147 protein-coding genes and 1 tRNA gene (1 of these 148 running past the window's edge) are annotated in these 105,026 nt (G+C 71.9%); 108 read left to right on the forward strand and 40 right to left on the reverse strand.

The features are described from left to right. Nucleotides 1-145: 145 nt before the first annotated feature. From ABH931_RS30070 to ABH931_RS30080, 3 genes are all read right to left on the reverse strand, one after another. Nucleotides 146-865 carry a GntR family transcriptional regulator gene (locus ABH931_RS30070; RefSeq protein WP_370120086.1) on the reverse strand — a complete coding sequence of 240 codons (720 nt, stop codon included), beginning with the start codon at nt 863-865 and terminating at the stop codon, nt 146-148. Nucleotides 866-971: 106 nt separating this feature from the next. Further along, a complete protein-coding gene (locus ABH931_RS30075) occupies nt 972-1,430 on the reverse strand; it encodes an SRPBCC family protein (RefSeq protein WP_370120089.1) in 459 nt (152 codons plus the stop codon). A 19-nt stretch (nt 1,431-1,449) separates the two neighbouring features. Next, nucleotides 1,450-1,887: a VOC family protein gene (locus ABH931_RS30080; protein ID WP_370120092.1), complete on the reverse strand. Its 438-nt coding sequence runs from the start codon at nt 1,885-1,887 to the stop codon at nt 1,450-1,452. 105 nt (nt 1,888-1,992) lie between these two features. Here ABH931_RS30080 and ABH931_RS30085 point away from each other — a divergent pair, with 105 nt between their 5' ends. Both ABH931_RS30085 and ABH931_RS30090 read left to right on the forward strand, forming a co-directional pair. Next, nucleotides 1,993-2,532: a gamma carbonic anhydrase family protein gene (locus ABH931_RS30085; RefSeq protein WP_370120094.1), complete on the forward strand. Its 540-nt coding sequence runs from the start codon at nt 1,993-1,995 to the stop codon at nt 2,530-2,532. A gap of 25 nt (nt 2,533-2,557) precedes the next feature. Next, nucleotides 2,558-2,986, forward strand: coding sequence for an OsmC family protein (locus ABH931_RS30090; RefSeq protein ID WP_370120097.1), 429 nt, complete (start codon nt 2,558-2,560; stop codon nt 2,984-2,986). Nucleotides 2,987-3,025: 39 nt separating this feature from the next. On the opposite strand, the gene ABH931_RS30095 is transcribed toward ABH931_RS30090, so the two are convergent. Continuing rightward, nucleotides 3,026-3,670: a response regulator gene (locus ABH931_RS30095; RefSeq protein ID WP_370120099.1), complete on the reverse strand. Its 645-nt coding sequence runs from the start codon at nt 3,668-3,670 to the stop codon at nt 3,026-3,028. Further along, nucleotides 3,622-5,160 carry a histidine kinase gene (locus tag ABH931_RS30100; protein ID WP_370120101.1) on the reverse strand — a complete coding sequence of 513 codons (1,539 nt, stop codon included), beginning with the start codon at nt 5,158-5,160 and terminating at the stop codon, nt 3,622-3,624. Before ABH931_RS30100 ends, ABH931_RS30095 begins: the two co-directional genes overlap by 49 nt. 200 nt (nt 5,161-5,360) lie before the next feature. On the opposite strand from ABH931_RS30100, the gene ABH931_RS30105 reads away from it, so the two are divergent. From ABH931_RS30105 to ABH931_RS30115, 3 genes are all read left to right on the forward strand, one after another. Then, complete coding sequence (locus tag ABH931_RS30105) at nt 5,361-6,071, forward strand: ABC transporter ATP-binding protein (RefSeq protein WP_370120104.1); 711 nt, start codon at nt 5,361-5,363, stop codon at nt 6,069-6,071. After that, on the forward strand, nt 6,068-8,443 hold the full coding sequence (locus tag ABH931_RS30110; protein ID WP_370120107.1) for an FtsX-like permease family protein: 2,376 nt from the start codon (nt 6,068-6,070) through the stop codon (nt 8,441-8,443). Before ABH931_RS30105 ends, ABH931_RS30110 begins: the two co-directional genes overlap by 4 nt. Before the next feature lie 473 nt (nt 8,444-8,916). After that, on the forward strand, nt 8,917-9,705 hold the full coding sequence (locus ABH931_RS30115) for an SGNH/GDSL hydrolase family protein (protein WP_370120109.1): 789 nt from the start codon (nt 8,917-8,919) through the stop codon (nt 9,703-9,705). Nucleotides 9,706-9,723: 18 nt separating this feature from the next. On the opposite strand, the gene ABH931_RS30120 is transcribed toward ABH931_RS30115, so the two are convergent. Further along, nucleotides 9,724-10,374, reverse strand: a complete 651-nt coding sequence (locus tag ABH931_RS30120) for a CBS domain-containing protein (protein ID WP_370120112.1) — start codon at nt 10,372-10,374, stop codon at nt 9,724-9,726. Nucleotides 10,375-10,575: 201 nt separating this feature from the next. Here ABH931_RS30120 and ABH931_RS30125 point away from each other — a divergent pair, with 201 nt between their 5' ends. Continuing rightward, nucleotides 10,576-11,703 (forward strand): NADH:flavin oxidoreductase, encoded by a 1,128-nt coding sequence (locus ABH931_RS30125; protein ID WP_370120114.1) that lies wholly within the window; start codon nt 10,576-10,578, stop codon nt 11,701-11,703. Nucleotides 11,704-11,721: 18 nt separating this feature from the next. Here ABH931_RS30125 and ABH931_RS30130 read toward each other — a convergent pair whose 3' ends face one another. The 9 genes from ABH931_RS30130 to ABH931_RS30170 form a co-directional block, all read right to left on the reverse strand. Then, nucleotides 11,722-12,162 (reverse strand): ATP-binding protein, encoded by a 441-nt coding sequence (locus tag ABH931_RS30130; RefSeq protein ID WP_370120117.1) that lies wholly within the window; start codon nt 12,160-12,162, stop codon nt 11,722-11,724. A gap of 136 nt (nt 12,163-12,298) precedes the next feature. Next, nucleotides 12,299-12,943 carry a hemerythrin domain-containing protein gene (locus tag ABH931_RS30135; protein ID WP_370120119.1) on the reverse strand — a complete coding sequence of 215 codons (645 nt, stop codon included), beginning with the start codon at nt 12,941-12,943 and terminating at the stop codon, nt 12,299-12,301. Nucleotides 12,944-12,994: 51 nt separating this feature from the next. Beyond that, a complete protein-coding gene (locus ABH931_RS30140; protein WP_370120122.1) occupies nt 12,995-14,254 on the reverse strand; it encodes an MFS transporter in 1,260 nt (419 codons plus the stop codon). A gap of 81 nt (nt 14,255-14,335) precedes the next feature. Continuing rightward, nucleotides 14,336-15,667, reverse strand: a complete 1,332-nt coding sequence (locus ABH931_RS30145) for a VWA-like domain-containing protein (RefSeq protein ID WP_370120124.1) — start codon at nt 15,665-15,667, stop codon at nt 14,336-14,338. Nucleotides 15,668-15,936: 269 nt separating this feature from the next. Continuing rightward, entirely contained in the window at nt 15,937-17,298 is a 1,362-nt protein-coding gene (locus ABH931_RS30150) for an AAA family ATPase (RefSeq protein ID WP_370120126.1), read from the reverse strand. Between the two features lie 45 nt (nt 17,299-17,343). Then, a complete protein-coding gene (locus tag ABH931_RS30155; RefSeq protein WP_370120500.1) occupies nt 17,344-18,648 on the reverse strand; it encodes a hypothetical protein in 1,305 nt (434 codons plus the stop codon). A gap of 163 nt (nt 18,649-18,811) precedes the next feature. Further along, entirely contained in the window at nt 18,812-19,468 is a 657-nt protein-coding gene (locus ABH931_RS30160) for a GNAT family N-acetyltransferase (protein WP_370120128.1), read from the reverse strand. Between the two features lie 346 nt (nt 19,469-19,814). After that, on the reverse strand, nt 19,815-20,891 hold the full coding sequence (locus ABH931_RS30165; protein ID WP_370120130.1) for a hypothetical protein: 1,077 nt from the start codon (nt 20,889-20,891) through the stop codon (nt 19,815-19,817). 237 nt (nt 20,892-21,128) lie between these two features. After that, nucleotides 21,129-21,449, reverse strand: a complete 321-nt coding sequence (locus ABH931_RS30170) for a putative quinol monooxygenase (RefSeq protein WP_370120503.1) — start codon at nt 21,447-21,449, stop codon at nt 21,129-21,131. A gap of 183 nt (nt 21,450-21,632) precedes the next feature. On the opposite strand from ABH931_RS30170, the gene ABH931_RS30175 reads away from it, so the two are divergent. Continuing rightward, on the forward strand, nt 21,633-22,649 hold the full coding sequence (locus ABH931_RS30175) for a GlxA family transcriptional regulator (protein WP_370120132.1): 1,017 nt from the start codon (nt 21,633-21,635) through the stop codon (nt 22,647-22,649). Nucleotides 22,650-22,731: 82 nt separating this feature from the next. On the opposite strand, the gene ABH931_RS30180 is transcribed toward ABH931_RS30175, so the two are convergent. The 3 genes from ABH931_RS30180 to ABH931_RS30190 form a co-directional block, all read right to left on the reverse strand. After that, nucleotides 22,732-24,129, reverse strand: a complete 1,398-nt coding sequence (locus tag ABH931_RS30180; protein WP_370120135.1) for a tyrosine-type recombinase/integrase — start codon at nt 24,127-24,129, stop codon at nt 22,732-22,734. Next, nucleotides 24,119-24,385, reverse strand: a complete 267-nt coding sequence (locus ABH931_RS30185; RefSeq protein WP_370120137.1) for a hypothetical protein — start codon at nt 24,383-24,385, stop codon at nt 24,119-24,121. The genes ABH931_RS30180 and ABH931_RS30185 overlap by 11 nt, the downstream gene beginning before the upstream one ends. A 191-nt stretch (nt 24,386-24,576) precedes the next feature. Then, a complete protein-coding gene (locus tag ABH931_RS30190) occupies nt 24,577-24,975 on the reverse strand; it encodes a winged helix-turn-helix transcriptional regulator (protein WP_370120140.1) in 399 nt (132 codons plus the stop codon). A gap of 254 nt (nt 24,976-25,229) precedes the next feature. Here ABH931_RS30190 and ABH931_RS30195 point away from each other — a divergent pair, with 254 nt between their 5' ends. The 21 genes from ABH931_RS30195 to ABH931_RS30295 all read left to right on the forward strand — a co-directional run bounded on the left by ABH931_RS30195 (nt 25,230) and on the right by ABH931_RS30295 (nt 35,219). After that, nucleotides 25,230-25,712, forward strand: coding sequence for a helix-turn-helix domain-containing protein (locus ABH931_RS30195; RefSeq protein WP_370120142.1), 483 nt, complete (start codon nt 25,230-25,232; stop codon nt 25,710-25,712). A 24-nt stretch (nt 25,713-25,736) separates the two neighbouring features. Then, entirely contained in the window at nt 25,737-25,898 is a 162-nt protein-coding gene (locus ABH931_RS30200) for a hypothetical protein (RefSeq protein WP_370120145.1), read from the forward strand. Nucleotides 25,899-25,977: 79 nt separating this feature from the next. After that, on the forward strand, nt 25,978-26,523 hold the full coding sequence (locus tag ABH931_RS30205) for a hypothetical protein (protein ID WP_370120148.1): 546 nt from the start codon (nt 25,978-25,980) through the stop codon (nt 26,521-26,523). Then, nucleotides 26,520-26,711, forward strand: a complete 192-nt coding sequence (locus tag ABH931_RS30210) for a hypothetical protein (RefSeq protein WP_370120150.1) — start codon at nt 26,520-26,522, stop codon at nt 26,709-26,711. Before ABH931_RS30205 ends, ABH931_RS30210 begins: the two co-directional genes overlap by 4 nt. Beyond that, nucleotides 26,708-27,739, forward strand: a complete 1,032-nt coding sequence (locus ABH931_RS30215) for a YqaJ viral recombinase family protein (protein WP_370120153.1) — start codon at nt 26,708-26,710, stop codon at nt 27,737-27,739. The genes ABH931_RS30210 and ABH931_RS30215 overlap by 4 nt, the downstream gene beginning before the upstream one ends. Then, complete coding sequence (locus tag ABH931_RS30220; RefSeq protein WP_370120155.1) at nt 27,736-28,509, forward strand: ERF family protein; 774 nt, start codon at nt 27,736-27,738, stop codon at nt 28,507-28,509. The genes ABH931_RS30215 and ABH931_RS30220 overlap by 4 nt, the downstream gene beginning before the upstream one ends. Next, a complete protein-coding gene (locus tag ABH931_RS30225) occupies nt 28,509-28,739 on the forward strand; it encodes a hypothetical protein (protein WP_370120158.1) in 231 nt (76 codons plus the stop codon). The genes ABH931_RS30220 and ABH931_RS30225 overlap by 1 nt, the downstream gene beginning before the upstream one ends. Continuing rightward, nucleotides 28,736-28,984, forward strand: coding sequence for a hypothetical protein (locus tag ABH931_RS30230; RefSeq protein ID WP_370120161.1), 249 nt, complete (start codon nt 28,736-28,738; stop codon nt 28,982-28,984). Before ABH931_RS30225 ends, ABH931_RS30230 begins: the two co-directional genes overlap by 4 nt. Then, complete coding sequence (locus tag ABH931_RS30235; RefSeq protein ID WP_370120164.1) at nt 28,974-29,357, forward strand: WhiB family transcriptional regulator; 384 nt, start codon at nt 28,974-28,976, stop codon at nt 29,355-29,357. The genes ABH931_RS30230 and ABH931_RS30235 overlap by 11 nt, the downstream gene beginning before the upstream one ends. Further along, nucleotides 29,354-29,581, forward strand: coding sequence for a hypothetical protein (locus tag ABH931_RS30240; protein ID WP_370120167.1), 228 nt, complete (start codon nt 29,354-29,356; stop codon nt 29,579-29,581). Before ABH931_RS30235 ends, ABH931_RS30240 begins: the two co-directional genes overlap by 4 nt. Further along, complete coding sequence (locus ABH931_RS30245; protein ID WP_370120169.1) at nt 29,578-29,958, forward strand: hypothetical protein; 381 nt, start codon at nt 29,578-29,580, stop codon at nt 29,956-29,958. Before ABH931_RS30240 ends, ABH931_RS30245 begins: the two co-directional genes overlap by 4 nt. Next, entirely contained in the window at nt 29,955-30,782 is an 828-nt protein-coding gene (locus tag ABH931_RS30250) for a YfdQ family protein (RefSeq protein WP_370120172.1), read from the forward strand. The genes ABH931_RS30245 and ABH931_RS30250 overlap by 4 nt, the downstream gene beginning before the upstream one ends. Nucleotides 30,783-30,840: 58 nt before the next feature. After that, nucleotides 30,841-31,590 (forward strand): helix-turn-helix domain-containing protein, encoded by a 750-nt coding sequence (locus ABH931_RS30255; protein ID WP_370120175.1) that lies wholly within the window; start codon nt 30,841-30,843, stop codon nt 31,588-31,590. Beyond that, nucleotides 31,587-31,769 carry a hypothetical protein gene (locus ABH931_RS30260; protein WP_370120177.1) on the forward strand — a complete coding sequence of 61 codons (183 nt, stop codon included), beginning with the start codon at nt 31,587-31,589 and terminating at the stop codon, nt 31,767-31,769. The genes ABH931_RS30255 and ABH931_RS30260 overlap by 4 nt, the downstream gene beginning before the upstream one ends. 48 nt (nt 31,770-31,817) lie before the next feature. Further along, nucleotides 31,818-32,060 carry a hypothetical protein gene (locus ABH931_RS30265; protein WP_370120180.1) on the forward strand — a complete coding sequence of 81 codons (243 nt, stop codon included), beginning with the start codon at nt 31,818-31,820 and terminating at the stop codon, nt 32,058-32,060. Further along, nucleotides 32,057-32,929, forward strand: a complete 873-nt coding sequence (locus tag ABH931_RS30270) for a hypothetical protein (RefSeq protein ID WP_370120182.1) — start codon at nt 32,057-32,059, stop codon at nt 32,927-32,929. The genes ABH931_RS30265 and ABH931_RS30270 overlap by 4 nt, the downstream gene beginning before the upstream one ends. Beyond that, a complete protein-coding gene (locus ABH931_RS30275) occupies nt 32,926-33,192 on the forward strand; it encodes a hypothetical protein (protein WP_370120185.1) in 267 nt (88 codons plus the stop codon). The genes ABH931_RS30270 and ABH931_RS30275 overlap by 4 nt, the downstream gene beginning before the upstream one ends. Continuing rightward, nucleotides 33,189-33,683: a hypothetical protein gene (locus tag ABH931_RS30280; protein ID WP_370120187.1), complete on the forward strand. Its 495-nt coding sequence runs from the start codon at nt 33,189-33,191 to the stop codon at nt 33,681-33,683. The genes ABH931_RS30275 and ABH931_RS30280 overlap by 4 nt, the downstream gene beginning before the upstream one ends. Further along, on the forward strand, nt 33,680-34,093 hold the full coding sequence (locus ABH931_RS30285; protein ID WP_370120189.1) for a hypothetical protein: 414 nt from the start codon (nt 33,680-33,682) through the stop codon (nt 34,091-34,093). Before ABH931_RS30280 ends, ABH931_RS30285 begins: the two co-directional genes overlap by 4 nt. Beyond that, entirely contained in the window at nt 34,090-34,470 is a 381-nt protein-coding gene (locus ABH931_RS30290) for a hypothetical protein (RefSeq protein WP_370120192.1), read from the forward strand. Before ABH931_RS30285 ends, ABH931_RS30290 begins: the two co-directional genes overlap by 4 nt. Beyond that, nucleotides 34,467-35,219, forward strand: coding sequence for a WhiB family transcriptional regulator (locus ABH931_RS30295; protein ID WP_370120195.1), 753 nt, complete (start codon nt 34,467-34,469; stop codon nt 35,217-35,219). Before ABH931_RS30290 ends, ABH931_RS30295 begins: the two co-directional genes overlap by 4 nt. 5 nt (nt 35,220-35,224) lie before the next feature. Here ABH931_RS30295 and ABH931_RS30300 read toward each other — a convergent pair whose 3' ends face one another. Continuing rightward, nucleotides 35,225-35,500 (reverse strand): hypothetical protein, encoded by a 276-nt coding sequence (locus ABH931_RS30300; RefSeq protein WP_370120198.1) that lies wholly within the window; start codon nt 35,498-35,500, stop codon nt 35,225-35,227. Nucleotides 35,501-35,656: 156 nt separating this feature from the next. Between ABH931_RS30300 and ABH931_RS30305 the strand changes: the two genes are divergently transcribed. From ABH931_RS30305 to ABH931_RS30455, 31 genes are all read left to right on the forward strand, one after another. Next, complete coding sequence (locus tag ABH931_RS30305; RefSeq protein ID WP_370120200.1) at nt 35,657-36,052, forward strand: WYL domain-containing protein; 396 nt, start codon at nt 35,657-35,659, stop codon at nt 36,050-36,052. A gap of 8 nt (nt 36,053-36,060) precedes the next feature. Then, nucleotides 36,061-36,291 (forward strand): hypothetical protein, encoded by a 231-nt coding sequence (locus ABH931_RS30310; RefSeq protein ID WP_370120203.1) that lies wholly within the window; start codon nt 36,061-36,063, stop codon nt 36,289-36,291. Then, a complete protein-coding gene (locus tag ABH931_RS30315) occupies nt 36,291-36,434 on the forward strand; it encodes a hypothetical protein (RefSeq protein WP_370120206.1) in 144 nt (47 codons plus the stop codon). Before ABH931_RS30310 ends, ABH931_RS30315 begins: the two co-directional genes overlap by 1 nt. A gap of 3 nt (nt 36,435-36,437) precedes the next feature. Next, nucleotides 36,438-36,710 (forward strand): hypothetical protein, encoded by a 273-nt coding sequence (locus tag ABH931_RS30320; RefSeq protein WP_370120209.1) that lies wholly within the window; start codon nt 36,438-36,440, stop codon nt 36,708-36,710. Between the two features lie 162 nt (nt 36,711-36,872). Beyond that, a tRNA-Ile gene (locus ABH931_RS30325) sits at nt 36,873-36,944 on the forward strand. Nucleotides 36,945-36,997: 53 nt separating this feature from the next. Then, a complete protein-coding gene (locus tag ABH931_RS30330; RefSeq protein WP_370120212.1) occupies nt 36,998-37,330 on the forward strand; it encodes a hypothetical protein in 333 nt (110 codons plus the stop codon). Next, nucleotides 37,327-37,803: an HU family DNA-binding protein gene (locus ABH931_RS30335; protein ID WP_370120214.1), complete on the forward strand. Its 477-nt coding sequence runs from the start codon at nt 37,327-37,329 to the stop codon at nt 37,801-37,803. The genes ABH931_RS30330 and ABH931_RS30335 overlap by 4 nt, the downstream gene beginning before the upstream one ends. Beyond that, on the forward strand, nt 37,800-38,021 hold the full coding sequence (locus tag ABH931_RS30340; protein ID WP_370120217.1) for a hypothetical protein: 222 nt from the start codon (nt 37,800-37,802) through the stop codon (nt 38,019-38,021). The genes ABH931_RS30335 and ABH931_RS30340 overlap by 4 nt, the downstream gene beginning before the upstream one ends. A 2-nt stretch (nt 38,022-38,023) precedes the next feature. Further along, nucleotides 38,024-38,380: a hypothetical protein gene (locus tag ABH931_RS30345; RefSeq protein WP_370120220.1), complete on the forward strand. Its 357-nt coding sequence runs from the start codon at nt 38,024-38,026 to the stop codon at nt 38,378-38,380. Continuing rightward, on the forward strand, nt 38,377-38,760 hold the full coding sequence (locus ABH931_RS30350) for a LuxR C-terminal-related transcriptional regulator (RefSeq protein ID WP_370120221.1): 384 nt from the start codon (nt 38,377-38,379) through the stop codon (nt 38,758-38,760). Before ABH931_RS30345 ends, ABH931_RS30350 begins: the two co-directional genes overlap by 4 nt. Beyond that, nucleotides 38,760-38,966, forward strand: coding sequence for a hypothetical protein (locus ABH931_RS30355; RefSeq protein WP_370120224.1), 207 nt, complete (start codon nt 38,760-38,762; stop codon nt 38,964-38,966). Before ABH931_RS30350 ends, ABH931_RS30355 begins: the two co-directional genes overlap by 1 nt. Further along, the gene (locus ABH931_RS30360; protein ID WP_370120226.1) at nt 38,963-39,541 is read left to right on the forward strand and encodes a hypothetical protein; all 579 of its coding nucleotides are present in this window, start codon (nt 38,963-38,965) and stop codon (nt 39,539-39,541) included. Before ABH931_RS30355 ends, ABH931_RS30360 begins: the two co-directional genes overlap by 4 nt. Beyond that, a complete protein-coding gene (locus ABH931_RS30365) occupies nt 39,538-39,969 on the forward strand; it encodes a hypothetical protein (protein ID WP_370120228.1) in 432 nt (143 codons plus the stop codon). The genes ABH931_RS30360 and ABH931_RS30365 overlap by 4 nt, the downstream gene beginning before the upstream one ends. Further along, complete coding sequence (locus ABH931_RS30370) at nt 39,966-40,304, forward strand: hypothetical protein (protein ID WP_370120231.1); 339 nt, start codon at nt 39,966-39,968, stop codon at nt 40,302-40,304. Before ABH931_RS30365 ends, ABH931_RS30370 begins: the two co-directional genes overlap by 4 nt. A gap of 121 nt (nt 40,305-40,425) precedes the next feature. Continuing rightward, nucleotides 40,426-40,977: a hypothetical protein gene (locus tag ABH931_RS30375; RefSeq protein ID WP_370120234.1), complete on the forward strand. Its 552-nt coding sequence runs from the start codon at nt 40,426-40,428 to the stop codon at nt 40,975-40,977. Nucleotides 40,978-41,047: 70 nt separating this feature from the next. Then, nucleotides 41,048-41,200, forward strand: a complete 153-nt coding sequence (locus ABH931_RS30380; protein ID WP_370120237.1) for a hypothetical protein — start codon at nt 41,048-41,050, stop codon at nt 41,198-41,200. After that, nucleotides 41,197-41,451, forward strand: coding sequence for a hypothetical protein (locus ABH931_RS30385; protein ID WP_370120240.1), 255 nt, complete (start codon nt 41,197-41,199; stop codon nt 41,449-41,451). The genes ABH931_RS30380 and ABH931_RS30385 overlap by 4 nt, the downstream gene beginning before the upstream one ends. Further along, nucleotides 41,448-41,672, forward strand: a complete 225-nt coding sequence (locus ABH931_RS30390; RefSeq protein ID WP_370120243.1) for a DUF6354 family protein — start codon at nt 41,448-41,450, stop codon at nt 41,670-41,672. The genes ABH931_RS30385 and ABH931_RS30390 overlap by 4 nt, the downstream gene beginning before the upstream one ends. Beyond that, nucleotides 41,669-41,860 (forward strand): hypothetical protein, encoded by a 192-nt coding sequence (locus ABH931_RS30395; protein ID WP_370120244.1) that lies wholly within the window; start codon nt 41,669-41,671, stop codon nt 41,858-41,860. Before ABH931_RS30390 ends, ABH931_RS30395 begins: the two co-directional genes overlap by 4 nt. Beyond that, nucleotides 41,857-42,603 (forward strand): SGNH/GDSL hydrolase family protein, encoded by a 747-nt coding sequence (locus ABH931_RS30400; RefSeq protein WP_370120247.1) that lies wholly within the window; start codon nt 41,857-41,859, stop codon nt 42,601-42,603. Before ABH931_RS30395 ends, ABH931_RS30400 begins: the two co-directional genes overlap by 4 nt. Continuing rightward, nucleotides 42,600-42,851, forward strand: coding sequence for a hypothetical protein (locus tag ABH931_RS30405; RefSeq protein WP_370120250.1), 252 nt, complete (start codon nt 42,600-42,602; stop codon nt 42,849-42,851). Before ABH931_RS30400 ends, ABH931_RS30405 begins: the two co-directional genes overlap by 4 nt. Nucleotides 42,852-42,871: 20 nt before the next feature. Then, a complete protein-coding gene (locus tag ABH931_RS30410; protein ID WP_370120253.1) occupies nt 42,872-43,360 on the forward strand; it encodes a hypothetical protein in 489 nt (162 codons plus the stop codon). Further along, a complete protein-coding gene (locus tag ABH931_RS30415; RefSeq protein WP_370120256.1) occupies nt 43,357-43,758 on the forward strand; it encodes a hypothetical protein in 402 nt (133 codons plus the stop codon). The genes ABH931_RS30410 and ABH931_RS30415 overlap by 4 nt, the downstream gene beginning before the upstream one ends. Continuing rightward, on the forward strand, nt 43,755-44,126 hold the full coding sequence (locus ABH931_RS30420; protein WP_370120259.1) for a hypothetical protein: 372 nt from the start codon (nt 43,755-43,757) through the stop codon (nt 44,124-44,126). The genes ABH931_RS30415 and ABH931_RS30420 overlap by 4 nt, the downstream gene beginning before the upstream one ends. Beyond that, entirely contained in the window at nt 44,123-44,356 is a 234-nt protein-coding gene (locus ABH931_RS30425) for a hypothetical protein (protein WP_370120262.1), read from the forward strand. Before ABH931_RS30420 ends, ABH931_RS30425 begins: the two co-directional genes overlap by 4 nt. A 115-nt stretch (nt 44,357-44,471) precedes the next feature. Next, on the forward strand, nt 44,472-44,831 hold the full coding sequence (locus ABH931_RS30430; RefSeq protein WP_370120265.1) for a hypothetical protein: 360 nt from the start codon (nt 44,472-44,474) through the stop codon (nt 44,829-44,831). After that, nucleotides 44,824-45,441: a hypothetical protein gene (locus ABH931_RS30435; protein ID WP_370120268.1), complete on the forward strand. Its 618-nt coding sequence runs from the start codon at nt 44,824-44,826 to the stop codon at nt 45,439-45,441. Before ABH931_RS30430 ends, ABH931_RS30435 begins: the two co-directional genes overlap by 8 nt. Then, nucleotides 45,431-45,586: a T-complex 10 C-terminal domain-containing protein gene (locus ABH931_RS30440; RefSeq protein ID WP_370120271.1), complete on the forward strand. Its 156-nt coding sequence runs from the start codon at nt 45,431-45,433 to the stop codon at nt 45,584-45,586. The genes ABH931_RS30435 and ABH931_RS30440 overlap by 11 nt, the downstream gene beginning before the upstream one ends. Continuing rightward, nucleotides 45,583-45,924, forward strand: coding sequence for a hypothetical protein (locus ABH931_RS30445; protein WP_370120274.1), 342 nt, complete (start codon nt 45,583-45,585; stop codon nt 45,922-45,924). The genes ABH931_RS30440 and ABH931_RS30445 overlap by 4 nt, the downstream gene beginning before the upstream one ends. Then, a complete protein-coding gene (locus ABH931_RS30450; RefSeq protein ID WP_370120277.1) occupies nt 45,924-46,292 on the forward strand; it encodes a hypothetical protein in 369 nt (122 codons plus the stop codon). Before ABH931_RS30445 ends, ABH931_RS30450 begins: the two co-directional genes overlap by 1 nt. Nucleotides 46,293-46,295: 3 nt before the next feature. Further along, nucleotides 46,296-46,715, forward strand: coding sequence for a DUF6221 family protein (locus ABH931_RS30455; RefSeq protein ID WP_370120280.1), 420 nt, complete (start codon nt 46,296-46,298; stop codon nt 46,713-46,715). Between the two features lies 1 nt (nt 46,716). Here ABH931_RS30455 and ABH931_RS30460 read toward each other — a convergent pair whose 3' ends face one another. Further along, the gene (locus ABH931_RS30460) at nt 46,717-47,112 is read right to left on the reverse strand and encodes a hypothetical protein (protein WP_370120283.1); all 396 of its coding nucleotides are present in this window, start codon (nt 47,110-47,112) and stop codon (nt 46,717-46,719) included. A 72-nt stretch (nt 47,113-47,184) separates the two neighbouring features. On the opposite strand from ABH931_RS30460, the gene ABH931_RS30465 reads away from it, so the two are divergent. Continuing rightward, nucleotides 47,185-47,424: a hypothetical protein gene (locus ABH931_RS30465; RefSeq protein ID WP_370120285.1), complete on the forward strand. Its 240-nt coding sequence runs from the start codon at nt 47,185-47,187 to the stop codon at nt 47,422-47,424. Between the two features lie 129 nt (nt 47,425-47,553). Here ABH931_RS30465 and ABH931_RS30470 read toward each other — a convergent pair whose 3' ends face one another. Together ABH931_RS30470 and ABH931_RS30475 are read right to left on the reverse strand one after the other, a co-directional pair. Further along, nucleotides 47,554-48,159, reverse strand: a complete 606-nt coding sequence (locus tag ABH931_RS30470; RefSeq protein WP_370120288.1) for a hypothetical protein — start codon at nt 48,157-48,159, stop codon at nt 47,554-47,556. Nucleotides 48,160-48,187: 28 nt separating this feature from the next. Next, entirely contained in the window at nt 48,188-48,382 is a 195-nt protein-coding gene (locus tag ABH931_RS30475; protein ID WP_370120291.1) for a hypothetical protein, read from the reverse strand. A gap of 113 nt (nt 48,383-48,495) precedes the next feature. Between ABH931_RS30475 and ABH931_RS30480 the strand changes: the two genes are divergently transcribed. The 33 genes from ABH931_RS30480 to ABH931_RS30640 all read left to right on the forward strand — a co-directional run bounded on the left by ABH931_RS30480 (nt 48,496) and on the right by ABH931_RS30640 (nt 71,865). After that, nucleotides 48,496-49,188 (forward strand): hypothetical protein, encoded by a 693-nt coding sequence (locus ABH931_RS30480; RefSeq protein WP_370120294.1) that lies wholly within the window; start codon nt 48,496-48,498, stop codon nt 49,186-49,188. Between the two features lie 72 nt (nt 49,189-49,260). Beyond that, nucleotides 49,261-49,734 carry a hypothetical protein gene (locus ABH931_RS30485; RefSeq protein ID WP_370120297.1) on the forward strand — a complete coding sequence of 158 codons (474 nt, stop codon included), beginning with the start codon at nt 49,261-49,263 and terminating at the stop codon, nt 49,732-49,734. A 2-nt stretch (nt 49,735-49,736) separates the two neighbouring features. Further along, nucleotides 49,737-49,985, forward strand: a complete 249-nt coding sequence (locus ABH931_RS30490; protein WP_370120300.1) for a hypothetical protein — start codon at nt 49,737-49,739, stop codon at nt 49,983-49,985. Nucleotides 49,986-50,229: 244 nt separating this feature from the next. Continuing rightward, nucleotides 50,230-51,621, forward strand: a complete 1,392-nt coding sequence (locus ABH931_RS30495) for a phage terminase large subunit (RefSeq protein WP_370120302.1) — start codon at nt 50,230-50,232, stop codon at nt 51,619-51,621. Between the two features lie 107 nt (nt 51,622-51,728). Beyond that, a complete protein-coding gene (locus tag ABH931_RS30500) occupies nt 51,729-51,989 on the forward strand; it encodes a hypothetical protein (RefSeq protein WP_370120305.1) in 261 nt (86 codons plus the stop codon). Next, the gene (locus tag ABH931_RS30505) at nt 51,986-52,273 is read left to right on the forward strand and encodes a hypothetical protein (RefSeq protein ID WP_370120308.1); all 288 of its coding nucleotides are present in this window, start codon (nt 51,986-51,988) and stop codon (nt 52,271-52,273) included. The genes ABH931_RS30500 and ABH931_RS30505 overlap by 4 nt, the downstream gene beginning before the upstream one ends. Nucleotides 52,274-52,413: 140 nt before the next feature. Next, nucleotides 52,414-52,581, forward strand: coding sequence for a hypothetical protein (locus ABH931_RS30510; protein WP_370120311.1), 168 nt, complete (start codon nt 52,414-52,416; stop codon nt 52,579-52,581). Next, nucleotides 52,581-54,218: a phage portal protein gene (locus tag ABH931_RS30515; RefSeq protein ID WP_370120314.1), complete on the forward strand. Its 1,638-nt coding sequence runs from the start codon at nt 52,581-52,583 to the stop codon at nt 54,216-54,218. Before ABH931_RS30510 ends, ABH931_RS30515 begins: the two co-directional genes overlap by 1 nt. Then, complete coding sequence (locus tag ABH931_RS30520) at nt 54,215-55,555, forward strand: head maturation protease, ClpP-related (RefSeq protein ID WP_370120317.1); 1,341 nt, start codon at nt 54,215-54,217, stop codon at nt 55,553-55,555. Before ABH931_RS30515 ends, ABH931_RS30520 begins: the two co-directional genes overlap by 4 nt. Further along, nucleotides 55,552-56,952 (forward strand): phage major capsid protein, encoded by a 1,401-nt coding sequence (locus tag ABH931_RS30525; RefSeq protein WP_370120320.1) that lies wholly within the window; start codon nt 55,552-55,554, stop codon nt 56,950-56,952. The genes ABH931_RS30520 and ABH931_RS30525 overlap by 4 nt, the downstream gene beginning before the upstream one ends. Before the next feature lie 142 nt (nt 56,953-57,094). Further along, a complete protein-coding gene (locus tag ABH931_RS30530; protein ID WP_370120323.1) occupies nt 57,095-57,520 on the forward strand; it encodes a hypothetical protein in 426 nt (141 codons plus the stop codon). Nucleotides 57,521-57,526: 6 nt separating this feature from the next. Further along, on the forward strand, nt 57,527-58,003 hold the full coding sequence (locus tag ABH931_RS30535; RefSeq protein ID WP_370120325.1) for a hypothetical protein: 477 nt from the start codon (nt 57,527-57,529) through the stop codon (nt 58,001-58,003). A gap of 58 nt (nt 58,004-58,061) precedes the next feature. Next, entirely contained in the window at nt 58,062-58,304 is a 243-nt protein-coding gene (locus ABH931_RS30540) for a hypothetical protein (protein WP_370120328.1), read from the forward strand. After that, entirely contained in the window at nt 58,301-58,576 is a 276-nt protein-coding gene (locus tag ABH931_RS30545) for a hypothetical protein (RefSeq protein ID WP_370120330.1), read from the forward strand. Before ABH931_RS30540 ends, ABH931_RS30545 begins: the two co-directional genes overlap by 4 nt. Next, nucleotides 58,573-58,830, forward strand: coding sequence for a hypothetical protein (locus tag ABH931_RS30550; RefSeq protein ID WP_370120333.1), 258 nt, complete (start codon nt 58,573-58,575; stop codon nt 58,828-58,830). The genes ABH931_RS30545 and ABH931_RS30550 overlap by 4 nt, the downstream gene beginning before the upstream one ends. A 21-nt stretch (nt 58,831-58,851) precedes the next feature. After that, nucleotides 58,852-59,415 (forward strand): hypothetical protein, encoded by a 564-nt coding sequence (locus ABH931_RS30555; RefSeq protein WP_370120336.1) that lies wholly within the window; start codon nt 58,852-58,854, stop codon nt 59,413-59,415. Then, entirely contained in the window at nt 59,406-60,485 is a 1,080-nt protein-coding gene (locus ABH931_RS30560) for a hypothetical protein (RefSeq protein WP_370120339.1), read from the forward strand. The genes ABH931_RS30555 and ABH931_RS30560 overlap by 10 nt, the downstream gene beginning before the upstream one ends. After that, on the forward strand, nt 60,485-60,883 hold the full coding sequence (locus ABH931_RS30565; protein ID WP_370120342.1) for a hypothetical protein: 399 nt from the start codon (nt 60,485-60,487) through the stop codon (nt 60,881-60,883). Before ABH931_RS30560 ends, ABH931_RS30565 begins: the two co-directional genes overlap by 1 nt. Beyond that, the gene (locus ABH931_RS30570) at nt 60,880-61,341 is read left to right on the forward strand and encodes a hypothetical protein (RefSeq protein WP_370120344.1); all 462 of its coding nucleotides are present in this window, start codon (nt 60,880-60,882) and stop codon (nt 61,339-61,341) included. The genes ABH931_RS30565 and ABH931_RS30570 overlap by 4 nt, the downstream gene beginning before the upstream one ends. Then, entirely contained in the window at nt 61,338-62,285 is a 948-nt protein-coding gene (locus tag ABH931_RS30575) for a hypothetical protein (RefSeq protein ID WP_370120347.1), read from the forward strand. The genes ABH931_RS30570 and ABH931_RS30575 overlap by 4 nt, the downstream gene beginning before the upstream one ends. Next, nucleotides 62,285-62,701 carry a hypothetical protein gene (locus tag ABH931_RS30580; RefSeq protein WP_370120350.1) on the forward strand — a complete coding sequence of 139 codons (417 nt, stop codon included), beginning with the start codon at nt 62,285-62,287 and terminating at the stop codon, nt 62,699-62,701. The genes ABH931_RS30575 and ABH931_RS30580 overlap by 1 nt, the downstream gene beginning before the upstream one ends. A 5-nt stretch (nt 62,702-62,706) precedes the next feature. Next, on the forward strand, nt 62,707-63,114 hold the full coding sequence (locus tag ABH931_RS30585) for a hypothetical protein (RefSeq protein WP_370120353.1): 408 nt from the start codon (nt 62,707-62,709) through the stop codon (nt 63,112-63,114). A 15-nt stretch (nt 63,115-63,129) separates the two neighbouring features. Continuing rightward, the gene (locus ABH931_RS30590) at nt 63,130-63,558 is read left to right on the forward strand and encodes a hypothetical protein (RefSeq protein ID WP_370120356.1); all 429 of its coding nucleotides are present in this window, start codon (nt 63,130-63,132) and stop codon (nt 63,556-63,558) included. Continuing rightward, nucleotides 63,555-63,680, forward strand: coding sequence for a hypothetical protein (locus ABH931_RS30595; protein WP_370120358.1), 126 nt, complete (start codon nt 63,555-63,557; stop codon nt 63,678-63,680). Before ABH931_RS30590 ends, ABH931_RS30595 begins: the two co-directional genes overlap by 4 nt. Continuing rightward, nucleotides 63,680-66,049, forward strand: coding sequence for a phage tail tape measure protein (locus tag ABH931_RS30600; RefSeq protein WP_370120361.1), 2,370 nt, complete (start codon nt 63,680-63,682; stop codon nt 66,047-66,049). Before ABH931_RS30595 ends, ABH931_RS30600 begins: the two co-directional genes overlap by 1 nt. A 32-nt stretch (nt 66,050-66,081) precedes the next feature. After that, on the forward strand, nt 66,082-66,558 hold the full coding sequence (locus ABH931_RS30605) for a hypothetical protein (RefSeq protein ID WP_370120364.1): 477 nt from the start codon (nt 66,082-66,084) through the stop codon (nt 66,556-66,558). 12 nt (nt 66,559-66,570) lie between these two features. Next, complete coding sequence (locus ABH931_RS30610; RefSeq protein WP_370120367.1) at nt 66,571-69,294, forward strand: hypothetical protein; 2,724 nt, start codon at nt 66,571-66,573, stop codon at nt 69,292-69,294. A gap of 8 nt (nt 69,295-69,302) precedes the next feature. Beyond that, nucleotides 69,303-69,818 (forward strand): hypothetical protein, encoded by a 516-nt coding sequence (locus ABH931_RS30615; RefSeq protein WP_370120370.1) that lies wholly within the window; start codon nt 69,303-69,305, stop codon nt 69,816-69,818. Nucleotides 69,819-69,872: 54 nt separating this feature from the next. Then, a complete protein-coding gene (locus ABH931_RS30620) occupies nt 69,873-70,229 on the forward strand; it encodes a DUF1003 domain-containing protein (RefSeq protein WP_370120373.1) in 357 nt (118 codons plus the stop codon). Beyond that, nucleotides 70,226-70,477: a hypothetical protein gene (locus tag ABH931_RS30625; protein ID WP_370120376.1), complete on the forward strand. Its 252-nt coding sequence runs from the start codon at nt 70,226-70,228 to the stop codon at nt 70,475-70,477. Before ABH931_RS30620 ends, ABH931_RS30625 begins: the two co-directional genes overlap by 4 nt. Further along, nucleotides 70,477-71,397 (forward strand): glycoside hydrolase domain-containing protein, encoded by a 921-nt coding sequence (locus ABH931_RS30630; RefSeq protein WP_370120379.1) that lies wholly within the window; start codon nt 70,477-70,479, stop codon nt 71,395-71,397. The genes ABH931_RS30625 and ABH931_RS30630 overlap by 1 nt, the downstream gene beginning before the upstream one ends. Next, the gene (locus ABH931_RS30635; protein ID WP_370120381.1) at nt 71,394-71,642 is read left to right on the forward strand and encodes a hypothetical protein; all 249 of its coding nucleotides are present in this window, start codon (nt 71,394-71,396) and stop codon (nt 71,640-71,642) included. The genes ABH931_RS30630 and ABH931_RS30635 overlap by 4 nt, the downstream gene beginning before the upstream one ends. Continuing rightward, nucleotides 71,629-71,865: a hypothetical protein gene (locus tag ABH931_RS30640; protein ID WP_370120384.1), complete on the forward strand. Its 237-nt coding sequence runs from the start codon at nt 71,629-71,631 to the stop codon at nt 71,863-71,865. The genes ABH931_RS30635 and ABH931_RS30640 overlap by 14 nt, the downstream gene beginning before the upstream one ends. A 50-nt stretch (nt 71,866-71,915) precedes the next feature. On the opposite strand, the gene ABH931_RS30645 is transcribed toward ABH931_RS30640, so the two are convergent. Next, entirely contained in the window at nt 71,916-72,458 is a 543-nt protein-coding gene (locus ABH931_RS30645) for a flavoprotein (protein ID WP_370120387.1), read from the reverse strand. A gap of 135 nt (nt 72,459-72,593) precedes the next feature. On the opposite strand from ABH931_RS30645, the gene ABH931_RS30650 reads away from it, so the two are divergent. From ABH931_RS30650 to ABH931_RS30660, 3 genes are all read left to right on the forward strand, one after another. Continuing rightward, entirely contained in the window at nt 72,594-73,781 is a 1,188-nt protein-coding gene (locus ABH931_RS30650; protein ID WP_370120389.1) for a helix-turn-helix domain-containing protein, read from the forward strand. 82 nt (nt 73,782-73,863) lie between these two features. Next, nucleotides 73,864-74,277, forward strand: coding sequence for a hypothetical protein (locus ABH931_RS30655; RefSeq protein WP_370120392.1), 414 nt, complete (start codon nt 73,864-73,866; stop codon nt 74,275-74,277). Continuing rightward, on the forward strand, nt 74,274-74,429 hold the full coding sequence (locus ABH931_RS30660) for a hypothetical protein (RefSeq protein WP_370120394.1): 156 nt from the start codon (nt 74,274-74,276) through the stop codon (nt 74,427-74,429). Before ABH931_RS30655 ends, ABH931_RS30660 begins: the two co-directional genes overlap by 4 nt. A 150-nt stretch (nt 74,430-74,579) precedes the next feature. Here the strand turns inward: ABH931_RS30660 and ABH931_RS30665 are convergent, their stop codons facing one another. Next, on the reverse strand, nt 74,580-74,822 hold the full coding sequence (locus ABH931_RS30665) for a helix-turn-helix domain-containing protein (protein ID WP_370120397.1): 243 nt from the start codon (nt 74,820-74,822) through the stop codon (nt 74,580-74,582). Between the two features lie 443 nt (nt 74,823-75,265). On the opposite strand from ABH931_RS30665, the gene ABH931_RS30670 reads away from it, so the two are divergent. Next, nucleotides 75,266-76,699: a GNAT family N-acetyltransferase gene (locus ABH931_RS30670; protein WP_370120399.1), complete on the forward strand. Its 1,434-nt coding sequence runs from the start codon at nt 75,266-75,268 to the stop codon at nt 76,697-76,699. A gap of 45 nt (nt 76,700-76,744) precedes the next feature. Here ABH931_RS30670 and glmS read toward each other — a convergent pair whose 3' ends face one another. The 3 genes from glmS to lnt all read right to left on the reverse strand — a co-directional run bounded on the left by glmS (nt 76,745) and on the right by lnt (nt 80,549). After that, nucleotides 76,745-78,571, reverse strand: coding sequence for a glutamine--fructose-6-phosphate transaminase (isomerizing) (gene glmS / locus ABH931_RS30675; RefSeq protein ID WP_370120402.1), 1,827 nt, complete (start codon nt 78,569-78,571; stop codon nt 76,745-76,747). Between the two features lie 36 nt (nt 78,572-78,607). Continuing rightward, nucleotides 78,608-78,883: a hypothetical protein gene (locus tag ABH931_RS30680; protein ID WP_370120405.1), complete on the reverse strand. Its 276-nt coding sequence runs from the start codon at nt 78,881-78,883 to the stop codon at nt 78,608-78,610. 85 nt (nt 78,884-78,968) lie between these two features. Then, the gene (gene lnt / locus ABH931_RS30685; protein ID WP_370120408.1) at nt 78,969-80,549 is read right to left on the reverse strand and encodes an apolipoprotein N-acyltransferase; all 1,581 of its coding nucleotides are present in this window, start codon (nt 80,547-80,549) and stop codon (nt 78,969-78,971) included. A gap of 149 nt (nt 80,550-80,698) precedes the next feature. Between lnt and ABH931_RS30690 the strand changes: the two genes are divergently transcribed. After that, the gene (locus tag ABH931_RS30690) at nt 80,699-81,088 is read left to right on the forward strand and encodes a hypothetical protein (protein WP_370120411.1); all 390 of its coding nucleotides are present in this window, start codon (nt 80,699-80,701) and stop codon (nt 81,086-81,088) included. Between the two features lie 200 nt (nt 81,089-81,288). Next, a complete protein-coding gene (locus ABH931_RS30695; protein ID WP_370120414.1) occupies nt 81,289-82,707 on the forward strand; it encodes an aspartate aminotransferase family protein in 1,419 nt (472 codons plus the stop codon). A gap of 43 nt (nt 82,708-82,750) precedes the next feature. Here ABH931_RS30695 and ABH931_RS30700 read toward each other — a convergent pair whose 3' ends face one another. From ABH931_RS30700 to ABH931_RS30710, 3 genes are read right to left on the reverse strand one after another with little or no spacing between them, the layout of a single operon-like run. Next, on the reverse strand, nt 82,751-83,197 hold the full coding sequence (locus ABH931_RS30700; protein WP_370120417.1) for a hypothetical protein: 447 nt from the start codon (nt 83,195-83,197) through the stop codon (nt 82,751-82,753). Nucleotides 83,198-83,251: 54 nt separating this feature from the next. Beyond that, on the reverse strand, nt 83,252-84,838 hold the full coding sequence (locus ABH931_RS30705) for a multicopper oxidase family protein (protein ID WP_370120420.1): 1,587 nt from the start codon (nt 84,836-84,838) through the stop codon (nt 83,252-83,254). Next, nucleotides 84,835-85,284, reverse strand: coding sequence for a hypothetical protein (locus tag ABH931_RS30710; RefSeq protein ID WP_370120423.1), 450 nt, complete (start codon nt 85,282-85,284; stop codon nt 84,835-84,837). Before ABH931_RS30710 ends, ABH931_RS30705 begins: the two co-directional genes overlap by 4 nt. A gap of 82 nt (nt 85,285-85,366) precedes the next feature. Between ABH931_RS30710 and ABH931_RS30715 the strand changes: the two genes are divergently transcribed. Next, nucleotides 85,367-85,795, forward strand: a complete 429-nt coding sequence (locus ABH931_RS30715; protein WP_370120425.1) for a MarR family winged helix-turn-helix transcriptional regulator — start codon at nt 85,367-85,369, stop codon at nt 85,793-85,795. Between the two features lie 33 nt (nt 85,796-85,828). On the opposite strand, the gene ABH931_RS30720 is transcribed toward ABH931_RS30715, so the two are convergent. The 3 genes from ABH931_RS30720 to ABH931_RS30730 all read right to left on the reverse strand — a co-directional run bounded on the left by ABH931_RS30720 (nt 85,829) and on the right by ABH931_RS30730 (nt 89,008). Next, nucleotides 85,829-86,725 (reverse strand): SDR family oxidoreductase, encoded by an 897-nt coding sequence (locus ABH931_RS30720; protein WP_370120428.1) that lies wholly within the window; start codon nt 86,723-86,725, stop codon nt 85,829-85,831. Between the two features lie 23 nt (nt 86,726-86,748). Next, nucleotides 86,749-88,248 (reverse strand): flavin-containing monooxygenase, encoded by a 1,500-nt coding sequence (locus ABH931_RS30725; RefSeq protein WP_370120431.1) that lies wholly within the window; start codon nt 88,246-88,248, stop codon nt 86,749-86,751. 97 nt (nt 88,249-88,345) lie between these two features. Beyond that, nucleotides 88,346-89,008: a TetR/AcrR family transcriptional regulator gene (locus ABH931_RS30730; protein WP_370120434.1), complete on the reverse strand. Its 663-nt coding sequence runs from the start codon at nt 89,006-89,008 to the stop codon at nt 88,346-88,348. A 79-nt stretch (nt 89,009-89,087) separates the two neighbouring features. Between ABH931_RS30730 and hpnH the strand changes: the two genes are divergently transcribed. The 3 genes from hpnH to ABH931_RS30745 all read left to right on the forward strand — a co-directional run bounded on the left by hpnH (nt 89,088) and on the right by ABH931_RS30745 (nt 92,076). After that, nucleotides 89,088-90,092 carry an adenosyl-hopene transferase HpnH gene (gene hpnH, locus ABH931_RS30735; RefSeq protein ID WP_370120436.1) on the forward strand — a complete coding sequence of 335 codons (1,005 nt, stop codon included), beginning with the start codon at nt 89,088-89,090 and terminating at the stop codon, nt 90,090-90,092. A 142-nt stretch (nt 90,093-90,234) separates the two neighbouring features. After that, a complete protein-coding gene (locus ABH931_RS30740; RefSeq protein ID WP_370120439.1) occupies nt 90,235-91,032 on the forward strand; it encodes a hypothetical protein in 798 nt (265 codons plus the stop codon). Between the two features lie 255 nt (nt 91,033-91,287). After that, nucleotides 91,288-92,076, forward strand: coding sequence for a hypothetical protein (locus ABH931_RS30745; protein WP_370120442.1), 789 nt, complete (start codon nt 91,288-91,290; stop codon nt 92,074-92,076). Between the two features lie 226 nt (nt 92,077-92,302). On the opposite strand, the gene ABH931_RS30750 is transcribed toward ABH931_RS30745, so the two are convergent. Beyond that, on the reverse strand, nt 92,303-93,289 hold the full coding sequence (locus ABH931_RS30750; RefSeq protein WP_370120445.1) for an RNA polymerase subunit sigma-70: 987 nt from the start codon (nt 93,287-93,289) through the stop codon (nt 92,303-92,305). 138 nt (nt 93,290-93,427) lie between these two features. Here ABH931_RS30750 and ABH931_RS30755 point away from each other — a divergent pair, with 138 nt between their 5' ends. Beyond that, nucleotides 93,428-94,219: an SDR family NAD(P)-dependent oxidoreductase gene (locus tag ABH931_RS30755; protein ID WP_370120449.1), complete on the forward strand. Its 792-nt coding sequence runs from the start codon at nt 93,428-93,430 to the stop codon at nt 94,217-94,219. Nucleotides 94,220-94,302: 83 nt separating this feature from the next. Here the strand turns inward: ABH931_RS30755 and ABH931_RS30760 are convergent, their stop codons facing one another. Next, entirely contained in the window at nt 94,303-95,892 is a 1,590-nt protein-coding gene (locus ABH931_RS30760; protein WP_370120453.1) for an MDR family MFS transporter, read from the reverse strand. A 209-nt stretch (nt 95,893-96,101) separates the two neighbouring features. Here ABH931_RS30760 and ABH931_RS30765 point away from each other — a divergent pair, with 209 nt between their 5' ends. Then, on the forward strand, nt 96,102-97,022 hold the full coding sequence (locus ABH931_RS30765; RefSeq protein ID WP_370120456.1) for a TrmB family transcriptional regulator: 921 nt from the start codon (nt 96,102-96,104) through the stop codon (nt 97,020-97,022). On the opposite strand, the gene ABH931_RS30770 is transcribed toward ABH931_RS30765, so the two are convergent. The 5 genes from ABH931_RS30770 to ABH931_RS30790 form a co-directional block, all read right to left on the reverse strand. Then, nucleotides 96,920-98,722: an AMP-binding protein gene (locus ABH931_RS30770; RefSeq protein WP_370120459.1), complete on the reverse strand. Its 1,803-nt coding sequence runs from the start codon at nt 98,720-98,722 to the stop codon at nt 96,920-96,922. The genes ABH931_RS30765 and ABH931_RS30770 overlap by 103 nt on opposite strands. A gap of 109 nt (nt 98,723-98,831) precedes the next feature. Further along, nucleotides 98,832-99,569 carry a lytic transglycosylase domain-containing protein gene (locus ABH931_RS30775; protein WP_370120461.1) on the reverse strand — a complete coding sequence of 246 codons (738 nt, stop codon included), beginning with the start codon at nt 99,567-99,569 and terminating at the stop codon, nt 98,832-98,834. A gap of 403 nt (nt 99,570-99,972) precedes the next feature. Further along, nucleotides 99,973-100,218 carry a DUF1049 domain-containing protein gene (locus ABH931_RS30780; RefSeq protein WP_370120464.1) on the reverse strand — a complete coding sequence of 82 codons (246 nt, stop codon included), beginning with the start codon at nt 100,216-100,218 and terminating at the stop codon, nt 99,973-99,975. A gap of 62 nt (nt 100,219-100,280) precedes the next feature. Further along, a complete protein-coding gene (locus tag ABH931_RS30785) occupies nt 100,281-101,186 on the reverse strand; it encodes a MarR family winged helix-turn-helix transcriptional regulator (RefSeq protein ID WP_370120467.1) in 906 nt (301 codons plus the stop codon). A 237-nt stretch (nt 101,187-101,423) separates the two neighbouring features. Then, the gene (locus tag ABH931_RS30790; RefSeq protein ID WP_370120470.1) at nt 101,424-102,017 is read right to left on the reverse strand and encodes a TetR/AcrR family transcriptional regulator; all 594 of its coding nucleotides are present in this window, start codon (nt 102,015-102,017) and stop codon (nt 101,424-101,426) included. 103 nt (nt 102,018-102,120) lie between these two features. Here ABH931_RS30790 and ABH931_RS30795 point away from each other — a divergent pair, with 103 nt between their 5' ends. From ABH931_RS30795 to ABH931_RS30805, 3 genes are all read left to right on the forward strand, one after another. After that, nucleotides 102,121-103,137, forward strand: a complete 1,017-nt coding sequence (locus ABH931_RS30795) for a phosphotransferase family protein (protein WP_370120473.1) — start codon at nt 102,121-102,123, stop codon at nt 103,135-103,137. 80 nt (nt 103,138-103,217) lie between these two features. Beyond that, nucleotides 103,218-103,976 carry a 3-oxoacyl-ACP reductase FabG gene (fabG, locus tag ABH931_RS30800; protein ID WP_370120476.1) on the forward strand — a complete coding sequence of 253 codons (759 nt, stop codon included), beginning with the start codon at nt 103,218-103,220 and terminating at the stop codon, nt 103,974-103,976. A 148-nt stretch (nt 103,977-104,124) separates the two neighbouring features. Then, on the forward strand, nt 104,125-105,026 hold the 5' portion of the coding sequence (locus ABH931_RS30805) for an acyl-CoA dehydrogenase family protein (RefSeq protein ID WP_370120479.1). It continues 280 nt past the right edge of the window; the window shows 902 of its 1,182 coding nt (coding positions 1-902); the start codon lies at nt 104,125-104,127; its stop codon lies beyond the right edge, outside the window.

Below are 105,026 nucleotides of genomic sequence, written 5' to 3' on the forward strand. Positions count from 1 at the left end.
CGTCCTCGCCCGCGTAGCGGGTGGTGAGGACCAGGACCGGGATGCCCGGCGGGCGCTCCAGCAGGCGGGCCTGCTCCTCCTCGGCCACGCCGAGCCCGACCGCGCGGGACTGACGGTCGCCCCCGCCGGGGGCTGACCGTCGGCGTCAGGAGGCGGCGCGGACCTCGACGCCGGAGTCGCCGAAGGTGAGCTTGCAGGTGTCCGCGCGGTAGGTGGAGACCGCGACCGCGAGCGGGCCGTCCTCGCCCGCGTAGCGGGTGGTGAGGACCAGGACCGGGATGCCCGGCGGGCGCTCCAGCAGGCGGGCCTGCTCCTCCTCGGCCACGCCGAGCTCGACCGCGCGGGACTCGCCCTCGATCGGCAGGGCCTGGAACTGCTTCAGCATCGCCCGCGCCCGGCTCGACTCCGCCAGGAACCCGGGGACGTGCGGCATGATCTCGACGGGGACGAACAGCGTCTCGGTGCCGACGGCCGTACCGGCCATCATCCGCACCCGGCGGACGCTGTGGACCTCGACGCCGGTCTCCAGGCCGAGCGCCTTGGCGACGTTCGCGGACGCCGGGCCGGTGCCGCAGTCGACGATGCGCCAGGTGTCCCGGCCGGACGCCTCCGCGACGGGGATGCCCATGCGGGGGGCGGCGATCAGCGTGCCGATGCCGCGGCGCCGGACCAGGCGGCCCTCGAGCTCGAGCTGGTCGAGCGCCTGCCGCAGGGTCGCCCGGGCGACCCCGAAGCGGGCGGCCAGGTCGCGCTCGTTGGGGAGGATCTCGCCGGTGTGGAACTCCTGCTCGATGGTTCGGACCAGAACCGTGCGCAGCTGCCAGTACTTGGGCTCCGGTACCGACTCGGTCGCCGTGGTCCCCACCCTTGCCTCCGCCTGTGTGCGCCCTGCTGGGAAGGGCGAGATTACGTTCCCTTATTTATTAAAGGACGTTGCGTTATGGCGACCATAGGGGCAGCGGGGTCATTGGTCAAGACCAATGGCAGAGGGCCAGATAGTGGGTGAGTCCCAGGCGGCCACTGCGCATCATCCAGGCATGATTCACCCGAAATGCCGGTCTTCCGGGGAGGGCGAGCCTCCGCATCAGCGGCTTGCAGACGACGACGTCCTCGTCGAAGAGCGCGAGGGTCCGGCCGTCGCCGCGACGGCTGACGGACCAACGGGTCACGCCCTGGAGGTCGCCCAGGAGCCGCGCCTCCAGAACACCCGCCTCGGGGTCGTTCCGGACGGCGAAGGCCGTGACGGAGAGTTCGTACGGCAACAGCGAGCGGAAGCGCATCCGCCCGCTGTCGTCGGTCAACTGCCGCACCTCCAGGATCTGCGGCCACCACAGCGGATAGGACTGCGGATCGGCCAGCGCCCGGAAGACGTGCTCGTAGGGGGCGGGGAGCTCCCAGCTGGACAGGAATCGGTAGCGGTGCAGACCCATACCGCCAGTCTCGGCCCGCTCAGACGGGCATGTCGACGCGCCCGTCACCCGTGAGCGGGAACCCCGGGGCGTGGACGAGCTCCCACAGGTGGCCGTCCGGATCGGCGAAGTAGCCGCTGTAGCCGCCCCACTCGGCGGCCACCGGCGCCTTCACCAGATCCGCGCCCGCGCCCAGGGCGACGGCCATCGCCGCGTCGACCTCCTCCCGACTCCCCAGGTTGACGGCGAGGGTGACCTCGCGGAACACCGGCTCCCCGCCCTCCGGCACGCCCGCGTCCGCGGCGAGGTCCCCGGTCGGGAAGAGCCCGAGCGTGGCACCCGCCGTGCGGAACCACGCGATGGCGCCGGGCTGCGAGGCGGAGGACAGCGGCCAGCCCAGGGCCTGGTAGAAGGCGATGCTCCGGTCGAGGTCGGTGACGCCCAGCGTCACGACGCTGATCGCGGCAGGAAGAGTCATAGGGCCAGGCTAAGGAGGGGGCGGGCGAGAACCCGTGCGCGACATCCGGCAGGATCGGACTCGGTACGACCGCGCGCACGACCGTCACAGCCGCAGGAGAGCCTCATGACCCAGTCCCCCGCCCGCCCGCTCGTCGCCGCCGTCGCCGGGCGCACGCCCGAGGTCGACGAGACGGCGTTCGTCGCCGTGAACGCGACCGTGCTCGGCGACGTGAAGCTCGCCGCCGGGGCGAGCGTCTGGTACGGCGCCGTGCTGCGCGGCGACTGCGAGGCGATCAGCATCGGCGCCGACAGCAACGTGCAGGACAACTGCTCCGGCCACGCCGACCCCGGCTTCCCGCTCACCGTCGGGGCGCGCGTCTCGGTCGGCCACAACGCGGTCCTGCACGGCTGCACCGTCGAGGACGACTGCCTGGTCGGCATGGGCGCCACCGTCCTGAACGGCGCCCGCATCGGCGCGGGCTCGCTGGTCGCGGCGAACGCCCTGGTCCCGCAGGGCATGCAGGTGCCGCCCGGCTCCCTGGTCGCCGGCGTCCCGGCGAAGGTGCGGCGCGAGCTGACCGAGCAGGAGCGGGCGGAGCTGAAGATGAACGCCGAGTGGTACGTCGCGCTGACCGCGCAGCACCGGGACATCCGTCCGGTGTGACCCGTGATCGCATAGTGTCGTCGTCATGAGCGACGACACCCTGCGTTCCGTCCGGATCGACCGCACCGAGTCAGGCCGCTACGTGGCGACCAACGTCCGGGGCGGCACCCTCACCTTCGGCTCGCACGGCGACGCCGACTTCAGCCCGGTCGAGCTGCTGCTCGCCGCGATCGGCGGCTGCACGGCGATCGACGCGGACGTGGCGACGAGCCGCCACGCGGAGCCGCTGGAGTTCACCGTCTCCGTGCAGGGCGACAAGGTCAGCGACGAGCAGGGCCAGCACATGACCAACCTGGCGGTCACCTTCCACGTCTCCTTCCCCGAGGGCGAGGGCGGCGACCGCGCCCGCACGATCCTGCCCCGCGCGGTGAAGACGTCCCACGACCGCCTCTGCACCGTCAGCCGCACGGTCGAAATCGGCACGCCCGTCACTTCGACGGTCGAAGGCGCGTAGCGACTTCTTGAAGGGCGCGGGGCTCTGCGGCGAGTGCGACTACTGGTTCAGGTAAGCCAGTACGGCCAGCACGCGGCGGTTGTCGTCGTCGGACTGCTGGAGGTCCAGGCGGACGAAGATGGACGCCGTGTGCTTGGCCACCGCCCGCTCCGTGATGACCAGTTGCTGCGCGATCGCCGCATTGCTGCGGCCCTCCGCCATCAGCGCGAGCACCTCGCGCTCGCGCGGGGTCAGGGTGGCGACGGGGCCCGCGGCGGCGTTGTGGGTGAGCAGGCGGCCGATCACCTCCGGGTCCATCGCGGTGCCGCCGGAGGCGACCCTGCGGACGGCGTCGATGAACGTGGAGCCGTCCAGGACCCGGTCCTTGAGCAGGTAGCCGACGCCGCCGCTGCCGTCGGCCAGCAGCTCGCGGGCGTAGAGCTGCTCGACGTACTGGGAGAGCACCAGCACCGGCAGGCCGGGCAGCTCCGCGCGAGCGGTCAGCGCGGCGCGCAGGCCCTCGTCGGTGAAGGTGGGCGGCAGCCGCACGTCGACCACCGCCACGTCGGGGCGGTCCTTGCGGACCGCCTCCAACAGCTCCTCGCCGTTCTCCGCCGCGACCGTGACCTCCATGCCGTGCGCCTGCAACAGGCGCGTCAGGCCGTCACGGAGGAGGAAGAGGTCTTCGGCGATGGCGACGCGCAAGGGATCTCCAGACTCGCGATGGTGGGACCGCCGACGGGGCTGCTGACGGCGAGGACGCCGTCGAACGCGGCCAGTCGACGCTCGATGCCACGCAGCCCGCTCCCCCGGCCGGGGTCGGCCTCGCCGCGGCCGTCGTCGGTGACGACGATCCGCAGCATGCCGTCAGTATGGCCGATCTCCACCCAACCCCGCCTGGCTTGCGCGTGCTTGACGGTGTTCGCGAGCAGCTCGCTGACCGCGAAGAACGCGGCCGACTCGACCGCGGCCGGTGGACGGCGCTCCAGCTCACCGGCGACCTCCACGGACAGCGGCAGGTCCAGCGCCAGCGCCTGGACCGCGTCGACGAGGCCGCGGTCGGCCAGCACCGGCGGGTGGATGCCGCGCACCAGGTCGCGCAGCTCGACGAGCGCCTTCGCCGACGCGCCCTTCGCCTCCGTCACCAGCGCCCGGGCGGCGGCCGGGTCGGTGTCGAAGAGCTGCTCGGCCGCGTTCAGGGCCATGCCGAGCGCGACCAGGCGGGCCTGCGCGCCGTCGTGCAGGTCGCGCTCGATGCGGCGCAGCTCGGCGGCGTTGTGGTCGATGGTCTCCGCCCGCGTCGCGGACAGGTGCTGGACCCGGGCGGTCAGCTCGCGCCGGCGGGAGGGACCGATCAGCGCCCGCGCGGCGCGGGCGTGCAGGTCGAGGACGACGGGCGCGCCCCACAGCACCAGGGCCGGGGACATCACCAGGGCCAGCCGGTAGAGGACCCCCGGCTGGGCGAACTGGCCCTTGGGGCCGAGCTTGTCGAGCAGCCAGGGCGAGGTGACGAGCAGCACCAGTCCGCCGACGGCGAGGACGCCGGAGACCAGCGTCCACGCCACGTCCCGCCACAGCGCCGGGTCGGTCACCCAGCCGACGGTCCCGGCCCGCGTCCTGGCCCACCACTGGCCCGGACGGGCCTCGGGCAGCGGGCGGTAGCCGTCCGGAATCGGCGTCCCCCACCACTGCCCGACCAGGCGGCGCTGCTCGGAGGCCACCCAGCGGGCAGCCAGCACACCGAGAAGCAGCAGCGGCGGACCGAGCAGGACCACCCCGTGGTTGCCGCCCGGGGTGTCACCGCGATAGAGGACGGCGGCCGCGACCGAGAGGACGCCCGGAAGGGTCAGCACCGCTCCGGCCGCGCGCCCCCCACCGCCACTCGCCCACGACGCGCCCCAGATCAGGCAGGGGCCCAACGTGATCAGCAGGCCGAGGTAGACGTGGAGGTGGTCGCTGGGCGAGCTCAGCCCACCACTCAGCAGGTGGTGGGCGCCCAGGGCCGGTCCGCCCAGCAGGGCGGCGAGCCCGCAGGCGGTGAGCGCGAGCAGGTACGCCAGCCGGAACGGTGCCAGCATCGTGCGGGTCAGACGCGTCCCCCACGTCGTCCCCCACGAGATCCTCTGCGCGAGTTCGAGGCGCGGCTCGCCTGCCGATACGGCGCGGCCGCGCCGGGGGCCCGGGCTTGGGTGCATGGTCGCTCTCCACGGTTCGGTGATCGTCGCCGCCCAGTCTGCCCACGCACCGCCACGCGACGCGCTGGGCGTGGACACCCGATCCCGGGTGTAGGTAAGTACACCCCGCACTGACCGTCCACCCATATATCGAGCCTGACGTGCGAGTTCGTAGCTTCGTTCCCGTCAGCCAACGAACCGTCCGACGCACCGGAGGACCCGTGTCCGCGCCGATCATCGAGATCCGCGACGTCAGCAAGACCTACGACGCCACCGACGCCGCCCGCCCCGCCCTGGCCGACTTCTCCCTGGAGGTCGCCGCCGGCGAGGCCCTCGCCGTGCTCGGGCCGTCAGGCAGCGGCAAGTCGACGCTGCTCAACCTGATCGCCGGACTGGACCGCCCGAACAAGGGCGTCGTCCGGGTCGCCGGCACGCCCGTCCACGAGCTGGGCGAGGCGGCGCTCGCCGGGTACCGGCGGGAGCGGATCGGGATGGTCTTCCAGTTCTTCAACCTGCTCGACGACCTGACCGTCGAGGACAACGTGCTGATCCCCGCCCAGCTGGCGGGCACCTCCCGCGGCGAGGCACGGGAGCGCGCGAACGAGCTGCTCACCCGCCTCGGCATCGTCCGGTACGCCCGGTCCTATCCCGGCACCCTTTCCGGCGGTCAGCGCCAGCGCGTCGCGGTCGCACGCGCCCTGATGAACAACCCCCCGCTGCTGCTGGCCGACGAGCCGACGGGAGCGCTGGACAGCGCCGCCGCGGCGGAGGTGCGCGAGCTGCTCGGCGCGCTGGTCGCCGAGGGCCGCACGCTGGTCCTGGTCACCCACGACACGGGTCTCGCCGCCCAGTGCGCCACGCGCGTCATCGAGCTGGTCGACGGCAAGCTGGCCCGTGACCTGCGCAACGCCCCACTGGCGGTGGCCAAGTGAGCCGCAGGCGCCAGAACCCCCTGGGCCGGATCGTCCGCGCGGGCGTCAGCCGCAAGCGCGTGCAGACGCTGGTGATGGCACTGACGACGATGACCGCCGTCACCGCGTCCGTCCTGGCGGGCGGGCTGCTCCTCGACTCGCAGGGGCCCTACCAGCGCGCATTCGACGCGCAGCACGGCGCGCACCTGTCCGTGAACGTCGACGGCGCCGTCGTCGACGCGGGGCAGTTGGCCGGCACGGCGCACGCGGCCGGTGTCACCGCGACCGCCGGTCCGTACCCGGCGCTGACCCTGCACCCACGCGTCGCCAAGGGTGACCGGTTCACCCCGGCAGGCGACCCGCTGGAGCCGACCACGGTCGTGGGCCGCCCGATCGACGGGCCACTGGACGATCTGCGGGTCACCGTCGGCCACTGGATCACCGGACCCGGCCAGATCGTGCTGCCGGACGGCAACTCGCCGCTGGCCGTGGGCGACACGGTGACCGTGCCGGACGCACCGGGCCACCCCACGCTCACCGTCGTGGGGCTGGCCGCCTCCGTCACCCACACGGCCGACGGGTGGGTGGCACCGGAGGAGATCGCCGCACTGACGCCGCCGGGCGCCGTGCCGCAGCAGCAGATGCTCTACCGGTTCGCCCACGCGGGCAGCCGCGCCGAGATCGAGGCGGACCGCGCCGCCGTCACCTCGGCGCTCCCGGCCGGCGCGACGCTCGGTTCCTCCTCCTACCTCGACGTCGAGCAGGAGGCCGACCGGACCTCGGCGACCTTCGTGCCGTTCCTGGTGGCCTTCGGGGTGCTCGGGCTGTTCATGTCGCTGCTGGTCATCGGCATCGTGGTGAGCGGCGCGGTGACGGCAGGGCGGCGCCGGATCGGCATCCTCAAGGCGATCGGCTTCAGCCCGGCGCAGGTCGTCCGCGCCTACCTGGGCCAGGCGCTGATCCCCGCGACGACCGGCGCGGTCGCCGGGGTGGTCCTCGGCAACCTGCTGTCGATCCCGGTCATGGGCGTCGCCGACAAGGCGCTGCGCAGCGTGACCCTGGGCATCCCCCTCTGGCTGGACCTGGTCGTGCCGCTGCTCGTGCTGGGGGCCGTGGCGGGCGCCGCGCTGATCCCGGCCCGGCGGGCCGGAAGGCTGCGCACGGTGGAGGCGCTGGCCGTCGGCCGTACCGAGCAGGCCGGACGCTTCGGCCGCGCCGCCCACGGCTACGCCTCCCGGCTGCCGCTGCCGCGCTGGCTCTCCCTCGGTCTCGCGCTCCCCCTCGGCCGTCCTGGCCGCTCGGCGACCACGATGGCGGCCGTGCTCCTCGGCACCGTCGGCGTCACCTTCGGGGCCGGGCTGGCACTGTCGCTCAACCAGGTGCAGCAGGGCCTGTTGCAGGACAACCCCGGTGCCGTCCAGGTGCTGCCGTTCCCGGGGCCCGGCAGCGACGCCAAGCCCCGCCTGATCACCGCGGCCGACCTGGACGCGACGAGCCGCGCGATCGCCGCGCAGCCCGGCACGGCCCACGCGGTCGAGATCTCCACCGCCCGCACCGCCGTCGCCGGACACACCGGACAGACGCAGGTCGTCTCCTACGAGGGCGAGTCCGGCTGGGCCTCGATGCAGATGGTCTCCGGCCGCTGGTTCACCGGCCCCGGCGAGGCGGTCGTGCCGCAGGCGTTCCTGACCACCTACGGCGTGCACGTCGGCGACACGGTCACCTTGACCGAGAACGGTCGCACCGCGTCGGTGCGGCTCGTCGGAGAGGTGCTGTCGCTCGACAACAAGCTGCTGACGGACGAGGGTTCGCTCACCTCGCTGGCGCTGCCGCTGGTACCCGACGCGCGCTCCTTCGCGATCGACCTGAAGCCGGGCACCGACGCCGGCGCGTACACCGACGCGCTGAACCGCGCCGTGGCGCGCTACGGGCTCAGCGCGACGCCCGGTCCCCCGCGCATCAGCATCGTGGTGCTGGCCATGGACAGCCTGGCCACGATCCTGACGCTGATGCTGGTCGCCGTCGCCGGCCTGGGCGTGCTGAACACCGTGCTGCTGGACACCAGGGAGCGGATCCACGACCTGGGCGTGCTGAAGTCACTCGGCCTGAAGCCGCGTCAGACCGTGGGCATGGTGCTGGCGTCGGTCTCGGTGATCGGTCTGGTGGCGGGCGCGGTGGGTGTCCCGATCGGCATCCTGCTGCAGCGCACCGTGCTGCCCGCGATGGCGGGCGCGGCCGGCACCGACGTGCCCGGCGTCGACCTGGACGTGTTCCACGCGCCGCTCGTGCTCTCGCTGCTGGCGGGCGGGCTGGTCCTGGCCACGCTCGGCGCGCTCGCCCCGGCGAGCTGGGCGGCCCGCGCCCGCACCGCGACGGCGCTGCGCACGGAGTGAGGCTCCTGCCCACGGCCGAGGGCCGTTGTCCGTGCCCCCGCGTGGTGTCGAAGACATCACACGGGGGCGCCGGCAACGGCCCTTCCCCGGTCTTCCCCGCTCGTCCCCTGTGCACCCGTCAGCCCTGGAGGGCTTCTACCGCACCCGCGGCGGGATCCAGCGCCTGCTCCAGCGTGGGGCTGGTCGCAGCCCCGGGGGCGCGGTGCCGTGATCTTCCTGCCCCGGCAGGCCCGGGGCCGGCAGCGTCCGGTGGCCGGGGGCGTCGACGGGCTCGGCACCTTCCCGTTCCGCCCGAGCCTCGCGTCCGAGGCCGACGGAGGCACGGCGTTCGGCAACAACCAGGCCCGCGAGACGGGCTGGAGCCGACTGCTGCGGCTCCTCGCCTCTCTGGACCGACACCCCGCCCGCCCCCGTTTCGGCGCGCCCGCGAACGCTCCCGCGCTTCCGGCGCGGACGTCTAGAATCGTTGCACTATGAACCAGACGCTCCGCTACCGCAGCATGGTCGCCCTCGGCGACTCCTTCACCGAGGGCATGTGCGACGAAGTCCTCTCCGACGGTCACTACCGGGGCTGGGCCGACCGCGTCGCCGCGCGGCTCGCGGGCGACGCGGAGGGCGGGGAGTTCCGGTACGCGAACCTGGCGGTGCGCGGCAAGCTGATCGGGCAGATCGCCGACGAGCAGGGCGACGCCGCCGTCGCCCTGCGCGGGGAGCTGGTGACGCTCGCCGGTGGACTGAACGACGTGATGCGCCCGGGCTGCGACATCGAGAACGTGGAGCGCACCCTCGGGGCCCTCGCGGAGCGCCTCGCCGCCGACGCCGAGTGCGTCGTGATGTTCTTCAGCGTCGACCCGAGCCGGCGCATGCGCGGCAGCGCGCGCATCATGCCGCAGATCCTGCGGCTGCAAGGCTTCGTGCGGGACTTCGCCGCCGCCCACGACAACATCGTCGTCGTCGACCTGTTCCACGTCCCGGCGTTCGACGACGCGCGGATGTGGGCCGAGGACCGCCTGCACTTCTCGCCCGAGGGCCACCGCCGCGTCGCGGAGGGAGTGCTTCAGGCGCTGGGGTACCCGGCCTCGTTCGACTGGCGCGAGCCGCTGCCCCCGGCGGCGCCCGTGCCGCGCCTGGCCAAGCTCCGCGCCGATCTGCGCTGGGTGCGCCTGCACGTCCTGCCGTGGATCGGGCGCCGGCTCACCGGCCGGTCCAGCGGTGACAACCGTCCGGCCAAGCGCCCCACGCTGGACGCCTACCCGGGCTGATGCCTCGGAGTCTGCGGGCTATCCGAGCGCGAAGGTCACGTCCACCACGCCGTCCACTGCGCGCACGGTCTCGGCGACCAGCGGGATCCGCGCGGTGTCGGCCAGGGTTCCGCCGAGAGTCACCACGCCGTCGGCGACGGCGACGCTCAGTCCGGCCGCCTCGTCCGCGCCGAGCGCGGCCGCCAGCGCGGTGCGGACGTCCTCGCCGAGCGCGTCGTCGGCGCGCAGGAAGACGGTGAGCACGTCGGCCCGGCTGACGATGCCGAGCAGTACGCCGTCGTCGTCCACGACCGGCAGGCGCTTGACCCGGCGGCGGATCATCGTGCGCGCCGCCGCGGCGACGGTCGCGTCGGGGCCGGTCACCACGGCGGGCGCGCTCATCAGGTCGGCGGCGCGCAGGGCCGCGGTCCGGGCCGCCTCGTCCGGGTCGAGCAGGCCGGAGCGCATGCCGAGCCGGCGCTGCCGGTCGGCCTGCTTCAGCAGCAGGTCGGCCTCGGAGACCAGGCCGAGGACGCGTCGGCCCTCGTCCAGCACCGGCAGCGCGCTCACCCGGTGCTCGTCCATCAACCGCACGAGCTCCTTGAACGGCGTCCCGCTCGTCGCGGTCACCACCCGCGCGCTCATGACGTCCCCGACGGTCCGCGCCGTCGGCCGCGGCTGCGTCGTCACACCGGCCTCCTCAGGCTGCCCGCTGTCCCCGGCCTCTCTGCCGACCAGCCTTGCCGACAACCACGGGCGCCGCCACCGGGCAATATGGCGGGTATCACAGGCCGGTCGGGGGCCGGTGCGAAATGCGGCCCGGCCCGCGGCGGTTGTCACGTGCGCGCGGCCACCGCGCCTGCACATCCGTCCGGCACCCCGAGGAACCCCATGACCACCGCTGCGTCCGCCGTCTCCCGCGCGGCCGAGATCCTCTCCCGGCCTCTCTCCCTGAACGGGCTGACCGTCCCCAACCGCATCGCCATGGCGCCGATGACGCGCATGTTCTCCCCGGGCGGCGTCCCCGGTGAGGACGTGGGCTCCTACTACGCGCGCCGCGCCGGGGCGGGCGTCGGGCTGATCGTCACCGAGGGCACGTACGTCGGGCACGAGTCGGCGGGGCAGAGCGACCGGGTACCGCGTTTCCACGGTGAAGAGCAGCTGGCCGGGTGGTCCCGGGTGGCCGACGCGGTGCACGCGGCCGGCGGCACGATCGTGCCGCAGCTGTGGCACATCGGCATGGTGCGCAAGCAGGGTCAGCCGCCGTTCGCCGAGGCGCCCGCCGTCGGCCCGTCCGGGCTGCGCATCGACGGCACCGAGGGCACCGGCAACGCGATGACCCAGGGCGACCTGGACGAGGTGATCGGCGCGTTCGCGCAGGCCGCCGCCGACGCCGAGCGGATCGGCTTCGACGGCGTCGAACTGCACGGCGCCCACGGCTACCTGGTGGACCAGTTCCTCTGGGCGGGCACCAACCGCCGCACCGACGCCTACGGTGGCAACCCGGTCGCCCGCACGCGGTTCGCCGCCGAGATCGTGGCCGCGGTCCGCGAGCGGGTCTCCGCCGACTTCCCGGTGATCTTCCGCTACTCGCAGTGGAAGCAGGAGGCGTACGACGCCCGCCTGGCGGAGACCCCGGAGCAGCTGGAGGCCGTCCTCGCCCCGCTGGCCGCCGCCGGTGTCGACGCCTTCCACGCCTCCACCCGCCGCTACTGGCTGCCGGAGTTCGAGGGCTCGGACCTGAACCTGGCCGGCTGGACGAAGAAGCTCACCGGCCGCCCGACGATCACCGTGGGCTCGGTCGGCCTCGACGGCGACTTCCTGGGCGCGTTCATGGGCGAGGGCTCGCCCGTGCAGGCGCTGGACAACCTGCTGGACCGGATGGAGCGCGAGGAGTTCGACATGGTCGCCGTCGGCCGTGCGCTGCTCCAGGATCCGGAGTGGGCGGCCAAGGTGCTCGCGGGCCGCTTCGACGAGCTGGCTCCCTACGACGCCGCCTCGCTGAAGTCCCTGGTCTGACGCCGCTGAGCCGACCGCTCACGCCGGTGTCCCCGAAGCCGGCCCATGGCTCCTCATGGGCCGGTCAAGGCCTGTCCAGGACGGTTCGGGGCGAACCAGTTCGAACCAGACCGTCTTGCCGGTGCCGTGCGCCTCGCTCCCCCAGCGCCCGCGGGTCAGCCGGTCCACGATGCGCATGCCGTGTCCGCCGAACCGGCCGTCCCCGCACGGCACGCCTCCCTCGGGACGCAGCACCGGCAGCAGCGCGCTGCCGTCGGCGACCTCGACGCGCACGGTCGTCCCGCTCCCGCTGACGGTGAGCCGACGGGGGCCGTCGGCGTGCAGGCAGGCGTTGGTGGCGATCTCCGAGGCCAGCAGCAGCACCTCCTCGACAGCCTGCCGGCGCTCCTCGCCGTCGAGTTTGTCCGGCCAGCCGCCGTCCTCCAGGCAGTGGCGCACGAACACACGGCAGCGCGCCACCGATCCGGGTCCCTCGTCCAGGACGAGGGTCCCGATCCGCGGCCACGCCGCCGTTGCACCGTCCGGTTCCGGTTCCACCGCGCACCTGATTTCCCGTGTCCGGCCTGGTTCCGGTCCCTGATCCCGAGGCCCGCGCTCAGTGCGGGCGCAGCGCACCCCAGCCGCCGGCCGGGGTGAACCGGTCGTGGAGGCGCTGCCGCAGGCCCTGCTCGGGCGGCGGGAAGTGGTCCTCAGGGGGCTGGACACCGGGTGGGGCCTGGGCGGTCGTGCGCGCGCGGCGCCGCAGCTCACGGGCCCGGTCTCCGGCGGCGTCGAGTTCGCCCTGCCCGAAGGCCTCCCGCAGCAGCGGGAAGAGCCGCGCCTCCTCCCAGTTCTGGTGCCCCGTGACGTGCTCGTGGAGCACGGCCACCAGGTGGTCGAAGTCCGGGTCGGTGGCCTTGCGCAGCCCGATCTGGTGCAGGGACGCCTCGCACCGCGCGTGGTCCTCGAGACCGCGCCGCGACAGCTCGCTGTCCGCGTCCTCGGGCAGTCGGCGCACCATCGGGTAGAGGACGCCCTCCTCGACGACGCCGTGCCGCACGAGCCGGGTGGTGATGCGGTCCATCAGGGTGCTGCGCTCCGGGTCGCCGAGCGGGGTGCCCAGCACGGCGCTGAACAGCATCCGCATCTCCCAGTGCTCGGCGGCCAGCTGCTGGAGCAGGTCGCCGTGCCCGTCGGGGTCGAGCGTCTCAGCGTGGTCGGCGGGGATCGCCCGGGCGGGCCGGGCCTGGATGTCGGTCATCGGTGTCATCCCTCGTTCCTGGATTCCCAGGGTTCACGGACTCCCCACGGTTCACGTGCCCGTTTCCGGGGCGGGCATGCCTGTTCGGGCCCTCGGATCCGGTCGGAGCGCCGCCACCAGCGCGACGGCGAGCAGTGCGGCGCCGATGCACGGGACAGCGGGCCAGCCTGCGAGGCGGTATCCGGTGGTGCCGAGCAGGGATCCGGCCGTGCCGCCGAGGTAGTAGGCCGTCATGTAGACGGAGGCGAGGCGGGCCCGGGGGTGGCCGGGCAGGGCGTAGACGTCGCTCATGTTCATCAGGTGGGTGCCCTGCACGGCGACGTCCATCACCAGCACCCCCGCCACCAGCCAGGCCAGGCTGCGGCCGCCGGGCACCATCGCGGCGAAGGCCGCGACACCCGACCCGAGCAGCACCGCCGTCGCCGCCCGCTGGTGGCCCCGGTCGGCGAGGCCGCCCACGGTCCGTGCGGCGAGCGCGCCCGCCGCACCGACCAGGGCGAACCAGCCGATCGCGGACTCACCGAACCGGTAGGGCGCCCCGGCGAGCAGGAACGCGGAGGTGGCCCAGAAGCAGCTGAACGCCGCGAAGCAGCAGGCCCCGATCAGGGCGCGGCGGCGCAGCAGCGACTCACTCGCGGCGAGCCGGAACACCTGCGCCAACTGGGTCCGGTAGCCGAGCCTGACCTCGGGAGGTCCGGGTTCGAGGATCCGGTGCAGCAGCAGGCCGGTGGCTGCCAGCACCAGTGCCGCCAGCAGGAAGACGCCGCGCCAGCCGAGCGTCGCACCCACCAGCCCGGCGGCGCTGCGGGAGAGCAGGATGCCGAGCAGCACGCCGGTCAGCATGGTCCCGACGGCGCGTGCCCGCTCACCCTCCGGCGCGATCGACGCCGCGTAGGGCGTGAGGATCTGGACGGTACTGGACGCGGCCCCGGCGAGCAGTCCCCCTACGAGCGCGCCCCAGAGCCCGGGCGCCACGCCGGTCAGCACCAGCCCTGCGGTGCCCACTGCGGTCAGCACCCCGACCAGCCGGCGGCGCGGCACGATGTCGCCGAGCGGCACGATCAGCAACAGCCCGGCGGTGTACCCGAGTTGGGTCAACGTCACGAGCAGGCCCGCGGAGCCCCGGTCGGCGCCGAAGGAGGCCGCGATTCGGGGCAGCAACGGCTGGCAGTAGTAGAGGTTCGCCGCGATCAGCCCACCCGCCACGGCCAGCAGCGCGATCCGCCGGCGCTGCGCCCCCGGTGCCCGTGAGCCCGCCCCCCGCGCGGGCCCGCGGGCACCGCCCGCCCGCCGCATCTCCTTGATCGTCATGGTCCCCACGCTACGGGCCCAGTGGACCAGCCCACAGGGCCACTCATCCACTGTGCGAGTGGACCACTCTGCACCGCCCGCTCAGCTGCGGATCTCCACCACCCGGGCCCAGGCGGGCGGGCCGCTCGGCCGGTACTCCTCGTCCTCCTCGTGGTTCCGGGACCGCGGGAACAGGCCCACCACCGTGCGGCACGGTGGCCGGCTGCTCGGCCACGGGGTCTGTCCGTCGGTGAGGGCGACCACGACGTCCGGGCGCGGACGGGCCCGCAGGGCGCGGACGAACCCGGCTCGCAGGTCGGTGCCGCCCCCGCCGAGCAGGGGGATCTCCTCGGCGCGGCACAGCGTGGTCACCCGCTGCGCCGCCGCGTCGCAGGGGACGACGGTCACCAGGTCGCGTCGGCCGCCAATCGCCTGACTGATGGCGGTGACCTCGCGCAGTGCCGCGCCGAGTTCGGCGTCGGTGACCGAACCGGAGGTGTCGATGACGACGGCGACCCGCGGCGGGGTGCGCCGCAGGCTGGGCAGGACGACCCCGGGCAGGCTGGTGGCCCGGCGGGCCGGACGCCCGTAGTGGTAGTCGCCGCCCGTCCCTGCGGAGGCGGTCGCGGAGCGCAGCGCCGCACCCAGCAACTCGCGCCAGGGCTGCGGGGGTTGGAACGCCTCCTCGGCCCAGCGGCGCCAGCCGGCCGGGGTCCGGCCGGGCCGGGCGTTGATGGCCTGCGTGACCCGGAAGCGCACCGCGTCGCGTTCCTGCGCGGTCAGCCCGTCCGCGCCGTCCGCGCCCAGGTCCCAGGGCCGGTCCAAGCCGTCGGCGCCGCTGCCGCAGTCCAGCCAGGCGAGGTCCTCCGGGAGGGCGCCCACCCGCAACTGGGCCAGGTAGTCCTCCATCAGCCAGCCCTCGGGCAGCCGCGCCATCGCTGGCCGGACCGCGCCCTTGGGGCGGACCAGGCCGTCGCCGAAGATGTCGTCGTTGATCTCGAAGTCGGCCGCGATGTTCATCCGCAGGCGCTCCGGCGCGCAGGTCAGGCCCTTGGCCAGCGCGTAGCGGTCGCTGCGGCCGTGGTGGTCGCGCAGCAGGTGGGAGACCTCGTGCACCCACACGCCCGCGAGTTCCTCGACCGGCGTGCGGGCGACGAAACCGGGCGAGACGTAGCAGCGCCAGTGCCGGTCGACGGCCATGGTCGGGGTGGTCCCCGACACCACGACCCGCAGCGCGAACAACGCCGTGGCCAGGTACGGCCGCGCCCGGGCGGCCTGGAGCCGGGCGGTGTAGAGCTTGTCGGCGTCCAGTTCCGCCGGCTCACCGGCGCAGCCGCGCGTCGCGCTCCCCCGCTCCGCCGTGCTCCCCGACGGTGGGACGCGTTGCGGCTCGGCCGTCGGCGCCGACTCCACCGCGACCGGCCGCGCCGTCAACGGCCGCACCGGCGGCCGCGGCCGGGGGGCCTCCGGCCCGCCCAGGGCCGCCCCTCCGGGCGCCGATCCCGCCCGGAACGGCGCCGCGGCATCGCGCGACCTCGCCAGGCGGGGCCGAGTCGCCGGCTCGGCCCCGAGCGCCAGTCGCGCCCGGGCCGCCCCCGGTGGCATCGCCGCTCGGGCCACGACCGCCGCCTCCGGCCCTGGCGCCGCCTGGGCCCGAGCCGCCGGTTCGGGTGCTGTCGAGCGCTGATGTGCGGGCATCGCGGTCATCGGGCGGTTCGCCCGCCCGCGGCCGCGGCGAGGCGGGCGGCACGGTCGCGTTCGGCCTGCTCGACGCGTTCGCGGGCGGCCGCCGTCTCGGCCGCGCGGTCGGCCTGCTGGGAGAGCGAGACCGCGCCGGCCAGCTGCTCGATCGACGGCGGCACGTCCCACCCCTCGCGGCGCAGCGAGGCGAGCGTCATGGCGGGCACCACCAGCAGGTCGGGCGCGCCCGTCTCCACCGCCCGGACCAGCAGCGTCCAGGCCGCGTCCCAGCGGGTCCGCTCGGGGCGGGCGCGGACCGCCGCGACGACCGCGTCCAGCGCGGCCTGGCGCAGATCGCCCCGCTCCGGCAGCACGGCACTCTCCGGCGCCGCGAGCAGCGTCTCCGGATCGGGCAGGTCCATTCGGTCCAGGCTCGCCAGGAGTTCGAGGCCCGGACCGTCCCCGACCGCGCCCCGGACCAGCAAGGACAGCACGTCGCGCGAGGAGCCGGCGGCGGTCGCGAAGGCGATCAGCCGCAGCGTCATCTCCCAGCTGCGCGGCGAGGGCCAGGCGCCGCCCCGGCGGGTCTCGCTGTCGGGCAGCCGGTGCACCAGGCCCGGCCGGACGGCGAGCAGTCCGCACACGGCACGGCGGGCGAAGTCCACCGCCTCGGCGAGCCGGGCCGGGTCGAGCCGCGGCAGCACGGCGCGCGGCCAGGTCCCGCCCAGGCCCCGGACGACGACCTCGTGGTCGTGGGTCCACAGCAGATGGACGAAGCGGTTGGCCAGCGGCGGACTCAGCTCCCAGCCGTCGGCGGCCGAGGCGCGCGGGTTGGCGGCAGCCACGATCCGTACCCCGGGCGGCAGTTGCAGGGAACCGATGCGGCGTTCCAGGACCAGCCGGAGCAGCGCGGCCTGGACGGCGGGCGGCGCGGTGGAGAGCTCGTCGAGGAAGAGCAGGCCCTTGCCGGCCCGGACCAGCCGGACCGCCCAGTCCGGCGGCGCGAGCGGGACGCCCTGCCGGGCCGGGTCGTCGCCGACGACGGGCAGGCCGGAGAAGTCGGAGGGTTCGTGGACGCTGGCGATGACGGTGGTCAGCGGCAGGTCAAGGGCCTCGGCGAGTTGGGTGAGCGCGGCGGTCTTGCCGATGCCGGGCTCACCCCAGAGCAGCACCGGCAGGTCCGCCGCCACCGCGAGGGTCAGCGCCTCCAGCTGCTGGTCCGGACGCGGCTCGGTGTCCGACTGCCGGAGCAGGCCCAGCAGCTCGTCGGCGACGTCGAGTTGGGGACGCTGGGCAGGGACCTGGCCGGAGACGGCGACGGGGACGGGGCCGGAGACGGGGACGGGGCCGGAGACGGGAGGGGACAGCAGAGTGGCAGAGGTCATCAGTCATCACCTGGAGGTTCGAAGGGATGCGGCAGCAGGGGGTGGTCAGCGCCGCGGGGCGGGCTGTCGGCGCGTGCGCTGGGCACGACGCCGGGCGGTCCGGCCGGACACCGCCCCGGACGGGGGCGCGGGCAGACCGGCCCGGTAGAGCGCGTAGTCGATCCGGCGAAGCCGCGCCGCGTCGAGTTCGTCGCGCAGTGCTCCGGCGGGGAGCACGGCGTCGGGGCCGATCAGGGCCGCGAGCACGGCCGTGAAGCCCGCGAGGTCACCGTGGTCGAGCCGGCGACGCAGCTCGTCGAGGCCCTCGGGGCTGCGGTGGGCCTGGTCGATCGCCTGGAGGCAGGGCAGGGGTGTGCCGGTCAGGGCGACCAGCAACTCCTCGCGGCGCAGCTCCTCCGGACCGTGGTCGAGCGGTCTCAGCACACCGCCGACCACCGCGAGCCGGTGCCGTTCGCCCCGGCACTCGACCGGGACGACGCGCGGCGCCGACGCGTCGACGGCGGGACGCCCGGCGGGGACGTGCCCGGGCAGCAAAGCGGCGGCGACCAGCGGGTGGAGCGCGTCGGCGTCGATCAACCCGGCGCGGAGCAGCTCCAGGTCGGGCGGCACGAAGACCGCCGCGTCCGGCAGCAGGAGCAGGTCGGGGTTGCGCGCCTCGGCCGGTGTCGTCACCGAGGCGGTGAGCGTGCCGTCCTCGTCGAGGTCCAGCAGTAGCGCCTCCCGGCGGCCGAGCCGGACCGCGACGCGTCCGGAGGCGCGTCGTTCGGCCCGCAGCAGCAGCCGGGCCTCGTCCGCCCACCGGTCCGTGGCCCAACTTCCGCGTTCCGCGGGTTCGGTGAGTTCGGCCGTGCCGCTGCGCTCGCCGAGTTCGACGCTGTTGCGGGCGTCCCACAGATGGCGGTGCAGGTCGAGCCTGAACCGTCGGCTCGGGTGCGGGTGGGGGTGCCGCCGGGTGTCCGCCTCGGGGCGCAGGGGGTCCCACAGGGCGAGAGCGACCCGTTGGGCGTCGTCAGCCCAGGCGGGTGACGTCCGCAGCACGAGGTGGAGTGGCGCGGCCCCCTCGGCGGCGGGGTAGCGGGCCAGAGTGACCGTCAGGCCGGGCCGCAGCAGGCCGTCCGGCGCGACCCGCGGCAGGTGCCAGCGCAGCAGGTCCGGCGCGAGGCGGCGCAGGTCGGCGCGGAGCGCGGTGGCGAGCTCACGGCCGTGGCGGCGGGCGACGTCCCGCAGGTCGAGATCGACGGCGACGCGGGCGGCCGCGCACGCGCCCGCCCAGTCGCCGACGGACCGGCGGGCGGTCGCGGTCAGGATCATGGACGGCGGCACGGCGTACTCGCGCACGCGCCGCCACATCTGGAGACGGGTGTTCCCGTTCGCGGTTCCGGTGCGCATCAGCACACACCGTTCGCGAGCAGGACCCCCAATCGGATTCGAGGAGTCGTCATCCCGGGCAGGCTAACTCCGTGGCGGCCCACGCCACCACTGGATTTCGGGGCGCCGGCCCGGCGAGCCCCGGCTAGCCCTCCCCGGCAGTCCGGTAGAGGCTCGCGAAGGCGGTGTGCGCCTGCCAGCCGAGGGACTCGTACAGGGCGCGGCCCTGCGTCGACGCGCCCAGGACGGCACGGGAGGCGCCGGCCGCCAGGGCCTGCTGCTGGAGCGAGCGCATGACGACCGAGCCGAGGCCGAGACGCTGGTGGGCGGCCATCGTGGCGATCTGGTCGGGCACCGCGACCTCGCCCGCGAGCCCGGCCTGGCCGCGTGCGGCGAGGGAGCCGTCGGGCGCGGCCACGAGCACGCGGACCACGTCGCCGCGGGTCCAGCCGCGCAGGGTGTAGCCGGGCGGGAGCGAGCCCGGCGTGGCCTGCTCCCCCGCGTCGGCCTTCAGGTCGAGGGCCATCAGATAGCCCGGCATGTCCGCTGCCCAGCCCGGTCCGAGCCAGCCGAGAACCAGCGGCTCGGGCGCGTCGCACGCCTGCGGCAGGAACACCTTGAGCCACCACCCCACGCCCCGCGCCCGCTCGGCCGCCGCCCGCACGCGCGCCTCGTCCGCGTCGACGACCACGTGGCGCGCGACCTGCGCCTCCTGCCCCACGTCGACGGTCCACCCCCACGCCGCCGCCTCCGGCTCGGACGCACCGCGCGAGACCACCCAGCCGGACACCCAGTCGGCCACGACGGAGGACAGCGCGCCAGCCGGAATCGATGTAAGTGATGCACTTGTCATGAGACCATTACATCACCCCCGACCCAGCGAGCACCGGGAAACGCCCCACCGGCCGAGCGCCCTGCGGGCGGCGAGCGGCGCGGCGTAGGGCGAGGCAGAGCAGGCGGGAACGCAGGGAAACGGCCCACCGGCCGAACGTCCGGCGGGCGGTGCGGCCCAAGGCGGGGCAGAGGGCCGAAGCACCCCTGTGCCACCTCCCGGCCGAAGGCCGGGCAGGCGCGGGGCAAGGCGAGGCAGAGCGGGAACGCCGGGAAACGACCCCCGGCCTCCCGGCCGAACGTCCGGCGGGGCGGGGCTACGCCGCGGACAGGCCCAGTTGGACGTGGATGTGGCCGCGGCGGCGGGGGAACATGCGGGGCAGGAGGGCGTGGCCGAGACGGTCGGTGGCCGGGAGGCGCAGGTGGTAGCGGCTGCAGGCGAGGCGCGCCGTCGAGGCGAGGGCGGCGAGCTCGTCCGCGTCGAAGCCGAGCCCGGACATGGTCAGCAGGCAGCGGTCCTGGGAGTCCAGCAGCAGGACGAACGCCTCGCGGACCGGATCGCCGTAGCTCTCCTCGATCACCCAGACCAGTTCGACCGGCTCGCCCGCGAGCGAACGCGCCCCGCGCCGCGCGGGGGCGGCCACCGTCCGGCCGCCGATGTCGGTGACCAGCAGGGCCGAACCGTCCCACCGGATCGACGCGTTGACCAGCCAGCGCTCCTCGGCGAAGGAGAGCCGCTGCATCACCATCCGCTTGGCGAGCACCCGGTCCGGCACGACCGCGAGCGGCGCGCCGGGAGCCTCCGGGCGCGGCGCGTGCTGCTGCGGCACCACGCGTCCCAGGTGGCCCAACTCCGGATCGAAGACGAGCCGCGCGCTGTAGGCGATCCGGGCGTTGAGACCCTGGATCTCCTCGACGAGCCCGCCGATGCGGACGTCCTGGCGCAGCGAGCTCGGCGCGAGCCGCCACAGGAAGGCCTCCACGAGGACGGGCACCGGCGCGGCGACCGCCAGCCACAGGGCGGCCTGCGCGGCGTCGTGGCCTCCGGCTCCGTGCGCGCCGACCGCGAGCGCGAGCGCCACGGCGCTGCCCACCCCGGGCACGGAGGCGAAACGCAGCGCGATCCGCCGGCTTCGGCGGCGCAGGCGCAACGCGTCGGGCAGGCCCTCATCGGTGGGACGCCACCACCGCCAGGCCACGGCCGCGAGGAGGAGCGGCAGGGAGTCCGCCGCGAGCTCCCAGCGCGCAAGCGCGGTGTGCCGACCGGGCGCGAAGACCAGCACCACGAAGCCGGCCCCAGCCAGCAGGGGTGTGACCGCACGCTGGACCGCGCCGAGCCGACGCCGCCCGCGGCGCCGGAAGGACCAGCCGACACCCCGCCCCATCAGAGCCACGCACGCCTCCCCGCCCGCCGCAGGGGCACGGGGAGCCGCACGGCTTCCCGCGACCCCTGGGAGTCGCCACTCCGTCATGGGCAGGATCGCGCCACGCGCGGCGCGACCGCAACCACTCGGACCGGCTCACCTCACGAACGGCCCTTCCGTCGACCGGAGTCGGGCCCGGCCGGCGCTCAACGGCAGAGGGACGGGCAGAGTTGACGTCCCATCAAGAAACCAGGCATCGTGGGCAGCTCAGTGCGGCAGCTTGGCGCCGAGCACGTCCACCGGGCGCACCTCGACCGGCGCGGCCAGCAGCCGCGGGGCCTCCGCCTTCAGCAGGTCCGCGATGCGCCCGTGCAGGTGGACCTGGCGGGCGTCCTCGTCGGGGAAGGCGTCGAAGACGCCGAAGGTCGTCGGCCCGAGCCGCAGCGGGAACCAGACCGTGGTCCCCTCCTCCGCGCGGGCAAGGTCGAGCGCGGCGCCGGACAGCAGCGCGCCGAACTCCTCCGCGTGCTCGGGCCTGGCCTCGAAGCGCACGAGGTAGCCGAGATCGGTGCCGGGGTGGTCGCTCACGGGACTGCTCTCAGGGATGTGCTCAACGCTCACGGGACGCTCCTCGGGGCCGGATGCGGCGACGGCGCGACGGTGATCGTCGCCCACCCCACGCTAGGGACGCGGCCACCCGCCGCCGTAGTGGCGGATCCGACGGATCCTTTACCATTTCCGTCATGAGGGTGCGGTCATGAGGGTGCGGTCATGAGGGTTTCCGTCCTGGTGGTCGACGGCGTCTTCGACTCCGGCCTGGCCGCCGTCCTCGACGTGCTGCGCACCGCCGACGCGCTGCGCGGCGAACTGCCGACGCCGCCGCCGAGGTGGCGGGTGCGCTGCGTCGCCCCCGGCGGCCGGGGACAGGTCCGCACGGCGGCGGGCCACACCGTCGACACGGTCTCCCCGGAGGCGGCGGGACCGACGGACCTGCTGGTCACGCCCGGGATCTGGTACCCCCGCGCCGAGGAGCTGACGACGTGGGTGGCCTCCGCCGACGCCGCCCCGGCCCGCGAGGCGGTGCTCCGGGCCCGCTCCGAGGGTGCGGCTCTGGCGGCGGCCTGTGCCGGGACCTTTCTGCTCGGAGAGGCCGGGGTGCTGGACGGCCGCCCCGCGACGACGAGTTGGTGGCTGGCGCCGGCCTTCCGTCGGCGCTATCCGCGCGTCGCCCTGGACGAGTCGCGCATGGTCGTCGAGACACCCGGGGTGACCACGGCCGGCGCCGCGCTCGCACACCTCGATCTCGCCCTGGCCCTGGTCCGCTCGGCCAGTCCGGCCCTGGCCGAGCTCACGGCCCGCTACCTCATCCTGGACTCCCGTCCCAGCCAGGCGAGTTACGCCATCCCTGGCCATCTGGCCCGGACCGAGCCGCTGGTGGACGCCTTCGAGCGCAGGCTGCGCGGGCGACTGGAGCAGCCGCTGCGCCTCGCCGAGACCGCGCGCGAACTCGGCGTGAGCGAACGCACCCTGCAGCGCACCGTCCGCGCCGTCCTCGGCGTGACGCCGGTGCGCTTCGCTCAGCAGATCCGCCTGGAGCAGGCGGTACACCTGCTGCGCACCACGGACCTCCCGCTGGACGCCGTGGCCCGGCGCGTCGGCTACGAGAACGGCACCACTGTGGCCACACTGCTGCGCAGGCGGCTCGGCACGACGCCGGGGGCGGTGCGCGGCGCGCAGATGGAAATGGGACATTCCACTTCAAATCCAAGCTTTACTTCGCGGTCATGATCGGTTCGTGATCACGAAACACTGCTTCGCCTGGAGACTCCCCCAGGTGAAGCAGCATTCCGCGAACTGGACCTTCTACCTTCTACATCGCACGACTGCGCGTGAATGCGCTCCGATGCGTAGGAGTTTCCGGACTAATTCCGGACTCGCCCACCACCCGCAGAAATGGCCCCTGACGTGCCTTCTTGTCCGTCAACGCCGCATACACCTGCCCCGCCACATCCCGCGCCGCGAAGGTGTACAGCCACGTGACCTCCCCCGCACGCTCATGCCCCAACACCTCCTGCACCACGGCCTCCGGCGCCCCCAGCGCGTGCAACGTCGACGCAAACGTCTTGCGCTGTGAGTGGAAGTTCGGCCACAGCTTCCGCCGCGTCTTCCCATCCGGCAACTGCCGCACCGTGACGCGCGCGACCCCCGCGTCCTGGATCGCCCTGTGCCACACCCGCTTGAACGTCTCCTCACCCAGAGGAATGACCTCGCCACGCCGCGCCCCGTAGCCGCCGCGGCGACCGCGGAACAGCAACTCCTCGCCGTGCATGCCGGACTTCGGCTCCGTGCGCGTCGTGGCCGGCCTCACCTGCTCCATGTGTCGGCGCAGCGCGCCGACCGCCCGCGGGGTCAGCGGCACAGTGCGGAACCCGGCGTCGCTCTTGGGGTAGCGCTTGCGGCGCTGGTGGCCGCGCTCGGACACGATCACCTCCCGGACGTGGATCCGGGCCGCGTCGAGGTCGACCCAGCACGCGCGCAGCCCGATCAGCTCGCCCCACCGCAGTCCAGTCTCCTGCGCGACCAGCTGCAGGGTCCGGTAGTAAGCGGGCAGCGCACGGCGCACGCGGCGCAGCTGCAGGACGGTCGGCGGCTTGCGGTCCTCCGGGTGGGGCTTGCGCACGGTCGGCAGCCGGACACCGTCGCACGGGTTGAACGTGAGGCGCTTGTCGACGACCGCGAACGCGAGCATGCCGTCCAGGAGCGCGAAGACCCGGCGGACACTGGAGGGCATGAGTGGGCCCTGGCAGTCGCCGTCGTCGTCCTCTGGCCCGGCGAGGTCGTTGGCCCAGGCCTGCACCTCGGCGTGGCCGATGGCCCAGACCTTCCAGTGGCCCCAGTGCGACTGGGCGTGGGTGCGCCACATGCTCTCGTCGCCGAGGCGGGCGTTGAGGCCCTTCTTCTTCTGCAGGGGCCACCAGATCGCCCAGAGCTGGTCGATGGTGATGTCGCCGCGGTCGGGGTCGATCCAGCGGCGCTCGCGGATCGCGACCTTCGTCGCCTCGCCAGCTTCCTTGGCCTCGTCGTATGTGGGCCGGTTGAGAGCTCGCTCGCGGCCGTCGGGCCCGTCGTAGCGGTACTGCCAGGAGCAGATGCAGGCGTCTGCCTTGCGCGTGGGCTTCGTGCCGGGGCGGAACTTTGCGGTGGAGTCGGGGCAGCCGCATGCCTTGGATTCGCGCTTGCGGGGGTTGTTGGTGGCTCTACGCCCCATGGGCCACCGCCCGAATGGTGACGACGGGGACCTCGGTGAGTTCGAGGCCGGCGAGCAGGGGTGGCAGGGGGATGGGTTCGCCGCAGTGGCACAGGAGGACCGGGCCGGGCGGCGCGTCGAGGTCTCGGAGGATCAGGTGGGTCTCTGTGAGTGCGGTCGGCGGGTGGGTGCCGCGTCTGATGATGACGGCCTGTTCGTCTGGGTCCCAGGCCACGGGGCGCGGACACACGTCGACCACACGGATGCGGATGCACATGGGTGGGTCCCAAGGGTCGCACGAGTGGTGTGGAGGGTCCGCTGCTGGAGGGGACAGCGGGAGTGTCGACGCTATCGCTTCGTGGCATATGCCGGTAAGAGAATGCGTCGGAATCTGAAAGAAAATGTGTAGGCTTCAACGTTTCCGCTGGTCGCGCTGGGGGCGCGCGCCCTAGGCGTACGCGACGCCTGCTACTCTGCCGCGCGCCCCTTGGGCTGGCGCACCATCACCTCGACCATATCCAGGACGCTGCGCTGCTGCTGAGCGTCCATCTGACGCCACAACCGCAGCAGCTTCTTCTCCCGCTCCTGGTCCAGGTTCGCCGGCGCGCGCCGGCCGGTGGACTCGAAGACCTGCTTCACGGTCGTCTTCGGCAGCACCGCGGCGAGCTTGCGCAGCGAGTCTGGGTCGATGCGGCCAGAGGTGCCTCTGCGGCGGGTGACCCAGGCGTTGATCGTGGCCAGGGGGATGCCGGACTTCTCGGCGATGCCCTTCTGGCTGAGGCCGGGGTTCTCGTCGATGACGCGCAGGATCAAGGCAGCGAGGTCTTCACCCTCGGCCCTGATGGCGTCGTCGCGATTGATGGTCACGGGGCAAGTATCGCCACCCCCTTCTACATATGCCAATCTGCGCGCCTCTTTGGCGTGTAGAAGTAGAAGCTTCCGGGGGCGCACCAGTGCCGACACGTGCGCCCCACCGGCCCCACCAGCAATGAAACCTTGGGCGCGCGACGGGTGTTGACGGCTCTACCTTCTACGTGTAGAACGTAGATATGGCAGAAGCCGATCCGGAACACCCCCCAGATCCGGCCACCCGGCACATGCCACGGAAGGAGAAACACCAGATGAGACGCAGGGACGGCGGCAAGCCACTCCGCTCGGCCATGGCCGAGGCAGGCCTGTCGATCCCGGCACTCGCTCGCGCGACGGTCGGCATCGACCCCGACGGCCGAGGCATCTCGCAGGCCTCGGTCGGCCAGATGGTGAGCACGGGCAAGTCCGGCCGGGAGCACTTCTCCGAGCGGGCGGCCCAGCTGGCCGCGGAGGCCCTCGGCCGCCCCGTGGCGGAGTTCTTCACGGCCGAAGGTTCTACTTCTACACGTAAAACGTCTGGCTCGACCGACGCGGTCGTCGACATGCACGAGCCGATGATCAAGCGGCAGCGGCTGGCGGACCTCCTCGGCAAGAGCCCGTCGTGGGTCGACGACCAGCGGCGCGAGTACCGCGACACCGCAACGCCGTTCCCGACCGAGTGGGTCGGCGGAACGCCGCGCTTCTTCTACACCAAGGTCCTCGCCTGGCTCGAGACCGTCCGCCAGGCCGCCTGAACCCGCCACCCCAGGAGTCCCCGCATGCGCCCCCGCTACACCCTCCGCAAGGTCTCCCGCGACGCCCAGCGCACGCTGCGCCGCCTCAACGGCCCCGCCGTGCGCTACGAGCCCGCCCGCAACGACACCTGCCCCGAGCACCACCGGCAGCTGCCCTGCAAGCGCTGCACCGACGCCACGGCCTGAAAGCAAAGGCCGCCCCCGGCGGACACAACACGGGGGCGGCAGCAGATCCCCACCACTCCACAGGAAAGGGACCCAGACGATGTCCGAGAGTACCGACACCACCGCTGTTCTGCCGGTGGTCGAGCAGAACCCGGCCCCGGCCGGCGACAGCGAGACGACCGTGACGATGCCGGTCGTCACCCCGCTCGCGGCCGCGCCGCTCGCCGCCCCGCCGCAGCCCGTGTTCGACCCGGATCGGGCCCGCGCCCTCCACGCCCACCGCGTCCTGCAGCGGATCCTCGCCACGCCGGGCCTGCCGCTGCCCAAGGTCTGGGAGGGCCACGCCTACAGCTCCCCCATGCTCGACCTGACCCTCCTCGACGGCGGCGCCGAGGCCCTGACGGCCTACCAGCGCGTGTTCGGCGGCCAGCTCGCGGTCGAGCAGGTTTCCGCGCACGACTCGGCGGCCGGGTTCCCGGTTCCGGCGCAGGAGTACGCGCACCTGGCGACGGTTATCGAGGGCATCGACGTGGTCGTGACGTGCTGGACGCCGATCCCCGACACGGAGGCCGCGCCGCAGCAGGTGGCCGAGGCCCCGGTCGAGACCCCCGTCCCGCCGGAGACCGTCGAGGCGGTGGCGTCGTGACCAGCGCCTGCTACTGCCAGATCCGGCACGCCGTCACCGACGAGCACCGCATGGCGCTCATGCGCGCCCTGACGGCCGCCGAAGCCCTCGGCCAGGCCGACCTCGCCGCGCACTACCGCTACCGCCTCGAGCCGTGCCCGGCGGCCAAGCAGCCCGGCCCCGCCCAGACGCCCGAGGTGACCGAATGAGCACCCTCACCTACTCCGGCGCCCGCGTCACCCCCACCGGCCTCCTTGTGCTCCCCGCCGACGCCCCGCGCAGCCTGTGGCTCGGCGACCGTCGGCGGGGACTCGGCTCCAGCGACATCCCCGCCGTCATGCAGGTCTCCAACTTCCGCACCCCGCTGCACGTTTACCACGACAAGGTCGGTGACCTGCCCGTCGACGACGGCCAGTGGTCCGAGGCGGCGCACTTCGGCAACGTCCTCGAAGAGCCCCTCGCGCTCGACTGGGCCCGCCGAAACAGCACCGTCGTCTCCCGCGTCGGCCTGATCGCCAACGAGACAGAGCCCTGGCAGCAGTGCACGCTGGACCGTCTCTGCGCCGAGTGCCCGCTCGACCGCGACCGGCACGCCCAGTGCGCGCTCGAGGTGAAGACCCGCAACGCGTTCGTCGCGAAGCTGTGGCGGGCCGGGCCCCCGGACGACGTGCTGGCCCAGGTGCTGTGGCAGATCATCGTCACCGGCCTCGAGCACATCCACGTCGTCTGCCTGATCGGCGGCCAGGACTACCGCCAGTACACCGTCCGCCGCTCCGAGCACACCCAGCTCGTCGACTACATCCTCGCCGAGGCCGGGACCTTGTGGCAGCGCGTGCAGCTGCGGCAGCCGCCGCCGGCCGACGAGAACCAGCCGCCGGACGCCCTCCTCGAGCTGTACCAGCGCCTGCACCCGGACCGGGACGGCATCGTGCGGATCGACCGGGACGGCGAGGCGCAGGAGGCGCTGTCGGACTACCTCGACGCCTGCGCGGACGCCAAGGCGGCCGAGCTGGCGAAGAAGGCCGCCTACGCGCGCATGGTCGCGGCGCTGGGCCCGGCGCAGATGGCCGTCCTGGGCGACAAGCCCGCGTACTCCATCGAGCAGTCGACCCGCAGCACCACCGACGTCGCGAGGCTGGCCGAGCGCTGGCCCGACGCCTACGCGGACTGCGTCACCCACACCACCAGCGACCGCCTGTCGATCCCGCAACGAGTCCGGAAGGAGCACGCGGCATGAGCAGCCTGTCCGAGCGCGCCGCCGCAGCAGCCCAGCAGCCCGCCGCCCCGGCCCCGGTGACGCCGGAGCCCGAGGCTCCGCAGGTCGGCATCCAGGACCTCGGCGCCGACTACGAAGCCCCCGACGCCGAACCCGACGCCGTGCCGGTCCACGTGGCCTGGTCCCGCGTCATGGCCGACATTCGGAAGATCGGGAAGAGCGAGGTCTACAACGCTCCCGGTACGCACTACAACTTCCGTGGCGTCGACCGCACGGTGAACGCGTTCGCCCCCGCGCTGCGCCGTCACGGCGTCCTGGTCCTGCCGACGAAGGTCGAGGCGAAGTACCGCGACTTCGTGAACGGCAACAAGAAGCTGCAGCGCGAATGCACCGTCGTGGTCACGTGGACCGTGATGGGCCCGCAGGGCGACGTGCTGGCCGGCCAACTGCAGTCTGCTGGCGAGGCACTGGACTCGGCCGACAAGGGGACCGCGAAGGCCCAGTCCGTGGCGCTGCGCGTGTTCCTGCTGACGGCCGCGATGGTGCCGACCGGCGACCCGGACCCGGACAGCGCGCACGTCGACCGTGGGGACGCGCCGCAGGTCAAGTCCCCGGAGCAGTACCGCGACGAGATGGTCAACCCGAAGACCTCGGCCGAGCGGCTGTACCAGATCGCCGACGAGCTGCGGCAGTTCCACCTCAGCGGCATCAAGGTCCAGAACGAGACCGGCGACATGGAGACCCTGTGGGCGCTCGGCACCCGCCTGTACCAGGAGCGGGGTGGGCAGTGATGGACAGCCTCGCCGAGGTGCTGACCGTGATGGTCGTCGTGGTCGTGGCCGGTTGCCTGTGCTGGGGCGCCCTGGAGTGGCGGCGCGAGCGCCGCGCCGCGCACCGGTTCGCCGCCCTGGTCGAGTCCGAGCTGCCCAGCGGCTTGGACGCCGATCTGACGCGGGTCCGTCTCGCGCTGGCCGAGCTGCGCCGCGACGTGGAGCTGTGGGACCGGGGTGGGCGGCCGTGACGCTCGTCCCGCAGATGGAGGTCGTCAACCACGACGCCGAGTCGCTGCCGCTGTCCACGAACAGCGCGACGGAGCGGGCGGCAGCGGTCCGCTCCGTCCTGCACCACACCACCAGCCGCGTGGAGGAGGACGAGCTGCTGTGGATGCTGGGCCTGCACTACCGGCCCGAGCCGCCGAAGGCCCGCCGTCACCCGATGTACTCCGGCAAGGTCATCCCCGTCGAGGCGGTGCGCGATGGCCAGTGACCTGGACTGGTCCCTCGCGGCCTGCCGCCAGCCCGGCGCCGACCCGGACCTGTGGCACGACGCCTCGGACATCCAGCCCCCGGGCACCGGTCACCGCGTCTCGCAGGCCGCCCGGATCTGCCTGAGCGACTGCCCGGCCGCGCTGCAGGCGGCATGCCTGCGCCAGGCCCTGGCCGACGAGGGCGACCGCTCGCTCGACGGACGGTTCGGCGTGTTCGGCGGCGCGAACCCCCGGGAGCGCTACGAGCTGTGGGCGCGCCTGAACCCGGCCCGGGCGGCCGCCATGGAGGCCCGGTCCCGGCAGATCGCCAGGAGCCGCGCGGCCGTGGCCGCCGCCCGGGCCACCACGGTCGGCCTGCCGGCAACCGCGTGACCGCGGTGGTGACGTTCGACTGGTCCCCGCCCTGGCACTGGGACTCGATCGACCTGCTGTGCCGGTACTGCCTCCTGCCGACGCACCTGCGGGACGACACCGCGCGGCCGCGCAAGCCGGGGCAGGCGGCGGTGCCGGGCCGTCCCGCCCACAAGGTGTGCGCCGAACGCGCTTACGAACAGCGGCTCGCCCGCGAAGCCGCCCAAGGAAAGGAACCCCCATGAAGGTCGACCGCCAGACCGGCGAGATCCTCGACGACTCCCCGAGCGTGAAGGAGCTGGCCGTCGTCCTGGTCGAGCACCTCAACGGCCGCACCCACGAGGAGCTGTCGACGGAGCTGCACCAGCTGATCGAGGCCGTTACCGCCCACGGCAAGAAGGGCTCGCTGGTCGTGTCGATCGTGGTGGAGCCGACCAGCGCCGTCGACGGCTCCCCGATCTCGATCGCGTTCGACTCCACTCTCAAGGCCCCGAAGGCCGCCGCGCCGAAGGCCCTGTTCTTCGTCGACTCCGAGGGCAACCCCGTGCGGGAGGACCCGCGCCAGCTGGGCCTGGACTTCCGCATCGCCCCGACCCACACCACCGAGCTGAGGAACGCATGACCACCGAGTTGCACTCCATCCCGGCCGACGCGCAGGCCATCATCGACACCGCCCTGCGCAGCGCGGCCCCGCACCGGCTCGAGACCGGGCATGTCCACGCCTTCCACACCCCGGCCGGCGTCCACAAGGTCGACCTGACCGGCGACGAGTACCGCACCGCCCCGGCCCGGAAGACGGGCACCACAAGGGTGTGGGACGTGCCGTCGTTCTTCGAGTACTTCGGCAAGCACTGCGACGAGCACTCCGAGGTGTACGCCGACGCCCAGCGACTGGCCGTCACCGCGGTCTTGGACGCGCACCGGCCGGACGCCGCGCGGTGGGGCGGTCACCGGCTGGTCCTCGAGCTGCGGAAGACCCCGGAGTGGCAGGCCTGGATGGCCCACCACGGGCGCCTCCTGTCCCAGACGGAGTTCGCCGAGCACCTCGAGGACCACTGCGCCGAGCTGGTGGCGCCGCCGGCGGCGGAGATGCTTGAGGTCGCGCAGTCGATCCAGGCCGCGACGAAGGTCGACTTCAAGTCCGGGACGCGGCTGGCGTCGGGTCAGCGGCAGCTCGAGTACGTCGAGACGGTGCAGGCCCGGGCGGGGCAGAAGGGCCAGCTGACGATCCCGGACACCTTCGAGATCGGCCTGGTGCCGTTCGAGGGCAGCGCCCCGTACCGGGTCACCGCGCGGTTCCGGTACCGGATCGAGGGCGAGGGCCAGTTGAAGCTCGGCTACCGCCTCGACCGGCCCGACAACGTGCTGCGCGCGGCGTTCGACGACGTCGTCGGGGACCTGCAGTCGCGGATCGACTACCAGGTGATGAACGGCGCGCCGTCCTGACACGCCTGCGGGCCCGGCGCCCGCTGATGCCCTCCGTTCCGCACCCGAGAGAGCTGACGTGCCCGTGAAAGACCGCCCGATCCAGTCGCCGAAGGCCGCGTGGATCCTCGCGTTGCGCGCCGAGGTGCTGCGCCCGCAGCTGCGTGAGCAGTTGAGCGCGCGGCAGTTGCGGCATCTGGCGCTGGTCGGGACGGTCGGGAACTGGATCGCGTCGTTCGCCGACAGCGATGGGGGCGGCGCGTATCCGGAGCGGGAGACGATCGCCGCGTTGGCCGGGTGCTCGGTGGAGACGGTGTCGCGGGCGGTGCGGGTGCTGGTCGGCCTGGGTGTGCTGCAGCGCAGGCGCAGGCCGAACCAGTCGCCGGTGTATCAGCTGCTGATGCCGGTGGGCCGGTTGGAGTGGGCGGCGGCGCTCGACTGGTTTGGGGAGTCGAGGCAGGAGAAGGCCCGCCGGAAAGCGTCCGTGGACGCCGTCCGGAAAGCGTCCGTGGACTGTGTTCCGGAAAGCGTCCACGGACGCCTTCCAGACGATCCGGAAAGCGTCCGTGGACGCCCCTGGAAAGCGTCCGTGGACGCCGTCCGGAAAGCGTCCGTGGACGCTCCTACCACCACCCACCTACCTGCGGTAGGTGACCACCACCCCGACCAAGACATGGCTGAGGTACAGCAACCACCCACAGGACGGGCGCGCGCGAAGCCGAAGCCGGCCCCGATCCAGCCACCGCTCCTCGCCGCCGTGCCCGAGCCGCCCGACGAGTACCGGGCCGCCCGCGCCGCCGAACGCGACCGCAAGCGGGGCGCGTCATGACCCGGCAGGTCATCGCGCTGACCCTCGCCCCCTTCGTGATCATCTGCGCGGTCGTCGCCGTCGGAATCCTCTCCGCGCTCATCCACCCGAAGCCCCCCAGGCCCCCGAGGCGCGACAAAACGCCGCCTCTCGCCGACGAACCCGGGGGTCCGCGACAACTCGTCCGCCGCGAGCCCTGAACGGCCCGCAGAACGCCACACACGACCCGCCTGCCCCAGGAGCCACCCGTGACCAACATCCCCCTCCGCGTCAGCACCCGGCTGCTCGCCGACGCGCTGCGCCTCGGCCCCATCGAAGGCCAGATCATCGGCGTCGCCCTCAACGGCGTCGACGGCATCCTGACCTTCACCATCGCCACCCCCGCAGCACCCACCAACGCCACCGGCATGGAGCCCACCTACACCCGGGAATGGCCCTCCAACCGCTACTTCATGACCGACCCCGGCTGGACCTTCGGCGGCGCCAAGTGACCACCCGCCAGGAAGCCACCCAGCACGCCATCCAGTGGGCCAAGCACGCCGAGACCCGCGCCACCGCCAACCCCACAGCACTCGACGCCGCCGTCACCATGGCCACGATGTGGACCGGCATCGCCAGACTGCTCCCCGCCGTCCTCGACGACCAGCAGCTCCTCGAGCAGCCCAAGCCCAGCACCCGATGCACCAGCCACCACCACTTCGGACCCACCGGCCGAGGCCACGTCCGCTGCGACCGCCAGCACGGACACCGCGGCATCCACACCGCCGCCGGCTTCGAATGGGCACCCCTCCCCCAGGCCAACGCAGCGGCCTCAACTAGCGACCCCGGCCAGCAGCGACACCCCGACTGCTCCAGCAGGATGTGCACGCACCCGCACTGCGGCGACACCTGCCCCTGGCGCAAGCCGCACGACCTCGTCGTCGCGCCGGTGCCGGGCCCGCGCGCGGCCGCGGACGACGCCCCGCCGCGCTGCCCCGCGATCCGGGACAACGAGCGGTGCGAGCGCGCGGCCGGCCACTCCGGCATCCACCAGGGGCTCACGTGCGGCTGGCGCAACACCGACCCGGCGCCTGCGGCCGTGACGCTGAACGGGCCCGCTACCGGGCTGTGCTGCCAGCAAGCCGTGGCCCGCGTTGCCGAGCAGCTGCTGCAGCACGCCCGAACGGCTGCGGGCCTGACGGAGCTGGAGCGGCGCTGCCTCGAGGACGCGGCGGACTTCGTCCGCGCCCACCAGCCCGCAGCCGCGGCCCCGGAGCCGGAGGGCTGGTGCGCCGCCAAGACGCCTCACGGCCCGCACACCTGCACGTGGGGTGTCGTCGACCCGTTCCGCTGCCCCGGCTACCCCGGGAGCCAGCTGTGAGCCTTGACTTCGAAGAACCCACCCCCGAGCCGCGCCACGTCTACGCAGCCAAGCTGACGGAGATGAAGTCTTACCCGGGCCGCTGGGTGAGGCTCGGCACCTACCCCATCACGCAGGCCACCCTCTCGGGGAAAATCGGCTTCAGGATCCGGCGCGGCATCTTCGCGACCTGCCAGCCCGCAGGCAGCTTCGAGGCCACGCAGCGCACCGTCGACGGAAAGATCCGCCTGTACGCCCGCTACATGGGCGGTGAGCGGCCGTGAGCCTGAGCATCTTCCCGTACAGGTGCCCGTACTGCGTCGGCGGCTACACCGGCCCCGGCGAGAAGTGCCTCCACTGCGCCGGCACCAGCCTCACCGACTCGCCGGACGGTGGTGCCGAGCGCGCACCGCGGCCGCCCGGCGTGATGCGGGCAGCGTGCGCGGACTGCGCGTTCCGCGCAGGCTCGCCCGAGCTCGAGGCGAACGGTGCCCAGCTCCCCGAGGACGAGCCCTTCTTCTGCCACCAGGGCCTGCCCGTGACCACCACCGGCGCCTACATGCCGACCGCGATGTTCAACGGCCTGCCGCTCGGCGCGCTGGTCTGCGCGGGCTGGTGGGCGATGCGCACCGGCGAGCCGCTGCCCGAGAAGCCGTACCGCGAGGTGGGGCTGTCGGAGCAGCAGCTGGAGGCGATGGTCCCGACCGAGGTCCGGCTGGCGCCCGAGGCGCAGGCCGCGCTCGCGCGCCGACGCGAGGATGGGGGTGCACGATGATGTCGCGCCAGACCCTCGATGACGCCATCCGAACAGCGCTGCTCCGGCACGCCGACACGGCGCACCTTCCGCTCTCCGTCGCGCACGTCCGCGCCCAGGCCGCCGTCGCCGCCCGCGCCGCCCAGGCCTGGAGCGCCGCACAGGCCGTGAACCCGGCAGACCCGTTCCGCACGCCGGCCTACACGACGCACCCGCAGAAGCCCCTCCCCGACGCGACCGACCTGCCGCCCGAGCGCCCCACCGGCGAGAGCACGGCCTGTTACCGGGACGGCTGCGTCACGGTGCGCCCGACGGTCGGTTGGCGCTGGTACGTCGGCGCGGGCTGGCAGGCGGTGTGCACACGGCACATGGCGGGCGCGGCCCGGTTGGGGCGCCGTTACAACTCGGAGTATCAGGCGGTGGCCTCGTGAGCGCCCGTCAGGATCTCGAAGCGCTGGGCGTCCCGGCCGAGGTCCTCGACGCCTACGAGCTCGAGATCCGTCGTGAGGCCGCTGCGGTGCTCTACAACGCCGCCGACGACGGCACCTGCGGGTGTGGCTGCCACTGCGCCGAGATGATCGACCCCGACGCGCCGTGCCCCATCTGCCGGGGCAACGGCGGCGGGAAGGTAGGCGCTGCGTGCTACCAGTGCGGCCTCGTACGCACCACTGAGCCGCCCCCGCAGCGGGATCTCATCCCGTCGCAGCTCTACGAGGGTCTGATGGCGCACATCCTCGGCGTGCAGCCGCTCCGGCCGCGTCCGGCGTACACCGGGGTGCTCGGCTACCTCGAGGGCCGCGACCCGTGATCGCCACCGGCTTCTGGCTCGACAACGCCGCATGCGCCGACACGCCATCACCGCTGTTCCACGCGGAGAGCGCACAGGGCCAGCAGCGCGCCATCGCGACGTACTGCGTCGGTTGCCCGGTCCGGGCCGAGTGCCTCGCCGACGCCCTCGCCACCCCGCCGCACCAGGACCAGGGCGTGCGCGGCGGCCTGACCGCCCGCGAGCGCCGCGCACTCCGACAGCGCACCGACATCTCACCCGGACGTGACGCCGTGACCATCGCCGCCCTCCGCCGCTTCCTCGACGAAGAGCACCACGACAATCCACCAGCCGCACCGCGCCCACCACGCAAGCCCAGGAAGGAACCCACGATGCCCGAACCCGTCGAGCAGCCGACCATCACCGTCGAGCCCGAGCCCCTCGGCCAGGTCCTCGACCTCCTCGCCTGGGCCGAACGGCACAACGACCCGGCGCTGCGGAAGCTCGCCCAGACCGCGGCGACGGCGCTCGCCGTAATCCGGCAGCGGCACGCCGCCGACGCCGAGCTGGCCACCCTCGAGAACGAGGCCGCGCAGTTGCGGGAGCGCCTGGCCGCACTCGACGCCCGCGCGAAGGAACTCCGGCCAGCGGCCGCGAAGGCGAAGCCGCAGCGGGACTACACACCGAGCGTGGTGCGGGCCTGGGCGCGGGAGCAGGGCCTGCAGGTGCCGGACGCCGGGGTACTGCCGCAGACGATCGTGCAGGCCTGGCGGGACCGGGGCGCAGCGTGAGCCGGCTACTCCCCCGCCTCGGCCGCCTTCTTGCTGACCACGGTGGCCTTCCGCAGCGGCGGCACGCCGCCGGCGGTGGCGATGCGGCCGACGTGCTGGCGCTCGTAGGGGACGAGTCGGGTGACCTCGGACGGGCCGAGGACCTTGCCCTTGAGAACGCTCACGATCTCGGCGTTCAGCGCTTCGCGGGCCGCAGCCAGTTGCTCGTCGGCGGCCGTGTAGGCGGCCGAGAGTTCAGTCAGGCGGTCGCGGGCTGCTTGCTGGGGATCTTGTGCGGCCATGGCCAAAGGATGCCACGGCAGGTTGCAACGTGTGTAGAAGGCTTCCCCCGAATTAATGGATGCAACTTAACGATGCATCTTGACGTTGCAACTCAAGGTTGCAACACTGGAGTTGTTGGGCAGCACGGAGCGGCCCGCAACCCAGGGGAGGCCGTTGTGTTCCGTACCAGCCGCGAGACCAGCGAGCAGACCCTCAACCGGCTGATCCGCGCCTGGGACCGCCGCCGCGCCGTGACCCTCACCTACACCAAGGCCGACGGGTCGGAGACGGTCCGCACGATCGAGATCACCGACGTCACCACCTCGAAGGCCGGCGACGTGCTGATCAAGGCGATGGACCGGGCCTCGGGCGAGCTGCGGACGTGGCGGCTGGACCGGATCGACGCCTACACGGTCCACACCACCGGCTACGTCGTCCCGGTCGCGGCCGTCGCGCCCCGCCCGGCCGGGCACGGTCTCGCCGCCGCCACCGCCCGCGTCGCGGCCCTCACCCCGGCGACCGTCACGCCCGCCGCGCGCACCCAGCTCCTCACCGACCTCCTCGCCGCCTAGGAGACCGCATGTCCCTCATCGAGCTCGCCACCATCCCCGTCGACCTCGACACCAAGGTTCACGCGCACCTCGAACTGGCAACCTTCCACCCGATCCCGGGCGTGGACCAGTTCCACTTGGCTGCCGTCGTGGCATTCCTCGCCGAGCTGAGGCCCTCCGACCGGGAGGCACTGGTCCGAGCCTCCGCCCGCACGGCCGCCCGCGCCGCGCAGGCCCGCAAGCACGAGGCCGGTGCCTGATGCCCCAGGTGCTCACGGTCCTGAAGAGCTGCCTCTTCTGCGACAACCCGCTCCCCGCCAACGGCGGCCTGCGCGGCTGCTGCTCGGCGCGCTGCGCCTACCTCGAGAACGACGCCGACGACTACGACCCCCCGGAGGACTGACCCATGGTCGAGGTCACCACCCCGCTCACCTACGTGGCGCTGCTCGGCGAGTTCCCGGCCGCCGTCAGCCGTGACCTGGACGCCGTCAAGGCGTACGCCCAGGGCCGCGAGCGTCAGCACAACTACGACGACGGTAGTCAGCGGGAGTTCCGGTGGGACGAGGTCGACGATGCGGGTCAGGCCTGGCGATTGATGGCCAGGAACCCCCGGACCAACCGATGGGCGAAGACCAGCTACATCGTGCGCCTCGCGCCGATCCTGGACCCCGGCGCGTGACCCCCTGAGCCGGTCGTGGCCGGGTGAGTCTTCCCCCCGTCCCCGGCCACGACCACCCAACGGGCGGCAGCGGACAGGCCGCCGCCCACCGGCCCCCTCTGATCCCCCGCAGAGGCGCGGCCACCGCCGCACCCCAACCTCCCCTCCAGGGGTGCGGCACCAGCCTCCGTAGCTCAACGGCAGAGCAGGGCCCTTATAAGGCTCAGGCAGCGGGATCGACACCCGCCGGAGGTACCCCAAATGACCAGCAGAAACCCCCAAACCACCACCCAGAAAGGGCCCAGATCATGACCGAACGCGAGCAGTTCATCCAGGGCCTCCGCCAGCTCGTCGACTGGCTCACGCTCAACCCCGACATCCCCGCCCCCACCAGCCGACAGTTCCTCGTCCCGCTGCACTCCAACGCGCCCGTCCGCCAGCTCGCCGAGCACCTCGGCACCGACCTGGCCACCGACGAGCACGGCAACTGCTCCACCGAGGTCACCTTCGGCCCGGTGACCTACCTCGCCTACGGCTACGTCGACTTCACGGCCCACATGGAGCGGCGCTCCGCCGAGAACGCCGAGAACTACGCCCAGCGCCACAACCTCACCCTCACCCCCAAGGAGACCGCAGCATGAACAAGGCCCTCTTCATCGAAGCCGTCGCCAAGCGCCTCGGCGGCGACCACCCCTCCAAGACCGCCGCCCTCCGCGCCGCCACCGAGGCCGTCGACGCCGTCCTCGACACCATCACCCGCACCGTCACCGAGGGCGGAAACGTCAGCATCACCGGCTTCGGAACCTTCGAGGCCGTCGACCGCGCCGCCCGCCGCGCCCGCAACCCCCAGACCGGCGACAAGGTCCGCGTCAAGGCCACCCGCGTCCCCCGCTTCCGCCCCGGCCAGGGCTTCAAGGACCTCGTTTCCGGCGCGAAGAAGCTCCCCAAGACCGGCCCCACCGTGCGCAAGGCCCCTAAGGGCTCCATCACCGGCGGACGCAGCAACATGCCCGCGCCGGCCGGATCGCCGCGAGCCCGCCGTGAGGCCGCTGCGTTGCGCGCCGAGGCGAAGGCCAAGGCCGTCCGCGCGCCCCGCAAGGCCGGTGCCCGATGACCGCCCGCGACGAGCACACCGCCCAGGCCCGCGCCATGCTCGCCGAAGCCGAGGGCCTCAACGCCGAAGACCGCGGCACCCCGGAGGACCTGTCGTTCCTCCTGGAGGCGTCGGCGCACGCGATGCTGGCGCTGGTCGACGCGATCAGCGAGCTGACCGTCCAGGCCTCTCCCACCCAGGACCGCATCAAGGCGCGCGTCCTGACGGGGGTGGAGTAGCCATGATCGCGTTCAGCCTCACGCTGATCTTCGGGACGCTGCTCGGGTACGGGCTGTCGATCGCGTTCATCGCGGACGGCCTGGTGTGGTTCTGGGACGACACCCGCGAGGAGCTCCCGGCCGGTGCGACTCGGACGCTGGTCCGCTCGGTGATCCTCCTGATCGCGCCGATCCTCGCCGCCGTGAAGACCTGGCACGCCCTCCGCGACCGGATCCACCACCAGCGGGTGCGCCGCGCGATCCGCCGCCTGCCCACCCAGGCACACCCGGAGCAGCAGCACCTGGTCGACGAGCTGCAGCACCCCGACTTCTACGACCGCATCCACCACCCGGCCGGCGACCTCGGAGGCACCCCGTGACCCGCAGCCTCGTCGTCGAACGCGCCCTCGTCCGCGCCGCCGTCGCCGTCGGGCGGCCGCTCGCCCCGTGGCTCGCGGTCCGACTCGCAACGGCCGTCACCGACAGCCTCGGCGAGGAGAAGCCCGCCGCCCCGGCACTCCCCGACCCCGTCGTGGCGCTCAGCCCGCGGCTGCGGCAGATCGGGGCGCTGCTCGCCGACGGCCTGTCCGTCGACGAGATCAGCGGCGCCCTGTTCCTCGCCCCGAACACCGTCAAGACCCACCTGCGCTACCTCTACGCCGCGCTGGGCGCACGCAACGGCAACCACGCCGCCGCCCTCATCACCCGCTACGGCCTGGGCACTCCGGTGCCGGGCCCCGTTCGGAAGGTTCGCCGCTAGTGACCGGCTCCGCCATCGTCATGGCCCTCGTCCTCGTCCTCGCCGTGGTCGGCCGCTGCATCTGGCCCACCCACCTGCAGACGCCCGTCATCCCGGAGCAGCCGGACCGCTCGACCGGCCAGTGGCTGCGCGAGTGCAACCAGATCCTCGCGGCCGGCACCGGCCGCCACCGCGCACCGTCGCGCTGGGCCGGGGGGGCACGATGACGCTCTACCAGATCACCTACGAGCGTGTCGGCCGTCACGGGTCGAAGCGGCCCGACTCGCCGCCCGCGCCGCCGCCGTACCAATTGCGCGCCGCCGACGTGGACGAGCTCGCCCAGGAGATCCACCGTGATGTCCGCCGCTACCTCGGCTCCCGCTACGTCGAGGTAGCGGTCAATCTCGAGGAGATGCGCGGCCTGGTGCTAGCCGGCGAGCGGGAGGCGGGCTCGTTCACCATCGCGGTGATCGACGCGCCCGCGGCCCCGGTCGAGCAGGTCGAGGCGGAGGTGCTGGCCGAGACGGCCACGCCCGAGCTGCCGACGGTAACGAAGGCCGGGCTCGGCTACCTACAGCGGTTCGCCGCCGCCGAGGCCGACGGCGACCCGGTCTACGTCTACCGGGAGTTCACGAGGCCCGGCAACGGTGTGTCCCGCCCGGCGCTGGACCGCCTGCTCGGCACGGACGTCGGCGACGCCTTGGTGAAGCTCGGCGACCACGACCCGCAGCGGGGACGACCGGTCACGGTCACCGACCTCGGCCGCCGGGTCCTCGCCGCGGGGCAGGCCGGTGCCCGATGACGGGGCCGTTCAGCGTCGAGGAGCGCCTGGAAATCCTCCGCGCGGAGGTCGAGACATCAGGGCCGTGGCACTTCCACCGCCAGGACGTGGCCGCGCTGATCGCCGAGGTCGACCGGCTGCGTAGCGCGGCCGGCACCAGCCACCCCCGGGTGGTGGCGCTCGCGGAGCTGCAGAGCGCCGTGCAGGAGGGTGTCGCGCAGATCCTGGCCATGCACCTCGAGCGCATCGAGACCCGGGCGTTGGCGCTGCGGGAGGGCGCGGCGGCACTGGACGCCATCGCCGACCACGTCGAGTCCCGCGTGCTGGACCACTTCAACGGCGCGTGCGGCAAGGGCTCGTGCGACATGGTCCGCGAGTGCGCCCGGACACTGCGGGAGATGGCCGCCGGCCAGCCCGCGCCCGTGCGCACCGAGGGCGAGCAGCGGTGAACGCCCACACCTGCCGCACGTGTGGCCAGCGCGTCACCGTCCGCCGCACGACCCGCATCGTCCGCGAAGCCGCCGCGTTGATCCTGCTCCGCACCGGCTACTCCCGCGAGCAGATCCTCGAGCACTCCAGCATCTCCGTGGCCCCGCTCGACGAGAAGGCGCTCACCGGTGACCTCGTCGAGGCGGCCGCCACCTACCTGCGGGCGGTCGGCTTCACCTACTCCGGCGTCTGGGAGACCGTCGCCCGCCTGCGGACCAAGCTCGGCGTTCCCAAGCCGGAGCCTCCGGTCGCGGCCCCGGTCGAGCAGCTGCTCCTCGACGGCAGCCAGCCGTGAACCGGCCGCCCCACTGGGAGCACGTCCTGCTGCCGCCCCCGGATCCCCAGCCCGCGCCCGCGCGGCGGCCGGGCTGGATCCGGCGCCTTCGCAACCGCCTCACCCACCGAAAGGCACGCACGTGAACATCACCGTCACCCTCGACAAGGCCACCCTCGCCACCGTCATCGAGCAGGTCACCGGCATCGACGAGGACGGCGACGAGTACGAGATCGGCGGACGCACTATCGGCGACGCCGTCGCCGGCCAGATCACCGCGCGCCTGATCAAGGAGACCGCCTACTACGGCCGCCTCCGGGACGAGGTCGCACAGATCCGCAAGGAGGCGATCCAGGACGCCGTGCGCCCGCTGATCGAGAAGGCGCTTGCCGGTCCGATCCCGCAGACCAACCTGTACGGCGAGCGGACCGGCAAGAGCCTCACCATCCTCGAGCTCGTCGTCGAGGAGATCGCCACGCTGCTGGGCGCGAAGTCCGATCGGTACCGCAGCGACAGCCCGACACTCCTGCAGCAGACCATCAAGACCGAGGTCCAGAAGGCCATGCAGGCGGAGATCACGGGCGCGGTTCAGTCCGTGCGTGACGCCCTGGCCGGGCAGGTCGGCGACCAGCTCCGCCAGCACGCCGTCGAGGCCGTCGAAACCGCCCTGCGCGGCTCCATCAAGACCTCCTGACCAACCGCCACGCGTAGGCCGGGGCGCGCCACCCGCGCGCCCCACCTCGACACCCGACAGGAGCAACACCATGGACGACCTCTGCAGCAGCTGCGGTACGGACCTGAACGAGACCGACGGCAACACCTTCGACATGGGCGACGGGATCACCGTGCAGCTCTGCCCCGACTGCGAGGCCCGCTGGGCGGCCGACACCGACGAGGACGAGGAGGACGAGTCGTGAACAGCACGCAGCTGCACTACCGCGAAGCCACCCGCCACCTCGAGGACGCCAAGCACCGCAGCGACCGCCAGCTCCGTACGGACGACATCGGCATCGCCCAGACGCACGCCCTGCTCGGCGTCATCGCGGCCCTGGAGGAGCTCACCCGCCAGGCAAGCCCCGACACCCTCGAGGCCGTCGCCACCGCCACCGGCGTCCTCACCGACAACGTCATCCACCACGCCTTCAACGCCTTCGGAAGCGACCGATGAACCCCACCGTCCGCGTCGGCCAGATCTGGCAGGACAACGATCCCCGCAGCTACGGACGCAAGCTCCGCGTCCTCGAGGTCGGCGACACCCACGCGCTGGTCGAGCTGCACCAGCCGCGCCGCGACACCAACGCCAAGCGCGGCCGACAGACGCGCATCCGCCTTGACCGCTTCAAGCCGACCAGCACCGGCTACCGGCTCATCCAGGACGCGACCACGTGATCCTGTCCCGCTACATCACCATCTGCAACGGCTGCGGCTGCCTCGGCCCCACCAGCGACACCAGCCGACCCCACGCCCAAGTACGCGCCCTCGCCGACGGCTGGACCACCAACAGCCCAGGCCTGTCCACCGTCGGCGAGAAGCACTGGTGCCCCGCCTGCACCCAAACCCGCAAGGAGCAGCCATGACCGTCATCCCCCGCCGCACCCTCCTCGCAGGCGCCGGCATCGCCGCCGCCACCGCCTTCATCCCCCGCACCCAGGCCGCCGCCGCCAGCGCGCCCACCCTCATCACCGTCCCGCCCGGCCAACCCCTCACGTACGGCGTCCTCGGCGACAGCATCACCGGCCGCGGCAGCTTCGCCTCCGACCCCTCGCTCACCTGGACGGCGCTGCTCCAGGCCCGGCTCGCGCAGACGTGGACCGTCACCCGCGTCAACGGCACCACCCACACCGACGCCCAGGACCTCACCTGCCTCGGCACGGTCGACACCGTGCCGTCCGGCTGCAACCTGGTCGTCGTCGGCCTCGGCACCAACGACTGCCGCGAAATGACCGGCTCCAGCTACACCTACAGCCCCACCCAGACCTACAACAGCGCCGGCACGCTCTTCGCCGAGGTGGCGGCCGCCAACCCGGCCGCCGTCATCGTCAGCCTGGGCGTGTGGGGCGACACCACCGTGCAGTGGACCATGTCCGGCTCCACCACCCCGGTCTCCCGCGTCGCCCGCTGGGACGCCCTCATCGGCGAGCAGGTCGCCAAGAACGGCGGCATCACCGTCCCGGCCGCCGACCTGTACGGCTACAGCCCGAACCGACTCCCCGCGGGCGTGGCGGCGTTCGGCGGCTACACCACCGACGGCTTCCACCCCAACGACGCTGGCCACGCCGCGCTGTACGCCCGCGTCGCCAGCTGGCTGAGGCTCCCGTGACCGCGCGCGAGTTCGGCTTCGCAGTGGAGCACTACGAGTCGATGTGCGAGGGCGACGCTCCGACCGGCTGGAAGGTGAGCCTGCCCCACCAGTGCGACCGCTGGCGAATCGACAAGGAGTTCAGCACCTCCGATCCGTCCCCACAGGCCGACGCGCTGGCCGAGCTGGACCGCTTCATCGCCGAGGCCCAGGCCGCCCGGGCCGCGCTCGCCGCTGGCCAGCCGTTCGGTGACCCCGACAGCTTCTGACTCAGGAGAGGACCACCATCGTGACCGCCCAGACCATCGCTGATCTGCGCCGCGAGCTGGAAAAGGCCCGCATCGTCCTCATCGGCGCGCAGACGCACCTCGCCCACCACGCCGAGGCCAACGCCGCCCTGCACTGCGCCACGACGGTGCTGTACTCGCCGCTCCACGCCCAGGTGACCGCCGCGATCGGCCAGATCGAGCACGCCCTCCAGCGCACCGAGCCCGACATCAGCACCGCCGACCCGCAGCCCTGGGTGGCGGCCTGGGCCCTCGAGGAGCTCGGCGGGATCCTCCTCGACCTCGACCGCTGCCAGCACGGCCGCCACCCCGCCGACCCGTGCGCCGACTGCGGCGGCATGTCGAAGGGCAACCCGAACCTGAAGCCCGGCCAGGTCATCGGCTACACGGTGCACGGTGACCAGATCGTCATGCCCGTGCCGGGCATGGACCGGCACGACCCGCGGTCGTGGCGTGGCGCCCTCGCCGGGACGGGCGGTGAGCAGCGGTGAGCTACCCCCGCATCTTCCGCACCCCCGGCCTCGCCGACTTCGCCCAGGCAGTCGATGAGGAGCGCGCACGCCAGCTCGCGAAGTGGGGCGACCAGCGCCACCCCGACGGCACTGGCGACGCCGCCATGTTCGGCATGCCGATGTCCGCCATCGCGAGCATGATCAAGGGCATCAACGACCAGCTCCGGCCGTCGTCCTACGAGCTCTGGATCAACGCCGACACCGGGCAGACCGCAGACGGCCCGAACCGCCCGCAGTGGCTGCCGATCTTCCTGGAGGAGGTCTTCGAGGCCGCAGCCGAGACCGACCCGCAGGCGCTGCGCACCGAGTTGATCCAGGTGGCGGCGATCTGCGCCGCCTGGATCAGCGACATCGACCGCCGAGGCGGTGCGCGATGACCGCCCTCCTGCCCGAGCGCATATCCACCACCCCCGCCATGACGCTCGCCCGGCGGGTAGCCGCTCACATGGAAGCCCACTACCCCGACACCACCGACGCCGCCGCCTGGACGGTCGCCGAAGACCACCGCGACGGCTCGGCAGTCGTGGTGTGGCGCATCGGGAACGACCGGGCCTTCCCCGCCGGGGCACGGGGCACAGTGCTCTATCGCTGGCTGCTCTCCCTGCGCGACGCCGGATTCGCCGCCGAGGCTCGCACCGACATGGAGGTCTTCGGGCGTCCCGATGAGGAAGCACCCGGCGGCCGGGCCCTCTGGCTCCACGTCACCGACTGGCACCCCACCGCCCTCGAGGCGGTCGACTCATGAGCGCCCGCTGCGAGCACACCGAGCTGCCCGTCGACATGTGCAGCCACTGCCTCGGCCACGACCAGCGGGAGCGCGCCGAGCGCCAGCTCCCCGCTGCGCCCCTCGGCCCCGCCGTCGAAGCCCGCTACCCCGGCCAGTGCGCCACCTGCGGCGGCCACTACCCCGCCGGCACCACCATCCGCCGCAGCCCGGACGGCTGGACCGCCGACTGCTGCCTCCAGGAGACCTGATGCAGAACGTCGCCCTGGCCATCGCGGCCATCTCCTTCACCCTCAGCCTGGCCAACCTCGTCCGGTCGCGCCGCGCCTACCACCGCACCATCCGCGCCACGAAGGACCACTGACCATGACCGACCAACTGCCTGCCCGCATGTTCAACGCGGTCGACCTGGCCCTCGGCGATGGCTGGTGGCTGCCGCTCACCCAGCGGAAGAACATCGCCGACGCCCTGTACGCGCTCGTCCGACCGGAGCTGGAGCAGCTGCGGCGCTGCGTCCCGCTGATCTGCTCGGACGAGCGGCACCTGGCCAAGGTTGCCGCGCTGGAAGCTGAGGGGGGTCGAGCCGGTGCCGAGGCGCTCGGCAACGTCATTGCCTACTGCGAGCACATGGTCCAGATGGGCACCGAGATGGGCTCGCACCCGCAGGCCCTCGCGGCGTACCGCGATGTGGTGCGTGCGTTCGCCAAGGAGGCCGACCGTGGCTGACACCGACCTGCGCGAACGCATGGCCGCCGCGATCCGCGACGATCTCAAGCGCCGCACGGTCCCACCGATCCTCGGCATCTGCGGGCACCCGATCAACGGCGGCATGGGCTTGACCGAGTTCGAGCTGGCCGACGCGGCGCTGACCGCCGTCCAGCCCGAACTCGACCGGCTCAGGGCCGTCGAAGTTGCGTACCTCGGACCGACGGCTGACCGGACGGCCGCGCGCACCGTCCCCGTCGTCACCCTCGTCCGGCAGATCGCCGAGAAGCGCACCGCGATGCACCAGCGGGACGAGGCGTGCCGCGAAGTCGACCGGCTCCGAGCCGAGAACCAGCGCCTCAACGACGTCCTCAACGGCGACGACATGGCGCTGCTCTGCGAGGACTGCGAATGCGCCGACTGCGGCGGCACGTACGGCCAGCACGCGCCCGGCGGCGTCTGCTCCTGCGGCTGCACACCGCCCTGCGACCGGTTCATCCGCGACGAGGCGCTCGACGTGGTCACCCAGGCCCTGATGCCGCTCCTCAGCAGCCCCTCTGCCGAGGCCTTCGCGCACGTCGTCTGGCACGCGCTCTTCGACGTCGACGAGGAGGTGCCCGATGGCGCGTGAGATCCGCTACCCGGACGGCACCGTGCGGCACGTCTACGCCGGGCCCGAGGCGCGCCGGCGCCGCTGGCGGCCGTCCGGGACCGCCCTGTTCGTCATCGTGGCGCTGGCCGCCGTCCTGCTCGCACGCATCGCAGGCCACGCATGAGCCACGCCCGCTTCGTCGCGCGCCTCATCCCGTGGCCTATCGCAGACCCACCCCAGTACGAGGTCTACGACCGACACGCCGGGGGCCCCGTGCTCGGCCGCTGGTCATACCGTGCCGACGCACAGCGGCACGCGGACGAGTGCAACGCGCGTGAGGAGCGCCAGAAGGTCCGCTTCCAGGTCGACGTGTGGCCACCCAACACCTTGAGCACCCCAGGACCCGTCTTCCACGTCGTGGACACGAAGACCCAGACCATGATCCCGGGCTCCGGGACAGGCACCTACGAGACCGCGCGGCAGCACGCCGACACGCTCAACACCCGCGACGAGGAGTCCTGATGTCGATCACACGCATGCTCGCCCTGCGGAAGCGCCTCGCAACGCCCGCCCCGCGCGCCCGCCTGCTGCCGTGCGGCTGGTGCTACGAGGAGAACGGCGAGGAAGTCCACCCGCACCCCGAGTGCCCCATCGGCCAGCCCGCGCCCCGCCCTGTACCCGCGCCGCCACTCACCCGGCTCGTCGACCGGCACGCCGACGACCTCCTCGCCCTCTCCGAGCTCCAGGGCAGGATGGCGCGCATGACCGACCGGCTGGAGCGGGTCGCCGAGTCGCTGGAGGCCCGGCACGTCCGCTACGGCTGGACCGTGCGTCTGCGGGAGGAACTCCTCGCCATCGCCCACGACACACCCACGTCGATGGGAGGCTGAGGCATGGACATCGCCGACTTCCTCCGCGCCCGCCTCGACGAAGACGAGCAGCGGGCCCGCGCCGCAGCCGACGACTCTGGGAACTCCTGGATCGACACCGGCGAGTCCGTGTACGTGAAGGACAGCAACGACCCAGTGGCGGTCGGCCCGTGGGCGTCCTACCTGCCGGATGGCGTCCGCAGCCACATCGCCCGCTGGGATCCGGCGCGCGTGCTCACCGAGATCGCCGCCAAACGGCGTGTGCTCGCCCGGCACCGCGACTACGACTTCCCGTCCAACGAGGACGACGGGCCCGGCGACTACGCGTGGACGCCATCCTGCGACCACTGCTTTAAGCCCTGGCCATGCCCCGACATGCTCGACGTAGCCGCGCCGTACCGCGAGCACCCCGGCTACCAGCCCGAGTGGGCTCCGGAGAGCTGAGCTACGCGCGGGGGACCCAGCGCACACCGGACAGAGCGTCGTACACCAGCTGCACCTTCATGCGCAGCCCCTCCAGCCGCTTCGCCTCCTCGGCGTACATGGCCAGCTGCTCCTCGATCTGCTGCGGCTCAAAGTGCTCGCCGAGCTCGACCCGGGCGCGCCGGTAGGCCTCGCGGAGGCCGTTGAGCTGGCCGTCGACGAGGTAGAGGGCATCCCGGGCGAGCATGAGTGGGTGGCGGCGGTACTGGGCTCCGTTGAGGCCTTCGCGCCAGGCACCGGGGGCGACCTCGGAGAGGAGCCAGCTCACGGCGGACTGCTCCCATGGGCCGTCGTGCCGGCCGGGGGCGTCGACCTGGTGGGGCCAGCCGGGGGGCTTCACACCCGCAAAGTCGCTCATATGTTCGAGTCTGCCACCTGCGACGATCCTCACGCCACCCAAGATGTCAGCGCCATCCGATATGCCTACAACATGACCCACGAGAACGCCTGGATCCAGGCAGACATCCACTTCAAGACCACCACCGACGAGCACGGCCGCCGCACCGGCGGCCAGCAGATCGACGACACCGGAGTCCTCAAGGTCCAGGCCGGCTGCCTGGTCCAGTTCGCCGACGGCTGGCTCCACCTCAAGCCCAACGCCCAGGACCCCGACCATGTCGTGAGTATCCCGGCCACGGCCGTAGACCGCGTCTACACCCGCCAGAGCTAAGACACGACTCGGGCCGGCGCCTTCCCCGCACTGGGGTGGCGTCGGCCCGTCGCGCCATGTGTGGGTCCGCCCGCAAGCAGCGGGAGTTGTGCGCGCCTACGACGCTACGGCCCCGCACTGACAGCGACCTCAGCGGCAGCCCGAGCGCGGGTCGGCGGGAAGCTCGTGGCACATCATCACCAGGAAAGCCTGATACGCCTGCGTGAAAGCCGGGTGGTTGAACTTCAGGTCCAGCTCGTCCGTGGACCACATGCTCGGCGGCAACGTGGCCGCCACGGCAGCCTCGTCCTTGACGGCGGCGTTGGACCCCCAGACGGAAACGTCGTTGATGCTCCCCTGGAAGGCTGCCTTGGTGGTCTCCAGGGTGGAGAAGTTGGGACTGCAACGCGAACCCGGCTTGCAGTTCGCGTCAACGTAGGCGAGCAGGTTGTCCGTTGCGGCGGCATACGCGTTGGCAGCCTGAAGGAACTTGCCGTAGACGTCTGTGCGCTTATCCCGGTCACTCTGGGCCCGGTCTGCAGCCGCCTGAGCGTTCTGCAGCTGCACCTGAACTTTGGACTGTTCCCAAGCCGTGTAGAGGCTCGCACCCGCCGCCAACACGGCCGCGACAAGCACGGCCACCAGGCCCAGGCGCGCGACCTTGACCTCGACGTGCCCGCCCTTAACCTTCGGCGCCGCCACCTCACCGGGCGCCGATCCACTCGGAGCGGTCGGCGCTCCTGACGAAGAACTCATGAGCTGGGACTGTACGCCCGACCAGCAGTTAGCGCACCGAGCCCGGATCTGCCTGCCGCGCCCCGGGAATACTGCGGGCCACGAACCGACCCGGCCGGCCAATCTGCTCGCGCACGCGTCCGCCGCCGACAGGCACCAGGCCGACCTCGCGGAGCCGGTCCAGCCACCAACTCACGCGCTCCGCAGACAGGCCCTGCACCGTGACCGTCACCTCGCTGTCCATGAGCTCAGGATGACGCACGATCAGTCACAGCAAGGCCACAATCCGAACACGCGACCCTCGAATCTCCGGCGCCGGTGCCAACCTCCTGCCATCACCACAAGGGGGGAACACCCATGCGCACACCCACCCGCGCCCTGCTCATCCCAGCCGTGACCGTCTGCCTGCTCACCGGCTGCGCCGCCACCACGACCGCCGGCCCGGCCGCGTCGGCCAACCCGACCGTCGGCATCACCACGCACAGCGTCGTCACCAGCGGCAGCGGCGTGCCGTCGATCCCGCCAGTCCCCAACCTCGTCGGCCAGACCGACGACCTGGCCGACGCCACGGCCCAAGCCCTCGGCTTCTATACCACCCCCGAAGCCCCAGGCGGCGACACCCTCAATCTCACGAGCCCGGGCGACTGGACCGTCTGCTCCCAGAGCCCCGCCGCGGGTCCCAGCCACGGCAGCAACGGGATCATCCTGACCGTGGTGAACACGGCCGCCGGCAAGACGTGCCCCGGCGCCGCACCGTCCACGCCGGCCGCGGGCGGCGGCACGCTCCTGCAGGTGTCGGGCAACGGCATCAAGAACACGAAGCAGTTCACGACCGGCGACAACTGGACGATCAACTACACCTACGACTGCACCGGTTTCCTCGGCGGGACCGGGAACTTCACGGTCTATGTCGACTACCCCAACGGCGACGTCGCGGTGAACGAGCTCGGCTCGAAGGGGTCGTCGAGTTCGACGGAGACGGGCGCGGGCATGCACAGTCTGAAGGTGTCGTCGGAGTGCAACTGGACGGTGAAGGTCACCGACGGCTGAGCGGCAACCCGCGGCGACCTCCGGCAGCGCGGCCAGCAGGCACCTACCATCCCAACAGGGATGGAGGTGCCCATGAGCAAGATGCGGGACGGTGGCGGCCGTTACGCCAAGGACCCGTCGCTGCCAGAGCGTGACGCGGAGTTCCTGCGGCTGCGGAAGCGCGGCCTGGCGTACCGGGCCATCGCCGCCGAGACCGGCTACGACGTGAAGACCGTGCACGAGGCCGTGAAGAACGCGATGGCGGCGATCACCGAGGAGCCCGCTCAGGAGGTCCGCCAGCTCGAGCTGGAACGGCTGGACGACATGTGGATGGCCGTGATGCAGGTCCTCGAGGCGAAGCACTTCAAGGTCTCGGACGGCCGCCTGGTCCGGCTCGGCGATGAGCCGCTCGAGGACGACGCCCCGGTGCTGGCCGCAGTGGACCGGCTGCTGCGGATCCAGGAGCGCCGCTCGAAGCTGCTGGGCCTGGACTCGGCGCAGCGAGTGGACATGTCCGGTGGCGTGACGTACGAGATCGTCGGCGTCGACCCGTCGCTGCTGAGCTGACCGTGAGCGCGCGCGACGAGATCATCCAGGCCGTCGAGGCTGGCTACGAGACGCTCGACTGGGCTCCGTCGGAGCGGGAGATCGACGAGCTGCTCGACCGCCACGTGGCCGAGGTCCTCGCCGGGCGCGGCGACCGCCTTCGGATCATCAGTGAGGTCACCACGTGGCTTCGCCGCACACCCCGCTACGACAAGGACTACCCGGCGCTGCTCCGAGCCGCCCGCCGCATCGAAGAGTGGGCTGCCGGGTGACTGCCACCACGACCGAGACGACCAGCGCCCCGGCACCCACGGCTTGGGAGTGCTCTTCCGCTGGTTGTCCGCACCCCGCAGTCGCCGCCGCACGCTTCCACGGCCAGGCCGGCCACGTCCACGACTGCGCGCAGCACGTTGCAGAGCTGCGCGAGTGGTGCGACGTCGCAGAGGTCGTCCCGCTGCCCTGCCCATTCCCCCACGGCGACGGCAGGACGTGGACTGACCAGCCGCGAGCCCTGGAGTGACGACCGCGCCGACGGTCGTCCGGTACGAGCCCCGCGGCGCGGCCCTCGAGCTCTTCCACAACCGGACCTCCGAGATCGTGCTCGCCGGGGCGGCCGGGACCGGGAAGAGCTTGGCGTGCCTGTTCCGGATCCACCTGACCGCGCTGCAGAACCCGAACTCGATGTTCCTGATCTGCCGCAAGACGGCGGCGTCGCTCGGGTCGACCACGCTGGTGAGCTTCGAGAAGAAGGTCATCGCCCAGGCCCTGGCGGCCGGGCTGGTGAGCTGGTTCGGTGGATCGCCGCGCGAGGCTCCGGGCTACCGGTACAAGAACGGCGCGAAGATCAACGTGGGTGGCCTCGACAAGCCCGAAAAGATCATGTCGTCCGAGTACGACATCGTCTTCGTCGACGAAGCCACCGAGATCACCCTCACCGACTGGGAATCCATCGGCACCCGCCTCCGCAGCGGCATCCTGTCCTGGCAGCAGCAGATCGCCGCCTGCAACCCCGTCCACCCCACCCACTGGCTCAAACTGCGGGCGAACGAGGGCAAGCTCACCATGCTCACCTCGCTGCACCGCGACAACCCCGCCTACGTGAACCGCGACGGCAGCTACACCCCCGCCGGCCGGGACTACATCGAGGGCAAACTCGGCGCACTCACCGGCGTCCGCCGCCTCCGACTCCTGCAAGGACTGTGGGCCGCCGCCGAGGGCCTGGTCTACGGCGAGTGGGAACCCGACGTCCACCTCGTCGACCCGAGCGTGATCCGGCCGGAGTGGCGCCGCTGGTGGACCGTCGACTTCGGCTTCACCAACCCCTTCGTCCTGCAGTGCTGGGCCGAGGACCCCGACGGCCGCCTCTACCTGTACCGGGAGATCTACAAGACGAAGACGCTGGTCGAAGACCACGGCAAGCACATCCTGCGCCTGGTCAGGAAGTGCGTTGTCCACTGCGACTCCAAGGCCCGGGACCACGACTGCCACGAGTGCAAGACGTGCCGGCTGGAGTGGACGGAGCCGAAGCCCCGGGCGGTGATCTGCGACCACGACGCCGAGGACCGGGCCACGCTCGAGAAGCACCTCGGCATGGGTACCGTGGCGGCGAAGAAGACGGTCTCGGATGGGATCCAGGCGGTGCAGGCGCGGCTTCGGCCGGCGGGTGATGGGCGGCCGCGGTTGTTCGTCGTGCGGGACGCGCTGGTGGAGCGGGACAAGGAGCTGGCCGAGGCGAAGAAGCCGATGGGGTTGGACGATGAACTCACCGGCTACGTCTGGGATGTGAAGGACGGGAAGCAGGCGAAGGAAGTGCCGCTCAAGGAGAACGATCACTCGTGTGATGCGATGCGGTACATGGTTGCTGAGCGTGATTTGGGGGGTCGTCCGCGCATCCGGACGCTGGGGTGAGGCAGACTGCGCGGGTGCAGCCCCTCCATCCCCCGGTGGGCTGTGCGCCGCCCCACCCCGTCTTGCGGTGATGCCGGGGCGGCGCTCCCCTACCTCAGGGAGCAGCGTTGCCCCACACCCTGCAGATCACACCATTGCCGTCCGGGCCGGGTATCCGGTTCCTGCTCGACGGACACGACATCGCGAACCACATCGTCGGCTACACCCTGCGGCACCGCGCTGGGGAACGGCCGTCCATCCAGGTCGAGCTGCTCCCCCACGTCTTCGAGGCCCAGCCCGAGGACGTCGACGTCGAACTGGCCCCCGAAGTCGCCGAGCTCATCACCCGCCTCGGCTGGACCCCACCCAGCATCGGAGACATGGCATGACCGTCCCCGCCACCGGGCAGCCCGCCGTGGCCCAGCTGCCGCCGTTCGACCCCACCAACCCCCACCTGACCGAGGCCCCGTCCAGCATGACCGCAGCCGTCGTGCAGACCACCGTCGGCGCCCGCGTGGCCCTGACCGTGCGCCACGCCGCCGGGAGCGCGACGGTGTTCCTGCAGCGCGACGACGCCTTCAACTGGGCCCGGATCCTGCAGAACACCGCCCAGCAGATGTCGGGGCTGATCGTGCCCGGCATGGGCGCGCCGCTCCCGAACCCGCAGGGATGATCGGCAAAAAGCCGGCAGTGCTGCCATAATCCGCCGTGAGGGAGGTGCGGGGCATGGCGACAGCGACGGTCCAGAGTTCTACTTCTACGCGTGGAATGTGGAACTCGGCGCGGGCCCGTGCAGCCGCTGCCCTCACCCAGGTGAAGCGCTCGGCGCAGGAGTCGGTGGGTCGCCTCGCGCCGAGCGCTCTCACCATCGCCGGACTCGGCTGCATCGACACCGGTGTCTTCCAGGCCAACACCATCGCCGGGTGGATCGCCACCGGCATCAGCCTGCTCATCCTCGAGTACCGGATCGACGGCACCTGATGGGCAGCCTGCTCGGCAAGCTCATCGACGCAGCCTCGAAGCCGGGGGCGGGCGGCCAGGCCAGCCCGCCCGTCCCCTTCTCCGGTACCGCCCTCAACCTCGCCGGCATGAGCGCGGCCTCGGCCGACCCGCAGGGCTACATGCGCGCCTACGGCAGCTCGGGCACGGTCTTCTCCATCGTCAGCATGCTCGCGCGCCAGACCGCGAAGAAGAAGTGGCACCTGTACCGGCAGGCCCCCGTCGACGGCCGGGTCCGCTACACCACCGCCGACAAAGGCAGCGATCAGCGCATCGAGGTCATCAACCACTGGGCGATCAACCTGTGGAAGAGGCCCAACGCCTTCACCACCGGCTTCCAGTTCCGCGAGCTCGGCCAGACCTACCTCGATTTGACCGGCGAGGACTACATCGTCATCGGCCGCGACGCCCGTGCCAGCTTCCCCATGTCGCTCTGGCAGGTCCGCCCGGACCGTATGACACCGGTGCCCTCGCGCAACGACTACCTGGCCGGATACCTGTACCAGGGGCCGTCGGGTGAGGTTGTGCCGCTGCAGTGCGACGAAGTGATCATGCTGAAGTACCCGAACCCGTTCGACCCCTTCGCAGGTCTGGGCCCTGTGCAGTCGATCCTCGTCGACATCGACGCCTCGAAGTACAGCGCGCAGTGGAATCGCAATTTTTTCCTCAACAGCGCGACGCCCGGGGGCGTGATCCAGGTCGACAAGCGCCTGGATGACGAGGAGTGGAACGAGCTGACGAACCGGTGGCGCGAGACGCACCGCGGCGTCGGCGCGGCTCACCGCGTCGCTGTCCTGGAGCAGGGCGCCACCTGGGTCCCCAACGCTCACACCATGCAGGACATGGACTTCGGGAACCTCCGGAACATCAGTAGGGATGTGATCCGCGAGGCCTTCGCCATGCACAAGGCGATCATGGGGACGACGGACGACGTCAACCGCGCCAACGCCCAGACCGCCCGCGAGCACTTCGAAAGCTTCCTGATCGAAGACCGGCTCTCCCGCTGGCGCGACACCCTCGACTTCGCTTACCTGCCGCTCTTCGGCACGACCGGCCAGGGCGTCGAGATGGACTACGACGACCCGGTCAGCGGCAACCGTGAGGCCGACGCCCTGGAGCTCAAGGAGAAGGCCAGCGCGGCGCAGGCCCTCGTCACCGCGGGCTACGACCCGAAGGACGTGCTCGAGGCCGTCGGCCTGCCCGTGATGGGGGTGGTCGAGCGGGCCACCCAGGCGCCCGCGCTGCCGCCCGCCTGGGTGCCCGCGCTCGCTCCCGGCGCGCCCGAAGAGAGTCCGGCGCCCAACACCGGCGACGACGCGGCGGAGGACGACTCGCAGGGGGCGCAGAACCACCTCCCTGCCGCACCCGAGGCAGCCATGCGGTGGGAGGCCGTCGCGCAGGACGACAAGGACACCTGCGATCCCTGCCAGGCGAACGACGGCAAGACGTACCGCAACCGGGAGGACGCCTACGCGGACTACCCGGGCGGCAGCAACTACGTGAAGTGCACGGGCGCGAAGTACGGCAACGAGTGCCGCTGCAAGGTCGTCAAGCGCGGCAGCAGCGACACGGGTGCGGAGTGGGAGCAGATCATGGCCAGTTGGGCAGGTACGCGATGACGAACGTGCGGCCTCTCAAGGCCCGCATCAGCAACTCCGGCGGCGGGGTGACCCGCGTCGACGTGTACGACGACATCGGCCCGGGCGGCTGGTTCTCGGAGGGGCTGACCGCGAAGTCGTTCGCGGCGCAGCTGGCGGAGGTGACCGGCGAGCTCGAGGTGCACATCAACTCCGGTGGCGGGGACGTCTTCGACGGACTCGCGATCAAGAACGCGCTGGAGCAGCACAAGGGCCCGGTCACCACGGTCGTCGATGGGATCGCTGCGTCGATCGCGTCGGTGATCGCGCAGGCCGGGACGGATCGGGTCATGATGCCCGGCTCGATGATGATGATCCACGACGCGTCGACCATGACGTTCGGGAACGCGGCCGAGCTCGCGAAGACCGCGCAGACCCTCGACGAGGTCAGCAACAACCTGGCCGGCGTCTACGCCCGGACTGCGGGCGGCACCGTCGAGGACTGGCGCGCCGCCATGCAGCAGGAGACCTGGTACACCGCGGATCAGGCCGTCGCGGCTGGGCTGGCCACGCGCGTGGGTACCGACGGCGGTGCGGTGCTGCCGCCCGGCTTCGACCCGGCCGCGTACGGGCCGCTGCCGGGCAGGATCGCGGCGCAACTGCGGGCCATGCCGCGCGCGACGCCGCCGGGGAGCGAGACCGCGGCAGCGCTGGAGGCGGCAGGCGTGGACCCGGCGCAGCTCGCCGCAGCGGTGGTCCAGCAGGAGAGGCCGCAGGAGCCGGTCCAGATCGGCGGGGCGAAGCTGGCCGAGCTGGTCGACGGCCGCGGCTTCGTCGACCTCCGGGCTCTCGCCGACGAGCTGCTCGCCAGCGCCGCGGCCGAGAACGCCCGCCACGTCGGCCGAGTGCTGCTGGGCATGGAGTCGATGCCGATCCAGGCCAAGGCCCTCCCGGTCCACCACACCGCGACCGTCGACGAGCCGTGGGACGGCCCGGCCGCCGTCAAGGCCATGCCGAACGACGACGCGGTGCTCCGCTACTGCTTCGCGTGGATGTCGGCCGAGGCCGCCGCCGAGACGCCCAAGGAGGGCGACGACGACGCCGACGACCAAAAGGCGAGTTACCGCTTCCCTCACCACAAGACCAAGGGCGGCCCGGCGAACCTTGCGGCGTGCCGCAACGGCCTCGGCCGCCTTGAGGGCTCGAAGATCCCCGACGGCGACAAGGCCGGGGTCCGCGCCCACCTCCAAGCCCACCTCGACGACGCCAAGGGCGACGACGAGGCCACCAACGACCACGCTGAGCTCCCCCACTGGCTCCGCGACGACACCACCCCGGTTCCGGAGTGGCTCAACACCGCCGAGGAGGCAACGAAGTGACGATCACGATTCCGGACTCCCCGGCGGCACTCGCCGAGGTCCTGAACGACGGCACGAAGATGAAGGAGATCCTCTCCACCCGCGAGGGCCTCGGAGAGTTCATCCAGGGCTACGCCGGGGCCGTCGACAAGGCCAACCGCGGCGAGATCAACGCGCAGGCCCGCGAGCAGATGCAGCTCGTCCTCGCCGAGTACCTCCGCGAGAGCGGCTCCGACGCCAAGCCCCCGGTCGACATGACCGGCAACTCGCAGGCCTCGCTCGCGCCGACCATCCAGGGGCTGCCGGCCGGTGCCCGGAAGAGCCTCTACAACAAGCGCGCACCGGGCACCCACGCCGACGGGATCTTCGACGACTTCAGCGAGTTCCTGCGCGCGACCTGGTACAAGGCCGACCGCCTGCGGGACTTCGGCGACCTGCGCCCGAAGCGCGACCGCCTGCTGGAGGTCCAGAACAGCTACGGCACCGAGGTCCCCGGCGACGGTGGCTTTCTGGTCCCGGAGACGCTGCGCAGCGAGATCCTGCAGGTCTCGCTGGAGACCGCCGTCGTCCGCCCGCGGGCTACGGTCATCCCGATGAGCTCCCTGCGCGTCCCGATCCCCATGATCGACGACACGAGCCACGCGTCGAGCATCTTGGGTGGCGTCGTCGGCTACTGGACCGAGGAGGCCGCCGGGCTGACGGAGTCCCAGGCCAGTTTCGGCCGCGTCGTCCTGGACGCCAAGAAGCTCACCGCGTACGCCGAGGTCCCGAACGAGCTGCTCATGGACGCCCCCGCGTTCGCGGGCTTCTTCGACGGCACCTTCCCGAAGGCCATCAGCTGGTTCGAGGACATCGCGTTCCTCACCGGCACCGGCGACGGCGAGCCCCAGGGCTTCATCAACTCGCCCGTCAGCGTCCAGGTTGCCGCCGAGTCCGGCCAGCCGACCCAGACGATCGTCTGGGAGAACATCGTCAAGATGTACTCCCGCATGCTGCCGACGTCGCTCGGACGCGCGGTGTGGATCTGCTCCATCGACGCGTTCCCGCAGCTCGCCACGATGGCCCTGTCGGTCGGCACCGGCGGCGGCCCGGTCTGGATCGGCAACTTCGCCGGCGGCCAGGGCGGCATGGACGCCCCGCCGGCCACGATCCTGGGCCGCCCGGTCTACTTCACGGAGAAGACCGGGCCGCTGGGCACGACCGGCGACATCTCCTTCGTCGACCTGAGCTACTACCTCATCGGCGACCGCATGGAGATGCAGGTCAGCTCCAGCGAGCACTACAAGTTCGCGAACGACAAGACCGCCTACCGGGTGGTCGAGCGCGTGGACGGCAAGCCGTGGCTACAGTCGCCGATCACGCCCCACAACGGCTCCAGCAACACCCTCTCGCCGGTCGTGCAGCTCGCCAGCCGCTAAGCCTGGCATCCTGATCTACATCTACACGTAGAACCAAGAACCGGTCCGGCGGCAGAGCCCCCTCAGCCGCCGGACACCCCGCACCACCCCGGCGCGGCAGTGACGCCCCGCACGGCAACCCTCAGTCAGAAAGCAGGCACTCATGGCAGGCATGGAAGGCCTCGGACGGCTCCTCGACGTGATCCCGATCGCGGCCGGGCAGGGCTTCAAGTTCCGCGGCGCGTCGGCGGTCACCTTCGTGTGCACCGGCGCCGACACCTTCACCCTCACCGTCGCGTCGACGTACTCGGGCAGCTACGCGAGCCCGGGCAACGTCCTCAGCCACTTCTACCAGCGCGCAGACACCAACGCGACGCACGCCTGGACCCGGCAGACCCAGGCCGCTTCCAACGCGGTCGTCCAGGCGAACGCGGGCTACACCACGGCGTTCGAGGTCCTGACCAGCTTCATGAGCGACCCCAGTGCCTACCTCAAGGTCAGCGCGGGCGGCTCCGGGCTGGTCACGGCGATCCTGCACGACCTCACGGTCCAGCGGAAGCCGGCGAACCTCGAGATCCTGGGGAGCTGACACCAGATGACCACCCTGATCAAGAACCAGGACGTTCGCACGATCGCGGCCGGGATCCTGGCCACCCGTGCGACCGCGGCCCTGCCGCAGACCGCGACGGGCAACATCTTCACCGTCTCCGGCGGTCGCATCATGATCGTGTCGCTGACGGGGTGGGTCACCACCGTCATGGGCGCCACGGCCACCACGCTGTCCGTCGGCCTCACACCGACGGTCGGCACCTCCAGCGCCACGTCCCTGGCGTCGGCGACCGCCGTGACGTCCAAGGAAGTCGGGACGCACTTCAGCATCGGCTCCACCCCGGGCAGCGCCCTCGTGGTCGGGTCCAACGCCGGTGCGCCGGTGCAGTCCACCGGCCACGCCGCGTGGGTCATCAACACCGGGTCGATCACGGTCACCACGTCCGCGTCCGACACCGGCTCCGTGCAGTGGGACCTGATCTACATCCCGCTCGACAACGGTGCGCAGGTCAGCCCGGCCTGATGCCGATGGCTGCGGCGTGCCCGGTGGTGCGTCGCAGCCACCCGAGGAGGAGGACACGATGGCGAGGATCTCTGTGGGCGGCGGCGTCTCGGACGCGCGCGCCCTGCCGGACCAGCCCGGCTACGTCGCGCCTGCCGCGTCTGCCGAGCCGGAGGCGGCGCCGGTTGTCGAAGAGCCCGAGCCGGTGGTCGAGGCCCCGGCCGAGCCCGTCCCGACGCCCGTCCCGGCCCCGGTGGAGCCGCCCGCCGCCGTACCGGACGTCGCACCCACCACCACGTCCCAGAAGGGGGCCAGCGCATGAGCCTGTGGACCTGCATCGCCTGCACCGCCCGGCGCGCGGTCGGCCTGCTCACCTGCCCCCAGTGCGGCGCGGCCGGCCATGAGGAGGGCGACACCCTCTCAGGTTCCGAAGGCGGCCAGGGCCAGCGCCACATCCCCGAGGCCTACGCCGACCAGGCCCCCACGCCTGTCGTTGCCGACGCCGCGTCTCCTGCCACCCCGGCCCCGGCCGAGGTCCAGGCCACGGTGGCCGCTGACGAACCGCCTCCCGCAGCCGACACGGCCACGCCGTGAGCTGGCAGCAGCTGCTCGACATCCGCCGCCAGGCGCGCGCGGAGTTCGAGCGAGACCCCTACGTGGTGGGGCCGCCGACGAACTGCCCGAACGACGGCGAGCCGCTCCTGCCGGGGCCGCCATCGGAGACCGGGATTTGGTTCTGCTCGTACGACGGCTGGCAGTACCCGCGCGACTGGGACCGCCCCGAGCCGCCGGCGGGACTGTTCGACGGCGTCGCCGAAGGCCCCGGCAGCTACAGCGGGCTCCCGTAACCACCCTGGAAGGAGGACGACATGAAGGCGAAAGGCCACGTCAAGAAGCACGCGGGCTCGCACAAGCACCACAAGACGGCCAAGCACAACCCGGTCGTCCCCCCTGCCGCGTCCGCGCCTGGCGCGTTCGTGGACCCGGGCGCATCGCTCGCGGTGGCCGCGGCGCACGTGCACGCGGTGAAGAAGCACCCGCATCACGCGAAGGCGTCGAAGTGGTCGCCGCTCGCGGATGTGGCGTGCTGCGCTGCGGAGGCGCTCGCGGCGTCGGCGCGCCTCGCGGGCCGGGCGGTGTCGGACGCGGACGTGCTGGCCTTGTACTGGCTCACCGCGACGGGCCCGGATGAGGGGGCGACGCTGGAGGCCACCATCGAGGCCGCCGGGGTGTTCGGCCTCGGCGGGGCCCGACTCGCGGCGGCGCGCCCCGCGAGCGCGCTCGGGACCGGCACCGTCCTCGGCGTCGACCTCACGGAGCGGCACGCCCTCACCGTCGACCGGCACGGCGTCTGGACCTGGGGCGCCTGGCGTCCGGCCTCGTGCGGCCTCCTGGAGGCGGCTGACGAGGCGTGGGAGCTGACATGGCAGTGACCACCCCGTGCCTGTGTCGCCGCGAGGACGTGAAGCGCGCCCTGGACGTGATGGAGACCGCGCGCCACAACTGGCAGATCGACCGCGCCATCCAGTCCGCCGCCAGGAACATCGAGGCGCACATGCACCTCAAGTTCCATCCGACGGATGCCACGTACTACTTCGACTGGCCGAACTTCTCCTACGCCTACCCGTGGCGGCTCTGGTTTGACCAGCACTTCCTCGCCGCGCCACCGACAGCGGTCAGCACTGGCACGGCCGGCGGCACGCTGACGGGCGTGCAGATCCCCGTCAGCGCCTGCAACGTCGAGCCGATCAACAGTGGGCCGCCGTACCGCTACATGGAGCTGCGCCGCGACCTGAGCTACAGCTTCGGCGCCGGGCCCACCCCGCAGCGGGATGTGGGCGTCACCGGCACGTTCGGGTTCTGGCTGCAGACGGACCCCGGCGGCACGATCCCGGCCAGCATCAATTCGTCGGCCACCACTGCGGTGGTGTCGGACGGCAGCGTGGTGGGTGTCGGGGATCTGCTGATCGTCGACACCGAGCGGATGCTCGTCTCCGACCGGTCGTCCAACGACTCCGGGCAGACGAACCTCACCGGCCTCACAACCGCAGCGCAGGCCGACGTCGTCGCCACGGTGACGGACGGCACGCAGCTCCACGTCGACGAGGTCATCCAGATCGACGGCGAGCGCATGCTGATCGTCGACATCACCGGCAACCAGATCACCGTCAAGCGGGCGTGGGACGGCACCGTGCTGGCCACGCACAGCACGGGCACGCACATCTACACCTTCCGGACCCTCACGTTGCTGCGCGGCCAGCTCGGCACCACCGCCGCCACCCACGCCAGCAACGCGACGGTCGGCGTGTGGCGGATCCCGTCGCTGCTCCGCGACCTCGCCGTCGCCGAGTCGGCCAACCGCGTGCTCCAGGAGACCGGCGGCTACCGCGACCCACAGGGCGAAGGTGCCGCAGCCATGGCCCACCTCGGCTCCGCGCTGGCGGACCTGTGGGATGAGGCAGAGACCCTGTACGGCCGCAAGGCCAGGATCCGGGTGATCTGATGGCCGCCGAGGGGCAGGGCACGATCCACGTTGAGCTGCACGGGCCGACCGTCGAGGGCCTGGCGACGCCGATCCTCGACAAGGCGCTGCAGGGCGCGATCCACGAGGTCGCCGACTATGCCCGCTTCCAGGTGATGATCACCGAGGAAGCGACGTTCATCAACCCGACGGGCTACTACACGTCGAAGACCACCCTCACGCCGCTGTCGCCGACGAGCTACTCGCTGAATGACGGCGGCGTGATCTACGGGCCGTGGCTCGAGGGCGTCGGCTCCCGCAACTCCCCGGTCACGCGCTTCCCCGGCTACCACATCTACCGCAAGACGAAGAACAGCATCGCCCAGAAGCAGAAGGCCATCGTCCAGGCCTGGTTGGAGCGGACGGTGCACGAGCTGTGAGCCTCTCCATCGACTCCATCACCAGTGCGCTCTCCGACGCGGCGCTGGTCCTCGGCGCGTTCGACGCCGTCAACAGCCACGAGGCCAAGAACCCGCCGGGCACCGGGACCACGTGCGAGATCGTGTTCAGCGGCTTCGAGTTGCTCGCCAACCGCTCGGGCCTCGACGTGGTGTCGTTCAAGCTCACCTACAAGGTGAGGATCCGCACGACGTGGGCGCAGCAGCCCACCGACGGCATCGACCCCGCGTTGCTCAAGGCCTGCGACGCCCTGCTCGCCTCCTACATCGGCGGCTTCACCCTCGAGGGCAACAGCAACGCCATCGACCTGCTCGGCATGGCCGGCGGGACGCCGATCAGCGCGCAGTCCGGCTACATCGACCAGGGCGGCGTGATGTACCGGATCGTCGAGATCACCCTCCCGCTCATCGTTGACGACCTCTGGACGGAGGCAGCATGACCAAGCAATCCGGCCTCGGCGATGCGTTCTGGGTGGGCGGCAACGACATCTCGGGTGACGTGCAGACCGTGAAGGTCGCGTCGCCGATCGCGGTCCTCGACTCCACGGACATCACGCAGTCCGCCAACAGCCGCCTGTACGGGCACCGCGACGGCACCATGGACCTCACCGTCTTCATGGACCCCACGGTGGCGCACCCGGTCCTGTCGGCGCTGCCGACGGCGGACACGCTGATGACGTACGCCCGCGGCACGACGCTCGGCAACCCGGCGGCCTGCCTGGAGGCGAAGCAGATCAACTACGACCCCACCAGGGCCACCGACGGGTCGCTGCTCATCACCGTGCAGGGCCAGGGCGACGGCTTCGGCCTCGAATGGGGCGTCCAGCTCACCGCAGGGTTGCGCACCGACACCGCGGCGACGAACGGCACCAGCCTGGACCAGGGCGCCGGATTCTCCACCCCGTCCGTCCCGGCGTCGCTGACCCCGGTCACGAACACCTCCCCGCTGCCGGCCACCGTGGTGATCTCGGGTGGCACGATGACGGCGGTCGTCGTCAACGGCGTCACGGTCGGTACGGGCGCGGGGACGTACACGGTGCCGGCGTCGGGGACGATCACGCTGACGTACACGGTGGCGCCGACGTGGACGTGGACGTTGCAGTCGGCGTTCGGCGGGCAGGCGTACCTGCAGTGCACGGCGTTCACTGGCACGGACGTCACCGTGCACGTGCAGGACAGCGCGGACAACAGCACGTTCGCGGACGTGACGGGGCTCGTCTTCACGGCGACGACCGCCGCAGGGACGTGGCAGCGCCTCGCGACGGCGAACACGGCGACGCTGCGCCGCTACGTGCGCGTCACCACGACCACGTCCGGCGGCTTCACCTCGGCGACGTTCGCGGTCGTCCTGAACCGCAACCCCGTCGCAGGGGTGGTGTTCTGATGCCCCTGCTCGACCCGCGCGGCTACAAGACCTACTCGATTCACGCACCGATCCGGACGCACTTCCGCAAGGCCACGTGCGCCGAGGTCGACTGCCCGGACTACCTGCACGGCTGGCGCGTCCGCCTGGAGATCCTCAACGAGCAACAGCGCGTCTGGGCCCGCCAGACCGGCCGCCGCTTCACCGAACTCGCCGTCCGCCCGGGCGAGACGTGGCTCGTGTTCGAGGCCGGGCAGGCGTGCTTCCGCGCCACCGAGCACCGGGCCCGGGTGGAGCGGGAGGAGCTGTACGTGATCCGCGACGGCGACACGCGCGGCAACCCCACCGGCCGCGTCGACCGCGTGTCCGGTCAGACGTGGAACGACGACTTCGGTGAGCACCAGCAGCGCCTCGCCGACCTCCAGCAGAAGGGATAGCCGCCATGGCCAAGGTCACAGGCTTGGGCTGGACCACGCTCAGCGTGGACGACGCCAGCAACAGCCAGCAGGACATCCGCAACGACATCACCAACTTGCAGTGGGCGACCCCCAGGGCCGTGCAGGACGTCACCGGCATCGACAAGTCCGCCAACGAGCGCCTGCTGGTCCTCGCGGACTTCACGATCTCCATGACCGGCGTTTTCAACCCGGCCGCGAACCGCGAGCACGACGTCTTCAAGACCATCTCGTCGACGTCGGTGAACCGGCTGGTCACCAACGTGCAGAACGGCAAGACACTCAGCCCGACCGTCGTGCTCACCGACTACCAGCTGACCCGTGCCAACACCGGCGACCTCACATGGACGGTCCCCGGCTCGCTGGCCAACGGCGTCGTCCCCACCTGGTCCTAAGGAGACCCGCCCCACATGGGATTCGTACTCCAGCGCAAGCAGTTCAAGCTCACCTTCGGCGCCGGCACCGAGCTCGACGGCGCGAGCATCGTCATCGGCTCGTTCAGCATCGCCGAGGCGGAGACCCTCGATGCCTCGACCGACGACCCGTCGCAGATCAACGCGGTCGTCGACGCGAAGCTGCAGCTCGTCGCTGACCGGCTCGTGTCTTGGGACCTCGAAGACGAGCAGGGTCCGATCCCGACGACGCTCGAGGGGTTGAAGCGCCTCGACTTCGGTGTGGTGCTGCAGATCCAGCAGGCGTGGGCTGCGGCCGCGTCGGCGGTGGCTGCCCCTTTGCCGAGCGCCTCCAGCGGTGGCGAGACGCCGCAGCCGCTGGAGGTGTCCATCCCGACGGAGACGTTGCCGACAAGCCTCGAGAGCTTGCCCACGCCGAGTTCGTGATCGGCCTGTGTGACCGCTGGCACAAGCTGCCCAGCGAGGTGCTCGCCGAGGACGTGGGTGTGCTGCAGCTGCTGGAGATCGCCGCCCTCGGGCGGCTGGAGCAGAGTGAGGAGGTGATGTAGTGGCGAACCTGGTCGAGATCCTCATCACCGGCAAGAACATGTCCAAGGAGGCCTTCGCCGAGGCCAAGGCCGACGGTGTCTCGATGAAGGAGGCCATGCTGGGCGCCGGCGCCGTCGCGGGGGCGGCGCTCGTCGCGGTCGGCGTAGAGGCCGTGAAGATGGCCTCCAACTACCAGCTGGCCACCACTCGCCTCGTCACCTCGGCCAGCGAGCAGCGCTCCAACCTGAAGCTCGTCCAGGACGGCATGCTCGCCATGGCCGGGCAGGTCGGCATCGGCGCCCAGAAGCTCGCCGAAGCCATGTACTACGTCGAAGCCGCGGGCTATCACGGCGCCGACGGCCTGAAGGTGCTGCAGGCTGCGGCTGAGGGCGCGGTCACCGAGAACGCCGACGTCACGGACGTGTCCAAGGCGCTCACCGATGTGCTGGTGGACTACCACCTGAAGGCGTCGGCGGCCGCTGACGTGACGTCGAAGATGGTGGCTGCGATCAGCCATGGCAAGGTGAACTTGGAGGACTTCTCCAAGGCGTTCGCCTCGATCGTCCCCGCTGCCTCGGCGGCTGGCATCAGCTTCAACGATGTGGGCGCGGCGCTCGCGGAGATGACGAACCATGGTTTCACGGCGCAGCGTGCCTCCCAGAACTTGGCGCAGGCGCTGCGTAGCCTGCTGAACCCGACGACGCCGATGACGAAGGAGTTCGACAAGCTCGGCGGGTCGATGCAGACCTTGCACGACAAGCTCAACGGCCCGAACGGGCTGACCGACGCCATGAACTACGCGTCGACCATTGCCGAGCGCGCCGGGAAGGTCGGAACGCCCGCTTACGCGGCGGCCCTCAAGTTGCTGATGGGTACGGCGGCTGGCGCGAACGCGGCGTTGGCGACGACGGGCGAGAACAGTGCGGCGACGACGGCGACGATCCAGGCGATGGCGGGTGCGACCGCTGACGCGTCGGGGAAGGTCGCGGGCTTCGCGCTGGTGCAGAACACCTTCGGCCAGCAGGTGCGCCAGTTGGATGCGGGCTTCCAGTCGCTGATGATCGGCATCGGCATGAAGCTGCTGCCCGTGCTGACGAAGCTGATGATCTACATCGGCAACAACGGGTCGCCGGTGATGAAGACGCTCGGCGACATCGCCAAGCAGTACGTGGTTCCGGTGATGCAGCAGTGGTGGCAGATCCTCCAGAACCTGTACCCGGTCGCGGTGTCGATCTTTCAGGTGCTGGGTGGCACGGGCTATGCGTCGCTGGTCGCGGTATCGACGGTCCTCAAGGACGTGATCAACCCCGCACTGATCGCCTTCACCGGCTTCCTGAAGAACAACCAGGGCGTCGTGCAGGGCATCGTCGTCGGCTACCTCGCCTACAAGACCGCGGTACTCGGCATGGAAGGCGCGATCTTCCTGGTCGAGACGGCGACGAAGGCGTGGACGGCCGCGCAGTGGCTGCTGAACATCGCGATGGACGCCAACCCTGTCGGCATCACCATCGCAGCTGTCGGCGCGCTCGCCACGGGCATCTTCATCCTCTACAACAAGTCACTGCTGGCGCGCGAGATCATCGCCGAGTTCTGGTCCAACATGGGCGCCGCCGCATCACTCGGCGCGCACCTCGCCCTGGTGGCCATCCAGCAGATCCAGGACGCGGTCCTGGGGTTCTTCGAGTTCCAGGCCGACGCGGCAGTCAAGCTGTTCGGCTGGATTCCCGGTGTCGGCGGTCAGGTCAAGTCTGCCGACGCGTCGATTCACGCGTTCGCGGCCAGCCTGGACACGCAGATGCAGGGCGCGATCAACACGGTCGACAGCTTCAACAACAGTATGAAGATTGCCACGCAGACGAAGACGCTGACGATGCAGATCGGCGCGTGGACGCAGTCCCTGAACACGGCGAAAGCCCAGCTGGCGTCTGTACCGGCGTCGAAGCGCGCGGCTCTGCTGGCGAACATCGCAGACCTGACGGCGAAGATCGACGCCGCCAAGAGCGCGATCGACAGCCTGCACGGCAAGACCGTCACGATCTACTACAACGGCGTCGTCGAGGGCTACCAGGGCCCCGGGCACACCGTCACGGGCACGACAGGCTTCAACTACGCGGCGGGCGGCGTCGTCTCCGCCGCAGCCTCCGGTGGCGCGCGGTCGGGGATGGTCCTGGTGGGTGAGCAGGGCCCGGAGTTGGTGAAGCTCCCGACGGGCTCGTCCGTGACGCCCGCGGGTGGGACGCGCAGGATGCTCGCCGAAGCAGGCAGCGGGGGCGAGACGCGGATCGTGCTGGAGTTCACCGGCGGTGACGCCAACCTGCTGACGTGGCTGCGGAACACGGTCCGCATCCGTGGCGGCAACGTACAGACGGCTCTTGGACAGGGGTACTGACGGTGCATAGGTACAAGTGCTTCAACGCGGCGATGCCGACGACGGCGGCGATCGTGCCGGTCACGACGGGCACCACCATCAAGACGATGCTTCAGGTTGCGACGCCGTCCACGCGGCAGTGCCAGCTGATCTCGTGGGGGTACACGCTCTCGGCGGTGCCGGGGTCGGGGACGGCAACGATCGAGTTGATCCAGACGGACGTGGCCGCGACCGTGACCGCCCACAGTGCGTCGGGTGTGCAGCCGCTGGACCCGAACGCCCCCCCATCGCTGATGACGCTGGGCACATCGGCGACGGGCTACACCTCGACGAACGAGGGCACGCCGACAGCAGTGCGGACCTTCGACACGGACCAGATCTCCTCAACGGCCGGCGCGCAGCCGATCAACTACGACTACCAGTGGATGCCCGACGAGCGGCCGATCATCGCAGTGTCGAAGTTCCTGAGGGTGCGCGTCACGTTTGCGGCCGCAGTGAACATGCTCTGCTGGGTCTGCTGGGACGAGTAGGAGGAGGGGGTCATGACCGCTGTTGCAGCTCAGGCGATGGCGTGGCAGCGGCGCATGCACAACCGCCCGGGCCCGCTCGGTTCCGTCGTGGGCCCGACCGGCGGCAGCGGCGAGCAACCGACTGGCGGCCCGCAGGTCGAGATCTATGCGGGCGGCTGGATCGACATCAGCAGCTTCGTCCGCTACCAGCAGGGCATCCAGGTCACGCGCGGGCAGCCGGACGAGAACCAGAAGACCAACCCGGCCACCGCCAGCTTCCGCCTCGACAACCGCGACGGGCGCTTCAGCCCGCGGAATCCCTTGGGCCCGTACTACGGGATCATCGACCGCAACACGCCATGCCGCATCAGCGTGCAGTCCGGCAACACCAAGAGCTACCGGTTCTGGGGCGAGATCGCTTCGTGGCCGCAGGACTGGGACGGCACCGGCGCGGACGCATGGGTCGACGTACAGGCGGCTGGCATCCTGCGGCGCCTGGGCACCGGCCAAGCGCCCCTCCGCTCGGCGCCGTACGTCTACTGGGCCAACCCGATCCCGGGGCGTCAGGCGGTCGCGTACTGGCCCATGGAGGACGCCTCGGGGGCCACGCAGTTCGCTGCCGGGGTGTCCGGCGTGCAGCCGATGACGATCACGGGCGCGCCGTCGCTGGCCGGGTACTCGGGCATCACCGCCTCCGACCCGATCGCGTCGTTCACCACCGGCTCCGGCGCGTACGGCCGCATCCCCAACTACACGCCGCAGGTCAGTGCCGGAACCACGCTGAGCGGCCTCACCTGCTACGTGGCGGTCGCGTCCGGCGGCGAATCGTCCCAGACGCTGCTCTCTGTCGCGTCCACCGGCACGTTCACCTACGAGATCTATTACACCAGCGGCAGCGGCGGCCAGATTGGGGCGCGCGCCCGCGACGGTGCCGGTGTGGTGCAACTCGACACGGGTGTGGCGTCCCTCGCGGTCAACGGCGTCCCGATCGTTGTCGGTCTCGACGTCGAGCAGGCTGACGCGTCCAACGTGTTCATAGGGATCACCCTGCAGCCTGTGAATGGCACTCCTGGCAGCAGCAGCGTTTTCCTGGAGATCGAAGGGGCAACCTACACTGCTGGCCGGCTCATTTCGGTGAAGGTCAATCCGACGGGGGCGCTGACGGGGACGGCCATCGGTCACATCGCGGTGGCGGCCGAATCGTCCACCCTGGCGATCATCAACTACCAGGGCAGCCCGGGTGACTTGGCAGCGGTCCGATTCGGGAACCTGTGCGCGCTGGTGGGCATCAACTACCACATCGTCTGGAACTCCCCCTCGGGGGCGCTAGGCCCGAACATGGGGCCCATGCACTCTGGGGCGTTCCTGGACCTGCTGCAGGAGTGCGTCGACGCTGACGGCGGCATCATGTTCGAGCTCACCGACCGGCTGGGCCTGGGCTACCGTGTCCGCGACACCATCGAGAACCAGACGAGCGCGGTCCTCGCCCTCGACTACGCACAGGCCCAGCTCATGGACGTGCCCAAGCCCGTCGATGACGACACCTACACCCGGAACGACATCACCGTCACCCGCCTCAACGGCTCCTTCGCTCGCGCCGTCCAGACCAGCGGCACGCTCAACACGCAGGCGCCTCCGGCCGGGGTGGGCACCTACGCCACGTCGATCACGGTCAACGTGCAGTACGACGCGCAGACCGCCGACGAGGCCGGGCGGCGGCTTCACCTCGGCACGGTCGCCGAGCCGCGTTACCCGAGCGTCGGCGTGCAGCTGGCGCGGCCGGCCATCACCGGGTCGCCGGTGCTGCGGCCGGACGCGCTCGCGCTGATGCCCGGCGACCGCCTCTCGATCGCGAACCCGCCCACGTGGCTGCCGCCGGACACCATCAGCGCCCTCGTCATCGGTTACACCGAGACGTTCGATCAGTTCCTGCACCACATTCAGTGGAATACGACGCCGGAGTCCGGCTACCGGGTCGCGGTGTCGGATGACACGACGTTCGGGCACGCCGACACCGACGGCACGACCCTCGCCGCGCCTGTGACCGCGGCCGCTACGAGCCTGTCGCTGGCGACTACCAACTCGGCGTCGCCGACATGGACCACCAACCTGGCTGACTACCCCTTCGACCTCAGCCTCGGCGGCGAACGCGTCACCGCCGTCTCCCCGGGCACGAACCTCACCACCGACCCGCTCATGACCGCCGGCCTGACGAACTGGACCGCCAGCAACAGCACCGCGACCCCCGACGGCACCTACCAGTACGTCACCGGCTTCACCCCCATCATGATCACCCCAGGGGCGGGGCAGGCCTCCGGCGGCATCAACGCCCTCACCAAGACCGGCGTCGGCACCGTCACCCCTGCCGCCACCTACACCGTCGGCTGCTGGGTCTACAGCCCCCAGGGCTGGACCGACGCCCGCGTCTGCTTCGACGCCTACGACAACACCGGCGCCTTCCTCAGCTCAGTCCTCGGCAACCCGAGCACCGTCCCGGCCGGCGTGTGGACGTTCCTGACACAGGATCTGACCGCGCCCGCATCGACGTCGCAGGCGCTCCCCCGCTTCCGATGGGGGTCGACGCCCGGCAGCGGGGTGACGTTCTGGGCGTGGGACATCACGATGGTCGTCGACTCGACGGTGACCGCCAGCTCACCGCAGCCGCTCACGGTGATCCGGTCGGTGAACGGCGTAGTGAAGCCGCAGGCCCAAGGCACGGCGGTGTCCCTGTACCAGCCTGCAATCCTGACGATGTGAGGTAGACGATGACGGCGACGCAGTTCCCAGCGTGGGCGGCCGGGCAGAAGATCACCGCTGCCGGGCTCCTGCAGATGGAGCGTTTCTTCGCGTTCAAGCCCGGCGCGACCACCGTCACGTCCAGTACCACGCTCGCCGACGACCCCGACCTGCAGATTGTCCTGACCGGTACCGGGACGTTCCTCCTCGACGGACTCATCCTCTACTCCGGGGCAGCGACCGGCACCGGTGACCTGAAGATGCAGATGAACTACACCGGCACGATCAGCTCGTCGAACTGGACGCCGATGGGCGTCAACGTCACCTCGGCCACCGGGTCGGTGAACTTCTTCGGCCCCCAGTTCGCAAATCCGCAATCGGTGGGCTCGGACGGGTCGTCGATCACGATGGCGGCCAGGCTGGGCGGCTACCTGGTGACGTCGACGACGGGCACGTGCAAGCTGCAGTGGGCGCAGAACACGTCCTCGGCGACGTCTACCACGGTGCGCGCGGGGTCGTGGTTGACGCTCCAACAGGTGGCGTGACGTGACATGATCAGGGAATCTACATCTACACGTAGAACAGAGATGGAGGCGCGGATGGGCTGGCACGAGCATCCCGGCGTTCGCGCCGGCCGCGATCTGACCCGCGGCGAGCGCGCGGCCGACCTCATGCGCAACGGCATGGGCTCGTGGGCGTTCGTCGGCGGCTTCTGCCTGTTCATGGCCCTCTGGATGGGCGTCAACGCCCTGGCGGCGTTCGGTTGGGACCGCTACCCCTTCATCCTGCTGAACCTTGCCCTGTCGACGCTGGCGGGGCTGCAGGGGGCGATCCTGCTGATCGCGGCGAAGCGTGCCGACCAGATCAGCGCGGAGCTGGCGACGCACGACCACCAGCTGCTGATGCGTGTGTGCGAGCACCTGGGGGTCCCGACGACCGAGGGCGGTGAACGGTGAACCGGGCCGGCTGGATCGTCGCCGGGACGGCGTTGACCGCGCTCGACGTGTGGCTGTGCCTCTTCCGGATGAGCGACATGCTGGGGAATCTCGAGGCGCAGATGGTCATCATCCTGCCGGGGTTCGTCGTGTCCCACCTGGTCGCGGAGCGGCGCCACCGGCGCGCCGACGCGGCGGCGGAGCGGCGGCATGCCGAGATCCTCGCTGCGCACCAGCAGACCACCACCGCCCCCACCACGGAGGACTGATGGGCCAGCAGACCGGCATCGACATCGCGTGGGCGCGCCCCACGATCGCGCAGATCAAGGCCACGGGCGCAACCTGGGTGGCCCGCTACTTCTCGAGCGACGTGACGAAGAACCTCACCGCCACCGAGGTCACCGACTACGTCGCGGCGAACCTCGGCATCGTTACTGTCTGGGAGAACGCGGCGACTCGCGCGCTGCAGGGCTTCCAGGCCGGGGTCGACGACGCGAAGGCTGCCCGGGCGCAGCGGGCAAGCGTCGGCCTGCCCGATACGGTCCCGGTCCACTTCGCTGTCGACACCGACACGGGGTGGGGCCCAGTTGCCGCGTACTTCCAGGGTGTCTTCTCGGTGCTCGGCTTCGCCCAGACCGGGGCGTACGGCGGCCTCAAGGTGATCGAGGGCGCCCACGCCTACGGCATCCCCTACCTGTGGCAGACCGTGGCCTGGTCCGGTGGCCTGTGGGCCCCCTATGCGACGATCCGGCAGCCCGGCGGCATGACGCTGAACGGGGGCGCCGACTACGACACCGCGGAGACACCCGACTTCGGGCAGTACCCGCGCCCCACCCCGCCCAAGCCCCCCGCTCCGACCCTGCTGGAGGACGACATGCTCGCGTACCTGCCCCCGATCGCCGCCAACACCACCGTCGACGTGCCGGTCGAGCCCGCCGGCACCCAGGCCGCGCCGGGCGGCGGCGCGCGCAACGGCCCGATGTGGCTGTGCCTGACCGGCCAAGCGGCCGGGACGGTCTCGGTGGCGCTCCACCAGCGCGGCGCCTGGCAGACGGCCGCGTCGCACCCGGTCGGCCCGGACGCGGGGAAGCTCGTCATCACCCTGCCGACCGACGGGTCGGTGGACGTGGTGCGGCTGCAGCCGACGGTGGAGCTGCTCGGGTACGTGGTCGGGCGCCAGGTCTCATGAGCCGCCGCTTCTGGGAGGACCTGGCCGAGCGGGTCGCGACGACGTGGGCGTGCAGCTTCGTCGGGCTGCTCATCGCTGGCGGGCGGCACTGGCACACGATGCCGCACATCACCTCGGCGGCGGTGTCGGCGCTCGCCGCCGCGGCGATGACGGCCAAGGGGCTGATCTCCCGGAAGGTCGGCGACCCGAACTCGGCCGGGCTGATGCCCGCTGCGCCGAAGGGGTCGACCGGTGGCGGGCAGTGAGCTGGAGGAGCTGCGGCGGGCGATGGAGGTTGGCTTCGCGAAGCTCGACGGCCGGTTCGACGTGGTCGACGAGCGGCTGAAGGCGCTGGGGACGACTCAGGAGCGCCACGAGGAGGAGCTGGGTGCGGCGCGTGAGCGGCGTTGGCCGCTGCCGGTCCTTGGGGTGCTGGGGAGTCTCGGCGGTATCGCGTCGATCGCGGCGTGGGTGACGCCGCACAAGTAAGAGCTGCCGTCCCTGGGTGGGTGTGGGGCGCACCCAGGGACGGCGCAGTCTCAGCCTGGAAGGGCCTCGCGCGCCGCGCTGAGCGCGGCCAGCCACGGATAGTCCTTCGGCTTCCCCGTCCCCGGCGCGTTCGGCATGAAGCCGCCCTCCCCCAGCAGTACCCGCACTCCCGCGCCGCGCAGCCGCTCGATGCTCTGCGGGAACTGCGGGTGCGCGAGGAACGCCTGGTTCACGCACGGCACGGTCACTAGCGGGATACCCTTGCCGATCGCCTCGGCTGCGAACCCGACGATGAAAGCACGGGTGATCCCCTGCGCCCAGCAGTTCAGGGTGTTGAAGGTGGCCGGGGCGACCAAGGCCACGCTCGCAGCCGGCCACACGTCGGCTTCGCGCGGACGCCGGTAGCGGGACCGCACCGGGTGGCCAGTGCGCTGCTCCAGGCCGGGCAGGTCGTCCTCGAGCCAGTCCGCTGCGGTCGGTGTCAGGCCGACACACACGTCCCAGCCGTCCGCCTGGGCCTGCTCGACGACCGAAGCGATGTCGAGGACCGGCGGGGCCGCGGAGCCGAGGAGGTACAGCACGGGGGCGCTCATGTCGCCGAGCCAACCCCATGCGGGGCCGATCAAGCAAGCGCCCCCACCGCACGAGTGCTGGTGGGGGCGTTTGCCGTTCCCGCAACCCTGGCTGCGGGTACCGTTCCAGATGACTAGTCAGGAACGGAGACCAGTATGCCCTCCAACGACGTCGAGCACACCGGGAGACGCATCGCCCGCATTCGGAAGCTGCGCGGCTACACCCAGCGCGGACTCGCCGATCGCGCGCACGTCCACTACGGAACCATCTTCAAGATCGAGCAGGGTACGCGGCAGGCCAGCCCCGCAGTCCTTGCCGCGATCGCGCACGCCCTGTCCGTGCCCGTCGCAGAACTGTCCGGGCTGCCCTACATGGCCGAGCTACAGCAGGAGCACCTCGACGGGCTGATCCAGCCGATCCGCGAATCCCTCGACGTGTACGACCTTGGCGTCGACGACACCATCACACCGCGCTCCCTGGCCGACCTGGCCGACCAGGCAGACCGCATGTGCGAGCTCGTCCGCGCCACGAACCTGCGCACTGCCGCCGCAGAGCTCCCGGCCCTGATCCACGAGCTCACCACCGCGGCCCACGCCCAACCCAGCGACCGCGCATGGGCGGCACTCGCGTCGCTGTACCGGACCGCGTTCGACATCACCACGAAGCTGGGCTTCCACGACCTCGCCTCCATCGCCCTCGACCGTATGGCCTGGGCTGCCGAACGCGCCTCCGACCCCACCACCGCCGGGCTGCGACAGTATCTGCGCTCCCTCGCCTACCTTCGGGCGGGCCAGTACCGCACCGGGAAGCGCCTGGCCGACGTCGGCCAGAAGACCCTCTCGCTGGCCGCGCCGTCGCGGACTCGGGACGCGGTTGCCGGGCAACTGCACCTCGGTGCCGCGGTCCTCGCCGCTCGCTCCCGGGACGGTGGCACCGCGATCGGCCATATCGAGGAGGCACGCCGGTACGCCGACCTGACTGGGGAGGCCACGCGCGTCTTCTGGCTGTCGTTCGGGCCCACGAACGTGGCCGCGCACCACGTCTCGGTGCTGCTGGACCAGGACCAGTACGCGCAGGCCCTCACGGTAGCCAAGGGCATCCGGGTGCCGGACGACTGGCCGGCGTCGAGGGCGGCCCACCATCACGCGGAGATCGCGCGCGCGCAGCTGTGGACAGGCCGCGCCGACGCAGCGTTCAAGTCGCTGCTGGAGGCGAAGAGGCTGGCTCCGCAGCAGACGAAGTTCTCGCCGACGGTCCGGGAGACTGCGGCCGGGCTGCAGTCGGCGAAGCGCGCCACCCCGGACACCCTTGCCCACTTCGTCCACTGGCTCGGACTGCGCTAACCCACAGCTGGGTTAGTTGTTGCCTTCCCTCCGCGCCAACCTGTGACTAGAAGTTGCTGGTCACGAAGGGAAGGCGACGGCAATGCGTAGCGAGCAGCCGAACCGGCCGGCGTGGATGCCCCCAGACCGAACTGTCAGCGCGCTGCCCGCCGGCCGCTGGTGGGACGTGGTGGTGGTGCCTCAGCGCGCCGGCCTGGACGCTCTGGAGGTCCTCGACCGGGAGTCGGGGCATTGTCCGGGGCCGGTGATCTGGGATGTGGCGCCGAACAATCCGCGCCTGTACTTCCTGGTGCCGCTGGGGACTGCGGCGACGTGGCCGTCGGTGCGCGGCTGCGAGGCGCGCGGGGAGACGACGTACATCGGGGTGCCGGGGGCGACGACGATCGAGCCGCCTGGGGTGCACTGGTTGTGCCCGCCGGATCCGGATCGTCCGGGCGAGCTGGTGGATGCTGCGGCGCTTCGCGCGGCGCTGGAGCTGCTGGCGGTGGCCTCGTGAGCGGCGACATCGTCAGCCCGCCGCCACGGGAGCACGCCGATGCAGAGTTCCAGGAGCTGCTCCGCGTCGCTGAACGGGGCGGCCTGTTCCCCGAGGACTTCCGTCGCGCCGATGAGATCCGCCCCTACGTCTCGCCGGACCTCCTGCGGTGAGCCGGTCGGGGATGTGCTTGGGTGACGACCTGCCGACGCTTCACCGGCGCTGCCCAGGCCAGTTCACGCAGAGCGCCGGGGAGATGGAGCTGAGCCGGGAGCAGGCATGCTCCTGCGACTGCCACCGGGAGGGTACGGCCCTGTACCGGCTCATTCGCGGCCTGGGAGCAGCTCGGAAGAGCTGACACCAAGGGCGCGGGCGATGCGGGCGACCTGGTCGATGCTCACCGCGTAGACGCCGTTCTCAGCGCGGCTGACGGTCTTGTGGTCGATGCCGGCGCGCTCGGCGAGTTGAACCTGGCTCAGGCCGGCGGCTTGTCGGTGCTGGCGAATCAGCGCGCCTACGGCCCAGCGGTGTTGCTGGAGCCAGTGGGGGAGCGCGTCGTCGGGCACGCTCCTAACGCTGGAATGATCTTGCCTTCACGTCTTTACCACATGTGGTAAATCGGCCTACATTCGATCATGGGCGCCCTGAAAACGATCACGTGAACGGGGTACAAGGACTTCCGTCCGGTGGCGCTGGAGGGTGCCATCGCATGGGGAGGATCCGCCCGCGGGCCGCGCGGGCGGAGACATGGGGAGGGTCCCGGCGCGGAGGTGCGCCGGGACCCTCTCTTCTTCTACTCGGCGTGTAGTAGGGCCTGACCTTGGGATGGGGTCCGCTGACTGCTGGATTTCATGATCGTACGGACTAGTAGCGGACTCGAGAGACCGCCGATCATGCCCCGGCAGTGCCATCCGGAGCCCTGACCTGCAATTCCGGACATTCGTGAACCTTCTACCCATGTTCATCACGGGTTGATGATCACGAAACACTGCTTCGGCAACATGACGGCATGAAGCGCTCTCATTCCTCCCGGCCCCACCCGTCCTCCCGGCACCGCTGGCGCCGCGACACCGTCGAACTCTCCGCCGTCTTCGCCGCCGTGGCGGTCGCCGACCTCGTGGCGAACGTCGTGGTCCACGGTCACGACGGACCGGTGCTGCTGCTCGCCTCCGCGCTGGCACTGGTCGCCACGGCGGTGTGGCACAGCTGGTGGACCCATCGGCATACCCACGCCCCGCCAGGCACGATCACCTCGGCCTCGGACTCGTCCGCCGCCGCCTCCTCGTCCGCCGCCTCCGCCGCGGCCACCGCCGAGGCGGGCGCGGCCGAACGCCTGGCCGCGCCGACAGCCGCCACACCGCCGGAGGAGGTGGCCCTGTGGCGGCTGCGGGTGACGGTGACCGACGCCCCCGGCAGCCTCGCCGCGCTGTGCAGGGCGCTCGCCGACATCCCCGTCAACATCGTCTCCATGCAGGCGCACCCCCTCGCCGAGGAGACCGTCGACGAGTTCGTCGTCCGGGCGGCGCCGGCCCTGTCGCCGCAGGAGCTGAGCCGCGCGCTGGTCGCGGCGGGCGGCACCGAGGTCTGGCTGGAGCGCGCCGACGCGCACGACCTGGTCGACATCCCGACCCGGGTGCTCACCATGGCCACCCGCACCGCCCACGACGCGGCGGAACTGCCGCTGGCCCTGCGGCAGTTGTTCGGCCGCTGCCGGATCCGCTCGCTGCCCGGCGAGCGGATCGAGGAGGACGAGCTGAACGGCGCGGTGATGCGTCTGCGCGACCCGGCCGGGGGCGCCATCGAGGTGACGCGCGTTCAGCCCCCGTTCACTCCCACCGAGTTCGCCCGCGCACGGGCGCTGGTGGAGCTGGACGCGCAGCTCGGCCCGCGCGTCCCGGAGGACCGAGGCACGCTGCGGCTGAGCGGTGAGCGCACCGCGCACACCATGCGCGAGATCACCGTGCGCCGCGCGGAGCCGGCGGACCGGGTCGCCGCCGCGGCCATGCACGAGCGCTGCAGCTCGCGGACGCTGCGGCAGCGCTACCACGGCCCCGTCGGGGACGCCGACCGCTACCTCGGCCACCTCCTCGACCCCCGCCACGGCCAGACCCTCGCCGTCGAGGGCGAGGACGGCGCGATCGTCGCGCTGGCCCATCTGCTGTGGGACGAGGACGCCGCCGAGATCGCCGTCCTGGTCGAGGACGCCTGGCAGCGCCACGGCATCGGCGGCGCCCTGGTCCAGCGCCTGACCGAGCTGGCCCGGTCAGCCGGGGTGGACACCGTCTACGCGGTGACGACCGCGGCGAACACCGGCATGATCGCCACCCTGCGGCGCCTGGGCGTCCCGCTGGACTACCAGGTCGAGGAGGGCACGCTGCTGATCACCGCGCACCTCTCCCTCAGCCACACCGCTGCCGACCTGACGGTCACGCACGGCACATGAGTTCCCCGCGGCCCGCGCCGCGGGGAACGGCCACCGCCTCGTCCGCTACTCGACCGTGACGGACTTGGCCAGGTTGCGGGGCTTGTCCACGTCCCGCTCCAGCGCCACCGCCGCGTGGTAGGCGAGGAGCTGGAGCGGGATGCCGAGGAGGATCGGGTCGAGCTCCGGCTCGTTCTTCGGCACGAGGATGTAGTCCTCCGCGTACTTCGCGTCCGGGGCGCTGTGCCCGACCATCAGGACCCGCCCGTGGCGGGCGCGGATCTCGCCCATCGTGGTGAGGTTCTTCTCGAACAGCTCGTCGTCCGGGACCAGGGCCACGGTCGGGAGCTCGGGGCCGATCAGGGCCAGCGGGCCGTGCTTGAGCTCGCTGGCCGGGTAGGCCTCGGCGTGGACGTAGGAGATCTCCTTGAGCTTCTGCGCGCCCTCGCGCGCCACCGGATAGCCCCGGACGCGGCCGACGAACATCATCCCGGCGTTGCCCGCGTACTGCTCGGCGAGGCGGGCGATCGACTCCTCCTGCGCCAGGATCTCCCGGATCTGGCCCGGCAGCGCCTTCAGGCCCGCGCAGATGCGCCGGCCGTCCGCCGGGGAGAGGTCGTGGACGCGGCCGAAGTGCAGCGCGATCAGCGCGAAGGCGACGGCCGTCGAGGTGAACGCCTTGGTCGAGGCGACCGAGATCTCCGGGCCCGCGTGCAGGTAGACGCCGCCGTCGCACTCGCGCGCGATGGCGCTGCCGACGGTGTTGACCACACCGAGGACCCGCCCGCCCTTGCGCTTGATCTCCTGGACCGCCGCGAGGGTGTCGTAGGTCTCGCCGGACTGGCTGACCGCGATGTAGAGCGTGTCGGCCTCGATGACGGGGTTGCGGTAGCGGAACTCCGAGGCCGGCTCGGCGTGCGCGGGGATCCGGGCCAGCTCCTCGATCAGCTGGGCGCCGAGCTCTCCGCTGTAGTAGGCGGAGCCGCAGCCGAGGATCTTGACGCGGCGGAAGGCGCGCGCCTCGCGGGCGTCGAGGTTGAGGCCGCCCAGGTGGGCGGTGGCGAAGCGCTCGTCGACGCGGCCGGAGAGGGTCCGCTCGACGGCGGCCGGCTGCTCGCTGATCTCCTTGATCAGGAAGTGCGCGTGCCCGGCGGTGTCGTAGGAGGCCTCCTCCCAGTCCACGGTCGAGGGCTGCTTGGCGGTCATCCGGGCGTCCTGCGTGAAGGTGCTGAAGCCGTCCGCGCGGACCGTCGCCAGCTCGCCGTCGTCGAGGTGGACGACCTGGCGGGTGTAGCGGACGAGCGCCGAGACGTCGGAGGCGGCGAACATCTCCTTCTCGCCGATGCCCAGCACGATCGGGCTGCCGTTGCGGGCCACGACGATGCGGTCGGGGCGCTCGGCGTCCAGCACGGCGATGCCGTAGGTGCCCACCACACGGGAGAGCGCGGCGCGGACGGCGTCCTCCAGCTCGTCGGTGTCCTTGGCGTGGACGGCGATCAGGTGGGCGAGCACCTCGGTGTCGGTCTCGGAGGCGAAGACCACGCCCTCGCTCTCCAGCTTGGCCCGCAGCTCCTCGGCGTTCTCGATGATGCCGTTGTGCACGACCGCGAAGCGCTGCGCGGTGTCCAGGTGCGGGTGGGAGTTGGCGTCGCTCGGCTCGCCGTGGGTGGCCCAGCGCGTGTGGCCGATGCCCGTGGCCCCCTTGAAGCGGGCGGGCACGGCGGCGGCCAGGTCGGCGACGCGACCCTTCTTCTTCACGAGCTTGAGCCCGCCGGTCTTGCCCGTGACGGCGACGCCCGCCGAGTCGTAGCCGCGGTACTCCAGGCGGGCGAGGCCCTCCAGCAGGATGGGGGCCGCGTCCTTACCGCCGATGTAGGCCACGATTCCGCACATAGGTACCGACTCCTCGCTGTTCGCTTCCTTCGGTGGTCACCCGTAGACCAGGCGGCGCAGCTGACGCGCGGACAGCTCTGGGGCTGCCACGCGCCGCTGCCGCAGCTCCTGGCCGAGGCGGGTGAAGATCTGGTCGTTGGTCAGCCCGCGCGCCTGGAGCTCGCCGTGGCGGCGGCGCACGTACTCCTCGGTGCTCTCGCCGAAGTAGGCGAGCACGTCCGCGACGACGCGGGCGGCCTCGCCCGGCCGGAGCGCGGTGGTGCGGAGCAGGTGCTGCAACAGGTCGTCGTGAGGGTGGCTGGCCTGGGACACGAGGCACGACCTTACGCACGACTCGGACGGTTCACCAAGAATCCTGCCCGATTTCGGGCAGGATCGCGCGCTGACGGTGTCCGGATCAGCCGTTCGGGGTCGGCTTCCGCCCCCGGCCGCGTCGGACGCCGACGAACCAGACGCCGCCGCTGAGCAGCAGCACCAGCGCGCAGCCGGCCGGCACCCAGTTGCCGAACCGGTCGTAGAGCGTGCTGCCGGCGACCAGCGGCACGGTGTAGACGGTGGCCGCCGAGGCGCTCTTGTCGAGGCGCTGCCCCACCTGCCGGCCACTCGCGTCGTAGGCGACGCTGACGCCCGTCAGCGTCGACTGCACGACCGGGCGGCCGGACTCGGCGGCACGCAGCGCGGCGAGCGAGGCGTGCTGCTCGGGCGCCCAGGTGCCCTGGAAGGTGGGCGTGGCCGACTGGACCAGGATCACCTGGGCGCCGTCCCGCGCAAGGGCCCGGCTCATGTCGGGGAAGGCCGACTCGAAGCAGATCAGCGGCCCGACGCGCAGGGTGCCGCCGTCGTGGGTCGGCACGGTCATCACCACCGGGCTGTCGCCGCGCCGCCGGTCGACGGCGGCGGCCTTGGAGAAGTCGCTGACCCAGCCGAGCACCGGCCGCAGCGGTATGTACTCGCCGAACGGCACCAGGCGGATCTTGTCGTAGCGCTGCCCGGTCAGGCCCTGCGGGCCGACCAGGACCGAGCTCTTGTAGATGCCGCCCTTGCCCGGCCGCACCGCGTCCACGTTGACCAGCAGGTCCGCGCCGGTCGCGGCGGAGAGGCGGGCCAGGCTGGCGGCCAGGTCGGGGCGGGCGTCGAGGTCGAAGGAGACGCTGCTCTCGCCCCACAGGACGAGGTCGGGGTGCTGGGAGGTGAGTGTCGCGGTCAGCTGCGCACCCTTGACGGTGCGGTCGGAGACGGCGTCGTCGGCGACGCCCATGCCCGGCTGCACGACGCCGATCGCGGCCGTCCGGCCGGTGGCGTGCGGCACCGGCGCCCAGGCGGTGGCAGCCGCCGCCCCGGCGGCGAGGCCGAGCAGCGTCAGCCAGGCGACGGCGGAGCGGCCCCAGGCGGCCAGCAGCACGACGAGCGCGGTGTTGACCGCGACGATGAGCAGGCTGTCGAGCCAGACCCCGCCGACGGAGGCGAGCCGCAGCGCGAAGTGCTGCTGGTACTGGCTGGCGCCGAGCAGCCCCCACGGGCCGCCGAGGTACTGCCAGGAGCGAACCGTCTCGGTCACCAGCCAGCCCGCGGGCAGCAGCACCAGGGCCGCGAGCGCGCGGCCCACGTCGGGCGTGCCGTGCAGGAGGCGTCGCACCAGCCACCCCCACGGCGCCCACAGCGCCCCGAGGAACGCCGCCAGGACCACGATGGCCGGGCCGAGCGAGGGAATCAGCCAGCTCATGACGCCGATCAGGAAGCCGATCCCGCCCCACCAACCGAGCCAGGCGGCCCGGCGCGGCGTGGGTGCGGCGCGCAGCACCAGCAGCAGCGGCACCAGGCACACGTAGGCGAACCACCACAGCCCCGGCGCGGGAAAGATCAGCACCGGCAGCGCGCCGCAGAACGCGGCGAGCAGCGGCCCTGCCGCCCGCCGGGCGAGGCGTCGCAGCCGCCCGCCCCGGGCGGGCGACGCTCCCGCGTCACCCTGCTCGCCCATCGGCTGCCTCCCAGCGACGACGGTCACAGTGCCCCTCTCCCACAACCGACCGGTCGGACCACTCCAGTCTCCCTTGCGATCACGCGATGAGCACGTTGTTTGCCAGGGGCGGCCGGGGCGATGCACCCTGGACCGGACGGGAGGGTGACATGGCATCAGACAGTCCGCAACCCCGCAGGAGCCGTTCGCCGCAGTACCGCGCCGGCGTCCGCCGAGGCCCGAGGCCCAGCCGTGGGCGGCGCACCGCGATCGGCGCGGTGCTCGTCGCCACCTCGCCGCTGTGGCTGCTGATCGGGTATCCCCTGGAGCGCACCTGGGGCCGCCTGGACCGGCACCGCCCGCTGGGGTTCGAGGTGACCCGCCACCCCTTGGCGATCGCGCTCAGCGCGCCGATGCGCTTCGTCTCCGACCGCCTGCGCGGCCGCGGCCCCCGCAGGGGCCCGGACGCCGGCCCGGAGCCGTCCGGCGACCGCGAACCCCGCCGGCCCAGGCCGACTCCCCCGGGCGACTCCGTCTCCCTCAGCGAGCCCCGAAGCTGACGCTCCGCTCCCGCAAGTAGTTGCAACTCCCCAGGGGCGCGAGGGACTGCGCGACAAGCCACCGACGAGCAGACGGTCCCCAAAGCGCAGGGCCATCCGCACCGGGTGGTTGCTCGCGCCCGCGCGGCGGAGCCGCACATCGGTAGGGCCTCGCGCCCCTGGAGGTGATTGCAACTTCCCACCGTCCTAGAGTGTCCGCCATGACCAGCGACTTCCGGGCCGCCGCGCACGACGTGGCCGACATGATCGCCGACTATCTCGACGGGATGCCCGCCAGGGACGTGTGGACGCCGATGCCGGCGGACGTACGGAACGCGCTGCTGGAGCGGCCACTGCCCGAGGAGGGCACCGACCTCGGCACGCTCGTACGCGCCATCGAGACGGAGGTGCTGCCCTACCCGATGGGCAACGGCCACCCGCGTTTCTACGGCTGGGTCAACGCCGCGCCCGCGCCCGCGGGCATCCTCGGGGAGTTCGCCGCGGCCGCGGTGAACCCCAGCTCGGCCGGCGGCGACCACGCCGACGTGCACCTGGAGCGGGCCGTGGTCCGCTGGCTCGCCGAGCTGGTCGGCTTTCCGCACCCGGCCGGGGGCGGGCTGCTGACCTCCGGCGCCTCGATGGCGACGATCGTGGCACTCGCCGCCGCGCGGAACCGGGCCGCGGCGAACCTCGGGGTCAACGTGCGCGAGGACGGCCTCGTGGCGCTGCCGCCGCTGGTCGGCTACGTCAGCGCCGAGACGCACTCGTGCGTGCGCAAGGCCGCCGAGCTGCTCGGGCTCGGCAGCCGGCATCTGGTGACGGTGCCCTCCGACGCCGCCGGCCACCTCGACCCGCTCGCGCTGCGCGAGCGGATCCGCGCGGACCGCGTCGCCGGGCTCACGCCGTTCCTGGTCGTCGGCTCCGCGGGCACGGTCAACGCGGGCGTCGTGGACGACCTCGGCGCGCTCGCGGACCTGTGCGCCGAGGAGAAGCTCTGGCTCCACGTGGACGGCGCCTACGGCGCCCTCGGACGGCTGGACCCGGTCGCCGCGCCGCGCTACGCGGGCCTGGAGCGGGCGGACTCCCTGGCGCTGGACCCGCACAAGTGGCTGGGCGTGCCGGTGGACTGCGGCTGCCTGCTGGTCCGCGACGCCGAGCAGCTGCGCGGCACCTTCAGCCTGGTGCCGCCCTACCTGCGCGACGAGGCGGCGGGCGGCCTGGGCTGGTTCTCGGAGTACGGGATCGAGCAGACCCGCCCGTTCCGTTCGCTCAAGGTCTGGGCGACGCTCGCGGCGGCGGGCCGCGCAGGCGTGGTCCGCGACGTCTCCCGCTGCTGCACGCTCGCCCGCGAGCTCGGCCGGATGGTGACGGCCGCGCCGGACCTCGAGCTGCTCACCCCCGTCGAGACCTCCATCGTCGCCTTCCGCTGGGCTCCGGCCGACGCGGACGAGGAGACCCGCCACCGCGTCAACGCCACGCTCGGCGTCGCCGTCCAGGAACGTGGCCGCGCGTTCGTCACCGGCACGGTGCTGGGCGGCCGCGAGGCCGTGCGCGCCTGCCTGATCAACGCCGCGACGACCGAGGACGACCTGCGCGTCCTGCTCGACGAGGTCCGCGCGGCGGCGACGGGCCTGCGCTGACACGAGGCGAGGAGTCGGTCAGAGACGCGAGGCGAGGAGGCGGTCAGACCGGGTGGCGTCCGCGCAGCATGAACACGCAAGCGCCCCCGGCCAACCCCACCAGCATCAGCGCGACCGGGACGAAGGCCATGGCCGCCAGGCCGGCGCCGATGTTGGCGCCGATCACACCCGCCGTCATCACCCGTCCCACCAGCCCGGCGAGCACCCCCACCAGCACCAGCGGGCCGACCACCAGCAGCCAACCCGGCCGCACCCACCGCTCCACGAACGCGAGGACCAGCACGGCCAGCGCGGTCAGGCCCACCAGCGTCGCGCTCAGCCCCAGGGCGAGCGTGGTGCCGGGCCCCAGCCGCGGCGGCCGCACCGCGTAGTCCAGCTGCGTGTAGCCCTGCAGACTCAGGTCCCCCACCGCTTCCCAGGTCAGCACCGGTGAGGTGACGACCAGCGCCAGGCCGGCGACTGCGACCGGCCACGTTCTGCGTCCCGTCATGTCCGAATGATGACGACGGCTCAGCTCACGCGCCTGAGTACGGGTACTCAGGTGTCACTCCGTGGTGAACTCCGCCATCATCGCCATGTCCTCGTGCTCGAGGTTGTGGCAGTGCAGCAGGAACCGGCCCGCGTAGTCGGAGAAGCGGACCGCGACCTCCACGCCCTGCGCGGGCAGCACGTCGACGGTGTCCTTCCACCCCGCGTCGAACTCCCCGGGGTCCGCCGCGTTGCGGCCGACCACCTGGAACGGGTCCAGGTGCAGGTGCACGGGGTGGTGGAAGTCGGTGACGAACCGCCAGATCTCGATCTGCCCGAGCTTGGGCGAGGCCAGCGAGCGGCCCGGCTGGTAGTCCTGCCCGTTGATCGTCCAGTTCTGCTGGGACTTCTGGAAGACGAAGGTCCGGGTGGCGACGGCCTTGGCCGGGTCCAGCTTCTCGACGGTGGCGAGCCTGCCGCCGGGCACACGCGAGTCGTCGCTGACGAAGGCGCTGCCGACGTCGAAGCGCATCACCTCGGCCGTGCCGCCGCCACCGAGCCGGTTGACCAGCCGGACGCTGCTGCCGGCCGGGTAGCGGGAGAAGTCGACGACGACGTCGAACCGCTCGGCCGGGGCCAGTTCGATCCCGTCGTGCGCGACCGCGCGCTCCAGCAGCCCGCCGTCCGAGCCGACCTGCAGCAGGCCGCCGCCGCCCGGCGGCTGCGGGTCGAGCTCCAGCCGGTAGCGGCGGGCGTTGGAGGCGTTGAGGATGCGGAGCCGGTAGCGGGCACGGTCCACGGGCGCGAAGGGCCACGGCGCGCCGTTGACCAGGATCACGTCGCCCAGGACGCCGTTCATGTAGGGCGTGGTGACGCCGGGCCTGCCCTCGCCCGGGTCCAGGGCCGGGTAGGCGAAGGAGCCGTCGGCGGCGAAGGCCCGGTCCGCGATCATCAGCGGCAGCTCGCGGGCGCCCTGGGGCAGGCCGAGCGAGGCCTCCTCGTCGTCCCGGACCAGGTGGAACCCGGCCAGCCCCCGGTAGACCTGCGGGCCGGTGAATCCCATGGTGTGGTCGTGGTACCAGAGCGTCGCGGCCCGCTGGTTCATCGGGTAGTCGTAGACGCGCTCGGGCCTGACGTTCACCGACGGGCCCATCCCGGCCATGCCCGCCATGCCGCCGGCGCCCGGGCCGCCCGTTCCCCCGCCGAGTGGGGTGATCAGGTCCATCGGGTAGCCGTCGCTGTCGTGCGGGACGTGGCCGCCGTGCAGGTGGACGACGGTCGGGTGCGGCAGCTCGTTTCGGTGGGTGACCACGGTGCGGCGGCCCGAGCGCGACTCGATGGTGGGGCCGGGATACATCCCCTGGTAGCCCCAGACCTCGGTGTCGTGCCCCGGCACGATCCGGGCGAGGCCCGGACGCGCGGTGATCTCGTAGTAGTCGGTGGTGCCGTCGGTCCGCACCGGCGCGAGCACGGTGGGCAGCGGCAGAGGCACCGCGTAGCGCGCGGGCAGCGGCACCTGGCTGGCGAGCAGCAGGCCCGGCTGACCGCCCGGGATCAGCGCGCCGAGCGCGGGCAGTCCGACCGCGACCGCTCCGGCCCCGGCGACGCCCGCGGCGCCCACCCCGAGGAACTTGCGCCGGCTCCAGGCGTTCGCACCGCTCATGCCTGCACCTCGACGGCGACGGGCTCGGCTGCGGCGGGCTCGGCGGCTTCGGGCGCGGCGGCTTCGGGCTTGAACCGGAAGACGTCGGCGACGAACTTCTCGGCCATCACGAAGATGCCGACCCCGAGCGGGATGTGCAGGATCAGCACCCGGCTGAAGCCGAGGCTGATCTGCGCGACGCAGCACACCAGCAGGACCAGGTACCGCACGGCGAAGAGGCTGGGCCCGCCGCCGAGGCGCCAGAGCAGCAGCGCGGCGCCGACGGAGAGCAGCACGGCCGTGGAAAGGATCATCGCGGCCATCATGTGGGCGTCGAGCAGGGGGTAGAACCCCTGCAGGAACCCGCCGGCCAGAAACGGCTGCGTCGCGGCGAGGAGCGCGACGAGCGCGGCGGTGACTCTCAGCGTGACCAACGGCCAGCGCGGACGGGCAGGGTGGAGCGGCATGGCGAATCCCCCAGAGACGATTTTCGTATCTGGAGAGATAGTCTCATATGAGATTGTCTCGCGCACCCCTATACTGGAGCCAATGAACGAGAATCCCGCCCCACGGCGCGCCTCCCTGGGCCTGGTCCTGCGACACGCCCACCTGAGGGCCGCCCAGCTCTTCACCGAGGAACTGCGGCCGCTCGGTCTGGAGAACCACCACGCCGGCGTCCTCCTGCACATCGGCCTGCTCGAAATGCAGACACAACGTCAGCTCGTGGACAGCATGGGCGTGGACAAGTCGGCGATGGTCCGCACGCTCGACGCCCTCGAGGCACGCGGCCTCGTGCGCCGCGAGGCGCACCCGACCGACCGCCGGGCCCATGCCGTCGTCCTGACGCCCGCGGGCCAGGAGCTGCTCGCCCAGGTCGAGGCGGCCGCGGAGCGCACGGACGCGCGCGCGACGTCGTGCTTCACGCCGGAGGAGCGGGAGCTCTTCCACGACCTGGCCGCCAAGTTCGTACGCGGGTGACCCCAGGGGCGCGCGCCCCTGAGGTGAGCGGGACTACCTCACGTGCGAGGAGCGATCCGCGGCGTCCGCCGCGCCCCCGCGGCCGACCAGCCCACGCGGGTTCTCCGCGAACTCCGCGAGGCGCGCGCCCATGGAGCGCAGTCGCATGGGGCCGACCGCCCCCATGATCATCGGGACGAGGTACCGCTGCGGCTGCATCCCCCGCAGCCACGCCTGGGCGTAGACGTGGGCCGAACGACGCGCGATGCCGTCGGCGATCCGGTCCACCGCCGGGCCCAGCGGGTACGTGCGGCTCAGCGGCCACGGCAGGGCCGCCCGCATGTCGCGCATGACCGGGTCCTCGTCCGCGCCGCGGACCATGTCGGTGTCCGTCCAGCTCAGGTAGCCGACGCCGACCTTGACGCCCTTCAGGGCCAGCTCCGGACGGATCGAGTGGGCGAAGGCCTCCACCCCGCTCTTGCTCGCGCAGTACGCGCTCATCAGCGGCGCGGGGGTGATCGCCGCGAGCGAGGCGATCTGCAGGAAGTACCCGCGGGAGACCGCGAGCGACGGCAGGAAGGCCCACGCCGTGTTCGCGCTGCCGACCAGGTTGACCTCGATGACGCGGGTCCACACCTCCGGGTCGGAGTCGACGAACGGCGCGCCCGTCGCGATGCCCGCGTTGGCGACCACCACGTCGATCCGCCCGTAGCGCTCGACGATCTCCGCCGCGACCGCGCGCAGCGCGTCCCGGTCGGTGACGTTGGCCTCCCACCAGCCGGCCTCGGGGCCGCACTCCTGGGCAACCTCCTTCAACTGCTCCCGCTCCAGCCCGACCAGGGCGACCTTCGCGCCCCGCGCGGCCAGCACCCGCGCCAACTGCGCGCCGACGCCGCGCGCCGCGCCGGTGATGACAGCGACCTGCCCGGCCATGCTCTGCTTGCTCGACATGTCGATCTATCTCCCTCGGACGTTCAGGCGTTGACGGGCTGGGCGACGGGCGCCTGGATCAGGTCGTACTCGTGCAGGTCCACGCTGCGCGTCTCGCGGCGGAAGTGCGCAGTGGTGCCGGGCCACAGGGTGGTGTTGTTGCCCTTGGCGTCCAGGTACCAGCTGCGGCAGCCGCCGGTGCTCCAGACGGTCCTGGCCATCCGCCGCTGCACCTCGTCGTTCCAGCGCAGTTGCGCGGAGGCGGTCACGTCCAGGGCCACCGCGCCGCTCGCGTCGAGCTTGCGCAGGTAGTCCGCCAGGTAGTTGAGCTGCGACTCGATCATCAGGACCATGGAGCTGTTCCCGAGGCCGGTGTTCGGTCCGATGATCAGCAGCAGGTTCGGGAAGCCGCGCACGGTCGTGCCGCGCAGTCCGGCCATGCCGTCCTCCCACTCCTCGGCCAGCGTGCGACCGCCCGCGCCGACGATGTGGTCGGCGACCGGCAGGTCGGTGACGTGGAAGCCGGTGGAGAAGACGATCACGTCGGCCTCGTGCTCGGTGCCGTCGGAGGCGACGAGCGTGCTGCCCTTGATCTCCTTCAGCCCCGCCGCGACCACGTCGACGTTCGGCTGGGCGAGCGCCGGATAGTAGGCGTTGGACAGCAGCACGCGCTTGCAGCCGAACCGGTAGTCGGGTGTCAGCTTGGCCCGCAGCGCCGGGTCCTTGACGCCCCGCTTGAGGTTGGCCAGTGCGAGCGCCTCCGCGGCGCGCAGCAGGGCGGGGCGCTTCACGAACGCGCCGACCTGGTACTCGCGGACCAGCCACAGGGCGCCACGCAGCGCCTTCTGGGTGGCGGGGACGTGCCGGTACAGAAAGCGCTCGGCGGCGGTGATGTCGCGGTCCATGCGGTTCATCACCCACGGCGGGGTGCGCTGGAACAGCGTCAGCCTGCCGACCTCGGGCTGGATGGACGGCACGATCTGGATCGCGGAGGCGCCGGTGCCGATCACGGCGACGCGCTTGCCGGCCAGGTCGTGGTCGTGCTTCCACTGCGCGGAGTGGAAGATCTCGCCGGGGAAGTCGGCGATGCCGGGGGCGTCCGGGATCGACGGGTCGGACAGCGGGCCGGTCGCGGCCACCAGCACCTGGGCGCTGTAGCGGCCCTGCTCGGTCTCGATCTCCCAGCGGGCGGTCTCCTCGTCCCAGCGCGCGCCGGTGACCATGTGCCGGAAGCGCAGGTGGCCGCGCAGTTCGAAGCGGTCGGCGACGCGCTCCAGGTAGGCCCGGATCTCCGGCTGGCCGGAGAAGGTGCGCGGCCAGTCGGGGTTGGGCGCGAAGGAGAACGAGTACAGGTGGGACGGCACGTCGCAGGCGCAGCCCGGGTAGCTGTTGTCGCGCCAGGTACCGCCGACGCTGTCGCCGCGCTCCAGGACGACGAAGTCGGTCTCACCCTCCTGGCGCAACCGGACCGCGGCACCGAGGCCGCCGAAGCCCGAGCCGATGATCGCGACCTTGACGTGCTGGACCGCCGCGCTGCTCCCCATGCCGTTCCCCTTCCCTCCGGACTATGCCAGTAATCAGTGGCGCAATCGAGAGAGTAAGGGAAGCGCCCCGCCCCGGGAAGGCTTCGGACGGTGGAAGTTACGCGCCAGTACGCGTGGGGCCCGGACGCGTCAGCCCGGTCAGCAGGCACTCCAGCACCTCACCGGCCTCCTTGCGCGCCGTCTCGTGGTCCTCGGCACGGGCGATGTAGAGACTCGCCTCGGAGATGAGCGCGGCGAGCATCCGGGTCAGCGGGGCCACCGGCATCGGCGAGATGCCGCCCTCGTCGATGGCCCTGGTCAGCTCCTCGGCCAGCAGCACGTAGCCGTGCTGCTCCACCAGCGCGTCCCAGGCGCTGTGGCCGAGCACCGCCGGCCCCTCGACCAGCACGATCCGCTGGAAGTCCGGATCATTGCAGGCGTCGAGAAACGACTGGAAGCCGTGCCGCAGCAGGGTCCAGGCGTCACCCGACTCGCTCTCGGCACGCGCGGTCTCCTGCTCGACCAGCCGCTCGGCCATCTCCTGGGCGCACTCGCCCATGACGGAACGGAACAGGTCGGCCTTGTCCTTGAAGTGGTGGTACAGCGCCCCTCGGGTGACCTGCGCCGCCGCGACGATGTCCTCCGTCCCGGTCGCGGTGTACCCGCGCTCGGCGAAGAGGGTGCGCGCCGCGCGCACCAGCGCACGCCGCGTGTCGGCGGTGTGCTCCGCGCGCCGACTCCGCAACGAACGCGTCGATCGCGTCGATCGGGGTGCTGTCATACCTGCATCCTGTTCCATACAGACTGTATGTTAGAAGAGGGCCACGGACCCGTCGCCCGGGGGAACGGAGAGAGAGATCATGGGACTCCCACTCAATCTGACCGTCAAGATGGGCACATACCTCCTCAAGCAGAAGGTTCTCCGCCGCGAGAAGTTCCCACTCATCGTCGAGGTCGAACCCCTCTTCGCCTGCAACCTCGCCTGCGCGGGCTGCGGCAAGATCCAGCACCCGGCCAGCGTGCTCAAGCAGCGCATGCCGGTGGAGCAGGCGGTCGCGGCGGTCGAGGAGTCCGGGGCGCCGATGGTGTCCCTGGCGGGCGGCGAGCCCCTCATGCACCCGCAGATCGACGAGATCACGCGGCAGCTGCTCAAGCGCGGCAAGTTCGTCGTGCTCTGCACGAACGCGGTGCTGCTGCCCAAGCACATCCACAAGTTCAAGCCGCACCGGAACTTCGCCTGGATGGTCCACATCGACGGCCTGCGCGAGCGGCACGACGAGTCGGTCAGCAAGGACGGCGTCTTCGACGAGGCCGTTGCAGCGATCAAGCAGGCCAAGGCGGCGGGCTTCCAGGTCTACACGAACTCGACGTTCTTCAACAACGACAGCCCTCAGGACATCATCGAGGTGCTGGACTACCTGAACGACGAGCTCAAGGTCGACCGGATGCAGATCTCGCCCGGGTACGCCTACGAGAAGGCCCCGGACCAGGACCGCTTCCTCGGCGTCGAGCAGACCCGGCAGCTGTTCAAGAAGGCCTTCGGCGACGGCCGCCGCAAGAAGTGGCGCCTCAACCACTCGGCCCTCTACCTCGACTTCCTCGAGGGCAAGAAGGACTTCGAGTGCACCCCGTGGGCGATTCCGTCCTACTCCCTCAAGGGCTGGCAGAAGCCGTGCTACCTGATGGCGGACGGCTACGTGGCGACCTACCAGGAGCTCCTGGACACCACCGACTGGGAGAACTACGGCCGCGGCAAGGACGCCCGCTGCGACAACTGCATGGCGCACTGCGGCTACGAGCCGACGGCGGTGCTCGCGACGATGTCCTCGCTGCGCGAGAGCCTGCGCGCGGTGACGGCGGGCTGAACGCCGTTACCGCTCGGTAGCTGTCGGGCCGCTGTGACCTTCCCGGTCACGGCGGCCCGTCCGTTTCGTCCCTGGCGTGGCGCGCCGACGCCTCACTAGCATGCCCCCCAACGAGCGAGCCACGGATGTGGGGGCGGGCAGCATGACCGCGAACGGCAACGCAGGCGGGAACGCCAAGGACGAGCTGGACACGTTCCACGTGCTCACCGCCCTGCTGCTGACACCTGGGCAGTTTCCGAGCGTCCTCGGTGACGACTATCCGGAGGCCTGCGGGGCCCTCGGGCTGGAACCCTGGTCGGACGGCTACGGCCTCCTCTTCGGCCAGGACTCCACCGGCGCGCGCTGGACGGTCGTCTCCGACGACGCCGCGCTGATCGGCTGCGCGATCGCCGCGTGGGACTGCGGCATGCCGTACGAGCTCTCCGCTCCCGACCGCACGGTCGTCGACACGGTCGCGGGCTGGCCACTCGCCCTGACCGTCGCCACACCGGGCGTCCCCGACCCGCACGACCCCCGCACGGCTCCGGGCACGACCCTCCTCACCGCCCCCGATCCCAAGGGCTGGGGTCCGGCGCAGCGCCGCATGGCGGCCGATGACGTCGCCAAGCAGTGGCTCGCCTGGCGCGAGCAGGTCGGCCTGCACGCCGCCTTCGACGCGACGGGGGCCGAACCCCCGACCCACATCCGCCGCGTCCTGGACGAGGCCATCGGCTACACCAGCGACCCCCCGCCCGCCGGCCGCGTCCGCTCCGCCCCCGCCCCTGACGGCGCCCGCATCGTCCGCGCCGACGGCCCCGGCTGGTCCCTCGCCGCCAACACGGAGGACATCGCCCTCCTCCTGCTGGACGAGAAGCCCCACGAGGTCCTCCCCCTCGGCCGCGGCCCCTCCCTCCCGAGCCTGCTCCGCGCCCTGGACGAGATGGCTCGAGCGTCGGCGTAGAGCCGAGAGGCGCAGACTGGTGGAGTGACGTCCATCAGCAGGCGTGGTGTGCTCGCCCTCGGGGCAGGGGCGGTGGTCGGCGTGGCCGGGTGCAGCAGTTCGTCCCATCGGTCTGCGGGAGCGTCCGCCTCCCACTCCCCCTCACCCTCCTCGGCGCGGCCCTCGCCCACGGCCGTCAGCACAAGCGCCGGCCCGGCGCCCAGCCCGTCGGCGACGCTGCACCTCACCGCCCCTTGGCGACCCAGCCCCAACGACGTGCAGCCGGAGGTGAAGCTGCGCGCCGTGCGGCTGATCGAGGCGCTCGGGACGTGGCCCGCCGGAGGTCAGGGGCTCGCCGCCGCGCGCAAGCGGGCGGCGGACGCGGGCTACGACCCGGCGCTCGCCGATCAGGCGGGCGCGCTGCTGGGCGGTGCGCCCGAGGCCGCGGTGCAGGTGCTGGAGGCCCAGTACGGCGGGATCCTCACCGACTCGGCCAGCGTGCTGGTCGTCTGCCGCCAGTACACGCCCGGCGACGACTCCGGCTCCGGCGGCACCACCGTCGACGTGCGCCTGAGCGCCGCGTCACCGCAGTGGACCGTGACCGCCCTGCACCCCGCCGTCCCCGGCCCACCCGCCGCGTCACTGACCTCGGCGGCCCACGCCGTCCTCGCCGACATCCAGGCGATCACCCTCCCGCCCGCCGCCCACGCGGACGTGCTCAGCGGCAACGTCCACGACAGCGCGCTGGACGCGCTGCTGACGCTGGCCCGCAGCCACCGCATGATGCTGAGCGTGGTTCGCTCGGGTCACCCCATCGACGTCTTCGGCACCACCCGCCCGAGCGACCACCCCAAGGGCCGCGCCTTCGACGTCTGGACCATCGACGGCCACGCCGTCATCGACCCGGCCACCCCACAGGCCCTCGTCGAGTCCTTCATGCGCGCGGCAGCCGCCGCCGGCTCCTACAACGTCGGCGGCCCCTACCTGTTGAGCGGCGGCACTGGCAACCAGTTCTTCAGCGACGCCACCCACCACGACCACGTCCACGTGGGCTTCGACTACTGATCCGCCGATCCGCCGGCCTGGTGGTCGAACCAGCCGACGGCACCGCCTCGCGCCGCGTCATCCGGGCCACGCGGAAGAGCTCACCCCGTGCGCGTCCCCACCCAAGGACCGGACCTCGTCCCGCACTCCGCCGTCACATCGGCCGGAAGCCCCCGCCCCTCGGCGAGCGGCCGGAAGCCGGCGTAGTTGCGGACACCGAACAGTCAACGCGTGCCACGGTAACGCGCTACAGCGTCTCCGGGAGGCCGAACCACGGCAGCACGTCGGCCTCGAAGCGCGACAGCGCGCAGACGCGGTCGCCTCGCGGGGTGATGACGATGAGGCCGGTGCCCCGGCGGGTGCCGGACGGGGTACGGAGGTAGGCGCCGAAGGCGGGTTGGCCGTTGGCGCGGGTGGGGAGGAGGTCGAAGACGCGGCCCGCGCCGAAGAGGGCGGTCAGGAAACGCAGGACGAGGTCGCGACCCTCGTACTCGAAGGGAATCGGCGGCATCGACATGAAGACGTCGTCCGTCAACAGGGCGACCAGCGCGGCGAGATCGGCCGCCTCGTAGGCGGTCGTGAAGCGCGCGACGAGCGCCTCCTCCGCCGGGGACCCGGCCGCGGAAGCGGACGCCGCGGAGTCCGCGCGGCGTTCCAGGGTCGCGCGGGCGCGCTTGAGCGCGCTGGTGACCGACTCGACCGTGGTGTCCAGCATCGCCGCGACCTCGCTCGCGTGGAAGCCGAGGACGTCGCGCAGGACCAGCACCGCGAGCTGACGGGGCGGCAGGAGCTGAAGCGCCGTCACGAAGGCCAGGGAGATGGACTCCGTCTGCTCGTAGCGGGCCTCCGGGCCCGGCAGGGGCAGCTCCCCGACCAGCGTGTCGGGAATCGGCTCCAGCCAGACCGCCTCGCCGAGGCGGGTCGGCTCGGGCGGGACCATGCCGGGGACGTTCCACTCCCGCGCCGCCCGTCGGCTCGCGGAACGCAGCGTGTTGAGACAGCGGTTGGTGGCGATGCGGTAGAGCCAGGTGCGCAGCGAGGCCCGGCCCTCGAAGCCGTCGAGGCCCTGCCAGGCGGAGAGCAGCGTGTCCTGGAGGGCGTCCTCCGCGTCCTGGAGGGAGCCGAGCATCCGGTAGCAGTGGACGTGAAGCTCTCGCCGAAGCGGCTCGGTCAGCTGCCGGAACGCCTCACCGTCCCCGGCCCTCGCCCGCTCGATCAGGTCCGCAGCAGTCACGACGCCATCCTCCTCCACCCGGAACACCCTTCCTGATGCCGACACCGCCCGGGCCGCGAACTGGGCGGTCCGCGAGCGCCCAGTTTTCCCACCGTTCCCGCTCTACCCCTCCGGAAGCACACGAGAGGAGCCGGAGAGATGTTGCTCAAGGACAAGAACGCGGTGATCTACGGAGCCGCGGGCGCGATCGGCAGCGCGACGGCACGGGCCTTCGCGGCAGAGGGAGCGCGGGTCTTCCTCACCGGACACCGGCTCGCGCCGGTCGAACTGGTGGCCAAGGAGATCGTCGCGGCCGGCGGCCGCGCCGAGGCGGCCGAGGTGGACGCGCTGGACGAGGAGGCGGTCGAGGCGCACCTGCGGGGCGTGGTGGAGCGGGCGGGCCGGGTGGACGTCTCGTTCAACGCGGTCGGCTTCTGCGACCGCGACATCGTCGGCACGCCGCTGGCCGAGCAGGACCCGGACGCGTTCGTCCGCCCGATCGCGGACTACACGCGGTCGTACTTCCTGACGGCCCGCGCCGCCGCACGGCGGATGGTGCCGAACCGATCCGGGGTGATCATGACGGTGACCGCGCTCACGGCGCGGATGGGCAGCATGCTGAACGGCGGCTACGGCGCCTCGGGCGCCGCCAAGGAGGCGCTGACCCGTGACCTGTCGGCCGAGCTGGCCCCGCAGGGCGTCCGTGTGGTGGGCCTGCGCCCGCACGGCCTCCCGGACACCACGACCCTGCGCGAGTCCTTCGAGGCCAAGGCGGAGCGGTCCGGGCTGAGCTGGGAGCAGTTCGAGGCCTACATCACCGGCATGAGCCACACCCGTCGGGCGATGACGGCCGACGAGGTGGCCAGGGCGGCGGCGCTCGTGGCCTCCGACGGGGCCGTCGGGCTGACGGGCACGATCGTCAACCTCTCCATGGGCCGCCTGGACGACTGAGACGGTCAGGGAACGGCAGAGCGCCCAAGAACGGCAGAGCGCCCGGAGCCGCAGCGCGGCTCCGGGCGCTCACCCGCAAGGACTCAGTGCGCCGGGGGCGCGTCCGGGCCCGGGCCGCCGAGGGCCTTCAGCGGGATCTCCTTCAGCGTCAGGGCGAAGCCGAGGGCGATCACGATGAACGGGACACCGATCAGGAACAGGTCGCCGATGGCGTGCGCGAAGGCCGCCGTGACGTGGTGCTTGACCGGCTCCGGCAGGGCCTTGATGGCCTGGACGTTGTTGGTGTCCATGCCCTTGAGCGCGCCCGCGCCCTTCGGCGAGCCCGCGAACTCCTGCTTGAGGTAGTGCGCGAGGCGGCTGGTGAGCACCGTGCCGAAGATCGCGGTGCCGATGGAGGCGCCGATCTGACGGAAGAACGTGGCCGAGGCGGTCGCGACACCCATGTCGCGGAAGTCCACCGCGTTCTGCACGGCGGTGACGACCGTCTGCATGGTCAGACCCAGGCCCGCGCCGAACCCGAAGGCGAAGAGCGCCACCTGCCAGTACGGCGTGGTGTTCGTCAGCGTCGACAGCAGCAGCAGCGAAGCGATGATCACCAGGGCGCCGACGATCGGGTAGATCTTGTACTTGCCGGTCTTGGCCATGATGCGACCCGAGGTGATCGCGGTGGCCATGATGCCGGCGACGGCGGGCAGCATGCCGAGGCCGGACTTGGTGGCCGACATGCCCTGCACGGCCTGGAGGTAGACCGGCAGGTAGATGATGCCGCCGAACATGGCGAAACCGGCGAAGAAGCCGAAGCCGTTGCCGATCCGGAAGACCGGGTTGCGGAACAGGCGCATCGGCAGGATCGGCTCCGTGGCGCGCTGCTCGACCAGCACGAAGAGCCCCGTCAGCAGCACCGAGCCGATGCACAGGGTCAGACCCTGCCAGCTCGTCCAGCCGTAGCTGGTGCCGGCCCAGTTCAGGTAGAGGAGCAGGCTGGTGACCGCGGTGACGATGAGCGTCGAGCCCAGGTAGTCGATCTTGTGCTCGCGCCGGTTGACCGGCAGCTTGAGCGCGAAGGAGCAGACGATCAGTGCGCCGATGCCGACGGGCAGGTTGATGTAGAAGATCCAGCGCCAGCCGATGGAGTCGGTGAACCAGCCGCCGAGCAGCGGGCCGGCGACACTGGACAGGCCGAAGACGGCACCCATCAGACCCTGGTAACGGCCGCGCTCGCGCGGGGGTATGACGTCACCGATGATCGCGAAGGCGAGCGACATCAGACCGCCGCCGCCGATGCCCTGGATGGCGCGGAAGCCGATCAGCTCGCCCATGTTCTGGCTGAGGCCGGCCAGGGCGGAACCGATCAGGAAGATCACGATGGCGGACTGGAAGATGATCCGGCGGCCGTACAGGTCGGAGATCTTGCCCCAGAGCGGCGTGGCCGCCGTCGAGGTCAGCAGGTAGGCGGTGACCACCCAGGAAAGCTTGTCGATGCCGCCGAGCTGGCTGACGATGGTGGGCAGCGCGGTGCCGACGATGCTCTGGTCGAGAGCGGCGAGCAGCATGCCGGCCATGAGGCCGCCCATGACGACCATGATCTGCTTGTGGCTGAGGTAGTTGGGGCCGTCGGCCGGAGCCTCCGGACCGGGCGGGGTGACCGGGGTGTCGGTCGTGATCTCTGACATGGCAGGCACGCTACTGCATGGGTACGACAACCGATACGGCAGGGCTAGCCTTACGGCAAGTAAGCTGGAGGTCACGCCGGTCACCGGACGTTCACCCAGGCGCCGACACCCCGTTTCGTCCGGAAAAGTCCCCCCGACCGGAGCCTGCGGACCCCCAAGTCGCGGATGGCGCTTGCCAGCACCCGCACTCCCGCCGCTAACGTGCCAGCATGCAGACGGACGATCGACGCGCAGCCGACCTGGAGGAGCTGGGCCTCACCAATTACGAGGCCCGGGTGTACCTCGCCCTGATCCGCCGCGACGTCTTCACCGCGGCCGAAGTCGCCAGGGAGGCGGGTGTTCCCCGACAGCGCGTCTACGACGTGCTCGAGGGGCTGATCCGTCGGCAGCTCGCCGTGCTCCACCCGGGCCGCGTGGCGGGCTACTCCGCCGTCGCCCCCGACACCGCCGTAGAGCGGCTGATCGAGCAGCAGCGCCGCTCACTGGGCCGCCTGGAGCGGCTCTCCTCCGAGCTGGCCCGCGAACTGACGCCCACCTTCGACAGCGGCCGCACCCACACCGACCCCCTCGACTACGTCGAGGTGCTGCGCGACGCCGGCGACATCGGCGAACGCTTCGCGCGGCTCCAGACCACCGCGGAGCGGGAGCTGCTCAGCTTCTCCAAGCCGCCGTGGTTCACCCCGCCGGAGAACCTGGCGGGCCTGGAGGCCAGCGCCCGCCTGCACGCCGCGGGCCGCACCGTGCGCTCGCTCTACTCGCGCGAGGTGCTGGAGGACCCGGCGCTGGTCGAGGTGATGCACCTGTTCGTCGACGCGGGCGAGGAGATCCGCATCGCCGACGAGCTGCCGCTCAAGATGATCATCGCGGACGGCTCGACGGTGCTGTGCGACATGCCTGACCCGGTCGCCCGCGACAGCGCGACGACCTCGCTGTGCATCCGCCACCCCTCGCTGGCCGAGGCGCTGGCGCTGGCGTTCCACTCGATCTGGGACCGCAGCCTGACCCTGTCCGAGGCCCTCAAGGACCGTCAGCCGGCCGAGTCCGGGACGATCCCGTCCCTGGAGGCGTCGCTGGAGATCCTGAACGACGGCAGCTCGAAGGACGAGGAGCCGGACGCCTCCCAGGCCTGATGCTCGTCCCGCAACACGCGACGCAGTACCTTGCCGAGCATGTTGCGGGGCAACGGGTCCACCCGGAACTCCACGATCTTGGGCACCTTGTAGCCGGTGAGCCGGGCGGCGCAGTACTCGATCAGCGCCCGCTCGGTCAGCCGGCTCCCCGACCGCACGATCACGCACGCCTTGACCGTCTCGCCCCGGTAGGGGTCCGGCACGCCGACCACGGCCGCGTCGGCCACCGCCGGGTGCGCGAGCAGCACCTCCTCGATCTCGCTCGGGAAGATGCTGAACCCGGAGGCGATGATCACGTCGCGCTTGCGGTCGATGACGGTCACGAAACCGTCCGGGCTCATCACGGCGATGTCGCCGGTGAAGAGCCAGCGCTCGTGCAGCATGGCCGCGCTGTCCTCGCGTTCGTGCCAGTAGCCGGCGAAGACCTGCGGTCCGCGTACCACCAGCTCCCCCGCCTCACCGTACGGTTGCTCCTTGCCGGGATCGTCCTCCGCGACGATCCGCACCTGTGTGCCCGGCAGCGGGATGCCGACGGTACCGGGCCGCGCGTTGGCGTTGAGGGGGTTGGCCAGCACGACCGGCGAGGCCTCGGACAGCCCGTAGCCCTCGACCAGGTGCGCCCCGGTCAGCTCGCGGAAGCGGTCGACCGTCTCCGGCTCCAGGCGCATCGCACCGGAGATGCAGTACCGCACCGAGCGCAGCGCTCGCTTGACCTCGGGGCCGCGCTTCTCCGCCTCCTTCATCAGCGCCTGGTACATCGGCGGCACCCCGGGGAAGAGCGTCGGCCGCCAGCGGCGCAGCGTCCGCACGACCAGCTCGGGGTCGAAGTTCGGCAGCAGCACGGTCCGCGCCCCGGCCGTGGCGGCGACCCCCAGGCACATGGTCATGCCGTAGACGTGGAACATCGGCAGACAGGCCAGCAGTGTCTCGCGCCCGGGGCGCAGCTGCGGGTACCAGGCACGGACCTGGTGGGCGTTGGCCACCAGGTTGCGGTGGGTCAGCATGGCGCCCTTCGGCGTCCCGGTGGTCCCGCCGGTGTACTGCAGCACCGCCACGGCGGTTCGCGCGCTCACCGGCCCGAGCGCGGGCCCGCCCTTGCGGGCGGGCCGCCGGGGCACGTCGTCGAAGCGGACGTGGTCGGCGCCGGGCGGCAGCGGCGTGCTGAGCCTGGCGCGCAGGGCGCGCGAGCGCTCGCGCGGCAGCCGCAGCCCGAGGCGCGCGTACAGCGGCAGCGCGTCCATCAGCGACGCGACGACGACGTGCCGCAGCGCGGTGCGCCCCCTGACGGCGTCGACGTGTTCGAAGGCGCCGTCGTAGACGACGGCGACGGTGGCCCCGCTGTCCTTGAGCTGGTGCACGAGCTCGGACTCGGTGTAGAGCGGGTTCGTCGGCACGACGATCGCGCCGAGCCGGAGGGTGGCGTAGAACGCCACGACGTACTGGGGGCAGTTCGGCAGCACGAGGGCGACCCGGTCGCCCCGGCCCACCCCGAGGGCGGCCAGCCCCTCCGCGAAGCGGGCCACCTGCCGGTTGAGCGCGCGGTAGCTCGTCTTGCGTCCGAGGAACACCAGGGCGGTACGCCGCCCGAACCTGGCAGCCGCGTCGTCCAGCAGACCGTGCACGGGAACATTGGGAATGCTGAGCTGGTGCGGCACTCCGGTCGCGTAGTACCGGTGCCACGCCTGACCGGTGCGGTCCACGGGTCCCCCTCGCTGACGCGCGGTCTCACAGAGGGCAAGATCGTGACATCACGCCGGGCTGCTGACAAGAGGTTCCGCACTTACAGCCCGTCGCAGCGACCTCAGGTGCTCAGTACCAGCTGTTCGCCTGCCAGAAGGCCCACGCGGCGTTCGGGCTGCCGTAGGTGCTGTTCATGTAGTCGAGCGCCCAGCGGATCTGCGTGGCCGGGTTGGTCTGCCAGTCGGCGCCCGCGGAGGCCATCTTCGAGCCCGGGAGGGCCTGGGCCAGGCCGTACGCGCCGGAGGAGGGGTTGGTCGCGGAGACGTTCCAGCCGCTCTCGTGGGAGATGATCTGGTCGAACGAGGCCAGCTGGTCCGCGGGGACGATCTGCGCGGCGATCTCCTGCGGGCTGCCCGACGGCGCGGCCGGCGCCGCCGGTGCCTGCTGCTGGACCGGCTGGCGCTGCTGCGAGCGGTTCGCGGCCTCCTGCGCGGCGCGCTGCGCCGCGGCCTTGTCGGCAGCGGCCTTCTCCGCGGCGGCCTTGTCCGCGGCGGCCTTGTCGGCAGCCGCCTTGGCGTCGGCCGCCTTCTTCGCGGCGGCAGCCTTCTCGTCCGCGGCCTTCTTCGCGGCGGCAGCCTTGTCCGCGGCCGCCTTGTCGGCGGCGGCCTTCGCGGAGGCAGCCTTCGCGGCCGCCTCCTGCGAGGCCTGCGCACTGGCGCTGGCGACAGCGGCCTTCGCGTTGGGGTCGGCGACCGCCGAGGACGCACCGTTGCCCGGGAGCGCCACCGCGGCGGTGGCGGCGAGACCCACGGCGGCGACGGAGCCGGCGATGGCGATGCCGCGCTTGCGCAGGTTCAGGGAGGGCATGGAAGGCATGAAGGAGAGCTCTCAATCGGTTGGCTGGGCGGCGGGGGTCCGACGTCACCCGCAGCGCGGGACAGGTGCGCTGCGGGGTCGGACGGCGCCGTTGGCACGCCGGTTTCGGGCTGGTGCCGGACTGCGGGCAGCCCTGCGAGCAACCTTCGATCGCGGGGCCGCCGTGACGACTCCGCCATTGATAACAAGCCGGACAAGCCGGGTTCAATGCGCCTTCTACTACGCGGGTCCGTAGTGGAACGGCGTTCGTGCACCGACGTGGGAGAGCTGCGAGGAAGATCGCCAGAGCGCGTAAGCCCTGTGCGAAGGCCCTGCGGACGCCTGCGCCGCTCGGGCAAACGATCAACTATCGGCGATCGTGGAAGAGAACCCGGCTGTGGCGGGGCTCACACGCTCAGCGGTTCTTCTCCCGGTACCGGCGGCCGAACCAGCCCAGCAACACACCGACGACCAGCATCACAGTGAGCCAGACCCACATGGACATGGTCACCGTGGCCATGCCCCAGAGATGGATCTTCACTTTGGCGGTGTTCATCAGGATGAACCAGACCGCCAGGACCAGCAGGACCGCGGCGCCGACCGTGCGCACGTTGACGGTGACGGGGCCGATCTTCCGGTCTTTGGTCTCGCTGTTCGCCATGGGAAAAGTGTGCGGGCGCCGCTTGCGCGACGCCCGCAGTGACATGCAGGAAAACAGAGAGGTCAGCGCACCAGCAGTCGGGCGACGACGGCGAGCAGGGTGAGGGTCCGCTCGCGCTCGATCTCGTCCAGGGGCTCCAGCAGACGCGCCTGGACCTCGGCGACGCCGGGGTTGACCTCCTCCAGCAGGCGCGCGCCACCGGGGGCCAGCGCCAGCAGGTTGCGGCGGCCGTCGGCGGGGTCGCGGCGGCGCAGCACCAGACCGCGCCGGACCAGACGGCTGATCAGCTCGGCCATGGTGGCCTTGTCCAGCGAGGTGCGCTCGCCGACGGTGCGCTGATCGATGTCCGGCTCCACGGAGAGCGCGTCCAGCACCGCGTGCTGCGGAGCGGTGAGCTCACTGGAGACCAGTTCGGTCCACAGTCGGGTGTGGACCTGCTGGGCCACCCGGATCAGGTAGCCGATGACCCGCGGAGCGTCCAGCAGCGGACGGGCGTCCACCATGGTCTCCAGCGCGAGGTTCTCCATGCGCGCCATGCGGGCCAGCGCCATCATCAGCTCGGAGCGCTCCGCCTCGGTCAGTGGAACCAGCAGCTCGCGCTGGACCACGGCGACGCCCTGGGACGCCAGCTGCATGACCTGCTCGCCGTGCGGCGAGAGGGTCAGCAGCTTGCGGCGACCGTCGGCGGGGTCGCGGCGGCGCAGCACCAGGCCGCGCCGGACCAGCCGGCCGACCATCTCCGCCATGGTCGCCTTGTCCAGTGACGCGCGCTCCCCGACCGTTCGCTGGTCGGCGCCCGGCTCCAGGGCCAGAGCGATCAGCGCGGCGTACTGGGGCGCGGTCAGCTCGGCTCCGACGTGCTCGGTCCACAACCTCGTGTGGACCTGCTGGGCTATGCGGATCAGCTGACCAGGCGACTGGGACAAGCGGATCGGCGTACCCGTCATGTCGATATCCCCCAGCACCATAGGACCGTCCTGAAGTGTTCCACCGACGCTTTTGTCAGCCCTGTGGGTGGGCGGCGTTCGGATCTCTTGAGTCGGCGCGACCGTGAGCCAGGCACCATGTGGGGGTCCTGTGTACGGAGTTTTCGGCCGGGCAGCCGTCGGCTGCTGGCCGACACTATACAAACCAGACAGACCAGAGCGACATGGCCCAGAGGGCTGCGATGCAATCGTGATCCGAGCCGGTCGTTGGTGGTCGACTCAGGTCGGTTGCAGGCTCCGAAGCAAAAGCTCGGCAAAGGACGCGCCGATCGCCTGCGGGGTGAGCTCGCCGTCCACTCGATACCAGCTGCCCAGATGGTGTACGCCGCCGAAGAACTGATGCGTCACCAGATCCGCCGCAAGATCGTCCCGGAAGGCGCCCGCCGCCTGGCCCTCCTCGATCAACGCCCGGAACGCCTCGTGGTACCGGCGCCGGTCGGCCCGGACCTGGGCCTGCCGGTCCGGGGGCAGCATGTGCATGGAGCGGAACGAGACCGTCGCGTCCTCGAGGTTCTCCAGGGTGGTGACCACCACGTCGGCCGCCGCCTCGCGCAGCCGCACCGCCACCGGCAGGGCCGACTCGGCGATCTCCGCGAGCCGCTCCTGCTGCACCGAGAGCAACCGTGTGTAGATCTGCTGCAGCAGGTCGTCCTTGGACGAGTAGTAGTGGTACATGGCGCCCTTGGTGACCCCGGCGAGCTCCACGATGTCCTGCACCGAGGTGGGCGCGAAACCGCGCTCGGCGAAGAGCCGGCTCGCGGCGGCCAGCAGCCGCTCCTGGACCGGGACCGCCATGTCGACGCGGGCTGTCATCGGCGTCCTCTCTTCTCTGTCCACTGTCCGGTGTGTCAACGTGGGGCGCACCACGCGCGAGCCACTCTAGTCGACATACCTACCAGTCGGTATCGTGACGGCCATGAGCACTCCGACGCCCCCGGGGCTGGACCTCGACCGGCTCCGCGCCCACCTCGGCACCGGGCCGCTGACGGCCGCGCTGATCTCCGGCGGCAAGTCCAATCTGACCTACCGGCTCACCGACGGCAACCACCGGTGGGTCCTGCGTCGCCCGCCGCTCGGACACGTGCTGGCCACCGCGCACGACATGGCCCGGGAGCACCGTGTCATCGCCGCCCTGGCGACGACGCCGGTCCCCGTCCCCCGGGTGCACCTGCTCTGCGAGGACACCGAGGTCATCGGCGCCCCCTTCTATCTCATGGACGAGGTCGACGGCACCGTCTACCGCACCGCCGAGGACGCAGCCGGGCTCGGCCCCGAGCGCGCCCGCGCCCTCTCCTTCCGGCTGATCGACGTCCTGGCCGACCTGCACGCCGTCGACCCCGCCGCGGCGGGCCTCGCGGAGTTCGGCCGCCCCGACGGCTACCTGGAGCGGCAGGTCTCCCGCTGGCACCGCCAGTTCGAGGCCTCCCGCAGCCGCGACATCCCCGGTATGGAGGAGTTGCAGCAGCGCCTGCGCAAGGGCGTCCCCGCGCCGCAGCGCGCGGCCGTCGTCCACGGCGACTACCGGCTGGACAACACCATCGCGGCCGACGACGACACCATCGCCGCCGTCCTCGACTGGGAGATGGCCACCCTCGGCGACCCGCTCGCCGACGTGGGCCTGATGAAGGTCTACTGGGACATCGCCGGGAACATGCCCGGCAACCCCGTCGCCGGAGCGGTGAGCCCGGCCCTCGGCTTCCCCGCGATGGACGAGCTCGTCGAGCGCTATGCGGCGACCACCGGGCTCGACCTCACCCCCCTCCCCTGGTACACCGCCTTCGCGCAGTACAAGCTGGCGATCATCGCCGAGGGCATCCACTACCGCTTCACCCAGGGCAAGACGGTCGGCGACGGCTTCGCCCACCTCGGCGCGATGGTCCCGCCACTGGTCTCGCTCGCGCTGGACACCCTGAACGGGCAGGCGGCCGGCTGACCGGCCGCTCGATCCCGCAGGCCACCACTCATCACTCCTTCGTTCACCACTCACCACTCACCCTCAGGAGAACCCCTCTCATGACCGAGCAGAACCGCGTCGCCATCGTCACCGGAGCGGCGCGCGGCATCGGTGCCGCGACCGCCCTCCGCCTGGCCGCGGACGGCTTCGCCGTCGCGGTGATCGACCTGGAGGAGGCGGCGGGCAAGGACACCGTCGAGAAGATCACCGCCGCGGGCGGTCGCGCGATCGCGGTCGGCGCCGACGTCAGCAACGGCGAGCAGGTCGCGGCCGCGGTGGAGCGGGTCGTGGCGGAGCTGGGCGCGCCGGTGGTCCTGGTCAACAACGCCGGCGTGCTGCGGGACAACCTGCTGTTCAAGATGTCCGAGTCGGACTGGGACACGGTCATGAACGTGCACCTCAAGGGCGCGTTCCTGATGTCCAAGGCCTGCCAGAAGCACATGGTCGACGCCGGCTACGGCCGCATCGTCAACCTCTCCTCCTCCAGCGCGCTGGGCAACCGCGGCCAGGCGAACTACTCGGCCGCGAAGGCCGGTCTGCAGGGCTTCACCAAGACGCTCTCCAAGGAGCTGGGCAAGTTCGGCATCACCGCGAACGCGGTGGCGCCGGGCTTCATCGCCACGGACATGACGGCGGCGACCGCCGAGCGTGTCGGGATGGGCTTCGAGGAGTTCAAGGCGGCAGCCGCGACGATGATCCCGGTCAACCGCGTCGGCGTCCCGGACGACATCGCGCACACCGTCTCGTTCCTCGTCAGCGAGGGCGCGGGCTTCGTCTCCGGCCAGGTCATCTACGTCGCCGGCGGCCCGCTGGACTAGCCCCGTCAGGGGCGCGAGGAACGGCGCGAGCAACCAACCTGTCCGGATGGCCCTGCGCGCTGAGGACCATCCGGACGTCAGTGGCTTGTCGCGCAGTGCCTCGCGCCCCTGGATAGTGCAACTCCCCTCAGTTGAAAGGGCCTCGTCCATGGATGCTGAACTGACCCGCGCGGTGAGCGACTTGCTCGCCGCGCACGACCCCGCGACCACCCCGGTCGCGGATTTCCTCGGGGCCCGCTTCGACGCCGGGCTGGCGTGGGTGCACTTTCCCGAGGGCCTCGGGGGGCGCTCCGCGCCCAGGGCCGTGCAGCAGGAGGTGAACGACGCCTTCGCCGCTGCCGGGGCCCCCACGCTCGACAGCGGACGACACGGCATCGGCCTCGGAATGGCCGCGCCCACCCTCCTCGCGCACGGAACCGACGAGGTGCGGCGCCGGTTCCTGCGGCCGCTGTGGACCGGGGAGGAGGTGTGGTGCCAGCTCTTCTCCGAGCCCGGCGCCGGCTCGGACCTCGCCGCGCTCGGCACCCGCGCCGTGCGGGACGCGGAGAGCGGTGACTGGACCGTCGACGGACAGAAGGTGTGGACCTCCCTCGCCCACGAGGCCGACTGGGCCATCCTGGTCACCCGCACCGACCCGGACGTGCCCAAGCACCGCGGCATGACCTACTTCGTCTGCGACATGCACGCCCCCGGCGTGGAGGTCCGCCCGCTGCGGCAGGCGACCGGCGAGGCCGAGTTCAACGAGGTCTTCCTCTCCGGCGTGCGCATCCCCGACGCGCACCGCCTCGGCTCCGTCGGTGACGGCTGGCGCGTGGCGCAGACGACACTGATGAACGAGCGTGTCGCCATCGGCGGCCACGCCGAACCCCGCGAGGGCGGCATGATCGGGGTCCTCGCCCGCACCTGGCGCGAGCGCCCCGAGCTGCACACGTCTGCCCTGCAGGACGCGGTGCTGCGGCTCTGGGTCGACGCCGAGGCCGCGCGCCTGACCGCGGAGCGCCTGCGGCAGCAGCTCGCCGCCGGGCAGCCGGGACCGGAGGGCAGCGCCGC

The organism is Streptacidiphilus sp. MAP12-33 (assembly GCF_041261265.1).
Classification (GTDB): Bacteria; Actinomycetota; Actinomycetes; order Streptomycetales; family Streptomycetaceae; genus Streptacidiphilus.

Coding starts and splice junctions, on each gene's coding strand:
- ABH931_RS30075 (WP_370120089.1), bottom strand. CDS start 1,430: ATGGGTCTGCACCGCTACCGATTCCTGTCCAGCTGGGAGCTCCCCGCC.
- ABH931_RS30080 (WP_370120092.1), bottom strand. CDS start 1,887: ATGACTCTTCCTGCCGCGATCAGCGTCGTGACGCTGGGCGTCACCGAC.
- ABH931_RS30085 (WP_370120094.1), top strand. CDS start 1,993: ATGACCCAGTCCCCCGCCCGCCCGCTCGTCGCCGCCGTCGCCGGGCGC.
- ABH931_RS30090 (WP_370120097.1), top strand. CDS start 2,558: ATGAGCGACGACACCCTGCGTTCCGTCCGGATCGACCGCACCGAGTCA.
- ABH931_RS30100 (WP_370120101.1), bottom strand. CDS start 5,160: ATGCACCCAAGCCCGGGCCCCCGGCGCGGCCGCGCCGTATCGGCAGGC.
- ABH931_RS30115 (WP_370120109.1), top strand. CDS start 8,917: ATGAACCAGACGCTCCGCTACCGCAGCATGGTCGCCCTCGGCGACTCC.
- ABH931_RS30125 (WP_370120114.1), top strand. CDS start 10,576: ATGACCACCGCTGCGTCCGCCGTCTCCCGCGCGGCCGAGATCCTCTCC.
- ABH931_RS30135 (WP_370120119.1), bottom strand. CDS start 12,943: ATGACCGACATCCAGGCCCGGCCCGCCCGGGCGATCCCCGCCGACCAC.
- ABH931_RS30140 (WP_370120122.1), bottom strand. CDS start 14,254: ATGACGATCAAGGAGATGCGGCGGGCGGGCGGTGCCCGCGGGCCCGCG.
- ABH931_RS30150 (WP_370120126.1), bottom strand. CDS start 17,298: ATGACCTCTGCCACTCTGCTGTCCCCTCCCGTCTCCGGCCCCGTCCCC.
- ABH931_RS30155 (WP_370120500.1), bottom strand. CDS start 18,648: ATGTGGCGGCGCGTGCGCGAGTACGCCGTGCCGCCGTCCATGATCCTG.
- ABH931_RS30175 (WP_370120132.1), top strand. CDS start 21,633: ATGAGGGTTTCCGTCCTGGTGGTCGACGGCGTCTTCGACTCCGGCCTG.
- ABH931_RS30180 (WP_370120135.1), bottom strand. CDS start 24,129: ATGGGGCGTAGAGCCACCAACAACCCCCGCAAGCGCGAATCCAAGGCA.
- ABH931_RS30185 (WP_370120137.1), bottom strand. CDS start 24,385: ATGTGCATCCGCATCCGTGTGGTCGACGTGTGTCCGCGCCCCGTGGCC.
- ABH931_RS30195 (WP_370120142.1), top strand. CDS start 25,230: ATGAGACGCAGGGACGGCGGCAAGCCACTCCGCTCGGCCATGGCCGAG.
- ABH931_RS30200 (WP_370120145.1), top strand. CDS start 25,737: ATGCGCCCCCGCTACACCCTCCGCAAGGTCTCCCGCGACGCCCAGCGC.
- ABH931_RS30205 (WP_370120148.1), top strand. CDS start 25,978: ATGTCCGAGAGTACCGACACCACCGCTGTTCTGCCGGTGGTCGAGCAG.
- ABH931_RS30215 (WP_370120153.1), top strand. CDS start 26,708: ATGAGCACCCTCACCTACTCCGGCGCCCGCGTCACCCCCACCGGCCTC.
- ABH931_RS30220 (WP_370120155.1), top strand. CDS start 27,736: ATGAGCAGCCTGTCCGAGCGCGCCGCCGCAGCAGCCCAGCAGCCCGCC.
- ABH931_RS30225 (WP_370120158.1), top strand. CDS start 28,509: ATGGACAGCCTCGCCGAGGTGCTGACCGTGATGGTCGTCGTGGTCGTG.
- ABH931_RS30235 (WP_370120164.1), top strand. CDS start 28,974: ATGGCCAGTGACCTGGACTGGTCCCTCGCGGCCTGCCGCCAGCCCGGC.
- ABH931_RS30245 (WP_370120169.1), top strand. CDS start 29,578: ATGAAGGTCGACCGCCAGACCGGCGAGATCCTCGACGACTCCCCGAGC.
- ABH931_RS30250 (WP_370120172.1), top strand. CDS start 29,955: ATGACCACCGAGTTGCACTCCATCCCGGCCGACGCGCAGGCCATCATC.
- ABH931_RS30260 (WP_370120177.1), top strand. CDS start 31,587: ATGACCCGGCAGGTCATCGCGCTGACCCTCGCCCCCTTCGTGATCATC.
- ABH931_RS30285 (WP_370120189.1), top strand. CDS start 33,680: ATGATGTCGCGCCAGACCCTCGATGACGCCATCCGAACAGCGCTGCTC.
- ABH931_RS30300 (WP_370120198.1), bottom strand. CDS start 35,500: ATGGCCGCACAAGATCCCCAGCAAGCAGCCCGCGACCGCCTGACTGAA.
- ABH931_RS30310 (WP_370120203.1), top strand. CDS start 36,061: ATGTCCCTCATCGAGCTCGCCACCATCCCCGTCGACCTCGACACCAAG.
- ABH931_RS30315 (WP_370120206.1), top strand. CDS start 36,291: ATGCCCCAGGTGCTCACGGTCCTGAAGAGCTGCCTCTTCTGCGACAAC.
- ABH931_RS30320 (WP_370120209.1), top strand. CDS start 36,438: ATGGTCGAGGTCACCACCCCGCTCACCTACGTGGCGCTGCTCGGCGAG.
- ABH931_RS30330 (WP_370120212.1), top strand. CDS start 36,998: ATGACCGAACGCGAGCAGTTCATCCAGGGCCTCCGCCAGCTCGTCGAC.
- ABH931_RS30335 (WP_370120214.1), top strand. CDS start 37,327: ATGAACAAGGCCCTCTTCATCGAAGCCGTCGCCAAGCGCCTCGGCGGC.
- ABH931_RS30340 (WP_370120217.1), top strand. CDS start 37,800: ATGACCGCCCGCGACGAGCACACCGCCCAGGCCCGCGCCATGCTCGCC.
- ABH931_RS30345 (WP_370120220.1), top strand. CDS start 38,024: ATGATCGCGTTCAGCCTCACGCTGATCTTCGGGACGCTGCTCGGGTAC.
- ABH931_RS30360 (WP_370120226.1), top strand. CDS start 38,963: ATGACGCTCTACCAGATCACCTACGAGCGTGTCGGCCGTCACGGGTCG.
- ABH931_RS30365 (WP_370120228.1), top strand. CDS start 39,538: ATGACGGGGCCGTTCAGCGTCGAGGAGCGCCTGGAAATCCTCCGCGCG.
- ABH931_RS30380 (WP_370120237.1), top strand. CDS start 41,048: ATGGACGACCTCTGCAGCAGCTGCGGTACGGACCTGAACGAGACCGAC.
- ABH931_RS30390 (WP_370120243.1), top strand. CDS start 41,448: ATGAACCCCACCGTCCGCGTCGGCCAGATCTGGCAGGACAACGATCCC.
- ABH931_RS30400 (WP_370120247.1), top strand. CDS start 41,857: ATGACCGTCATCCCCCGCCGCACCCTCCTCGCAGGCGCCGGCATCGCC.
- ABH931_RS30420 (WP_370120259.1), top strand. CDS start 43,755: ATGACCGCCCTCCTGCCCGAGCGCATATCCACCACCCCCGCCATGACG.
- ABH931_RS30425 (WP_370120262.1), top strand. CDS start 44,123: ATGAGCGCCCGCTGCGAGCACACCGAGCTGCCCGTCGACATGTGCAGC.
- ABH931_RS30430 (WP_370120265.1), top strand. CDS start 44,472: ATGACCGACCAACTGCCTGCCCGCATGTTCAACGCGGTCGACCTGGCC.
- ABH931_RS30440 (WP_370120271.1), top strand. CDS start 45,431: ATGGCGCGTGAGATCCGCTACCCGGACGGCACCGTGCGGCACGTCTAC.
- ABH931_RS30445 (WP_370120274.1), top strand. CDS start 45,583: ATGAGCCACGCCCGCTTCGTCGCGCGCCTCATCCCGTGGCCTATCGCA.
- ABH931_RS30450 (WP_370120277.1), top strand. CDS start 45,924: ATGTCGATCACACGCATGCTCGCCCTGCGGAAGCGCCTCGCAACGCCC.
- ABH931_RS30455 (WP_370120280.1), top strand. CDS start 46,296: ATGGACATCGCCGACTTCCTCCGCGCCCGCCTCGACGAAGACGAGCAG.
- ABH931_RS30460 (WP_370120283.1), bottom strand. CDS start 47,112: ATGAGCGACTTTGCGGGTGTGAAGCCCCCCGGCTGGCCCCACCAGGTC.
- ABH931_RS30465 (WP_370120285.1), top strand. CDS start 47,185: ATGACCCACGAGAACGCCTGGATCCAGGCAGACATCCACTTCAAGACC.
- ABH931_RS30470 (WP_370120288.1), bottom strand. CDS start 48,159: ATGAGTTCTTCGTCAGGAGCGCCGACCGCTCCGAGTGGATCGGCGCCC.
- ABH931_RS30475 (WP_370120291.1), bottom strand. CDS start 48,382: ATGGACAGCGAGGTGACGGTCACGGTGCAGGGCCTGTCTGCGGAGCGC.
- ABH931_RS30480 (WP_370120294.1), top strand. CDS start 48,496: ATGCGCACACCCACCCGCGCCCTGCTCATCCCAGCCGTGACCGTCTGC.
- ABH931_RS30485 (WP_370120297.1), top strand. CDS start 49,261: ATGAGCAAGATGCGGGACGGTGGCGGCCGTTACGCCAAGGACCCGTCG.
- ABH931_RS30505 (WP_370120308.1), top strand. CDS start 51,986: ATGACCGTCCCCGCCACCGGGCAGCCCGCCGTGGCCCAGCTGCCGCCG.
- ABH931_RS30515 (WP_370120314.1), top strand. CDS start 52,581: ATGGGCAGCCTGCTCGGCAAGCTCATCGACGCAGCCTCGAAGCCGGGG.
- ABH931_RS30520 (WP_370120317.1), top strand. CDS start 54,215: ATGACGAACGTGCGGCCTCTCAAGGCCCGCATCAGCAACTCCGGCGGC.
- ABH931_RS30530 (WP_370120323.1), top strand. CDS start 57,095: ATGGCAGGCATGGAAGGCCTCGGACGGCTCCTCGACGTGATCCCGATC.
- ABH931_RS30535 (WP_370120325.1), top strand. CDS start 57,527: ATGACCACCCTGATCAAGAACCAGGACGTTCGCACGATCGCGGCCGGG.
- ABH931_RS30540 (WP_370120328.1), top strand. CDS start 58,062: ATGGCGAGGATCTCTGTGGGCGGCGGCGTCTCGGACGCGCGCGCCCTG.
- ABH931_RS30545 (WP_370120330.1), top strand. CDS start 58,301: ATGAGCCTGTGGACCTGCATCGCCTGCACCGCCCGGCGCGCGGTCGGC.
- ABH931_RS30555 (WP_370120336.1), top strand. CDS start 58,852: ATGAAGGCGAAAGGCCACGTCAAGAAGCACGCGGGCTCGCACAAGCAC.
- ABH931_RS30560 (WP_370120339.1), top strand. CDS start 59,406: ATGGCAGTGACCACCCCGTGCCTGTGTCGCCGCGAGGACGTGAAGCGC.
- ABH931_RS30565 (WP_370120342.1), top strand. CDS start 60,485: ATGGCCGCCGAGGGGCAGGGCACGATCCACGTTGAGCTGCACGGGCCG.
- ABH931_RS30575 (WP_370120347.1), top strand. CDS start 61,338: ATGACCAAGCAATCCGGCCTCGGCGATGCGTTCTGGGTGGGCGGCAAC.
- ABH931_RS30580 (WP_370120350.1), top strand. CDS start 62,285: ATGCCCCTGCTCGACCCGCGCGGCTACAAGACCTACTCGATTCACGCA.
- ABH931_RS30585 (WP_370120353.1), top strand. CDS start 62,707: ATGGCCAAGGTCACAGGCTTGGGCTGGACCACGCTCAGCGTGGACGAC.
- ABH931_RS30590 (WP_370120356.1), top strand. CDS start 63,130: ATGGGATTCGTACTCCAGCGCAAGCAGTTCAAGCTCACCTTCGGCGCC.
- ABH931_RS30605 (WP_370120364.1), top strand. CDS start 66,082: ATGCCGACGACGGCGGCGATCGTGCCGGTCACGACGGGCACCACCATC.
- ABH931_RS30610 (WP_370120367.1), top strand. CDS start 66,571: ATGACCGCTGTTGCAGCTCAGGCGATGGCGTGGCAGCGGCGCATGCAC.
- ABH931_RS30615 (WP_370120370.1), top strand. CDS start 69,303: ATGACGGCGACGCAGTTCCCAGCGTGGGCGGCCGGGCAGAAGATCACC.
- ABH931_RS30620 (WP_370120373.1), top strand. CDS start 69,873: ATGGGCTGGCACGAGCATCCCGGCGTTCGCGCCGGCCGCGATCTGACC.
- ABH931_RS30630 (WP_370120379.1), top strand. CDS start 70,477: ATGGGCCAGCAGACCGGCATCGACATCGCGTGGGCGCGCCCCACGATC.
- ABH931_RS30635 (WP_370120381.1), top strand. CDS start 71,394: ATGAGCCGCCGCTTCTGGGAGGACCTGGCCGAGCGGGTCGCGACGACG.
- ABH931_RS30645 (WP_370120387.1), bottom strand. CDS start 72,458: ATGAGCGCCCCCGTGCTGTACCTCCTCGGCTCCGCGGCCCCGCCGGTC.
- ABH931_RS30650 (WP_370120389.1), top strand. CDS start 72,594: ATGCCCTCCAACGACGTCGAGCACACCGGGAGACGCATCGCCCGCATT.
- ABH931_RS30655 (WP_370120392.1), top strand. CDS start 73,864: ATGCGTAGCGAGCAGCCGAACCGGCCGGCGTGGATGCCCCCAGACCGA.
- ABH931_RS30670 (WP_370120399.1), top strand. CDS start 75,266: ATGAAGCGCTCTCATTCCTCCCGGCCCCACCCGTCCTCCCGGCACCGC.
- glmS (WP_370120402.1), bottom strand. CDS start 78,571: ATGTGCGGAATCGTGGCCTACATCGGCGGTAAGGACGCGGCCCCCATC.
- lnt (WP_370120408.1), bottom strand. CDS start 80,549: ATGGGCGAGCAGGGTGACGCGGGAGCGTCGCCCGCCCGGGGCGGGCGG.
- ABH931_RS30690 (WP_370120411.1), top strand. CDS start 80,699: ATGGCATCAGACAGTCCGCAACCCCGCAGGAGCCGTTCGCCGCAGTAC.
- ABH931_RS30695 (WP_370120414.1), top strand. CDS start 81,289: ATGACCAGCGACTTCCGGGCCGCCGCGCACGACGTGGCCGACATGATC.
- ABH931_RS30700 (WP_370120417.1), bottom strand. CDS start 83,197: ATGACGGGACGCAGAACGTGGCCGGTCGCAGTCGCCGGCCTGGCGCTG.
- ABH931_RS30705 (WP_370120420.1), bottom strand. CDS start 84,838: ATGAGCGGTGCGAACGCCTGGAGCCGGCGCAAGTTCCTCGGGGTGGGC.
- ABH931_RS30710 (WP_370120423.1), bottom strand. CDS start 85,284: ATGCCGCTCCACCCTGCCCGTCCGCGCTGGCCGTTGGTCACGCTGAGA.
- ABH931_RS30715 (WP_370120425.1), top strand. CDS start 85,367: ATGAACGAGAATCCCGCCCCACGGCGCGCCTCCCTGGGCCTGGTCCTG.
- ABH931_RS30720 (WP_370120428.1), bottom strand. CDS start 86,725: ATGTCGAGCAAGCAGAGCATGGCCGGGCAGGTCGCTGTCATCACCGGC.
- ABH931_RS30725 (WP_370120431.1), bottom strand. CDS start 88,248: ATGGGGAGCAGCGCGGCGGTCCAGCACGTCAAGGTCGCGATCATCGGC.
- ABH931_RS30730 (WP_370120434.1), bottom strand. CDS start 89,008: ATGACAGCACCCCGATCGACGCGATCGACGCGTTCGTTGCGGAGTCGG.
- hpnH (WP_370120436.1), top strand. CDS start 89,088: ATGGGACTCCCACTCAATCTGACCGTCAAGATGGGCACATACCTCCTC.
- ABH931_RS30740 (WP_370120439.1), top strand. CDS start 90,235: ATGACCGCGAACGGCAACGCAGGCGGGAACGCCAAGGACGAGCTGGAC.
- ABH931_RS30755 (WP_370120449.1), top strand. CDS start 93,428: ATGTTGCTCAAGGACAAGAACGCGGTGATCTACGGAGCCGCGGGCGCG.
- ABH931_RS30760 (WP_370120453.1), bottom strand. CDS start 95,892: ATGTCAGAGATCACGACCGACACCCCGGTCACCCCGCCCGGTCCGGAG.
- ABH931_RS30765 (WP_370120456.1), top strand. CDS start 96,102: ATGCAGACGGACGATCGACGCGCAGCCGACCTGGAGGAGCTGGGCCTC.
- ABH931_RS30775 (WP_370120461.1), bottom strand. CDS start 99,569: ATGCCCTCCCTGAACCTGCGCAAGCGCGGCATCGCCATCGCCGGCTCC.
- ABH931_RS30780 (WP_370120464.1), bottom strand. CDS start 100,218: ATGGCGAACAGCGAGACCAAAGACCGGAAGATCGGCCCCGTCACCGTC.
- ABH931_RS30785 (WP_370120467.1), bottom strand. CDS start 101,186: ATGGTGCTGGGGGATATCGACATGACGGGTACGCCGATCCGCTTGTCC.
- ABH931_RS30790 (WP_370120470.1), bottom strand. CDS start 102,017: ATGACAGCCCGCGTCGACATGGCGGTCCCGGTCCAGGAGCGGCTGCTG.
- ABH931_RS30795 (WP_370120473.1), top strand. CDS start 102,121: ATGAGCACTCCGACGCCCCCGGGGCTGGACCTCGACCGGCTCCGCGCC.
- fabG (WP_370120476.1), top strand. CDS start 103,218: ATGACCGAGCAGAACCGCGTCGCCATCGTCACCGGAGCGGCGCGCGGC.